Source organism: Streptomyces sp. TLI_053 (assembly GCF_900105395.1).
In the GTDB taxonomy this organism is placed as follows: Bacteria; Actinomycetota; Actinomycetes; order Streptomycetales; family Streptomycetaceae; genus Kitasatospora.
Genome location: NZ_LT629775.1, coordinates 287,905 through 403,247, shown reverse-complemented (window position 1 = coordinate 403,247; position 115,343 = coordinate 287,905). Strand labels below are relative to the sequence as shown.

At 73.7% G+C, this 115,343-nt stretch carries 70 protein-coding genes and 3 pseudogenes (1 of these 73 running past the window's edge); 40 read left to right on the top strand and 33 right to left on the bottom strand.

All coding sequences use genetic code 11. The features are described 5' to 3' along the window. The 8 genes from BLU95_RS01455 to BLU95_RS01420 form a co-directional block, all read left to right on the top strand. A protein-coding gene (locus BLU95_RS01455; protein WP_093858294.1) for a type I polyketide synthase crosses the window boundary here: on the top strand, positions 1 to 5,648 show its end. The gene continues 9,394 nt to the left of window position 1, outside the view; the window shows 5,648 of its 15,042 coding nt (coding positions 9,395–15,042); its start codon lies off the left edge, out of view; it ends in the stop codon at positions 5,646 to 5,648. A 40-nt stretch (positions 5,649 to 5,688) separates the two neighbouring features. Next, positions 5,689 to 17,559: an SDR family NAD(P)-dependent oxidoreductase gene (locus BLU95_RS01450; protein ID WP_502689854.1), complete on the top strand. Its 11,871-nt coding sequence runs from the start codon at positions 5,689 to 5,691 to the stop codon at positions 17,557 to 17,559. 181 nt (positions 17,560 to 17,740) lie between these two features. Next, positions 17,741 to 27,937, top strand: a complete 10,197-nt coding sequence (locus BLU95_RS01445) for a type I polyketide synthase (RefSeq protein WP_093858292.1) — start codon at positions 17,741 to 17,743, stop codon at positions 27,935 to 27,937. A gap of 31 nt (positions 27,938 to 27,968) precedes the next feature. Next, positions 27,969 to 34,400 (top strand): type I polyketide synthase, encoded by a 6,432-nt coding sequence (locus tag BLU95_RS01440; RefSeq protein WP_093858291.1) that lies wholly within the window; start codon positions 27,969 to 27,971, stop codon positions 34,398 to 34,400. A gap of 17 nt (positions 34,401 to 34,417) precedes the next feature. Continuing rightward, positions 34,418 to 35,287: a 3-hydroxyacyl-CoA dehydrogenase family protein gene (locus BLU95_RS01435; RefSeq protein WP_093858290.1), complete on the top strand. Its 870-nt coding sequence runs from the start codon at positions 34,418 to 34,420 to the stop codon at positions 35,285 to 35,287. 35 nt (positions 35,288 to 35,322) lie between these two features. Further along, positions 35,323 to 35,604 (top strand): acyl carrier protein, encoded by a 282-nt coding sequence (locus BLU95_RS01430; RefSeq protein ID WP_093858289.1) that lies wholly within the window; start codon positions 35,323 to 35,325, stop codon positions 35,602 to 35,604. Continuing rightward, positions 35,597 to 36,712, top strand: coding sequence for an acyl-CoA dehydrogenase family protein (locus BLU95_RS01425; RefSeq protein ID WP_093858288.1), 1,116 nt, complete (start codon positions 35,597 to 35,599; stop codon positions 36,710 to 36,712). The genes BLU95_RS01430 and BLU95_RS01425 overlap by 8 nt, the downstream gene beginning before the upstream one ends. A 35-nt stretch (positions 36,713 to 36,747) precedes the next feature. Next, on the top strand, positions 36,748 to 37,848 hold the full coding sequence (locus tag BLU95_RS01420; protein WP_093858287.1) for an HAD-IIIC family phosphatase: 1,101 nt from the start codon (positions 36,748 to 36,750) through the stop codon (positions 37,846 to 37,848). A 56-nt stretch (positions 37,849 to 37,904) separates the two neighbouring features. On the opposite strand, the gene BLU95_RS01415 is transcribed toward BLU95_RS01420, so the two are convergent. Both BLU95_RS01415 and BLU95_RS01410 read right to left on the bottom strand, forming a co-directional pair. Continuing rightward, on the bottom strand, positions 37,905 to 38,567 hold the full coding sequence (locus BLU95_RS01415; protein WP_093858286.1) for a class I SAM-dependent methyltransferase: 663 nt from the start codon (positions 38,565 to 38,567) through the stop codon (positions 37,905 to 37,907). Between the two features lie 140 nt (positions 38,568 to 38,707). Beyond that, entirely contained in the window at positions 38,708 to 40,534 is a 1,827-nt protein-coding gene (locus BLU95_RS01410) for an AfsR/SARP family transcriptional regulator (protein ID WP_286158642.1), read from the bottom strand. 682 nt (positions 40,535 to 41,216) lie between these two features. Between BLU95_RS01410 and BLU95_RS01405 the strand changes: the two genes are divergently transcribed. The 4 genes from BLU95_RS01405 (at position 41,217) to BLU95_RS01390 (ending at position 45,220) form a co-directional block, all read left to right on the top strand. After that, entirely contained in the window at positions 41,217 to 41,978 is a 762-nt protein-coding gene (locus BLU95_RS01405; protein WP_093858284.1) for a thioesterase II family protein, read from the top strand. A gap of 30 nt (positions 41,979 to 42,008) precedes the next feature. After that, positions 42,009 to 42,362 carry a helix-turn-helix transcriptional regulator gene (locus BLU95_RS01400; protein ID WP_093858283.1) on the top strand — a complete coding sequence of 118 codons (354 nt, stop codon included), beginning with the start codon at positions 42,009 to 42,011 and terminating at the stop codon, positions 42,360 to 42,362. A gap of 304 nt (positions 42,363 to 42,666) precedes the next feature. After that, positions 42,667 to 43,959: a class I SAM-dependent methyltransferase gene (locus tag BLU95_RS01395; RefSeq protein WP_093858282.1), complete on the top strand. Its 1,293-nt coding sequence runs from the start codon at positions 42,667 to 42,669 to the stop codon at positions 43,957 to 43,959. Positions 43,960 to 44,035: 76 nt separating this feature from the next. Continuing rightward, positions 44,036 to 45,220: a macrolide family glycosyltransferase gene (locus BLU95_RS01390; RefSeq protein WP_093858281.1), complete on the top strand. Its 1,185-nt coding sequence runs from the start codon at positions 44,036 to 44,038 to the stop codon at positions 45,218 to 45,220. Positions 45,221 to 45,315: 95 nt separating this feature from the next. Here BLU95_RS01390 and BLU95_RS01385 read toward each other — a convergent pair whose 3' ends face one another. Both BLU95_RS01385 and BLU95_RS01380 read right to left on the bottom strand, forming a co-directional pair. Next, positions 45,316 to 46,338 carry an ArsR/SmtB family transcription factor gene (locus BLU95_RS01385; protein ID WP_159424711.1) on the bottom strand — a complete coding sequence of 341 codons (1,023 nt, stop codon included), beginning with the start codon at positions 46,336 to 46,338 and terminating at the stop codon, positions 45,316 to 45,318. A gap of 95 nt (positions 46,339 to 46,433) precedes the next feature. Next, positions 46,434 to 47,696 (bottom strand): alpha/beta hydrolase family protein, encoded by a 1,263-nt coding sequence (locus tag BLU95_RS01380; protein WP_093858279.1) that lies wholly within the window; start codon positions 47,694 to 47,696, stop codon positions 46,434 to 46,436. 262 nt (positions 47,697 to 47,958) lie between these two features. Here BLU95_RS01380 and BLU95_RS01375 point away from each other — a divergent pair, with 262 nt between their 5' ends. The 3 genes from BLU95_RS01375 to BLU95_RS01365 all read left to right on the top strand — a co-directional run bounded on the left by BLU95_RS01375 (position 47,959) and on the right by BLU95_RS01365 (position 50,503). Beyond that, entirely contained in the window at positions 47,959 to 49,161 is a 1,203-nt protein-coding gene (locus tag BLU95_RS01375) for a sensor histidine kinase (protein WP_093858278.1), read from the top strand. Continuing rightward, a complete protein-coding gene (locus tag BLU95_RS01370; protein ID WP_093858277.1) occupies positions 49,158 to 49,814 on the top strand; it encodes a response regulator transcription factor in 657 nt (218 codons plus the stop codon). Before BLU95_RS01375 ends, BLU95_RS01370 begins: the two co-directional genes overlap by 4 nt. Before the next feature lie 119 nt (positions 49,815 to 49,933). Continuing rightward, positions 49,934 to 50,503 carry a hypothetical protein gene (locus BLU95_RS01365; protein ID WP_159424710.1) on the top strand — a complete coding sequence of 190 codons (570 nt, stop codon included), beginning with the start codon at positions 49,934 to 49,936 and terminating at the stop codon, positions 50,501 to 50,503. 158 nt (positions 50,504 to 50,661) lie between these two features. On the opposite strand, the pseudogene BLU95_RS42945 reads toward BLU95_RS01365, so the two are convergent. Both BLU95_RS42945 and BLU95_RS01355 read right to left on the bottom strand, forming a co-directional pair. Then, positions 50,662 to 50,893 (bottom strand): annotated as a pseudogene (locus tag BLU95_RS42945) (transposase); the annotation flags it as partial. 180 nt (positions 50,894 to 51,073) lie between these two features. Beyond that, complete coding sequence (locus tag BLU95_RS01355) at positions 51,074 to 52,429, bottom strand: glycosyltransferase (protein WP_093858275.1); 1,356 nt, start codon at positions 52,427 to 52,429, stop codon at positions 51,074 to 51,076. 213 nt (positions 52,430 to 52,642) lie between these two features. On the opposite strand from BLU95_RS01355, the gene BLU95_RS01350 reads away from it, so the two are divergent. Together BLU95_RS01350 and BLU95_RS01345 are read left to right on the top strand one after the other, a co-directional pair. Beyond that, positions 52,643 to 54,766, top strand: coding sequence for a glycosyltransferase family 4 protein (locus BLU95_RS01350; RefSeq protein ID WP_093858274.1), 2,124 nt, complete (start codon positions 52,643 to 52,645; stop codon positions 54,764 to 54,766). 267 nt (positions 54,767 to 55,033) lie between these two features. Next, a complete protein-coding gene (locus BLU95_RS01345) occupies positions 55,034 to 55,252 on the top strand; it encodes a DUF6480 family protein (protein ID WP_093858273.1) in 219 nt (72 codons plus the stop codon). Positions 55,253 to 55,463: 211 nt separating this feature from the next. Here BLU95_RS01345 and BLU95_RS01340 read toward each other — a convergent pair whose 3' ends face one another. Further along, positions 55,464 to 57,773 carry an ATP-binding protein gene (locus tag BLU95_RS01340; RefSeq protein WP_093858272.1) on the bottom strand — a complete coding sequence of 770 codons (2,310 nt, stop codon included), beginning with the start codon at positions 57,771 to 57,773 and terminating at the stop codon, positions 55,464 to 55,466. A 228-nt stretch (positions 57,774 to 58,001) separates the two neighbouring features. Here BLU95_RS01340 and BLU95_RS01335 point away from each other — a divergent pair, with 228 nt between their 5' ends. Both BLU95_RS01335 and BLU95_RS01330 read left to right on the top strand, forming a co-directional pair. Then, the gene (locus tag BLU95_RS01335) at positions 58,002 to 59,828 is read left to right on the top strand and encodes a PP2C family protein-serine/threonine phosphatase (RefSeq protein ID WP_093858271.1); all 1,827 of its coding nucleotides are present in this window, start codon (positions 58,002 to 58,004) and stop codon (positions 59,826 to 59,828) included. Continuing rightward, a complete protein-coding gene (locus tag BLU95_RS01330; protein ID WP_093858270.1) occupies positions 59,825 to 60,259 on the top strand; it encodes a response regulator in 435 nt (144 codons plus the stop codon). The genes BLU95_RS01335 and BLU95_RS01330 overlap by 4 nt, the downstream gene beginning before the upstream one ends. Positions 60,260 to 60,340: 81 nt before the next feature. On the opposite strand, the gene BLU95_RS01325 is transcribed toward BLU95_RS01330, so the two are convergent. Both BLU95_RS01325 and BLU95_RS01320 read right to left on the bottom strand, forming a co-directional pair. Continuing rightward, complete coding sequence (locus BLU95_RS01325) at positions 60,341 to 62,179, bottom strand: stealth family protein (protein WP_093858269.1); 1,839 nt, start codon at positions 62,177 to 62,179, stop codon at positions 60,341 to 60,343. 938 nt (positions 62,180 to 63,117) lie between these two features. Next, positions 63,118 to 63,888 (bottom strand): hypothetical protein, encoded by a 771-nt coding sequence (locus BLU95_RS01320; protein WP_159424709.1) that lies wholly within the window; start codon positions 63,886 to 63,888, stop codon positions 63,118 to 63,120. Positions 63,889 to 64,137: 249 nt separating this feature from the next. Here BLU95_RS01320 and BLU95_RS01315 point away from each other — a divergent pair, with 249 nt between their 5' ends. Continuing rightward, a complete protein-coding gene (locus tag BLU95_RS01315) occupies positions 64,138 to 64,446 on the top strand; it encodes a hypothetical protein (protein ID WP_093858267.1) in 309 nt (102 codons plus the stop codon). A gap of 349 nt (positions 64,447 to 64,795) precedes the next feature. On the opposite strand, the gene BLU95_RS42045 is transcribed toward BLU95_RS01315, so the two are convergent. From BLU95_RS42045 to BLU95_RS45780, 4 genes and pseudogenes are all read right to left on the bottom strand, one after another. After that, the gene (locus BLU95_RS42045) at positions 64,796 to 64,942 is read right to left on the bottom strand and encodes a hypothetical protein (RefSeq protein ID WP_159424708.1); all 147 of its coding nucleotides are present in this window, start codon (positions 64,940 to 64,942) and stop codon (positions 64,796 to 64,798) included. A 58-nt stretch (positions 64,943 to 65,000) separates the two neighbouring features. Then, a complete protein-coding gene (locus BLU95_RS01310; protein WP_093858266.1) occupies positions 65,001 to 65,513 on the bottom strand; it encodes a protein-tyrosine phosphatase family protein in 513 nt (170 codons plus the stop codon). After that, positions 65,510 to 66,944, bottom strand: a pseudogene (locus BLU95_RS43630) (NF041680 family putative transposase). Before BLU95_RS43630 ends, BLU95_RS01310 begins: the two are co-directional and overlap by 4 nt. A 209-nt stretch (positions 66,945 to 67,153) precedes the next feature. Then, positions 67,154 to 67,300 (bottom strand): annotated as a pseudogene (locus tag BLU95_RS45780) (IS701 family transposase); the annotation flags it as partial. 1,226 nt (positions 67,301 to 68,526) lie between these two features. Here BLU95_RS45780 and BLU95_RS01300 point away from each other — a divergent pair. Next, complete coding sequence (locus tag BLU95_RS01300) at positions 68,527 to 69,222, top strand: poly(ADP-ribose) polymerase family protein (protein WP_093858265.1); 696 nt, start codon at positions 68,527 to 68,529, stop codon at positions 69,220 to 69,222. Continuing rightward, positions 69,212 to 69,493, top strand: a complete 282-nt coding sequence (locus tag BLU95_RS42040) for a hypothetical protein (RefSeq protein WP_159424707.1) — start codon at positions 69,212 to 69,214, stop codon at positions 69,491 to 69,493. The genes BLU95_RS01300 and BLU95_RS42040 overlap by 11 nt, the downstream gene beginning before the upstream one ends. Positions 69,494 to 69,822: 329 nt before the next feature. Here BLU95_RS42040 and BLU95_RS01295 read toward each other — a convergent pair whose 3' ends face one another. Both BLU95_RS01295 and BLU95_RS01290 read right to left on the bottom strand, forming a co-directional pair. Beyond that, positions 69,823 to 70,095 carry a hypothetical protein gene (locus BLU95_RS01295; protein WP_159424706.1) on the bottom strand — a complete coding sequence of 91 codons (273 nt, stop codon included), beginning with the start codon at positions 70,093 to 70,095 and terminating at the stop codon, positions 69,823 to 69,825. A 27-nt stretch (positions 70,096 to 70,122) separates the two neighbouring features. Beyond that, entirely contained in the window at positions 70,123 to 71,004 is an 882-nt protein-coding gene (locus BLU95_RS01290; RefSeq protein ID WP_159424705.1) for a hypothetical protein, read from the bottom strand. A gap of 907 nt (positions 71,005 to 71,911) precedes the next feature. On the opposite strand from BLU95_RS01290, the gene BLU95_RS01285 reads away from it, so the two are divergent. Then, positions 71,912 to 72,409, top strand: a complete 498-nt coding sequence (locus BLU95_RS01285) for a hypothetical protein (RefSeq protein ID WP_093858262.1) — start codon at positions 71,912 to 71,914, stop codon at positions 72,407 to 72,409. Positions 72,410 to 72,634: 225 nt separating this feature from the next. Here BLU95_RS01285 and BLU95_RS01280 read toward each other — a convergent pair whose 3' ends face one another. Beyond that, positions 72,635 to 73,657, bottom strand: coding sequence for a hypothetical protein (locus tag BLU95_RS01280; RefSeq protein ID WP_093858261.1), 1,023 nt, complete (start codon positions 73,655 to 73,657; stop codon positions 72,635 to 72,637). Between the two features lie 256 nt (positions 73,658 to 73,913). Next, on the bottom strand, positions 73,914 to 74,132 hold the full coding sequence (locus tag BLU95_RS01275) for a hypothetical protein (protein ID WP_093858260.1): 219 nt from the start codon (positions 74,130 to 74,132) through the stop codon (positions 73,914 to 73,916). A gap of 51 nt (positions 74,133 to 74,183) precedes the next feature. On the opposite strand from BLU95_RS01275, the gene BLU95_RS42035 reads away from it, so the two are divergent. Beyond that, complete coding sequence (locus tag BLU95_RS42035) at positions 74,184 to 74,357, top strand: hypothetical protein (protein ID WP_159424704.1); 174 nt, start codon at positions 74,184 to 74,186, stop codon at positions 74,355 to 74,357. 188 nt (positions 74,358 to 74,545) lie between these two features. Further along, a complete protein-coding gene (gene tpg, locus BLU95_RS01270; RefSeq protein ID WP_502689853.1) occupies positions 74,546 to 74,965 on the top strand; it encodes a telomere-protecting terminal protein Tpg in 420 nt (139 codons plus the stop codon). Between the two features lie 146 nt (positions 74,966 to 75,111). Here tpg and ltrA read toward each other — a convergent pair whose 3' ends face one another. Further along, positions 75,112 to 76,833 carry a group II intron reverse transcriptase/maturase gene (ltrA, locus tag BLU95_RS01265; RefSeq protein ID WP_231978183.1) on the bottom strand — a complete coding sequence of 574 codons (1,722 nt, stop codon included), beginning with the start codon at positions 76,831 to 76,833 and terminating at the stop codon, positions 75,112 to 75,114. 876 nt (positions 76,834 to 77,709) lie between these two features. On the opposite strand from ltrA, the gene BLU95_RS01260 reads away from it, so the two are divergent. Next, a complete protein-coding gene (locus BLU95_RS01260; protein WP_159424703.1) occupies positions 77,710 to 79,242 on the top strand; it encodes a PQQ-binding-like beta-propeller repeat protein in 1,533 nt (510 codons plus the stop codon). A 553-nt stretch (positions 79,243 to 79,795) separates the two neighbouring features. Here BLU95_RS01260 and BLU95_RS01250 read toward each other — a convergent pair. Then, positions 79,796 to 81,307 carry a hypothetical protein gene (locus tag BLU95_RS01250; RefSeq protein WP_093858255.1) on the bottom strand — a complete coding sequence of 504 codons (1,512 nt, stop codon included), beginning with the start codon at positions 81,305 to 81,307 and terminating at the stop codon, positions 79,796 to 79,798. Between the two features lie 587 nt (positions 81,308 to 81,894). Between BLU95_RS01250 and BLU95_RS01245 the strand changes: the two genes are divergently transcribed. Further along, complete coding sequence (locus BLU95_RS01245) at positions 81,895 to 82,320, top strand: hypothetical protein (protein ID WP_093858254.1); 426 nt, start codon at positions 81,895 to 81,897, stop codon at positions 82,318 to 82,320. Between the two features lie 898 nt (positions 82,321 to 83,218). Here BLU95_RS01245 and BLU95_RS01235 read toward each other — a convergent pair. The 6 genes from BLU95_RS01235 to BLU95_RS01220 all read right to left on the bottom strand — a co-directional run bounded on the left by BLU95_RS01235 (position 83,219) and on the right by BLU95_RS01220 (position 91,322). Beyond that, positions 83,219 to 88,084 (bottom strand): beta strand repeat-containing protein, encoded by a 4,866-nt coding sequence (locus BLU95_RS01235; protein WP_093858252.1) that lies wholly within the window; start codon positions 88,082 to 88,084, stop codon positions 83,219 to 83,221. Between the two features lie 136 nt (positions 88,085 to 88,220). Beyond that, positions 88,221 to 88,652: a transposase gene (locus BLU95_RS45460; protein ID WP_353653578.1), complete on the bottom strand. Its 432-nt coding sequence runs from the start codon at positions 88,650 to 88,652 to the stop codon at positions 88,221 to 88,223. A gap of 138 nt (positions 88,653 to 88,790) precedes the next feature. After that, a complete protein-coding gene (locus BLU95_RS42030; protein ID WP_159424702.1) occupies positions 88,791 to 88,991 on the bottom strand; it encodes a hypothetical protein in 201 nt (66 codons plus the stop codon). A 270-nt stretch (positions 88,992 to 89,261) separates the two neighbouring features. After that, the gene (locus BLU95_RS42025) at positions 89,262 to 89,429 is read right to left on the bottom strand and encodes a hypothetical protein (RefSeq protein ID WP_159424701.1); all 168 of its coding nucleotides are present in this window, start codon (positions 89,427 to 89,429) and stop codon (positions 89,262 to 89,264) included. Between the two features lie 66 nt (positions 89,430 to 89,495). Further along, entirely contained in the window at positions 89,496 to 90,467 is a 972-nt protein-coding gene (locus BLU95_RS01225) for a LuxR C-terminal-related transcriptional regulator (protein ID WP_093858250.1), read from the bottom strand. A 135-nt stretch (positions 90,468 to 90,602) separates the two neighbouring features. Then, positions 90,603 to 91,322, bottom strand: coding sequence for a DinB family protein (locus BLU95_RS01220; RefSeq protein ID WP_173861990.1), 720 nt, complete (start codon positions 91,320 to 91,322; stop codon positions 90,603 to 90,605). 266 nt (positions 91,323 to 91,588) lie between these two features. Here BLU95_RS01220 and BLU95_RS01215 point away from each other — a divergent pair, with 266 nt between their 5' ends. The 4 genes from BLU95_RS01215 (at position 91,589) to BLU95_RS01200 (ending at position 94,393) form a co-directional block, all read left to right on the top strand. Then, entirely contained in the window at positions 91,589 to 92,521 is a 933-nt protein-coding gene (locus tag BLU95_RS01215; RefSeq protein WP_093858249.1) for a class I SAM-dependent methyltransferase, read from the top strand. 29 nt (positions 92,522 to 92,550) lie between these two features. Beyond that, complete coding sequence (locus tag BLU95_RS01210; protein ID WP_231978182.1) at positions 92,551 to 93,060, top strand: hypothetical protein; 510 nt, start codon at positions 92,551 to 92,553, stop codon at positions 93,058 to 93,060. A gap of 215 nt (positions 93,061 to 93,275) precedes the next feature. Beyond that, on the top strand, positions 93,276 to 93,506 hold the full coding sequence (locus tag BLU95_RS01205; protein WP_159424700.1) for a DUF6188 family protein: 231 nt from the start codon (positions 93,276 to 93,278) through the stop codon (positions 93,504 to 93,506). Between the two features lie 302 nt (positions 93,507 to 93,808). Then, on the top strand, positions 93,809 to 94,393 hold the full coding sequence (locus BLU95_RS01200; RefSeq protein WP_093858246.1) for a hypothetical protein: 585 nt from the start codon (positions 93,809 to 93,811) through the stop codon (positions 94,391 to 94,393). Between the two features lie 121 nt (positions 94,394 to 94,514). Here the strand turns inward: BLU95_RS01200 and BLU95_RS01195 are convergent, their stop codons facing one another. Further along, positions 94,515 to 94,889 (bottom strand): winged helix-turn-helix transcriptional regulator, encoded by a 375-nt coding sequence (locus tag BLU95_RS01195; protein WP_093858245.1) that lies wholly within the window; start codon positions 94,887 to 94,889, stop codon positions 94,515 to 94,517. 63 nt (positions 94,890 to 94,952) lie between these two features. Between BLU95_RS01195 and BLU95_RS01190 the strand changes: the two genes are divergently transcribed. The 6 genes from BLU95_RS01190 (at position 94,953) to BLU95_RS01170 (ending at position 99,121) form a co-directional block, all read left to right on the top strand. Next, positions 94,953 to 95,795, top strand: a complete 843-nt coding sequence (locus BLU95_RS01190) for an SDR family oxidoreductase (RefSeq protein WP_093858244.1) — start codon at positions 94,953 to 94,955, stop codon at positions 95,793 to 95,795. A 247-nt stretch (positions 95,796 to 96,042) separates the two neighbouring features. Continuing rightward, positions 96,043 to 96,474, top strand: coding sequence for a nuclear transport factor 2 family protein (locus BLU95_RS01185; protein WP_093858243.1), 432 nt, complete (start codon positions 96,043 to 96,045; stop codon positions 96,472 to 96,474). Between the two features lie 103 nt (positions 96,475 to 96,577). Then, positions 96,578 to 96,904, top strand: coding sequence for a hypothetical protein (locus BLU95_RS01180; protein ID WP_093858242.1), 327 nt, complete (start codon positions 96,578 to 96,580; stop codon positions 96,902 to 96,904). A gap of 376 nt (positions 96,905 to 97,280) precedes the next feature. Beyond that, positions 97,281 to 98,654 carry a glutaminase A gene (gene glsA / locus BLU95_RS01175; RefSeq protein ID WP_093858241.1) on the top strand — a complete coding sequence of 458 codons (1,374 nt, stop codon included), beginning with the start codon at positions 97,281 to 97,283 and terminating at the stop codon, positions 98,652 to 98,654. A 123-nt stretch (positions 98,655 to 98,777) separates the two neighbouring features. Further along, positions 98,778 to 98,900, top strand: coding sequence for a hypothetical protein (locus BLU95_RS44910; protein ID WP_286158612.1), 123 nt, complete (start codon positions 98,778 to 98,780; stop codon positions 98,898 to 98,900). After that, the gene (locus BLU95_RS01170; protein ID WP_093858240.1) at positions 98,897 to 99,121 is read left to right on the top strand and encodes a hypothetical protein; all 225 of its coding nucleotides are present in this window, start codon (positions 98,897 to 98,899) and stop codon (positions 99,119 to 99,121) included. Before BLU95_RS44910 ends, BLU95_RS01170 begins: the two co-directional genes overlap by 4 nt. A 118-nt stretch (positions 99,122 to 99,239) precedes the next feature. On the opposite strand, the gene BLU95_RS01165 is transcribed toward BLU95_RS01170, so the two are convergent. After that, entirely contained in the window at positions 99,240 to 100,298 is a 1,059-nt protein-coding gene (locus tag BLU95_RS01165) for a helix-turn-helix domain-containing protein (protein WP_093858239.1), read from the bottom strand. Between the two features lie 246 nt (positions 100,299 to 100,544). Between BLU95_RS01165 and BLU95_RS01160 the strand changes: the two genes are divergently transcribed. Both BLU95_RS01160 and BLU95_RS42020 read left to right on the top strand, forming a co-directional pair. Beyond that, positions 100,545 to 101,435, top strand: coding sequence for a hypothetical protein (locus BLU95_RS01160; protein WP_093858238.1), 891 nt, complete (start codon positions 100,545 to 100,547; stop codon positions 101,433 to 101,435). Between the two features lie 299 nt (positions 101,436 to 101,734). Continuing rightward, positions 101,735 to 102,649 (top strand): hypothetical protein, encoded by a 915-nt coding sequence (locus BLU95_RS42020; protein WP_159424699.1) that lies wholly within the window; start codon positions 101,735 to 101,737, stop codon positions 102,647 to 102,649. Between the two features lie 354 nt (positions 102,650 to 103,003). Here BLU95_RS42020 and BLU95_RS44905 read toward each other — a convergent pair whose 3' ends face one another. Continuing rightward, a complete protein-coding gene (locus BLU95_RS44905) occupies positions 103,004 to 103,510 on the bottom strand; it encodes a suppressor of fused domain protein (RefSeq protein WP_093858235.1) in 507 nt (168 codons plus the stop codon). Between the two features lie 146 nt (positions 103,511 to 103,656). Here BLU95_RS44905 and BLU95_RS01140 point away from each other — a divergent pair, with 146 nt between their 5' ends. Further along, on the top strand, positions 103,657 to 104,349 hold the full coding sequence (locus BLU95_RS01140) for a DUF6882 domain-containing protein (RefSeq protein ID WP_093858234.1): 693 nt from the start codon (positions 103,657 to 103,659) through the stop codon (positions 104,347 to 104,349). A 371-nt stretch (positions 104,350 to 104,720) separates the two neighbouring features. Here the strand turns inward: BLU95_RS01140 and BLU95_RS01135 are convergent, their stop codons facing one another. The 5 genes from BLU95_RS01135 to BLU95_RS01110 all read right to left on the bottom strand — a co-directional run bounded on the left by BLU95_RS01135 (position 104,721) and on the right by BLU95_RS01110 (position 114,838). Continuing rightward, entirely contained in the window at positions 104,721 to 104,948 is a 228-nt protein-coding gene (locus tag BLU95_RS01135) for a hypothetical protein (protein WP_093858233.1), read from the bottom strand. 132 nt (positions 104,949 to 105,080) lie between these two features. Then, on the bottom strand, positions 105,081 to 110,369 hold the full coding sequence (locus BLU95_RS01130; protein ID WP_159424697.1) for a tetratricopeptide repeat protein: 5,289 nt from the start codon (positions 110,367 to 110,369) through the stop codon (positions 105,081 to 105,083). A gap of 77 nt (positions 110,370 to 110,446) precedes the next feature. Continuing rightward, complete coding sequence (locus tag BLU95_RS01125) at positions 110,447 to 110,779, bottom strand: trypco2 family protein (RefSeq protein ID WP_093864555.1); 333 nt, start codon at positions 110,777 to 110,779, stop codon at positions 110,447 to 110,449. A 474-nt stretch (positions 110,780 to 111,253) separates the two neighbouring features. Further along, the gene (locus BLU95_RS01115; protein ID WP_159424696.1) at positions 111,254 to 114,109 is read right to left on the bottom strand and encodes a tetratricopeptide repeat protein; all 2,856 of its coding nucleotides are present in this window, start codon (positions 114,107 to 114,109) and stop codon (positions 111,254 to 111,256) included. Between the two features lie 396 nt (positions 114,110 to 114,505). Further along, positions 114,506 to 114,838 carry a trypco2 family protein gene (locus BLU95_RS01110; RefSeq protein WP_093858231.1) on the bottom strand — a complete coding sequence of 111 codons (333 nt, stop codon included), beginning with the start codon at positions 114,836 to 114,838 and terminating at the stop codon, positions 114,506 to 114,508. Positions 114,839 to 115,343: the final 505 nt, after the last annotated feature.

Genomic DNA, 115,343 nt, shown 5'->3' with positions numbered 1-115,343 from the left:
TGCGCGCCGAACTGCCGGGGGCGCCCGCCACCGGGACGTCCGACGCCCCCGGGCAGCCGACCGCGGCCGCCGCGGTGCCCGAGGACGAGGCGATCGCCGTGGTCGCCATGAGCTGCCGCTACCCCGGGGGCGTCAGCACCCCCGAGGAGCTGTGGGAGCTCGTCGCGGGCGGACAGGACGCGATCACCGGCTTCCCCACCGGACGCGGCTGGGACCTGGACGGCCTCTACGACCCGGACCCGGACCGGGTCGGCAGCACCTACGCACGGGAGGGCGGCTTCCTCCACGACGCCGACCGCTTCGACCCGGCCTTCTTCGGGATCTCGCCGCGAGAGGCGCTGACCATCGACCCGCAGCAGCGGCTGCTGCTCGAACTCTCCTGGGAGGCGTTCGAGCGGGCCGGCATCGACCCGCTGTCGCTCAAGGGCAGCGCGAGCGGCGTCTTCGTCGGCTGCAGCCACCACGACTACGGGTCGCGCGTCACCGAACCCTCCGAGGAGTTCGAGGGCTACCTCGGCATCGGCAGCGCGGGCAGCGTGGCGTCCGGGCGGATCTCCTACAGCCTCGGCCTCGAAGGGCCCGCGGTGACCGTCGACACGGCCTGCTCCTCGTCGCTGGTCGCGGTCCACCTCGCGGCCCGGTCGCTGCGGGCCGGCGAATGCTCGCTGGCGCTCGCGGGCGGGGTGACCGTGATGTCGACACCGGGCGCGTTCGTGGAGTTCAGCCGGCAGCGCGTGCTCGCCGAGGACGGCCGCTGCAAGCCGTTCGCCGCCGCCGCCGACGGCACCTCCTGGGCCGAGGGCGCCGGACTGCTCGTCCTGGAACGCCTCTCCGACGCCCGGCGCAACGGCCACCCGGTGCTCGCCCTGGTACGCGGCTCCGCCGTCAACCAGGACGGTGCCAGCAACGGCCTGACCGCCCCCAACGGGCCGTCCCAGCAGCGCGTCATCCGGGCGGCCCTCGCCGATGCCGGACTGAGCGCCGCCGAGGTCGACGCGGTGGAGGCGCACGGAACCGGGACCCGGCTCGGCGACCCGATCGAGGCCCAGGCGCTGCTGGCCACCTACGGCCGGGAGCGCGGCGAGCGGGAGCCGCTGTGGCTGGGGTCGCTGAAGTCGAACATCGGGCACGGCCAGGCCGCCGCCGGGGTCGCCGGCATCATCAAGATGATCCAGGCCATGCGGCACGGGACCCTGCCGCGCACCCTGCACGTCGACGCGCCGACACCCCACGTCGACTGGTCGGCCGGCGCGGTCCGGCTGCTCACCGACGACACCCCGTGGCCGGAGACCGGCCGACCCCGGCGGGCCGCGGTGTCCTCGTTCGGGGTCAGCGGCACCAACGCCCACACCATCCTCGAACAGCCCGCCGAACCGGCCCCGGCCGCCGCCCCCGCGCCGGCCCCGGCGACCACCCCGGACACACCCGCCCTGCCCTGGCTGCTCTCCGCCCGCGGCGCGGACGCGCTGCGGGAGCAGGCCGCCCGGCTGCTCCGGCACGTGGAGCGGACCCCGGCCCTCGCCGTCGCGGACCTGGGCCGCTCCCTGGCGCTGAACCGCAGTGCCTTCGAGTACCGGGCCGCCCTCACCGGCACGGACCGGCAGGCCCTGCTCCAGGGGCTCGCCGCCCTCGCCGCGGGCGAGCCGTCGGCGGACCTGGTGACCGGTGTCACCGGCCCGGCCGCGAAGACCGCCTTCCTGTTCGCCGGCCAGGGCAGCCAGCGCACCGGCATGGGCGCCGGACTGTACGCGCGGTTCCCGGTGTTCGCCGACGCCTTCGACGCGGTCTGCGCGGAACTCGACCCGCTGCTCGACCACCCGCTGCGGGAGGTGATCGACGCGGCCCCCGGCGACCCCGGCCACGGCCTGCTGGACCGCACCGAGTACACCCAGCCCGCGCTGTTCGCCCTCGGCGTCGCCCTGTTCCGCCTGGTCGAGCACTGGGGCGTGCGTCCCGACCGCCTGCTCGGCCACTCCGTGGGCGAGCTGGCCGCCGCCCACGTCGCCGGGGTGTTCACCCTGCCCGACGCCGCGGCGCTGGTGGTCGCGCGGGGACGCCTGATGCAGGCCCTCCCGGAGGGCGGCGCGATGACCGCCCTCGCCGCCGGGGAGGAGGAGGTGCTGCCGCTGCTCGCGGGCCGCGAGGCCGAGGTCGGCCTCGCCGCGGTCAACGGCCCGGCCTCCACCGTGATCTCCGGCGCCGCGGCAGCGGTGGACGAGATCGCCGCCGTGCTTGCCGCGCGCGGCCGCAAGACCCGTCGGCTGCGGGTCTCCCACGCCTTCCACTCGCCGCTCATGGAGCCGATGCTCGCCGAGTTCCGCGAGGTCGTGGCCCGGACCGTCCCGGGCGAGGCCCTCATCACCGTCGTCTCCGACCTGACGGGCGAGCCGGCCACCGCCGAGCAGCTCGGCTCGCCGGACTACTGGGTGGAGCACGTGCGCGGCACCGTCCGGTTCCAGGACGGCGTACGCCACCTGGAGCGCGACGGCGTCACCGCGTTCCTCGAACTCGGACCCGACGGCGCGCTCACCGCCATGGGCCAGGACTGCCTGACCGGCGCCACCGGCGGCCCCGTGCTGGTACCCCTGTTGCGCAAGGACCGGCCCGAAGCCCCCGCGGCGACCGCCGCCCTGGCCCGGCTGCACGTCACGGGCCTGCCCGTGGACTGGAACGCCGTCCACGCCGGCGGCCCGTCCCGCCCGGCCGTCGACCTGCCGACCTACGCCTTCCGGCGCGACAGCTACTGGCTGCCGGCCGGCCCGGCCGCGGCCGGCCTGCCCGCGGCCGGACTGCTGACGGTCGACCACCCGCTGCTCGGCGCCGGAACGGAACTCGCGGACTCCGACGGCTTCCTGTTCACCAGCAGGTTCTCGGTCCGCAGCCACCCCTGGCTGGCCGACCACGGCGTCTACGAGGGCGTGCTGTTCCCCGCCACCGCGTTCCTGGAACTCGCGGTCCGCGCGGGCGACCAGCTCGGCTGCGACCAGGTCGAGGAACTGACCCTGGAGGCGCCGCTGGTGCTCCCGGCGGGCGGAGCCGTCACACTCCAGCTCACCGTCGGAAGCGCGGACGCCTCCGGCACCCGCCCGCTGAGCGTCCACGCCCGGGCCGCCGAGGACGGCCCCGACGCCCCCTGGACCCGGCACGCGAGCGGCCTGCTCGGCTCCGCCGCAGCCCCCGACCCGACGGACCCGACGGACCCGACGGACCCGGCGGACGCCGGGGCCTGGCCGCCGCCCGGCGCCGTCCCCCTCGACACCGAGGGCCTGTACGACCGGTTCGCGGGCGGCGGATTCGCCTACGGCCCCGCGTTCCAGGGCCTGCGCGCGGCCTGGCGGCTCGGCGACGAGGTGTACGCCGTCGCGAGTCTGCCGGAGGAGCAGCGACCGGACGCCGCCGCCTTCGGCCTGCACCCGGCCCTGCTGGACGCAGCCCTGCACGCGCTGGTGTTCGACGTACTGGAGGGGCCCGCGCAGGGCTGGCTGCCGTTCTCCTGGAACGGGGTGCGCCTGCACGCCTCCGGCGCCACCGAACTCCGGCTGCGGCTGACCCCCATCGGCCGCGACACCGTCGCCGTACGGGCGACCGACGCCGTCGGCCGGCCGGTGGTCTCGGCCCGCTCCCTCGTCCTGCGACCCGTCTCGGCCGACCGCTTCAAGGCCACCCGCGCCGGACACCACGAGGAGCTGTTCCGCCCCGAGTGGCAGGCCCTGCCGGAGCGCGCCGCGACCGGCACCGTCCCCGGCCCGGAGTCCTGGACCGTGCTCGGCGCCGGGACGCCCCTGCTCTCCGGCGCCGCGCCGCTCCCCGGCCGTCCGGTCACCGACCTCGCCGCGCTGTCCGCGCTGCTCGACGCGGGCGCCCCGGCACCAAGGCTGGTGCTGGCCGCCTGCCCGCCCGCCCCGGCCCCGGACGCGCCGCCCGGCACCCTCCGCGACGCGGTCCACGACGGCCTCGGCACGGTCCTCGCCCTGCTGCGCGACTGGCTGGCCGAGGAGCGGCTGACCGGCTCCAAGCTGGTCCTGGTCACCGCGGGAGCGGTCCCGGTGAGCGGCGACGACGTCCCGGACCCGGCCCTGGCCGCGCTCTGGGGCCTGGTCCGCTCGGCGCAGACCGAGAACCCCGACCGCTTCGTCCTGCTGGACCTGGACGCCCACGACACCCCGCCCGCCCTGCTCGCCGAAGCCCTCGCCTCCGGGGAACCCCAGCTCGCGATCCGGGCCGGCGCCGTCCACCTCGCCCGGCTGGCCCGCGTACCGCTGGCCGCCGGCGGGCGCACCTCCGGCTGGGGCGGTGACGGAACCGTCCTGATCACCGGCGGCACCGGCGCCATCGGCGCCCACGTCGCCCGCCACCTGGCCGCCGAGCACGGTGTCCGGCACCTGCTGCTGACCAGCCGCAGCGGCCCCGCCGCCGACGGCGCGGCGGAACTCCTCGCCGAGCTCGCCGCCCTGGGCGCGAACGCCGAGATCGCCGCCTGCGACGCCGCCGACCGCGACGCCCTCGCGGCCCTGCTGGCCGCCCTGCCCCCCGCGCACCCGCTGACCGGGGTGGTGCACGCCGCGGGCGTCCTGGCCGACGGCGTCGTCGCCACCATGACGTCCGAACAACTGGACCTCGCCCTGCGCCCCAAGGTGGACGCGGCGATCAACCTGCACGAACTCACCGCCGGCCTGGAGCTGACCGAGTTCGTCCTGTTCTCGTCCATCGCCGGCGTCTTCGGCGGCATGGGGCAGGGCAACTACGCCGCCGCCAACGCCTTCCTGGACGCCCTGGCCCACCGGCGCCGCGCCGACGGGCTGCCCGGCCGCTCGCTCGCCTGGGGCCTGTGGGCCAACAGCACCGGAATGACCGGCGGGCTCACCGAGGCCGACCTGCGACGGATCGCCCGCGGCGGGATCGTCGCCTTCGACCCGGCCCGGGGGCTGGCGCTCTTCGACACGGCCGGCACCCTCGACGAGCCGGTCCTCCTCCCGCTGCGGCTCGACACCGCTGCCGTCCGCGCCCAGGCCGGCACCGGCGGCGTCCCCGCCCTGCTGCGCGGCCTGGTGCGCGCCGCCGCCCGGCGCGGCGCCGCGGGTCCCGCGACCGGCACCGGCCCCGACGGGCCCGAGGCCCTGATGCGGCGCCTCGGCTCCCTCGACGAGCCCCGGCGCGTCCGGGTCCTCCTCGACCTGGTCCGCTCGCACGCCGCCCTGGTGCTCGGCCACAGCGGCCCGGCCGCGGTCGAGCCCGGCCGCGGCCTGCTGGAGGTCGGCTTCGACTCGCTGACCGCGGTGGAACTGCGCAACCGGCTGCGCGCCGCCACCGGCCACCCGCTGCCCGCCACGCTGCTCTTCGACCACCCCACCCCCGCCGCGATCGCCGCGCACCTCGCCGCCGAACTCGTCGTCGACGCCGGACCCGGCCCGCTCCCCGGCCTCGCCGAACTGGACCGCCTGGCCGGCGCCCTCGACGGTGTCCCCGACGACCCGGCGGACCGCGCACGGCTCGCCGACCGGCTCCGGGAACTCCTGGGCCGCCTCGACCCGGCGGCCACCGCGGCCGGCGGCGACGGCACGGCCGCCGACTCCATCGAGGACCGGATGGACGGGGCCAGCGACGACGAACTCTTCGACCTCATCGACAACGAACTCGGCCTGTCATGACACCGACCCGACACCCGAACCAGGACGGCGGCCCCCGATGGTGAACGACGACAAGCTGAGGGACTACCTCAAGCGCGTGACGGCGGATCTGCACCACACCCGCCGGCGCCTGACCGAGGCCGAGGAAGCGGGCCGCGAACCGATCGCGGTCGTCGCGATGAGCTGCCGCTACCCCGGCGGCGTACGGTCCCCCGAGGACCTGTGGCGCCTGGTCACCGACGGCACCGACGCCATCACCGGCTTCCCCGCCGACCGGGGCTGGGACCTGGACCACCTGGACGACCCGGAACGACTGCGCGAGGGCAGCAGCCACACCGCCCTGGGCGGATTCCTCGACGACGTCGGGCACTTCGACCCGGGATTCTTCGGGATCTCCCCGCGCGAGGCGCTCGCGATGGACCCGCAGCAGCGGCTGCTCCTGGAGACCACCTGGGAGGCGTTCGAACGGGCCGGCATCGACCCCGCGACCCTGCGGGGCAGCAGGACCGGCGTCTTCGCCGGAGTGATGTACCAGGACTACGCGGTACGGCTGCGCCACGTCCCCGACGACGTGGCCGGCTACGTCGGCAGCGGCAGTTCCGACAGCGTCGCCTCGGGCCGCGTCGCCTACACCTTCGGCCTTGAGGGCCCGGCGGTCAGCATCGACACCGCCTGCTCCTCCTCGCTGGTCGCCATCCACCTCGCCGCCCAGGCGCTGCGGGGCGGCGACTGCACCCTGGCCCTGGCCGGAGGCGCGATGGTCATGTCGACACCCGTCCCGTTCGTCGAGATGAGCCGTCAGGGCGGCCTGGCCCGGGACGGCCGCTGCAAGTCCTTCTCCGCCGCCGCCGACGGCACCGGCTGGGGCGAGGGCGTCGGCATGCTGCTGCTGGAGCGCCTCTCCGACGCCCGGCGCAACGGCCACCCGGTGCTCGCCCTGATCCGCGGCACCGCCGTCAACCAGGACGGCGCCAGCAGCAGGCTCACCGCCCCCAACGGCCCCGCCCAGCAGCGCGTCATCCGCCACGCGCTGGCCAACGCCGGACTCACCCCCGCCGACGTGGACGTGGTCGAGGCGCACGGCACCGGCACCCCGCTGGGCGACCCGATCGAGGCCCAGGCCCTGCTGGCCACGTACGGACGCAACCGCGCCGACGGGCAGCCGCTGCTGCTCGGCTCGCTGAAGTCCAACATCGGGCACACCCAGGCGGCGGCCGGTGTCGGCGGCGTCATCAAGACCGTCCTCGCCATGCGGCACGGCACCGTCCCGCCCACCCTGCACGCGCAGGACCCGTCCCCGCAGATCGACTGGACCGCGGGCGCGGTGCGCCTGGTCACCGAGAACACCCCCTGGCCCGAGACCGGACGGCCCCGCCGGGCCGCGGTCTCCTCCTTCGGCGTCAGCGGCACCAACGGACACGTCGTCCTGGAACAGGCGGACGAACCCGTCCCGGCCGACGCGGACGGACCCGCCCCGGTGGTCGCGGACGGGTCCGCCGCTTCCGCCGTCCTCCCCTGGCCGCTCTCCGGACGCACCGCCGAAGCGCTGCGCGCCCAGGCCGCCCGGCTCCGCGACCACCTCGACGCCCACCCCGGCCCCGGACCGGCCGAGGTCGGCCACGCCCTCGCGACGACCCGCACCGCGCACGAGCACCGGGCGGTCCTGATCGGCACCCGCCCCGAGGAGTTCCGGGCCGGCCTCGACGCGCTGGCGGCCGGACTCGACGCCCCCGGCCTGCTCTTCGGCACCGCCGGAACCGGCGGCGAGGTCGCCCTGGTCTTCCCCGGCCAGGGATCCCAGTGGGCCGGCATGGCCGTCGAACTCCTCGACTCCGCCCCCGCCTTCGCCGCCCGGATCGCGGACTGCGAACGCGCCCTGGCGCCCCACGTCGACTGGTCCCTGGAAGCCGTCCTGCGCGGTGCCCCCGGCACCCCGCCGGCCGACCGCGTCGACGTGGTGCAGCCGGCGCTGTGGGCCGTCATGGTCTCGCTGGCCGAACTGTGGCGCTCCCACGGCATCACCCCCGGCGCCGTCGTCGGCCACTCCCAGGGCGAGATCGCCGCCGCCGTGGTGGCGGGGGCGCTGAGCCTGGAGGACGGGGCGAAGGTCGTCGCCCTGCGCAGCCGGGCGATCCGCGCCCTGTCCGGCCGCGGCGGCATGGCCTCGGTGGCCCTGCCCGTCGAGGAGACCGCCGAACACCTCGCCCCCTGGGACGGCCGGCTGTCCGTCGCCGCCGTCAACGGACCCGCCTCCACCGTGGTCTCCGGCGACACCGACGCGCTCGACGCGTTCCTCGAGCGCACGGCGGCCCTGGGCGTCCGCACCCGGCGCGTCCCCGTCGACTACGCCTCGCACAGCGCCCACGTCGAGGACATCCGCGCCGAACTGCTCGACCGGCTCGACGGACTGACCCCCCGCCCGTCCGCCGTCCCCTTCTACTCCACCCTCAGCGGCGGCCTGCTGGAGGACACCACCGCCCTGGACGCCGAGTACTGGTACCGCAACCTCCGCGGCACCGTCCGGTTCGAAGCGGCGACCCGCGCCCTGCTCGCCGACGGCTACCGGGTCCTCCTTGAGAGCAGCCCGCACCCCGTCCTCACCGTCGGCGTCCTGGAGACCGCCGAGGACGCGGGCAGCGACGCCGCCGCCGTCGGCACCCTGCGCCGCGACGACGGCGGCCCGCGCCGGTTCGCCGAGTCGCTGGCCGAACTCCACCTGCGCGGCGTCTCCCCGGACTGGGACGCCGTCTTCGCCGGCCGCCGCCCCGGCCGGGTGGAGCTGCCCACCTACGCCTTCCAGCGCGACCCGTACTGGCTGGAGGACGGCGCCGCGCCCGCCGCCGACGTCGGCTCCGCCGGACTGACCCCCGCGGACCACCCGCTGCTGGGCGCCGTCGTGGTCCTCGCCGACAGCGACGGCCTGCTCCTCACCGGCCGCCTGTCGGCCCGCACCCACCCCTGGCTCGCCGACCACGCCGTCGGCGGCCGGGCCCTGCTCCCGGGCACCGCCTTCCTGGAACTCGCGCTCCAGGCCGGAGCCCGGACCGGCTGCCCCCGGGTCGAGGAACTCACCCTGCAGGCCCCCCTGGTGCTGCCCGAACACGGCGGCGTCGTGCTGCGCCTCACCGTCGGCGCCCCCGACGCCCGGGGACACCGCCCGCTCGCCCTGCACTCCCGGCCGGACGCCGCCGCCGACGGCGACCCCGACGAGGAGTGGACCCGGCACGCCGAAGGCGTCCTGGCCCCGGACGGCGCGGACGGCGCGGACAGTGCGCTCGGCGCCGAGGCCGCCGGGCCGATGCCCTGGCCGCCGCCCGGCGCCGAACCGCTCGCCCTCGACGGCCTGTACGAGCGCTTCGCGGCGGGCGGATTCGCCTACGGCCCCGCCTTCCGGGGCCTGCGCGCGGCCTGGCGGCGCGGCGACGAGCTGTTCGCGGAGGCCGCCGTGCCCGCCGGCCCCGCCGGGACCGTGCCCGAGGCCGCGCGCTTCGGCCTGCACCCGGCCCTGCTGGACGCCGCCCTGCACGCCACCGGCGTGCCCGGCACCCCCGGCGCGGACGCCCACCCGGAAGGACGGCTGCCGTTCGCCTGGAACGGCGTGACCCTGCACGCCACCGGCGCCGGGACGATCCGGGTCCGGCTCACCCCGGCCGGGCCCGACACGGTGGCGCTCGCCGTCGCCGACGCGACCGGCGTCCCCGTGGCGACCGTGGACGCGCTGGTCCTGCGGCCCGCCGGCACCGCCGCCCTCGGCGCCGGCCCCGGCGGCCGCCACCACCGGGACCTCTACGCGACCGAGTGGGTCACCGTGCCCCCGCGCGGCAGCGGCGCACCCGCCCACCGCACCGCTGACCTGGCCGCGCTGCGGGCCGCCGTCGACGCCGGAGCCCCGGTGCCCGGGACGGTCCTGCTCGTCCGCCCCGGGCCCGCCGCCGGGGCCGGACCCGCCGCGGCGGTCCGCGCGGCCGTCCACCAGGCCCTCGACGACGTCCGGGCCTGGCTCGCCGACGACCGCTTCGCCGACTCGCGCCTGGTGTTCGCCACCCGGGGCGCGGTCGGCACCCGGGAGGGGGAGGACGTCCGTGACCCCGCGCACAGCGCGCTCTGGGGCCTGATCCGCTCGGCCGGCTCCGAACACCCCGGGCGCTTCGCCCTGCTCGACCTCGACGCCGACGACGAGCACGGCACCTCCGCGGCCGTCGACGCGGCCCTCGCCTCGGGAGAACCGCAGTCCGCGGTCCGTGGCGGCGACGTCCGCGTCCCCCGGCTGGTCCGGGTCCCCCGGAACGACCGGAGTCCCTCGGACGACCAGGACACCCCGGACATCCCTGACGACCAGGACACCCCGGACGCCCCGGCCGCGCCGGTCCGGGCCTTCGACCCGGACGGGACGGTCCTCGTCACCGGCGGCACCGGCCTGCTCGGCTCCCACGTCGCCCGCCGCCTGGTCACCGGACACGGCGTCCGGCACCTGCTCCTGCTCTCCCGCAGCGGCCCGGCCGCCCCGGGGGCCGAGGAACTGCGGGCCGAACTCGCCGCCCTGGGAGCCGAGACCGCCGTCGTCGCCTGCGACGCCGCCGACCGGACCGCCCTGGCAGCCGTCCTCGCGGACCTGCCGCCCGCGCACCCGCTGACCGCCGTGGTCCACACCGCCGGCACCCTCGACGACGGCGTCGTCACCGCCCTCACCCCGGAGCGGGTGGACACCGTGCTGCGCCCCAAGGTCGACGCGGCCCTCCACCTGCACGAGCTGACCCGCGACCTCGACCTCACGCACTTCGTGCTCTTCTCCTCGGCCGCCGGCACCTTCGGCGGCCCCGGACAGGCCAACTACGCCGCCGCCAACGCCTTCCTCGACGCGCTGGCCGCCCGGCGCCGGTCGGCGGGGCTGGCCGGCCAGTCCCTGGCCTGGACCCTGTGGGAGCAGCCCAGCGGCCTCACCGGACACCTGGACGAGGACGACGTACGGCGCCTCGCCCGGTCCGGGATGCCGCCGCTCTCCACCGAGCGGGGACTCGAACTCCTCGACACCGCCCTCACCGTGGACCGGGCCGCGCTGGTCCCGATGCGCCTCGACACCGCGGCGCTGCGGTCCGCGGCGGCGGACGGCACCCTGCCGCCGCTGCTGCGCGGCCTCGTCCGCACACCCCCGCGCAGGGCCGCGACCGGGGCGGCGGAGGCCGACGACAACGCCCTGCGCCTGCGCCTCGCGGCCCTCGACACCACCGGACGGACCCGGCTGCTCGTCGACCTCGTCCGCACCCACGCGGCGGCCGTCCTCGGCCACGCCTCCCCGGACACCCTCGATCCCGGACGGGCCTTCCGCGAACTGGGATTCGACTCGCTGGCCTCGGTGAACCTGCGCAACCGCCTGAACGCCGCCACCGGCCTGCGGCTTCCCGCCAGCCTGGTGTTCGACCACCCGACCCCGGCGGTGCTCGCCGACTTCCTGGCCGCCGGACTCATGGACACGGGAGCGGCCGCGGCCGCCGTGCCCGCCGTGCCCGCCGGTCGCGGCCAGGACCCGGACGACGACCGGATCGCGATCGTCTCCGCGGCCTGCCGCCTCCCCGGCGACGTCCGCTCGCCCGAGGACCTGTGGCGGATGCTGGACGAGGGCCGCGACGGCATCTCCGAATTCCCCGACGACCGGGGCTGGAACCCGGACGCGCTCTACGACCCCGACCCCGACCGCGTCGGCACCTCCGTCACCCGGCACGGCGGCTTCCTGTACGACGCGGCGGACTTCGACGCGGAGTTCTTCGGCATCTCGCCGCGCGAGGCGCTGGCCATGGACCCGCAGCAGCGGCTGCTGCTGGAGACCACCTGGGAGCTGTTCGAGCGCGCGGCCATCGACCCGGCCGCCCTGCGCGGCGCCCCGGTCGGCACCTACGTCGGCCTGATGCAGCAGGACTACGCCGCCCGGCTGCTGCCCCACATCCCCGAGGACGTCGAGGGATTCCTCGGCACCGGGAACTCGGGAAGCATCGTCTCCGGACGCCTGGCCTACTTCTTCGGCCTGGAAGGCCCCGCGGTCACCGTGGACACGGCCTGCTCCTCCTCCCTGGTCGCCCTGCACCTCGCGGTCCGGGCGCTGCGCTCCGGCGAGTGCTCGCTCGCCCTGGCCGGCGGCGTCAACGTGATGTGCAGCCCGGAACTGTTCGTCGAGTTCAGCCGGCAGGGCGGACTCGCGCCGGACGGCCGCTGCAAGTCCTTCGCGGCGGCCGCCGACGGCACCGCCTTCGGCGAGGGCACGGGCATGCTGCTGCTGGAGCGGCTGTCGGACGCCCGCCGCAACGGGCACCCCGTGCTGGCGGTCGTCCGAGGCAGCGCGGTCAACCAGGACGGCGCCTCCAACGGTCTGACGGCGCCGAACGGTCCGTCGCAGCAGCGGGTGATCCGGGCGGCGCTGGCGGACGCCGGGCTGACGGTCTCGGACGTGGACGTGGTGGAGGCGCACGGTACAGGGACGCGGTTGGGCGACCCGATCGAGGCGCAGGCGCTGCTGGCGACGTACGGGCAGGACCGTCCCGCGGACCGTCCGGTGTGGATCGGCTCGCTGAAGTCCAACATCGGCCACACCTCCGCCGCCGCCGGGGTGGCGGCCGTCATCAAGTCGGTGCTCGCGCTGCGGCACGGCGTGATGCCGAAGACACTGCACGTGGACGGCCCGACGCCCGAGGTGGACTGGTCCGCGGGCGCCGGCCGGCTGCTGACGGAGGCCCGGGCCTGGGACGACACCGGCCGTCCGCGCCGGGCGGGCGTGTCCTCGTTCGGCGTCAGCGGCACCAACGCCCACGTCGTCCTGGAACAGGCCCCGGCCGACCCGACGGCGCCGCCCGCGCCCACGCTCACCGACGAGCCCGGGCCTCCGGACACCGCCACCGCCGCCGTTCCCCTGCTCCTCTCGGCGCGCAGCCCCGAGGCGCTGCACGCCCAGGCCGCGGCACTGTCGGCCCGGATCGCGGACGGGTCGGGCGTCCGCGCCGCGGACCTCGGCTTCTCCCTGGCCACCGGCCGCGGCGCGCTGGCACACCGGGCGGTGCTGGTGGGCACGGAGGACAACCTCGCCGAACACCTGACCGCGTTGGCGCAGGGTGCCGCGGTGTCCGGTGGCGGGTTGGTTTCGGGTCGTTCGGTGCTGGTGTTCCCGGGTCAGGGTTCGCAGTGGGTGGGGATGGCTGCGGAGTTGCTGGCCGGGTCTGCGGTGTTCGCGGGGCGGATGGCGGAGTGCGAGCGTGCTCTGGCGCCGTACGTGGACTGGTCGTTGGCGGAGGCGCTGGGCTCGGAGCGGTTGCTCGCCCGGGTGGATGTGGTGCAGCCGGTGCTGTGGGCGGTGATGGTTTCGCTGGCGGAGGTGTGGCGTTCGTTCGGGGTCGTTCCGGACGCGGTGGTGGGCCATTCCCAGGGTGAGATCGCCGCGGCGGTGGTGGCGGGCGGTCTGAGCATCGACGACGGGGCGCGGGTGGTGGCGCTGCGTTCCCGCGCGATCAGGGTTCTGGCGGGTCGTGGTGGTATGGCCTCGGTGCCGTTGCCGGTGGACGGGGTGCGGGAGCGGATCGCTTCCTGGGCGGGGCGGTTGTCGGTGGCGGCGGTCAACGGCCCCTCGTCGACGGTGGTTTCCGGTGACGCGGACGCGGTGACGGAGCTGGTGGACAAGCTGGTCTCCGAGGGTGTGCGGGCGCGCGCGATCGAGGTGGACTACGCGTCGCACTCCGCTCATGTCGAGGAGCTCCGCGAGCGGCTGCTCGCGGACCTGGTGGGCATCGTCCCTCGCCCCGGGGCGGTGCCGTTCTTCTCGACCGTGACGGGCGACTGGCTGGACACGAAGTCCCTGGACGCCGGGTACTGGTACCGCAACCTGCGGGAGACCGTCGAGTTCGAGCAGGCCACAACAGCGTTGCTGGCGGCGGGTTTCCGGTTCTTCGTCGAGTCCAGCCCGCATGCGGTGCTGGGTGTCGCGGTGGGGGAGTCGGCGGAGGCCGCGGGTACGGATGCGGCGGTGCTGGGGACCTTGCGTCGTGGCGAGGGCGGCCGCGAGCAGGTGCTGCGTGCGGTGGGCCGTGCGTGGGAGCGGGGGTTGGGGGTGGACTGGTCGGGTGCGTTCCCGGGGGCCCGCCGGGTCGACCTGCCGACGTACGCCTTCCAACGCACCCGCTACTGGCTCGACGTACCGACCACCAGCCAGGACATCGCCTCGGCGGGCCTCGCCACGACCGGGCACCCGCTGCTCGGTGCGGCGATGCGGGTCGCGGACTCCGGCGAGCTGCTGCTCAGCGGCCGGATCTCGCTGCGCACCCACCCCTGGCTGGCCGACCACGCGGTGTCGGGCGTCGTGCTCCTCCCCGGCACGGCCTTCCTCGAACTCGCGCTGCGCGCCGGGGCCGAGGCGGAGTGCCCGGTGGTCGAGGAGCTCACCCTCGGAGCGGCGCTCGTGCTCCCGGCCGAGGACGCCGCTCACCTGCAGCTCCGGGTCGCCGGGCCCGACGGCGACGGCCGGCGGCGGCTCAGCCTGTTCGCCCGGACGACGCGGGACGCCGACGCGCCCTGGACCGAGCACGCCACCGGCACCCTGGCGCCCCGGCCCGCCGGGGACCCGGCCGGAACCGCGGCCGCCCTGCTGAGCTGGCCGCCGACCGGTGCCGAGCCCGTGGACACCGGTGACCTCTACGAGCGCTTCGCCGGAGCCGGCTACCACTACGGCCCCGCCTTCCGCGGCATCCGGGCCGCGTGGCTGCGCGGCGACGAGGTGTTCGCCGAGGTCGTGCTGCCGGAGCGGCAGCACGCCGACGCCGCCGGATGCGTGCTGCACCCGGCACTGCTGGACGCGGCCCTGCAGACCGCCGCGCTGCTGCCCGAGCAGGACGGCGGGGCCCGGCTGCCCTTCAGCTGGAACGGTGTGACCGGCGGGATCACCGGGGCCACCACGCTGCGCGTGCGGCTCGCCACCGCCGGGCCGGACGCCGTGACCCTGCACGCCCACGACCTGTCCGGACGGCAGGTGCTCGGCGTGGAGAGCCTGCTGCTGCGGCCTCCGGCCGCCGGCGGGCCGCTCTCCGCAACCGCCCACGGCGACCTGCTGTACCGCCTCGACTGGACCCCGGCCACCGACCCGGTCGACAGCGCCGTGCCCGGCTGGGCCGCCCTGGGCGGTGCCGTCCCCGGTGCGGTGTCGTGGCCGGACCTCGACGCCCTGGGGGCCGCCCTCGGAGCCGGCGCCGCCCTTCCCGAGGTGGTGGTGGCGGCCGTCGCCACCGCCGACCTGCCCGACCCCGCCGACCGGGTCCGCGCCACCCTGCACCAGGGCCTCGCCCTCGTCCAGCAGTGGCTGGCCGACGAGCGGTTCGCCGCCGCCAGGCTGGCCCTGCTCACCAGGGACGCGGTCCGTACCGGGCCGGTCGACCGTCCGGTCGATCCCGCCCAGGCCGCCCTGTGGGGCCTGGTGCGCAGCGCGCGGGCCGAGCACCCCGGGCGCTTCGTCCTCGTCGACGCGGCCGGCACCGGCGGGCCGGGCGACGCCCTGCCCGCGGCGCTCGCCGCCGGGGAACCCGAACTCGCGCTGCGGAACGGCCCGCCGCTGCTGCCGCGGCTCGTCCGCGGCGGTCGGCCGGACGGCACGCTGTCCCTGCCGGAGGGCACCGCGTGGCGGCTCACCACCGACGGCCGGGGCTCCGCGGAGGACATCGTGGCGGAGCCCGCTCCGGCGGCCCTCGCCCCGCTGGGCAAGGGCGAGGTACGGATCGCGGTGCGCGCCGCCGGGCTGAACTTCCACGACGTCATCGCCGCGCTCGGCCTGGACCCCGACCCCGAGCAGCAGGGACTGGGCAGCGAGGGCGCCGGGACCGTCGTCGAGGTGGGCCCGGGCGTGGACGACCTGGTGCCCGGGGACCGGGTGATGGGGATCTTCGGGGGCGCGTTCGGCCCGACCGCCGTCGCCGACCGCCGCACCGTCGCCCGGATACCGGCGGGCTGGTCCTTCGCCCGCGCCGCATCCGTGCCGGTGGTGTTCCTCACCGCCTACTACGGTCTGTTCGACCTCGGCGGACTGCGGCGCGGGGAGTCGGTCCTGGTCCACGCGGCGGCCGGCGGTGTCGGCACGGCGGCGGTGCAGCTGGCCCGGCACGCCGGTGCGGAGGTGTTCGCGACCGCCTCCCCCGCCAAGTGGGAGGTCCTGCGGGCCGCCGGACTGGACGACGCGCACATCGCCTCGTCCCGTACCACCGACTTCGCGGAGGAGTTCCTGACGGCCACCGGCGGGCGGGGCGTCGACGTCGTACTGGACAGCCTGGCGCGGGAGTTCGTCGACGCCGGTCTGAGGTTGCTGCCGAACGGCGGCCGGTTCGTGGAGATGGGCAAGACCGACGTCCGTGACCCCGAGGCGGTGGCCGGGCAGCACCCCGGGGTCCGCTACCGGGCGTTCGACCTGATGGAGGCCGGTCCGGAGCGCATCGGCGAGATGCTCGCCGAGATCCTCGACCTGTTCGAACAGGGGGTGCTGCGTCCCCTGCCCGTCACCGGCTGGGACGTCCGGCAGGCCCCGGCCGCCCTGCGCTCGCTCGGCCGGGCCCGGGGGGTCGGCAAGAACGTCCTGCTGCTGCCCGCTGCGCCGGACCCCGAAGGGACCGTCCTGATCACCGGGGCCACCGGCACCCTGGGACGGCTCCTGGCCCGGCACCTGGTCGTCGCGCACGGGACCCGGCACCTGCTGCTGGCCGGCCGCCGGGGCGGATCCGCCGACGGCATGCCGGAGCTGGTGGGGGAACTGACCGGGCTCGGGGCGTCGGTGACCGTCGCGGCCTGCGACGTCGGCGACCGCGCCGCGCTCGCCGCCCTGCTCGGGTCGGTGCCCGCCGCGCACCCGCTGACCGCCGTCGTCCACGCGGCCGGTGTCCTGGACGACGCCACGATCGCCGGACTGACCCCGGACCGGCTCGACCGCGTCCTGCGGCCCAAGGCGGACGCGGCGCTGGCCCTGCACGAACTCACCCGGGACCTCGACCTCGCGGCGCTGGTCCTGTTCTCCTCGGGCGCCGCCCAGTTCGGAGCGGCCGGGCAGGCGAACTACGCGGCCGCCAACGCGGTCCTCGACGCCCTCGCCGCCGAACGCCGGGCCGAGGGGCTGCCCGGGCTGTCCATCGGCTGGGGCCTGTGGGAGGAGCGCAGCGGGATGACCGCCGCGGTCACCGCGGGCCGGGGCGCCGGGGCGGGCGCACTGACCTCGGCGGAGGGCCTCGCGCTGTTCGACGCGGCGCTGGACTCCCCGTACGCCTACCGGCTCGCGGCCAGGATCGCCCCGTCCGTGCTGCGGGCGGACGACCGACTGCCCGCCGTGCTCCGCGGTCTGCTCCGCCCCGCCCGGGCCGGTGCCTCCGCCGCCGCGGAACCGGTCCGCTCGATGGCGCGGCAGCTCGCCGAACTGCCCGAGGCCGAGCTGCACCGCACCCTGCTCGACCTGGTGCGCGGCACCGCCGCGGCGGTGCTCGGCCACAGTTCGCCGAACCTGGTCCGGCCGACCCGCCCGTTCAAGGACGTCGGCTTCGACTCCCTCACCGGGGTCGAACTGCGCAACCGGCTGGCGTCCGCGACCGGGCTGCGGCTGCCGGCGGCGCTCGTCTTCGACCACCCCACGCCGGAGGCGCTGGCACGTCACCTCGCCGAGCGGGCGACCGCTGCCCGCCCGACCGGCGACGCGGCGGTCCGGGCCGGGCTCGACACCCTGGAGACCCTGCTCGACGCCCTGCCGCCGGACGGCGTCAGCGACGAACTCGCCGCCCGGATCAGGGAAGTGCTGTCCCGCCCGCTGCCCGGCGGGACCGCGGCCGGCAGCGTCCGCCCCACGGGCGAGGTGGACGACCTGGCCGCCGACCTGATCGAGGCGGCCAGCGACGACGAGGTGTTCGACTACATCGACCGGCAGCTGGGATCCGCATGACCGGAGCACCGGTCCACGCCGTCCGCGCACCCCGCGCACCCCGCGCACCCCGCGCCCTCCCGGCCGTCCGCGCACCCCGCGCACCCCGCGCCCTCCCGGCCGTCCGCGCACCCCGCGCGGCCAGGGACGAGACCCGAGCAGCCCGAGACGAAAGCAGCGGTGTCCAGTGAGCGACCAGAGGATGCGCGACTACCTCAACCGGGTGACCATCGACCTGCGGGACACCCGGTTGCGGCTCCGGGAGGCCGAGGCCCGCACCAGCGAGCCGATCGCGATCGTGGCGATGAGCTGCCGCTTCCCGGGCGGTGTCCGCACCCCGGAGGACCTGTGGGACCTGCTCGCCGAAGGCCGCGACACCGTCGGGTCCGTCCCCGGGGACCGGGGCTGGGAGACCGCCTGGCCGTCCGGCGGCACCGTCCCCGGGCGGGGGGCGTTCCTCGACGGCGCGGCGGACTTCGACCCGGAGTTCTTCGGCATCTCGCCCCGTGAGGCGGTCGCGATGGACCCGCAGCAGCGGCTGCTGCTGATGGCGTCCTGGGAGGCCGTCGAGCAGGCCGGCATCGACCCGCTCACCCTGCGGGGCAGCCGCACCGGGGTGTACGCCGCGGCGATCGACCAGGGGTACGCGACGCTCGGCTCCGGCGCCGCCGAAGCCGTCCAGGGGTTCCTGATGACGGGGAACTCGATGAGCGTGATGTCCGGGCGGGTGTCCTACGCGCTCGGGCTCGAAGGCCCCGCCGTCACCGTGGACACCGCCTGTTCGGCCTCGCTGGTGGCGCTGCACCTCGCGGCGCGGGCCCTGCGGGCCGGTGAGTGCTCGCTCGCCCTGGCCGGCGGGGTCAGCGTGATGGCGCTGCCGGCGGTGTTCGTCGAGTTCAGCCGGCAGGGCGCGATGTCCGCCGACGGCCGCTGCAAGCCGTTCGCCGCGGCCGCGGACGGCACCGGCTGGGGCGAGGGCGTGGGGATGCTGCTGCTGGAGCGGCTGTCGGACGCGCGCCGCAACGGCCGTACGGTGCTGGCCGTGCTGCGCGGTTCGGCGATCAACCAGGACGGCGCCAGCAACGGCCTGACCGCCCCCAACGGCCCCTCCCAGCAGCGGGTGATCCGAGCCGCCCTCGCCGACGCCGGCCTGACCGCGTCCGAGGTGGACATGGTGGAGGCGCACGGCACCGGTACCACCCTCGGCGACCCGATCGAGGCCGACGCGCTGCTCGCCACGTACGGCCAGGACCGGCCCGCCGGCCGTCCGCTGTGGCTGGGGTCGCTGAAGTCGAACATCGGGCACACCCAGGCCGCCGCCGGGGTCGCCGGGGTGATCAAGGCGGTCCTCGCGCTGCGGCACGGCGTCCTGCCGCGCACCCTGCACGTGGACGCGCCCACCCCGCACGCCGAGTGGTCCTCGGGCGCCGTCGAACTCCTCACCGAGGCCCGTGACTGGCCCGCGCTCGACCGGCCGCGCCGGGCCGGGGTGTCCTCGTTCGGCATGAGCGGCACCAACGCGCACGTCGTCCTCGAACAGGCACCGGAGCCCGAACCGGCCGACGGACCGGAAGCAGCGACCGACGGGCCGGACACCGCGGCCGCGCCGGGCGCCCCCGGGGCCGTGCTGCCCTGGGTGCTCTCCGGCCGCACCGCCTCCGCGCTCGGGGGCCAGGCGGCCCGGCTGCGTGCCCGGCTCGCCACGGACACGCCCGCACGGCCGGCCGACATCGGGTTCTCGCTGGCGACCACCCGGTCCGCCTTCGAGCACCGGGCCGTGGTGATCGGCGACGGACACCCCGAACTGCTGGACGGCCTCGCCGCCCTGTCCGGCCCGGGCACGGACGTCCCCACCGGCCCCGCCCCGGACCCCGCCCCGGCCGCGCCCGCCGACGTCGTCGTGGGCACCGGCCGGGTCGTCGAGGGCCGGACGGCCCTGGTGTTCCCCGGCCAGGGCTCCCAGTGGGCCGGCATGGCACAGGACCTGCTCGCCACCAGCCCCGCCTTCCGGGACCGCCTCGCCGCCTGTGACGCCGCCCTCTCCGCCCATGTCGACTGGCGGCTCCCCGTCGTCCTGGAGGGCGCGCCCGGGGCACCCTCCCTGGAGCGGGTGGACGTGGTGCAGCCGGTGCTGTGGGCGGTGATGGTGTCCCTGGCCGCGCACTGGGAGTCCTGGGGCGTCCGGCCCGACGCCGTGGTCGGGCACAGCCAGGGCGAGATCGCCGCCGCCGTGGTGGCGGGGGCGCTGAGCCTGGAGGACGGGGCGAAGGTCGTCGCCCTGCGCAGCCGGGCCATCCGGGCACTCGCCGGACTCGGCGGCATGGTCGCGGTGTCCCTGCCCGAGGACCGGGTCCGCGCCGAGATCGCCCCCTGGGCCGAGAAGCTGTCGCTGGCCGCCGTCAACGGGCCCGCCGCCGTGGTGGTCTCGGGGGAGCCGGGTGCCCTGGCCGAACTGCTCGCCCACTGCGCCGCCCGGGGCGTACGGGCCCGGTCCGTACCCGTGGACTACGCCTCGCACTCGGCCCAGGTCGAAGGAATCAGGTCCGAGGTGCTGACCGCGCTGGCCGGCGTACGCCCGCTCCCGGCCCGGATCCCGCTCTTCTCCACCGTCACCGGCGACCGGCTCGACACCACGGTCATGGACGCCGACTACTGGTACCGCAACCTCCGCGGGACCGTCCGCTTCGACGCGGCCGTACGCGCCCTGGTCGAGCAGGGCCACGAGGTCTTCGTCGAGGTGTCGCCGCACCCGGTGCTCACCATGGCCCTCCAGGACACCGTCGAGGCCACCGGCGCCGAGGAGCCGCCCGTGGTCGTCGGCACCCTGCGCCGCGACGACGGCGGACTGCGCCGGGCCCTGCGCTCGGCCGCCGAACTGTGGGTGGAGGGCGCGGCCGTCGACTGGTCCGCGGTGTACGACGGCACCGGCGCCCGCCCGACCGCCCTGCCCGGATACCCCTTCCAGCTGCGGCGCTACTGGCTGGAGCCGGAGGCCGCGCCCGACCCCGGACCGGCCGCCGCCGACCCGCACGACACGGCCTTCTGGCACATGGTCGACCACGACGCCCCGGCCGAGATCGCCGCCCGCCTCGCCGTCGACGAGGAGGCCCTCGCCCCCGTCCTGCCCGCCCTGCGCGGCTGGCGCAAACAACGACGCGACGAGAGCGTCGTCGACTCCTGGCGCTACCGCGTCGGCTGGCAGCCCCTGCCCGACCCGCCGGCCGCCACCCCCGCCGTCGGCACCTGGCTCGTCGTCCTGCCCGCCGGACACGCCGACGACGCACGGGTACGCGGCCCGCTGCTCGCCCTCACCGAGGCGGGCGCCACCGTCGTCACCGCCGAACTCACGGCCGACGCCGTCCGCCGCACGGACCTCGCGGACACGCTCGCCACCGCCCTCGGCGACCGCGTCCCGACGGGTGTGCTGTCGCTGCTGGCCGCCGACGACCGGCCCCACCCCGACCACCCGGCCCTGCCCACGGGGACGGCACTCACCGTCGCCCTGGTGCAGGCCCTGGGCGACCTCGCCCTCGCGGCACCCCTCTGGTGCGCCACCACCGGGGCCGTGTCCACGGGCCCGGACGACCCGGTCACCCACCCCCGCCAGGCACTGGTCTGGGGCACCGGACTGGTGGCCGCGCTGGAACTGTCCGCCCGCTGGGGCGGACTCGTCGACCTGCCGCCGGACCTCGACGCCCGCGCCGGGGCCCGGCTCGTCGCGGTACTGACGGCCTCCGGCCCCGGCACGGACGGCGCCGGCCGCGAGGACCAGCTCGCCCTGCGCCCCACCGGCCTGCTGGCCCGCCGGCTGCGGCGCGCCCCCCGGACCGACGGCCGTACGGAGCACTGGAAGCCCCGCGGCACCGTCCTGCTGACCGGCGGCACCGGAGCCGTCGGCCCGCACCTCGCCCGCTGGCTGGCCCGCGGCGGTGCCACCCACCTCGTCCTGCCCGGCCGCCGCGGCCCCCAGGCACCCGGCGCGGCCGAACTCGCCGCGGAACTGGCCGCCCTCGGCGTACGGCTGACGCTGCCCGTCTGCGACCTGGCGGACCGTCAGGCCGTGGCGGCGCTGCTCACCGGCCTGGAGACGGCGGGCGACCCGGTCACCGCGGTCGTCCACGCGGCCGCCTTCGTCGCGCTCGCCCCCCTGGACGCCACACCGATGTCCGCGTTCGAACAGATCGTCGCCGCCAAGGCCGCCGGCGCCGAACACCTCGACGCCCTGCTCGACCGCGAACTCGACGCCTTCGTCCTGTTCTCCTCGATCGCCGGGGTCTGGGGCAGCGGCGACCACGGCGCGTACGCCGCGGCCAACGCCTACCTCGACGCCCTGGCCCAGCACCGCCGGGCCCGCGGCCTCACCGCCACCACCGTCGACTGGGGCATCTGGCAGGCCGAGAACCCCTGGCAGGACCGCCTCGCCGGAGCGGACGCCGACCTGTTCAACCTGGAGCAGCACGGCCTGCCCAGGATCGCCCCCGACCTCGCCGTCCACGCCCTGCAACAGGCACTGGACGACGACGAGACCGTACTCGCCGTCGCCGACGTCGACTGGGAGCAGTTCGCCGCCGTCTTCACCTCCATCCGCCCCAGCCCGCTGCTCACCGGCGTCCCCGAAGCCCGTCGCGCCCTGGAGGCCTCGACCGGCGACACGGCGGCACCCGCCGCCGCGCTGCTGCGCCAACGGCTGGCCGGCCTCGCCGAGTCCGAACAGCACCGCCTGCTGCTCGACCTGGTCCGCACCCACGCGGCGGCCGTCCTCGGCCATCCCTCGGTGGACGCGATCCGGCCCGGCGCGGCCTTCCAGGACCTGGGCTTCGCCTCCCTCACCGCGGTCGAACTCCGCAACCGGCTCAACACCGCCACCGGACTGCGGCTGCCGTCCACCCTGATCTTCGACCACCCGTCGTCCATCGCGCTCGCCCGGGAGGTCCGCGCCGAACTGCTCGACCGGCAGGCCGGCGAGCCGCGCCCCGGCGACCCGGACGCCGCCGCGAACCCGCCCGCGCCCGCTTCCGACGACGAGCCGATCGCGATCGTGTCCATGGCCTGCCGCTTCCCCGGCGGCATCGGCACCCCGGAAGACCTGTGGAGCCTGCTCGCCGCCGGTGGCGACGCCGTCTCGGACCTGCCCGTCGACCGCGGCTGGGACATCGAGTCCCTCTACGACCCCGACCCCGACCGCGCCGGCACCTCGACCACCCGGCGGGGCGGCTTCCTGCACGACGCGGCGGACTTCGACGCGGAGTTCTTCGGCATCTCGCCGCGCGAGGCCCTGGCCATGGACCCGCAGCAGCGGCTGCTGCTGGAGACCAGCTGGGAGGCGATCGAACGCGCCGCCATCGACCCGGTCGCCCTGCGCGGCAGCCGCACCGGCGTGTTCACCGGCGTCAACTACGCCGACTACGCGGCCGTCGTCGCCCGGTCGGAGGAGGGGGACGGCCACCTGCTCACCGGCAGCGCACCCAGCGTCGTGTCCGGCCGGGTCGCCTACACCCTGGGCCTCGAAGGCCCCGCGGTGACCGTCGACACGGCCTGCTCCTCCTCGCTCGTCGCCATGCACTACGCCGGCCGGGCCCTGCGCGGCGGCGACTGCTCCCTCGCCCTGGTCGGCGGCGTCGCCCTGATGGCGACGCCCGGCGCCCTGATCAGCTTCTCCCGTCAACGGGGACTCGCCGAGGACGGCCGCTGCAAGGCCTTCTCGGACGACGCGGACGGCATGGGCATGGGCGAGGGCGTCGGCGTCCTGCTGCTGGAGCGGCTGTCGGACGCCCGCCGCAACGGACACCCGGTGCTTGCGGTGGTCCGCGGCTCCGCCGTCAACCAGGACGGCGCCAGCAACGGACTCTCCGCCCCCAACGGCCCGTCGCAGCAGCGGGTGATCCGGGCGGCGCTCGCGGACGCGGGGCTGTCGGCGTCCGAGGTCGACGTGGTGGAGGCGCACGGCACCGGCACCACCCTCGGCGACCCCATCGAGGCGCAGGCCCTGCTGGCCACCTACGGTCAGGACCGGCCCGCCGAACGGCCCCTGCTGGTCGGCTCCCTCAAGTCCAACCTCGGCCACGCCCAGGCGGCGTCGGGTGTGGCGGGGGTCATCAAGACGGTGCTGTCCATGCAGCACGGGCAGGTGCCCCGCACCCTGCACGTCGGCACGCCCTCCAGCCACGTGGACTGGACGCGCGGCGCGCTGGCCCTCGCGACCGAGCAGCGGCCGTGGCCGTCCCACGGCCGCCCGTTCCGGGCCGGGGTGTCCTCGTTCGGTCTGAGCGGCACCAACGTCCACACCATCCTCGAACACACCCCTCCGGAGGACGACGGTCCGCCGGCCGAGCGCACCCCCCTGCCGGCGGTGCCCTGGCTGCTGTCGGCGAAGAGCCCGCAGGCACTTCGTCTCCAGGCCGACCGCCTGCGCCGCCACCTGGACGGCAACCCCGGCGGCGACCCGCGCGACATCGGATCCGCCCTGCGCACGCGCACCGCCTTCGAGTACCGGAAGGCACTGGTCGGGAACGGGGACCGACTTCGCACCCTGCTGGGCCAGATGGCCGACGACGATTCGGGAACGTGGGACGGCGGTCGCCCGGTCGAGGGTCGTTCGGTGCTGGTGTTCCCGGGTCAGGGTTCGCAGTGGGTGGGGATGGCCGCGGAGCTGTTGGCCGGGTCTGCGGTGTTCGCGGGGCGGATGGCGGAGTGCGGGCGTGCTCTGGCGCCGTACGTGGACTGGTCGTTGGTGGAGGCGTTGGGTTCGGAGGCGCTGTTGGCGCGGGTGGATGTGGTGCAGCCGGTGCTGTGGGCGGTGATGGTGTCGTTGGCGGAGGTGTGGCGTTCGTTCGGTGTGGTGCCGGACGCGGTGGTGGGCCATTCGCAGGGTGAGATCGCGGCGGCCTGTGTGGCTGGTGGTCTGAGTGTGGAGGACGGGGCGCGGGTGGTGGCGCTGCGTTCCCGTGCGATCAAGGTCTTGGCGGGTCGTGGCGGTATGGCGTCGGTGCCGTTGCCGGTGGAGGCGGTGCGGGAGCGGTTGGGGGGCCGGTTGTCGGTGGCGGCGGTGAACGGTCCGTCGTCGACGGTGGTGTCCGGTGACGCCGACGCGGTCACCGCGTTCGTCGAGGAGTTGGTGGGGAAGGGGGTGCGGGCACGTCTGATCGAGGTCGATTACGCGTCGCACTCCGTCCATGTGGAGGAGCTCCGCGAGCGTCTGCTGTCCGACCTGGACGACGTCACCCCTGTCACCGGTTCGGTGGCGTTCTTCTCGACGGTGACGGGTGGTTGGCTGGACACGAAGTCCCTTGACGCGGAGTACTGGTACCGCAATCTGCGGGAGACCGTGGAGTTCGAGCGGGCGACCACGACGCTGCTGGGCGAGGGCTTCCGGTTCTTCGTCGAGTCCAGCCCGCATGCGGTGCTGTCGGTCGCGGTGGGGGAGTCGGTGGAGGCCGCGGGGGTGGACGCGGCGGTGCTGGGGACGTTGCGCCGTGGCGAGGGCGGTCGCGAGCAGGTGCTGCGTGCGGTGGGCCGTGCGTGGGAGCGGGGGTTGGGGGTGGACTGGTCGGGGGCGTTCCCGGAGGCCCGCCGGGTGGACCTGCCGACGTACGCCTTCCAGCGCACCCGCTACTGGCCCGAGTCCGCGCCCACCACGGCGGCCGATGTCAGCTCGGCCGGGCTCGACCCGGCCGACCACCCCGTCCTCGGAGCGGCCGTCGAGCTGGCCGACACCGGTGAACTCGTGCTCACCGGCCGGCTGTCGCTGCGTACCCACCCCTGGCTCGCCGACCACGCCGTGGCCGGTACGGTCCTGCTGCCCGGCGCGGCCTTCGCGGAACTCGCGGTCCGCGCCGCGGACGAGGCCGGATGCCGCACGGTGGAGGAACTGACACTTCAGTCACCGCTGTTGATACCCGCCGACACCGCCGTCCGCCTGCAAGTGCGGGTGGGCGCCGCGGACGCGCACGGCAGCCGCTCGCTGGACCTGTTCTCCTGCCGGGAGGACGCGGCGACCCAGCACTGGACCGCGCACGCGACCGGCGTACTCACCGCCGACGCCACGACCCGTGAGCCGGGGTCCGCTCCCGCACCGGACGACGCCGGCGCCTGGCCCCCGCCCGGCGCCGTCCCGATCCCCGTCGACGACCTGTACGAGCGGTTCGACGCCTCCGGGTACGGCTACGGACCCGCCTTCCGCGGGCTCACCACGGCCTGGCGCCGGGGCGAGGAGATCCTCACCGAGGTACGCCTGCCCGAGGACCAGCACCGGTCCGCCTCCGCCTACGGTGTGCACCCCGCCCTCCTGGACGCTGCCCTCCAGGGGCTGTTCCTGCGCGCCCAGCAGGAGGACGGACCCGACCCGGACCGGCCCTCCGCCGGACTGCCGTTCTCCTGGAGCGGAATCAGGCTGCACGCCTCCGGAGCCACCGTGCTCAGGGTGCGGCTCGGTCTCCGGCCCGACGGATCGGTGTCGATCGACGCGACCGACCCGAACGGCCTCCCGGTCGCGTCGGTCGAGGCGCTCGCCGTCCGCCCGGTCGACCTCGACACCCTCCGCCCGGGCGCGGGCCCGGAGTCCCTCTACCGGCTGCGGTGGTCGGCGGCGCCCGCCACCGCACCCGCCGACGCCCTCGGGCACTGGGCGGTCCTCGGCGGCCGGGACCTCTTCCCGGACAGCTATCCGGACCTGGCCGCGCTCGGTGCCGCGCTGGACGGCGGAGCGCCGTCGCCCGCCGCCGTGCTGGCGTGGTGCGACCACGCCCCGGAACTCCCGGTCCCGCCCGACGCCGCATCCGTGCACACCGCCCTCGACGACGCCCTGCGGCTCGTCCAGGACTGGCTGGCCGACCCGCGGTGGGACGACGGCACCCGGCTCGTGCTCGTCACCCGGGGCGCGGTGTCCACGGCGGCCGGTGAAGACGTCACCGACCTCACCGGCGCGGCGGTCCGCGGCCTGGTCCGCTCCGCCCAGTCCGAGCATCCGGACCGCTTCCTGCTGATCGACACCGACGACCCGGCGGCCGTGACCGGCCTGCTGCCCCGGGCACTGGCCGGAACGGAACCCCAACTGGCGATACGCGGCGGGGAGCTGCTCGCCGCCCGCCTCACCAGGGCCACCGTCGCGACGGACCCCGACCAGGCCCCGGACACGCCGTCCGGCATCGCCGCGACCGGGGGAACCGTCCTCGTCACCGGGGCCGGCGGCACGCTCGGCGGCCTGGTGGCACAGCACCTCGTGACCGCGCACGGCGTACGGAACCTGCTGCTCGTCGGCAGGCGGGGCGCGGACGCCCCGGGCCTGGCCGACCTCGCCGCCGAACTGCGCGGCCTCGGCGCCCGGGTGGACGTGGCGGCCTGCGACGTCGCCGACCGGGACGCGCTCGCCGCGCTGCTCGCCGGTGTCCCCGCCGACCGTCCGCTGAGCGCGGTCGTCCACGCGGCCGGCGTCCTGGACGACGGGACGGTCGAATCGCTGACCCCCGGGCGGATGCGCCACGTCCTGCGGCCCAAGGTCGACGCGGCCCTCAACCTGCACGCCCTCACCCGTGATCTGCCGCTGTCGGCCTTCGTCCTGTTCTCCTCCGCGTCCGCGACGGTCGGCAACGCCGGGCAGGCCAACTACGCGGCCGCCAACGCCTTCCTCGACGCGCTCGCCCAGCACCGCCGGGCCCTGGGACTGCCCGCCCAGTCCCTCGCCTGGGGCCTGTGGGAGCGCCGCAGCACCATGACCGGCACGCTCACCGCCGCCGACCTGCGGCGGATGTCCCGGGGAGGTACGGCGGCCATCGGCAGCGACGAGGGTCTGGCCATGTTCGACGCGGCGCTCACGCTGGACGAACCGCTGCTCGTCCCGGTCAGGATCGACCTCGGCCGGCTCCGGACGGCTGCCCGGACCGGACCCGTTCCGGCCCTGCTCTCCGCCCTGGTCCCCGGCACCGCACGCCGCCCGGCGTCCGGGGCCGACGCCGCCGGAGCGGACTCGCTGCGCCGCCGGCTGACCGGCCTCACCCCGGAGGAACGCGTCGCCACCCTGCTCGAGCTGGTACGGAGCCGGGCCGCCGAGGTCCTCGGCCACGGCGGAGCCGGGGCCGTCGACCCGGACCAGGCGTTCAAGGACCTCGGCTTCGACTCGCTCACCTCCGTCGAACTCCGCAACCGCCTCAGCGCCGCCACCGGCCGCCGGCTGCCCGCGACCCTGGTCTTCGACCACCCCACCCCGGCCGCCGTCGCCGCCCACCTCAGCGGGCGCCTGGTACCCGACGGGGCCGGCGACCCCGTCGGCACCGGGAAGGCCACCGAGGCGCACCTCGCGGACCGGCCGGAGACACCGGACACGCCGGCTCCCGCCGCCGCCGACATCAACGCCATGGCCGTCGACGAACTCGTCCGGATGGCCCTGGGCGGCGAACGTGACTGACCGACAGCCGCAGAAGGAGAAGACCAACCCCATGCCCACCGACACGGACCAGGTGGTCGCCGCCCTGCGAGCCTCGCTGCTGGACAACCAGCGCCTGCAGCAGGAGAACCGACGGCTGCGCGACGAATCCGCCGAGCCCATCGCCGTCGTGGCGATGAGCTGCCGCTACCCCGGTGGCGTGCGTACCCCGGAAGACCTGTGGGAGCTGCTGCTCAAGGAACGCGACGCGGTCTCGCCGTTCCCCACCGACCGCGGCTGGGACGTCGAGGGCGGCTTCGACGCCGACCCCGACGCCCCCGGCACCTTCTACGTCCGTGAAGGCGGCTTCCTCCACGACGCGACCGGCTTCGACGCCGGCTTCTTCGGCATCTCCCCGCGGGAGGCCCTGGCCATGGACCCGCAGCAGCGGCTGCTGCTGGAAGCCTCCTGGGAGGTGGTGGAACGCGCGGGCATCGACCCGACGACCCTGCGCGGCAGCCGCACCGGCGTCTACACCGGAGTGATCTACAGCGAGTACGGCTCCCGGCTCGGCCGGGTGCCCGAGGAAGTGGAAGGCTTCCTCGGCACCGGCACCATTCCCAGCGTGGCCTCGGGCCGGATCGCCTACACGCTGGGCCTGGAAGGCCCGGCGGTCACCCTGGACACCGCCTGCTCGTCCTCCCTGGTCGCCGTCCACCTCGCCTGCCAGGGGCTGCGCGACGGCGACACCACCCTCGCCCTGGCCGGCGGGGTGACCGTGATGTCCACGCCCGGCCTGTACGTCGGATTCAGCCGTCAGCGCGGCCTGGCACCCGACGGGCGCAGCAAGTCCTTCTCGTCCGCGGCGGACGGAGCCGGGTTCGGGGAGGGCCTCGGCCTGCTCCTGCTCGAACGGCTCTCGGACGCCCGCCGCAACGGGCACCCGGTCCTGGCCGTCGTCCGCGGCTCGGCCGTCAACCAGGACGGCGCCAGCAACGGCCTGACCGCCCCGAACGGGCCCGCGCAGCAGCGCGTCATCAACGCGGCGCTCGCCCGTGCCGGACTCGCCCCGTCCGAGGTCGACATGGTGGAGGCGCACGGCACCGGCACCGTCCTCGGCGACCCCATCGAGGCGCAGGCGCTCATGGCCGCGTACGGGCAGGACCGGCCCGCCGGGCGGCCGTTGCGGCTGGGATCGCTGAAGTCCAACCTGTCCCACACCCAGGCCGCCGCAGGCGTCGGCGGGGTGATCAAGTCGGTGCTCGCGATGCGGCACGGCGTGATGCCGCGCACCCTGCACGTCGACCGTCCCTCGTCCCGGATCGACTGGACCGAGGGAGCCGTCTCCCTGCTCACCGAGGCCGCCCCCTGGCCGGAGACGGGCCGTCCGCGCCGGGCCGGGGTGTCCTCCTTCGGCGCCAGTGGGACCAACGCCCACGTCGTCCTCGAACAGGCCCCGGCCGACCCGGCGGCCTCCGACGGGCCCGCCACGCCGGAACCGGTACTCCCCGCCGTTCCCTGGATCCTGTCGGCGCGCACTCCGGACGCGCTGCGCGCCCAGGCGACGGCGCTGCACGAGCGGGTGGTGGCGGACCCGGGCCTGAGCGTGGCGGACGTGGGTCTCTCACTGGTGGCAGGGCGTTCGCGGTTCGCGGAGCGTGCGGTGGTGGTGGGGGCGGACCGGGGCGAGCTGCTGGCCGGTGTCGCCGCCCTGTCGCGGGGCGTGGGCTCGGCGGCCGTGAGGGTCGGCGGTGGGCCGGTCCCGGGTCGTTCGGTGCTGGTGTTCCCGGGTCAGGGTTCGCAGTGGGTGGGGATGGCCGCGGAGCTGCTGGCCGGGTCTGCGGTGTTCGCGGGGCGGATGGCGGAGTGCGGGCGTGCTCTGGCGCCGTACGTGGACTGGTCGTTGGTGGAGGCGTTGGGTTCGGAGGCGCTGTTGGCGCGGGTGGATGTGGTGCAGCCGGTGCTGTGGGCGGTGATGGTGTCGTTGGCGGAGGTGTGGCGTTCGTTCGGTGTGGTGCCGGACGCGGTGGTGGGCCATTCCCAGGGCGAGATCGCCGCGGCGGTGGTGGCGGGCGGTCTGAGCATCGACGACGGGGCGCGGGTGGTGGCGCTGCGTTCCCGCGCGGTGGGGGCGTTGGCGGGCCGTGGCGGGATGGCATCGGTGCCCCTGCCGGCAGACGTGGCACGGGAGCGCATCGCCCCGTGGGCGGGCCGGCTCTCGGTGGCGGCGGTGAACGGCCCTTCGTCGGTGGCGGTGTCGGGTGACGCGGACGCGGTGGCGGCACTGGTGGCGCAACTCCTTGAGGAAGGCGTGTGGGCGACTCGCATCGAGACCGACTTCGCGTCGCACTCCTCGCACGTGGAGCAGATCCGCGAGCGCCTGCTTTCCGACCTGGACGGGATCACCCCCCTCGCAGGTGCCGTGCCGTACTGGTCCAGCGTGACCGGCGGCCTGCTGGACACGAAGTCCCTGGACGCTGAGTACTGGTACCGCAACATCCGGCAGACCGTCGAGTTCGAGCGGGCGACCCGCTCGCTCCTCGCGGCCGGGCACCGCGTCTTCGTCGAGTCCGGCCCCCAGCCCGCCCTGATGTACGCGATCGAGGACACGGCTGCCGACGCCGGCGCCCCCGACACGCTGCTGCTCGACACCCTGCGACGCGGGGCCGGAGGACTCCACCGGTTCCAGCTCGCGCTCGCCGAGGCACACGTCCGGGGCCTGCGGGTCGACTGGGAGCGGTTGTTCGCCGGAACCGGCGCCCGGCGGGTGGACCTGCCCGCCTACGCCTTCCAGCGCCGCCGCTACTGGCTCGACGCCGTGCCGGCCGACCGGGACCAGGCGGCCGTCGGCCAGTCCGCCGTGGACCACCCGCTGCTCGGCGCCGCGGTCGAACTGCCCGACGACGCGGGCACGCTCTTCACCGGCCGGCTCTCCCCGGCCACCCACCCCTGGCTCGTCGACCACGCCGTGGCCGGAGCCGTGATCGTGCCCGGCGCGGCCCTCGTGGAGCTGGCCGCGCACGTGGGCCGCCGCCTCGGCTGCGCCCTCGTGGAGGAGCTGACCCTCGCCGCCCCGCTGCTGCTGCCCGACGATCAGGCGGTGCAACTGCGCGTACGGGTGGGTGCCGAGGACGGCACGGGACGGCGCCCGGTGGAGTTCCACTCCCGGCCCGAGGCCGCCCCCGGCTCCGCCGAACGGCCCTGGACCCGGCACGCGACCGGCGCGGTCGGCCCCCGGGAGCCCTCGGCCGACCGGGACGACACGACCGGCCGGGACGACACGTCCGACCGGGACGACACGACCGAACCGGTCGGCACCTGGCCCCCGCCCGACGCGGTCCCCCTCGACGTGGACGCACTGTACGGGCTGCTCGAAGCCCGGGGCGTCGCCTACGGCCCGGCGTTCCGGGGCCTGCGCGCCGCCTGGCGCACCGCGGACGCGATCCACGCCGAAGTGGCCCTCCCCGACGGCCTCCCCGGCACCGGGGCGGACAGTTTCGGCGTGCACCCGGCCCTCCTGGACGCGGCCCTCCAGACGACCGGTCTGCGCGACGGCGTCGCGAGCCCGGAGCCCGCCGACGGCGTCCCGCTGCCGTTCTCCTGGCAGCGGGTCGCGATCGAACCCTCCGACGCGACGGTCCTGCGTGTCCGGCTGCGCCCCGACGGCCCCGACGCCGTCACCGCGCTGATCACCGATCCGTCGGGGAGCACCGTGGCGACCGTCGGCTCGCTCACCCTGCGCACGGCGTCCACCGCCGCACTGCGGGCGTCCTCCGGCTCCGTCTTCCACGTCGGCTGGACGCCGGTCGCTGCCGGGCCCGGTCCGCGCCCGGTCACCCGCTGGGGCCTCCTCGGCCCGCGGGACGAGCGGGTACTGCCGGCCGCCTTCCCCACCGAACCCCCGTCCGCGACACCCGACGCGATGCTGCTGACCTGCCCTCCGTCCGCCGGGACCGTGACTGCCGACACCGCGACTGCCGAGACCGTGACCGCGAACGGTGCGACCGCGGACGCCCCCGCCCGGGACGCGGACCCCGCGGCGGTGCACGCGGTCGCGTCCGGGGTCCTGGACCGCCTCCGGGCCCACCTGGCCGACGACACCACCGCCCGGACACCCCTGGTGGTGCTCACCAGGGGTGCGGCCGGCCCGTTCGGCGCGCAGCCGCAGCCGGCGGACCTCGGCGCGGCGGCCGTCTGGGGCATGCTCAGGGCCGCTCAGCTCGAACACCCGGACCGGTTCGTGCTGTTGGACGTCGAAGGGCCGGACGCTGACGGTCTCGGCGACGCGCTCGCCGACCTGCTCGCCACGGGCGAACCGCAGGCGGCCCTGCGCGGCGGCGCCCTGTACGCGCCCCGACTGGTGAGGCCGCCGGCCACCGCCACGAACGCCACGAACGCCACGAACGCCGCCCCCGCGTCCACTCCCGCGCCCACTCCCGGGACAGCGGCCCGGCCGGCCGGCGCGTTCGGACCGGCCGACGGGACGGTCCTGCTGAGCGGCGGCGGCGCTCTCGCGGCCGTCCTGGCGCGCCACCTGGTCGCCGCGCACGGGGTGCGCCACCTCCTCGTGCTGAGCCGCCGCGGCGCCGACGCCCCCGGCATGCCGGAGCTGACGGCGGAGCTTTCCGGGGCCGGAGCGGAACTGACCGCCCTCAGCTGTGATGTGTCCGACCGTCAGGCCCTGGCCACCGCCCTGGCAGGCATCCCCGAACACCGTCCCCTGTGCGCCGTGGTCCACACCGCCGGAGTGCTCGACGACGGTCTGCTGGACGGGCTGACGGGGGAGCGGATGAGCAGCGTCCTGCGGCCCAAGGTCGACGCCGCCCACCACCTCGACCGGCTGACGCGCGGAGCGGACCTCGCCGCGTTCGTCGTCTTCTCCTCTGCCGCGGGCGTGCTGGGCAGCCCCGGACAGGCGTCCTACTCGGCCGCCAACGCCGCGCTGGACGCCCTCGTCGCGGAACGCCGACGGCTCGGGCTCCCCGGCCTGTCCCTGGCCTGGGGGCCCTGGGAGCGGGTGAGCGGGATGACGGCGGAGCTCGGCGGCGCCGAACGGCGGCGCATCGACCGGCGCGGCGCCCGCGGCCTCTCCGACGAGGAGGCCATGGCCCTGCTGGACAGCGTGTGCGTCCCGGACGCCGCCCCGTCGGCAGGCGGGAGTCCCGTCGTCCTGGCCCACCTGGACCTGACCGTGCGCGGCGACGGCCCGGTGCACCCGATGCTGCGCTCCCTGGTCCGCCGCGGCCCGACCGCGACGACCGGGGCGAAGGGGACGCCGACCGCCGCCGCAGCGCTCCGGCATCGGCTCGACACCGCCGCCGACGAACAGGGACGTGAGCTGGTCCTGCGCGAACTCGTCCTCGCCGAGGCCGCCGAAGTCCTCGGCCACAGCGACTCCGGGGCGCTGTCCGCGACGGTGCCCTTCCTCTCCGTCGGATTCGACTCGTTGACCGCGGTGGAGCTGCGCAACCGGCTGGCCGCCGCCACCGGACTGCGGCTGCGGCCCTCCGCCGTCTTCGACAGCGGCACCCCCGCCGCGCTCGCGGCGCGCCTCGCCGCCGAGGCCCGGCCGGAGGACACCCCCAGGGCCGGAACGGCACCCGCGGCCGGAACCCCCGCGGCCGGAGCCTCCGTGTCCGGCACCGACGCCGTCGACAGCGACCCGGTGAGCGTGCTGTTCCGCCAGGCCTGCGCACTCGGCCGGATCGACGAGGGCATCGCCCTGCTCAAGAACGCCTCCGCCCTGCGCCCGGCCTTCCACCGCGGCGGCGACCTCGCGGCCGCCGGCACCGGCCCGCGGCTGCTGCGCCTGAACGAGCGAGCCGACGCCCCCGTACTCGTCTGCTTCGGCTCCGTCGTCGCGCTCGGCGGCGCCCACCAGTACGCCCGCTTCGCCGCCCGCTTCCGGGACCGCTACGCCGTGGCCGCCCTGGACGCCCCCGGATTCGTCCCCGAGCAGGAACTGCCCGCCGACATGTCGGCCCTGCTGGACTTCCACGCGACGACACTGCTTCGGGAACTGCCCGGACGGACGCTCGTGCTGGCCGGCTCCTCCTCCGGCGGCACGCTCGCCCACGGAGTGGCCGCCGCGCTGGAACAGCGCGGCGAGGGCCCGGCGGCCGTGGTGCTGCTGGACACCTACCTCTCCGACAACCAGGGCATCACCCAGTTCAACGACGTCCTGCTGGGCGGCATGTTCGCCCGCGAGGACCGGGCGGCCCCGATGGACGGGACCAGGCTGACCGCGATGGGCGGCTACTTCCGTTTGCTCGACGACTGGAAGCCCCCGGCGGTCCGCGCCCCGCTGCTGCTGGTCCGCGCTTCCACCCCGCTCGGTCGCCCGTCGGCCGAAGCGGGCGACTGGCGCTCGACCTGGGCCGGCGCCGACAGCGTCGTCGACGTCCCCGGAGACCACTTCTCGATCATGGAACAGCATGTCGCGACCACCGGCGACGCCGTCGCCGGCTGGCTCGACAGCACCCTCCGCACCCCCGGTGCCCGGTGAAAACGAAGGAGAAGCCGTTGACCACGGCCCCGTACGACGATTCCCCCCCGCGACAGGCCCTCACCGTGCTGGGAGCCGGGGTGATGGGCGTCGGAATCACCGTCCTCGCCCTCGGACACGGCCTGCCGGTCCAGCTGGTCGACATCGACCGCGAACGGCTCGACCGGGCCGCGGACCTGATCGACGGCGAACTCCGGCTCGCCGAACTCATGGGCGCCCTGCCCGCCGGGACGCCCCTCGGCGCCCTGGCCACCGGCACCTCGCTCGAGGCCGCCGCCGGAGCCACCGCCGTCGTCGAGGCGGTCACCGAGAACGCCGCGACCAAGGCCGCCGTCCTGTCCGAGGTCTCCAAACTGGTCCGGCCCGGAACCCTGCTGATCACCAACACCTCCTCCATCCCCGTCGACGAACTGGCCGGGGCCCTGGAACGGCCGGAGGAACTGGTCGGCACCCACTTCATGAACCCGCCCTACCTGATCGGAACCGCCGAAGTGGTCCGCGGCGCCAGGACCGGGGACGCCACGATGGCCGCCGTGGCGGCCCTGCTCACGACCCTGCGGCGGCGCGCGGTGGTCGTCCGGGACGCGCCCGGCTTCGTGACCAGCCGCATCCTGCACCCGATGATCAACGACGCGGCCCGGGTCGTGGAGGAGGGAACGGCGACCGCCGAGGACGTCGACGCCCTGATGCAGGGCTGTCTGGGACACCCCACCGGCCCGCTGCGCACCGCGGACCTGATCGGCATCGACAACCTTGTCGACTCCCTCACCGTGCTCCACGAACGCACCGGCGACGACGGCTGCCGCCCGACCGAACTGCTGCTCCGGCTGGTCCGCGAGGGGCGGTTGGGCCGCAAGTCCGGACGCGGCTTCTACGACTACGCCTGAGCACCCCACCTGTTCACCCCGACGAGGAGAAGGCCATGACCGCAGCGAACACGCCCGACACCCAGGACCTGGAGAAGGAACTCCTGGGATTCCTGGAAGCACGCACCGGAACCGCCTGGGACGCCGACACCGACCTGTTCGGCGCCGGCGGCCTGTCGTCCCTCTTCGCCATGCAGGTGGTGGTGCACCTGGAGAAGACCTACGCCGTCGCCGTCCGCGGCGCGGACCTGCGGCTGGACAACTTCCGCACCGTACGGCGGATGGCGGAGCTGGTGGACCGGCTCCGGGTGTCCGCCGCCGGGGGCCGGCATGGGTGAGGACCTGAGCGGCGCCACGACCTCCGTCACCCTGCGGGTCGGCGACCGGGCGGGGGAGTGGGACCGGACCGGCCTGATCCCGCTGGACCTGCTCCGCGAACTCGGCGCCGAGGGCAGGCTGTGCGCCGAAGTCCCGGAGCAGTACGGCGGCTGGGGGCTCAGCAGCACGCGCAGCGGCGCGTACACCGCTCACGTGGGCGGCCTGTGCAGTTCGCTGCGCAGCGTGATGACCTCCCAGGGCATGGCGGCATGGACCGTCCAGCGCCTGGGCACCGCCGAGCAGTCGGCCGTCCACCTCCCCCGGCTGACCGGCGGCGCACTGGCGGCGGTCGGCTTCAGCGAGCCCGGCGCCGGCAGCGACCTCGCGGCGATGACGACGACCGTCCGCCGCGACGGGGACGCGGTCGTCGTCGACGGGCACAAGAAGTGGGTGACCGCCGCCCACTACGCCGACCTGCTGGTCGTCGTCGGCCGCTACGAGGACGGCGCGGCGGCCGTCGTGGTGCCCGCCGACACGCCCGGCGTGCGGATCGAGCGGATCGCCGACCCGCTCGGCTGCCGCGCGGCCGGGCACGCCGACGTCCACCTCGACGGGGTGCGGCTGCCGGCCGACAGCGTCCTGGGCGGTCACGGACTGCCGCCCGCCCTGCTGGTGACGACCGCGCTCGCCTACGGGCGGATGTCCGTCGCCTGGGGGTGCGTGGGCATCCTGCGGGCCTGTCTGGCGGCGGCCACCGCGCACGCCGCCGGACGGGAGCAGTTCGGCAGGCCGCTGGCGGAGCACCAGCTCGTCGCCGGACACCTCGCGGACCTCTACACGGCCGAGCAGGTGGCCACGCGGGTCTGCGAGCACGCGAGCCGGTGCTGGGACGAAGGGTCGCCGGACCAGGTGGTGGCGACCGTACTGGCCAAGCACGTCAGTGCGACCCAGGCCGCCCGGGGCGCAGCGACGGCCGTCCAGGTACTGGCCTCGGCCGGGTCCCGGGACGGGCACGCGGTGGCCCGGGCGTACCGGGACGCCAAGCTGATGGAGATCATCGAGGGAAGCAACGAGCTGTGCCGGCTGATGCTGGCACAGCACGCCCTCGCCGGTACGGGGGCACCGTGACCGGGCCCGCGGACGCGACGACGAGGAAGGACGACATGGCCGAGATCGTCAAGTGCCTGGTCTGGGACCTGGACGACACCCTCTGGCAGGGCACCCTGCTGGAGGACGGCGAAGTGCACCTGCCGGACGAGGTGCGCAAGGTGGTGATCGAGCTCGACTCGCGCGGCATCCTCCAGTCCGTCGCCAGCCGCAACGACCACGAGCACGCCTGGGCCCGGCTGGAGGCGTTCGGCCTGGCCGAGTACTTCGTCCTGCCGGAGATCGGGTGGGGCGCCAAGTCCGAGTCGGTGCGGCGGATCGCCGACCGGCTGAACTTCGCGCTGACGGCCGTCGCCTTCGTCGACGACCGGGCCGCCGAACGCGCCGAGGTGGCCTTCCACCTGCCCGACGTACGGTGCTACCCGGCCGAGGAGGTCCTCGGCCTCCCCGAACTCGCCGAGTTCACCCCCGCGACCAGCACCGTCGACTCCCGGCGGCGGCGCCGGATGTACCAGGCGGGCTTCCGCCGGGAGGCCGAGCGGGCGGCCGCCCCCGGTTCCGACGAGGAGTTCCTGCGCTCCCTGGACCTGCGGATGCGGATCGGCCGGGCCACCGGCGAGGAGCTGTCCCGGGTCGAGGAACTCACCCTGCGCACCAGCCAGATGAACGCGACCGGGGTCCACTACCCGGACGCGGTGCTGCGCGGCCTGATCACCGACCCCCGGCACGAGGTCCTGGTGGTCACCCTCACCGACCGCTTCGGCCCGCACGGCGCGGTCGGCGTCCTGCTGCTGGAGCGGCACCCGGGTCTGTGGCACCTCAAGCTGCTCGCCACCTCCTGCCGCGTGGTCGCCTACGGCGCCGGTGCGACCCTGCTGAACTGGCTGGCCGACACCGCCGCCCGGTCCGGGGCCCACCTGGTCGCGGACTTCCGGGCGACCGACCGCAACCGGATGATGGAGATCGCCTACCGGTTCGCGGGCTTCGAGGGCCTGGACGAGGCCCCGTGCCCGTGCGCGGCCGTCCTCGACCCGGCTCCGGAGGGCACCGGGCTCCAGCGCCTGCACCTCGCCCCCGGCCCGCGTGTGGTGTCCACCGTCATCGACGTGGACGCACCCGACCTGAGCGTGCCGGAAGGGGGCCCGGGAACGTCGTGACCGCCGCGGGGCCGGCGCTCCCGGGCCCCGGGAGCGCCGGCCCCGGCCCGCCGTCCTCAGCGCTTGCGGACGAGCGTGATCCCGTCGGCCATCACCAGCAGGGACAGCTCCACCCGGGGGTCCTCGTGCAGCAGCCGGTTCAGAGCCCGGACCCCGGCGGTCTCCGGGTCGACGGCGGCCGGATCGACGACCCGGCCGAAGAAGAGGGTGTTGTCGACCACGATCAGTCCGCCGGTGCGCAGCAGCGCCAGCGAAGTCTCGTAGTAGGAGACGTAGTTGGTCTTGTCCGCGTCGATGAACACCAGGTCGAAGCTCTCCGGCCCGCGCTCCGCCAGCAGCGCGTCCAGGGTCGCGGTGGCATCGCCGATCCGCAGGTCGATCCGCGAGTCGACCCCGTCCCGCTTCCAGAAGTCGGAGCCGATGGCCGGCCACCGGTCGTCGATGTCGCAGGACACCAGCACCCCGTCGGCCGGGAGCGCGCGGGCCATGCACAGGGTGCTGTAGCCGGTGAAGGTGCCGATCTCCAGCACCGCCCGCGCCCCCGTCAACCCGACCAGCAGAGAGAGCAGTTGGCCCTCCTCCGCCATCACCTGCATGGCGGTCCCGCCCGGCAGGTCCGCGGTGGCCTCCCGCAGTTCCCTGAGCAGATCGTCGTCACGGAGGGAGACCTCCCGGACGTAGGCGAGCAGGTCGTGGGTGGTTTCTGTCTGGTGGGCCATGGCGCGGGGGTCCTCTCGAGGCAGATCGGGACGGAGCAGATCGGGACGGAGCAGATCGGGCCGAAGGAGATCGGGCCGAAAAAGCGTCGCGGGCAGGGGAACCGGGCGGCCGGGTGCCCGTCACCGGGCCGCCGGGACGGTCACCCGGCGCGCATGTACGGGTGGTCGTGCTGCCGCACGGCGACCGCCTGCGCCCGCTCGCGGGCGTACGCCCGCAGCAGCGCGTCCAGCCGGTAGCGGCCCCCCGCCGGCTCACCCAGCAGATTCGCCTCGACCAGGGCCTCCAAGGCCTCCTCGGCCTGCGCCTCGGAGCAGCCGAACATCACCGCGACCTTGCTGCTGGAGACCGAACGCGATCCGGTGGCCCCCAGCGCGCTGAACACCTCGGCCGGGTCGACCCCGGTCCGGGCCGTCCGCCGGAGCCCGGCGACCTCGGCGTCGAAGCAGGACCGGACGCCGAGGTCGCCCGCGCTCAGTTCGTCCAGCAGCCGCGGGGCGTCCGTGAGCCGCCGGGCGAAGTGCCCGATGGTCCAGTGCGGGCGCTCCAGCAGCCTGGTCCCCGCGATCCGGATCGCCAGCGGCAGGCCCGCGCAGACCGTCAGCACCGAACGGGCCGACCGCGGTTCGGCACCGATCCTGGCCGGGCCGACGATGCTGCCCAGCAGCTCCAGCGAGCCGGCCTCGTCCAGCGGGTCGAGCACGAGCGGGGACGCCCCCTCCAGATCGGCCAGCCGCCGTCGGCTGGTCACCAGCAGTCTGCTGCCCCCGCTGCCCGGGATCAGCGGCCGCACCTGCGCGGCGCTGGAGGCGTTGTCGAGCACCACCAGCAGACGGCGGCCCGCGGTGAGCGAGCGGTAGAGGCTCTCCCGTTCCGACTCCTCCCCGGGTATCTCGTCCCGGGGAACACCGAGGTCCGCCAGGAACCGCGGCAGCACCGCCCGGGCGGTCAGCGGCCGCTCGGCCCCGCCGAGATCCGCGTAGAGCTGGCCGTGCACCGAGGAAGCGCGCACGGCGTGCGCCGCTTGCAGGGCCAGCGCGCTCTTGCCGACACCGCCCCGGCCGGTCACCACCGCCGTCGCCACCATGCCCGCAGGCATGGTGGCGGTCGTCAGGAAGTGCTGCAGCCGCGCCAGCGCACCGGAGCGTGCCGCCAGCGGCAGCGGAACCGAGGGCAGCTGCGCCGGGCTCGGCCAGCGGGAACTCTCCCAGGCGGCGGCCGGCGCCGGCGCGACGGCCGCCGCCTGGGCCTTCGCGGGCTGCTCCAGCGGGTCGGGCGCGCGGGGCCGGTCGTGGGCCGAGAGGATGTGCTGGTGGACCTCGCGCAGATCGCTGCTCGGCTCGGCGCCGAGCTGCTCGACGAGCAGCGCCCGGGTGCGCTGGTAGAGGTCCAGGGCCTCCGACTGCCGTCCCGAGCGGCTCAGTGCCAGCATCAACTTGCCCGCCAGGGCCTCCCGCAAGGGGTGCTTGCGTACCAGCCGCACCAGCTCCGGCACGACCTCGGCGTGCCGCAGCAGCGCCAGCTCCGTGTCGAACCGCAACTCCATGGTCTGCAGGCGGAGCTCCTGGAGGTAGCGGCCCTCGACGTCGCGCAGCGTCTGCGACGGGATGTCCGCCAGCGGCTCCTCGCGCCACAGGGCGAGCGCCCCGGCCAGCTCGGCGGAGGAGCCCTCCAGATCTCCGCGCTCGGCGAGCTCCGCCGCGCGCCGCCGGTGGGCCGTGAACTGCCCGAGATCGCTCTCGTGCTCGCCGAGTTCGAGGAGGTAGCCGGGTGCCCGGGTGAGGATCCGGGCGGAGGCGCGCTCGCCCAGCGACTGCCGCAGGCGCATCACATAGGTGCGGACGGTCGCGGCCGCACTCGGCGGCGGGGAGCCGTCCCAGACGTACTCGGCGATCCGGTCGACCGAGATCACCCGGTTGGCGTTGAGGAGGAGCGCTGCCATGACCACGCGCTGCCTCGGCGCCGACACGTGCACCTCGCACGCGTTCAACCGGACCGAAAGCGGGCCCAGCAACAGGAAGTTCAAGGGGGAGTCCTCTTCGTCGTACGACCGGCGGGCAAGACTGCCTACAGCCTCTTGGGCGACCGTGTACGGGTCAACGCGGTCCCGTCGGGTCTAGGTGTATTCCTAGAGCGCAGGTCTTGTGCTCCTGCCGGGTTTACGCTGCGCGGTACCGTCACGGCGGTCACGACCGGGCCGCCCGCCACGGCCCACCGGCCGGTGAAGCCGCTCGCCACCGCACCGTCGCCGACCCCGCGGCCCGCCACGGGGTGCCGTCGCCTCCTCGGCCGGATCCGCGGTGCACGGTCCTGCCGGACTGTCACCGCCGAGCCGGAGCCGAGCGAATCCCACAGGATTGCCCCGCGCCGCAACGCTCCGCTCCCGTCATTCACCGAAGCGACGGCCCGAATTGAATCCGGACCCGAGTGGCCGGATTCGTACCGATGCGCACTTGCTGACATTCCGAGTGGCATGGCAGGCTGTCATATGCGCTGTCCGTGACTCGCCGATCGCCGCCGGTCACCGTCGCTCGGAGCCTCCCGTATCACCGCGTAACAGGCGGTCCGCCGGTGCGGAGGACGTCCCGCGTGGTCACCACACCCTGCCCGCCGGCACTGCGCGGATTTCGAGAAAGGAATGTAAGGCCGACATGACCTCCCCCTCCTTGGACAGCGACCTGTGGTGCCGTCGCTTCCATCCCTCGCCGACGGCCGCACGCCGACTGGTCTGCTTCCCGCACGCCGGCGGCTCGGCGAGTTTCTACTTCCCGGTGTCCGCCGCACTGAGCGGCCCGGTCGACGTCCTGGCCGTGCAGTACCCCGGCAGGCAGGACCGCCGGGAGGAACCCGGCGTCCAGGACCTGCACCGCACGGCCGACGAGGTGGCCGAGGCGCTGCGCCGCCGGGACGACCTCCCGCTGACCCTCTTCGGACACAGCATGGGCGCGCTCGTCGCCTTCGAGGTGGCCCGGCGGATCGAGCGCGCGGGAGGTCGGATCGAGCACCTCTTCGTCTCCGGCCGCAAGGGGCCTTCCGCGGACGGGCCCGGGCCCTCGCACCCGCTCGACGACGAGGGCATCCTGGCCGAGGTCAGGGCCATGAGCGGCACCGACGCCCGGTTCCTGGAGGACCGGGAACTGCTGGGGATGGTGCTGCCCGCGCTGCGCGGCGACTACCTGGCCCTGGGGGCCTACCGGGCCGACCAGGACGCCGCGGTGGGCTGCCCGCTCACCGCGGTGGTCGGGGACCAGGACGCCTGGACACCGGTGGCCGAGGCCGGGCACTGGCGCGACCGCACGACGGCCGCGTTCGACCTGAAGGTCTTTCCCGGCGGGCACTTCTACCTCAGCAGCCGGGCGGACGAGGTGACCGGCATGCTCCGCGACCACCTCGCCGGCACACTGCGCACCTGAGAGCACCGACGACAGGGAAGGGGGGCGGAAGTGACACCGTCAGCGACCTCCGAGGAGACCAAGCCCGCCCGGCGGCCGCCGCGGTCCGGGCCCGCCGGCCACGCCCGTCCGGCGGGCGGGGGCTCTGCCGGAGGCGGGGGCGTGCGGCGGCTGACCACCGTGGACGCCCGCATCCTGGAAGGTGTCGCGGTCGGCACCTCGACCGTGCAACTGGCGGCATCGCTCTATCTGAGCCGGCAGGGCATCGAGTACCGCGTCGGGCTGCTGATGCGCCGTTTCCAGGCCGCGAACCGGCCCGCCCTGGTCTCCCGGGCGCACTCCCTCGGAGTGCTGAGCGTCGGGGCATGGCCACCCCGCGTCCTCCCGGAATTCCTCGAGTCCTAGCCGAGGGCGGGGCACGCCGTTCTCCCGCCCTCGCGGGCCCGCTCCGGAGGACGGGCCGAAAAGAAATCAGTTCCGAAGGCGGGGAGCGACGCGGACGATATGCCGCCGGATATCTTCCGGGGCCTGGATATCGTATCGATATCGCGCGACGAGACATGTTCCCGCGCGTCCGGTCGAACGGCGGATTCTGCGGCATTGTGTCTGCCGGGCCCCGCTTCTGCCGCACCGTGTCCGGGCCGCACCACCGACCCCTCCTTTCGCACCGGTGCCCGTCCTCCCGAATCCCTCGTGGAAAGGCTCACTCATGACCGCCCTCACCGGACAGCACGAGAACGGCCGGCACGTGAACAGCCCGTCGGAACGGGACCCGGACCCGCACGAGAGCGACCTGCGCCGGATCCACGCCCTGATCCTGGCGGCGGACGGGCCCGAGGAGCAGCTCGCGGCGGTGATCAGGTCGGCGGGCGCCGAGCGGACGGCCGCCGCCCTGGTGGACGAACTGGCCGGCCGGGCCGACCTGAGCGAGCAACTCGCCGCCGCGGCGGTGGTGGTGGAGTTCGAGCTCGCCTTCGACGGCCAGGTGCTCCGGCATCACCTGCTGACCGGCCCCAAGGCCGAGCACCGCGCCGGGCCGGCCGAGGAGCCCGGTGCCACCGTCGCGCTGGACCTGCTCGACCTGGCCCGCGCCGTCTTCGGCGCCCGGCACACCGCGGGCCACCGCGCGCCCGTGATCACCTGGCACGGTATCGAGGACCCGGCCCGGCTGGTGTCCGTGCTGGCGGCCTTCCCGGTGGTCCAGCAGCTGCTCCGCGGTCTGACGGAACAGCCGGTCGACCTGGCCGAGTTGTCGCTGCGTCACGGTTCGGACAAGTGGGGGCTGCACTACTACACCGATCACTACGCCCGGCACTTCGCCCCGCTGCGGGACCGGCCGCTCACCGTCCTGGAACTGGGGATCGGCGGCTACGCGGACCCGGCGGCCGGCGGTGGCTCGCTGCGGATGTGGAAGCGCTTCTTCCGGCGGGGCCTCGTCTACGGGGTCGACGTGTACGACAAGACGGCGCTGCGCGAGCAGCGGATCCACACCGTCCGGGGCGACCAGGCGGACCCGGCCTTCCTCACCGCGCTGGCCGAGCGGATCGGGCCGATCGACATCGTCATCGACGACGGCAGCCACCACTGCCCGGACGTCATCGCCGCCTTCGGTGCGCTCTTCCCGCACGTGGTCCCGGGCGGGCTCTATGTGATCGAGGACCTGCAGACCTCCTACTGGCCGGGCTTCGGCGGCAGTTCGGAGCGGCTCGGCGACCCGACCACCAGCATGGGCTTCCTCAAGCAGCTGCTCGACGGCCTCAACCACGAGGAGCACGAGCCGACGACCGCGCACCGTCCGAGCGGGACCGACCGGACGCTGGCCGGCGCGCACTTCTACCACAACCTGGCGATCCTCGACAAAGGCCGGAACGAGGAGGGCACCCTCCCCGCCTGGATCCCGCGCCGGGAGCTGAGCGCCGAGGAGATCGCGGCCGCCCGGCAGGCCGCCGAGCAGCAGTTCGAGCAGCAGTCCGAGGCCGGCCCGGACAAGGACCACAGCTGAGCCGCGCCCCTGCCGCGCCGCTCCTCCTTCCCCGTTCCACTCCCTCGTTCCTCTTCCCGATACCGACGGAGTCGCAGTGAGTCACATCCTGATGGTCAACATCCCGACCCACGGCCATGTCTTCCCCACTCTGGCGGTCGTCGGTGAACTGGTGCGCCGAGGGCACCGGGTCACCTACGCGGCGGTCGACGACTTCGCCGAGGCGCTGGCCGAGGTCGGCGCCGAGCACCTGCGCTACGACTCCACCCAGCCGCTGGAGAGCGTGGGCGGCCCCGACAACGGGCGCGCGCCGCTGGTCTTCCTGGACGAGAACATCGCCGTCCTGCGCGCGGTCCAGGAGCGGTTCGGCCAGGCCGGGCCCGACGCGGTGGTCTACGACGCCGTGGCGTTCCAGGCGGGCCGGGTTCTGGCGCACACCTGGGGGATCCCGGCCGTCCAGTCGACGCCGTTCTTCGCCTCCAACGACACCTACTCCTTCGTGCAGCAGATGATGGAGGCGGACGGTGCGGTCCCGCTCACCGAGGAGGTGCTGGTCGAATTCGGGGTCCGGATGGCCGAGTTGCTGGCCTCGCACGGCGTCGACGAGCCGGTGCAGGAGTTCATGACGCGCACCGAGCGCCTCAACATCGTCCATGTGCCGCGGTTCTTCCAGCCGCACGGCGAGAGCTTCGACGAGCGCTTCGCCTTCGTCGGGCCGTGTCTTGCGGAGCGCTCCTTCCTGGGGGAGTGGCAGCCCCCGGCGAGCGGCCTGCCGGTGGCGCTGGTCTCGATGGGGACGGTGCACAACCGGCATCCGGAGTTCTTCCGGCTGTGCGTGGACGCCTTCGCCGAGCTGCCCTGGCACGCCGTCGTCTCGGTCGGCGGCGGGATGGACCCGGCCGACCTCGGTCCGTTGCCGGACAACGTCGAGGTCCACCGCTGGGTCCCGCACCTGGCGGTGCTCCGGCACGCTCGGCTGGTGATCACCCACGGTGGCGTGGGCGGCGTGCTGGAGGCCCTGGACGCCGGCTGCCCGATACTCGGAGTGCCGTCCTGGCCGGACGTCGCCGCCAACACCGCGCGGGTGGCCGAGCTGGGCCTCGGCCGGGAACTGCTGCCGGCGCAGGCCGACGTGAGCGTGCTGCGGGCCGCGATCACCGAGGTGGCCGCCGACGAGGCCGTGCGGGAGCGGGTCGTCGAGGCGCAGCGGCTCGTCCGGGCGGCCGGCGGTGCCACCCGCGCGGCCGACGAGATCGAGGCCTACCTGAAGCGCACGACCTGATCCCACCACAGGGGTACGGCCCCGCCACCCCCGCGTTCGCACGTGGGGCGGCCACGGTCCCGGGCGGTAGGAGTCCCGGGCGGGGGTGCGGGGGGTCACGGTCGGGGTTCCGGGCGGTCGGGGGCGCGGTCGTCGAGGAGGGCCCGGCCGAGAGGGGTGAGGGTGTGCCGGACGCCCGGCCCGGTGCGCTTGGTGGTGAGGAGGCGGGCGGTACGCAGGACGCTGAGGTGGTGGCTCGCGGTGGCGGGTGAACAGCCGCTGCGGCGGGCGAGTTCGGCGGTGCCCGCCGGGTCCGCTGCCGCGCCCAGCACACGGGCGCGGGTCGTTCCGAGCAGGGCGTCGAGCGTGCCGGGCGGCCCGTCCTCGGCGGCGGAGGAGCGGATCGCGCGGCAGGCGGGGAGGTCCGGGGCGAGGGGGTAGTGCAGGACGAGCGGGTGGTCGAGGCCGCGGTTGTCGGTGAGCGCGAGCGGTTCGGGCCAGAAGAAGGTGGGGACGAGCACGACGCCGGCGCCGCGCAGCCGCAGGTCGGCGTCGACGGGAGAGGGCAGCGTCAGCACCGGTGACTGCCAGCCGATGTCGGGGTGGAGGCTGCCCAGCAGTGCATCCAGACCGCGGTCGACGGCGAGGGCGGCCCTGCGGGCGCGTTCGGTGTGTGCGGCGGCCAGCAGCTGCGACCAGTACGGCGCGACGGCGAAGGCGTGGTACTCGCGCAGCCGGCGGTCGACCGTCGCGCGCATTTCGCTTTCGCCGCTGCGCAGTTCGTGGACCCAGCGGGGTGCGCGGGGGCGTGTTCCGCTGAGGACGCGCAGGTCGGCGCTCCACCGTCGGCCGGGCAGCGACCAGATCTGCTCCAGGCTCTCGGACAGGGTGCGGCTGCGGGCGTGCAGGAGAGCCTCCGCGGCCTCCGCCACCCCGAGCGGCGTGGCCAGGTCGAACAGCACCCGGTGTTCGGGGCGCATACTGCCACGGGTCCTGCTGCGCCACCCCTCCAGCAGCACTCCGCCCGTGTCGCGGGTCTGCACCAGCGACAGACTCAGCATCGACTCCGCGAGCGGATCGGGTGCCCGCGCGATCCGGACCCTCGTCAGGTCGTCGTGGGTGAAGTGGATGCGCAACAAGTCCTCCCCCTTCCCCAGGACGTCTGCCGCGTTCCGGCCGCGCCGCTCCCGCCGGGCCGCCCGGCGCGATGGGGGGGGGTGCCGGGCGGGCCGGTTCAGCGCAGCACCTCCAGCTCCGGCCAGTGGTCGCCGGGCCGGTCCAGGAGGTCGGTGGGCCGCCCCGTGAGGTACCGCGCGAAGAAGGCGGCGACGACGGTGCGCTGGGCGGCCAGGGAGCGCCGGGGGTCGACGGTGCCGATGAGTCCGGCCACGTCGGGGACCGGGAGGCGGCGGACGAGCTGGGGCAGGAGGACCTGGAGGTCGGTGTACGAGCCGTGGGCGGCGTTCCGCAGCCGCAGCGCGTGCCGGGGGCCGGTGGACGCCGCCCAGCAGGAGGCCCAGCTCGGTTCGGTGCGCAGGGTCTTCGTACCGGAGGCCATCAGCAGGAAGGGCTTGGCGAGGCCGCTGTCGGCGACGGGTCCGAGGAGGGCGCCGTCGAGGTCGGCCGCCGCGCGGACGCGGGGCTCGTCGTGGGCGAGCTGGGCGGCGACGGAGCCGCCGAGGGACTGCCCGAGCACGCCGGTCCTGGCCGGGTCGGCGGCTTCGGCGAGCCCGTCCGGGAGCGGGTCGGTGCCGGTGTCGGGGCGCTCCCCGCGGGCGAGCCGGTCGAGTGCGCCGAGGACGAAGCGGGCGTCGGCGAGGCGGGCCCGGGAGTGCCCGGCGAGGAGGGCGGCGACGACCTCCGGGGTGAGGTCGTCGGGGAGCGGGAGGGCCCGTTCGACCCGGCCGCCGGGGAACTCGACCTGTTCGGCCTCGTACGTGGAGTCGAGGGCGACGACGAGGTGGCCGCGGCTCGCCAGCTCCTCGACCAGGGTGGTGCCCAGGGCGCGCGAGCCGCCGTCGCCGGAGGAGAACAGCACCACGGGCAGCCGGCCGGCACGGCGGGCGACGGGCGCGCCGGTGCGGGCGTGGGTCCTGATCCCCTGCCAGTCGGCGGCGCCGGCGGGGACACCGAGGGCCGGTGCGGAGTGCGCGTCCCAGTCGGCCGCCGCGGCCGGGGGCAGCCAGGAGGCCGTCGGGTGGCCAGCGCCGGGTTCCGCCGGGTACCAGAGGCCGGCCATGAGCTCCCGGTACGGCTTGGCGGGGAGAAGGGGGTCGGGGCGGCTGTCGTCGACCAGGTGCAGCGCGACGGTGCCGACGGGCCAGGGCCCGGTGGGGGCGGGCAACTGCAGCGGGACGGGGGTGCCGGGGGTTGGCACGGGGCCGGCACGCCCGTCCGGAGCGGGGGCGGCCGGGCGGTTCCCGGGGGCCGGGGCGGCGGCGGTGGCGAGCACGGCGGCGCCGAGCGTGCCGAGCAGGGCGCGGCGGGTCGGGGGCATGGGCGGGCTCCTTCGGCGGGTGCGGCTGCGGGGTCACCACCAGGGTTTCGCCACCGGGGGTGCGGGGCGCCCTGCCGGGGGACGATCCCACCGGTGGCCGCGGGTCGCCCCGGGGTGCGTCGGCTCCTTCGCTCGGAGGAGGCCCCGGTGTCCCGGGGTCTCCCCGGCCTCCGCCGGTGGGCGGACGCCTTCGCGCGCGCGGAGGCCCTACCGTTGGGCTCCGGCGAGGACGCCGGACGACGCGGACGCGAGGACGGACACGATGACCGAGAGCGGCGCGGTACGGACGGCCCCGCCGGGCGCCGTCGCCCGGCTGCCGGGGCGGGTGCCGCCCCTGGTGGCGGACGCCGCGCTCGCGGCGGCCCTGTTCCTGCTGACGCTCGGGCCGGGGCGGGTGGCGGACGGTACGGGCTTCGCCCTGCAGACCGCTCTGGTCCTCCCGTTGGTGTGGCGGCGGCGGGCGCCCCGGTCCGTGTTCGGCGTGATCGCCGCCGCGGCGTTCGCGCACTGGCTGCTGGGTGTTCAGCTGCCGGCGGACGCGGCGTTGCTGGTCGCCCTCGGGACGGTGACCGCGCGGGCGCCGTCCCGGTCGGCGTGGGCGGCGGGTCTGGTGGCGGTGGCCGGGGCGGTGCTGGCGGCGGCGCGCTGGGCGCCCGAGGGACGGTTCCTCGCCTCGGCCGCCGCGATGACGGCGGCGGTCGCCGCGAGCGCGCTGCTCGGGGCGAACGCCAGGATCCGGCGGGCCGCGCGGGCGGAGCGGCTGGCGCGGCTGGAACGGGACCGCGACGAGCGGGAGCGTCGGGCGGTGGAGGAGGAACGCGCCCGGATCGCGAGGGAGTTGCACGACAGCGTGACGCACGGCCTGTCGGTGGTGGTGGCGCTGGCGGACGCGCTCGGGCACGCGCGGCCGGCCGACGCCTCCGCCGTGACGGCCCGGATCGCGGAGACCGGGCGGCAGGCGCTGACCGACATGCGGCGGGCGCTGGGCCTGCTCCAGTCCGCCGCTCCCGACGCCGGGAGCGACGCCGGTCCCGAGGCCGGGCCGAGGGACGACCGGCGGTCGCCGCCGGGGATCGGGCAGCTCGGGGCGCTGTGCGAGCGGATGGAGGCGGCGGGCCTGGTGACCCGGCTGCAGGTGGACGGCGAGGCCGCCGGGGTGCCGGCCGCGGCGCAGCTGACCGTGCACCGGCTCGTCCAGGAGTCGCTGACCAACGTGCTGCGCCACGCGTCGCAGGGGGCGCGCGCCGAGGTACGGGTGTCCTGCGCGCCGGGGGCGGTCACGGTCGAGGTGACCGACGACGGGCGGGCCGCAGGGACCGGGCGGACGGGATCCGCCGGGTCCGGGCTGGGCCTCACGGGGATGCGCGAACGCGCCGCTGCCTTCGGCGGAGTGCTGGAGGCGGGCCCGCGGCCGGGCGACGGCTGGCGGGTCTTCGTACGGCTGGATCCCGGGGGCACGCCGTGAGCGTCCGGGTGCTGCTGGTGGACGACGAGGAACTGCTGCGGCTGGCGTTCGGCATGATCCTGCGCGCCGAGCCGGACATGGAGCCGGTCGGGGAGGCGGCCGACGGGGCGGCGGCGGTGGAGCTGGCGCGGCGGCTGCGGCCGGACGTGGTGCTGATGGACGTGCGGATGCCGGGAACCGACGGCATCGAGGCGACCCGGCTGCTGCTGCGGGAGGCGCCCGGGACGCGGGTACTGGTTCTCACGACCTTCGACCTGGACGCCTACGCCTTCGAGGCGCTGGGTGCCGGGGCCTCCGGCTTCCTGCTGAAGAACAGCCGGCCGGAGGAACTGCTCGGGGCGATCCGCGACGTGGCCCGGGGGGACGCCGTGGTCTCCCCCCGGGTGACCCGGCGGCTGCTGGACCGCTTCGCGCACCGGCTCCCCGCCGCCGGGGGCGACGCGGAGCGGCTGCGCGTGCTGACCGCGCGCGAGCGCGAGGTCCTGCTGGGGGCGGCCCGCGGCCTGACCAACACGGAACTCGCCGCCGCCCTCGGTCTCGCGGAGCCCACGGTGAAGAAGCACCTCGGCCGGGTCATGGCCAAGCTGGGCCTGCGCGACCGGGTGCAGGCGGTGATCCTCGCGTACGAGTGCGGGCTGGTCGGGCCTGGGTAGGCGCGGACGGCCGCCGGGCAGGGGCCGGCGGCTCAGCGGGCCGGAAGCGACGCGCAGCGGCGGGCCGCCCCTTCGGGGGCGGAGGCCGCGTGCGGGGGCGTGCCGCGTACGCTCGCCACATGTACGAACCGCATGACCAGGGGCAGGGCGACGGCGCGTCGGAACTCGGGCAGTCCGCTTCACCCGCCGATGTCACCGACCCAGGCACGGAGGCCGAAACGGTGATGTTCGTCTGCGCAACGTGCGACGTCCCGCTGACGGGACCGCTCACACGGCTGCCGGCGGTTCCCGAGGCGCCGTACTACGAGTGGTGGGACGCCGACGAACCCGGCCCGTCGCCGCCGACCGTACCGTCGGGCCACTTCGCGATCGAGCCGGAGCCGTACGGTGCACCCCTGGTCGTCGCCGAGGTGCCGGGTCCGGTGATGCCCCGTCACGGCACGACGTACAACGCGGAGGGCAAGCCGCTGGTGTCGCGGGGCCCGAGAGGCAACATCGTCATCAACCCGCACGACGCCCATGGCCTGGAGCTCCGCCACGCGTCCGCCGCATGCTGCGGAGCCACGCCGGACGGCGGCATGAATCAGCAGTGCGTCTGCGGAACCCTGGTCGCCACCCTGTGCTCCGACTGCTGCCTGCCCTACGAGCTCCACCTGTCGGCCGACCACGTCCGCACGGTTCACACCTGAGGCCGGCACCGGCCACTGCCACTTCCGCCGGCACTCACGGCCAGGACCCGCCCACGGAACCGACAGACCCCGTCCGTGCGAGGAGGACATCCCAGAAACCTCGACGTACTCCAGGACCCCCGGTCGACCCCCGCCTGCGCGGCGTGGACCGTTCAGGGCGGGAAGTCGTGCGGCAGGTACTCCCACGGGATACCGGTCCGGTCGACGTAGAGGACCGCGTTCACGATCTCCCGCAGGTCATGGACGCGGGCTCGCCGCGCCGGGGCCGGCGCGGCGAGCCCGCCAAGCTGTGAAGACCGGCTCGATCAGGCTCCAACGGGCATCGGACACCGGGCTCCGTGGTTCGAGGGGCCCTGTGACCGGTCGGTGATCGGACGTACCGGGCCTCACCAGGGGGCGGTGTCCTCCGGCCCCGCCCTCCGGGGCCGGACCCGGATCGCGGGTGCCGTGGTGATCGTGCGGGAGCCGGCGCCCTGCGGTGCCCGGTTGGCTGCGGCGGACGAGGATCTGCTCGGCGGAGTCGCCCGCTGCCCGGCGGCGCGGCACTGTGTGCGGTTCGTGCCGAAGGCGTCAGGGGCGGGCCGGCACGGACCGCAGGAGTGCGGCGGCGGCCCATGCCGGGCCGTGCGGGACCGGACTCGGGCCGGTGCCGAGCGCGGTGGTGCGGCGGCCCTGCCCGGCGAGGAGGGCTGCCACCGCGTGGCCGACGGCGTCGGGGGTGACGGTGTTGGGGTCCAGGCAGTAGCCGGCCCCGGCGCGTTCGGCGTCGTGGGCGATGGCGAACTGGTCGCTGGAGAACGGCAGGACCAGGGCGGGCACACCGGCGTGCAGGCATTCGGTGAAGGAGTTGTTGCCGCCGTGGTGGACCATCGCCGCGGCGTGCGGCAGCAGTTCCTGCTGCGGGATCACCGGGGCGACGTGCAGTCGTTCCGGTGAGGTGCCGCGCAGCAGGGGGTGCGCCGCGACGGCGTCGGTGCGTCGGCCGGCCGCCATGACCACCGAGGCCGGGGTATGCCGGAGGATCCCGGCCGCGGCCGTGGTCAGGACGTCGTCGCGGGCGGACAGGAACGTGCCGAGGGCCAGGAGCACCAGCGGGCGTCCGCCGGTCGTGAGCCGGGCGAGCGCGCCCCGCCAGTGCTCGTCCAGCGGCTCCGGGCCCGTCTCGGGCAGCAGGTGCCCGGCATACAGGGCCCGGGGGCCGGCCGGGGGAGTCGGGAGCCACGGCAGGCGGGGGTAGTTGAAGACGACGGCGTGCGGCGAGCACAGGGCGAAGGCCCGCTCGGGAACGGGCCGCCCCGGGGCGTGGCGGCGGACGACCGCCCGGAACGCCGCGGTGAACGCGGCGTCGTTCGCCGCCGCCGCGGCGCGCAGCCGGTCGAGGTCGGCGGCGGCGGGGCGCAGGGCGTCCGGCCAGACCAGGGGGAGGCCGAAGTAGGCGTCGGGTCCGGTCGGCAGGTAGCTGGGGTGGCCCGGGCAGAAGGTGGCGTAGGGCAGGTCGAGGCAGTGCAGGGCGAGGGTCGCGCTGTAGGAGAGCTGGTCGACGAGGTACCAGTCGGGGCGCAGCCGCTCGTCGAGGGCGGCGAGTTCGCCGAGCAGGTGCTCCGGGTCGGGCAGCATGTCGGCGCGCCGGTGGCGGGCCTGGGTGAGGAGCGTCGCGGTCGGGCCCTGGCGCGTTGCGTCGAGGAACTCGCGCAGGCGCCTGCTCTCCGCCCGGTCCTGCCGGGTCGCCTCGGCGATGCCGGTGTTGGCGTTGCGGGTGACGGCCAGCTCGGTGAATCCGAGCCCGCTGCGGGCCGCGAGGTCGGCGAACGCCGGGGTGCAGGCGAAGTCGACGCGGGCGCCGAGCCCGCTCAGCGCGCGGCCGAGTGCGGCCAGCGGCCGGGCGTGGGAGTGGAAGGGCGGGCTGATCACGACGACGCGGGCCACGGTGTCCTCCGTCGGGGGTGACGCTGCGCATGCGGCCTTCGATGATGCCAGGCGCGGTGCCGCGTCCGGGAAACCGACAGCGGCCGGTTCCGAACGGTTGCGTCACCCGGCTCCGGTTCCGAACCGTTGCGTCACCCGGCTCCGAATCCAAACCGTCGCGCCACCCTGCTCCGAACACGCCGTCGACGGGACGGCGGCACGGGAGGACGCGCGATGACCCACCACCTGACACCGACCGCCGGGGCGGCGCCCCCGCGCGGCGGCCCCGGCGGTTCCGGCGGCCCCGGCGACGCCGGGGTCCTCACCGGGTGGCGCCGGTTCCACTGGGGCCAGGATGTCGGCGCGGTACCGGTCGCGGGCCTGCTCGACCGGCTGGCGCGGGCCGAGTACGGCGGGTCCTGCGGCCGCGCGGACGCGGTGCTGTCCGTCGCCGACCGGCGCACGGCGCGCCTTCGCGGGCTCGCCCGGCGCGACGGCGCCCTCCCGGCGCGGGTCCTGGCGGCAGTCGGCGCGGCGCCCGATCTCCGGGCTTTCGATCGGACCGCTCTCGCGGAAGCCTGGGAGCGCACCGCGCGCCTCGACGCGGGGGCCGCCGCCACCGTCGAGATCCGCCGCCGGCTGCTCGCCGGTCCCGGCTCCGCGGAAACCGGGTTCCTGCTGGACGTGGCCGACGCGAACGGTCTGCGACCGCTCTCCGCGGTCGAAGCCCACCGGCGTCGGCCCGCCGGCCGGCACGCGGCCCACGCGCTGTGGCGCTACCTGTCGGGCGTGCCCGGCGGTCACCTCGTGCTGCCCCACCCGGGCGAGGGCCGGGACGGCTACGAGCAGCTGCTGCTCGCCGCCTGCGCCGAGCGCGTACGCCCCGCAGGCCCGTCGGGCCACCTGTTCAGGGCGGCGTTCGCCGCGCTGGCTGAGCCCGCGCCCGGGTCCTTGGTGGTCGCGCAGTCGATGCTGCTGGGCCGTCCGGAAGAGCCCGGCGCCGGGCTCAGCGGCGGTATGAGCGTCCTGCTGACCGGGCTGGGCCGGGCCCTGACCGCCGAGGCGGGCGTCGCCCGGGTCCTCACCCTCACCACCGCCCGACCCGCGGAAGCCGACTGCGGCGACCTGGTCCGGCCGGCGGGCCGATCACATCTGCTGGTCCGGCTGCCCCTCGACTCGCCGCAGCCACTGGAGCCGCACACCGCTGTCGAGCACCAGGCCGCACTGGCCTGGTGGACCGCCCGGATCCTCGCCCTCCCGGGCGCCCGGCCGGACATCGTCCATGTCAGGTTCGCCGACGACGCCTCGCTCGCGGTCGCCCGCGCCACCCGCCGCCACGGCGCGCGGCTCGCGTTCACCGTCACTCCCGACCCCCACCGCACGATCGACGAACGGCACGGCCGCCTGCCGCCGGAGCACACCGGAGACGCGGCGCTCGCGCTGCGTCTGGACCTGCACCGCGTCTTCGTCGCCGACCGCCTGGTCGCCCGTGCCGATCTGCTGGTGGCCATGCCCACGACACCGGGGCAGGAGCTGGTGGCGCACTTCCCCCAACTGGCGGAGCGCCCGGTCCACGTCCAGCCCGAGGGCATCGCCCCCTTCCGTCCCGAGGCGGGCGACGGTGCGGCGGGCGACCGCCTGCTCGCCCGTCTGTACGGCGGCACCGGCGCGGGCGGCCTCGATCCCGCCGACCGGGAACTGCCGCTGCTGCTGTGCGTCGGCCGGCTCCACCCCGTCAAGCAGCAGGAGCACCTGGTGCGCGCCTGGATGCTCGCGGGCCTGCACCACCGCAGCACCCTGCTGCTGGTCGGAGGGTCTCCCACACACCCGACCCCGGTCGAAGCGGCGGTGCGTGCCCGGCTCGCCGGGCACCTCGCCGCCGATCCGGTCGCCGGGCGACGCGCCGTCGTGTGGCCCGCGCTGCCCAACCGGCAGGTGCGGCTGCTGGAGCGGGCCCTGGCACAGGGTCGGCCGGGATCGGTCCTCTATGTGTGCCCCAGTGCCAAGGAGGAGTTCGGCCTGGCGGTGCTGGAGGCCATGGAGGCGGGCCTCCTGGTGGCCGCGCCGCGGCGCGGCGGTGCCTCCCACTACCTGCGCGACGGTGTCAACGGCCGACTGCTCGACACCGCGTCCGTCGCCCGGCTGGCCGAGGGCCTGTGCTCGGTGCTGAGCACGCCGGTGCCGCAACGACTGGCCATGGCGCGCGCCGGCGCGGCGACGGTGCGCGAGCGGTTCGGCATCGACTCGATGGCCGAGTCCCTGGCCCGGGCCTACCGGGCCGTCTGCGGCCGAACGTCACCATCGGCCCGGCCGGGCCGTTCGGAGGGTGCAGACGGTGACCTGGACGGTCCGCGATGACCGCGGAACCACGGTCGGCCGACCACCGCTGCGATGATCGGCCCGCCGAGGGACCACCGGACCCGTCCGGCCGGTGAACACCCCGGCAGCGACGCCTGCCGCCACCCGCGACGATGCGCAAACGCTGCGACTGGATGCCGCGCACGGACGGGACGACCATGGACCCGTGACCCCGGTGGCGCGACCACAGCCCGTCGGCCACCGACCCGAGCAGACCGAAACACGACCGCCACCGCAGTGCCCGCATTCCGACAGCAGGAGGACGTCATGACCTCCGAGCAACAGAGCCCGGTCATCGAACGCGCCGTGCCCGCGAATCCCCCCACCGAGACTCCCGAGTGCGAGGCCTCCACGTGCTCGGGCATCTCGACCCCGGAGCCGGTCGAGCTTCACGACGCCTGGCCCTCCTGGATCCCACTGGTGGTGATCGCCGTCGTGGTGGTGTGCTGCGTCGGCTTCGCCGTGGGGAGGATCGCCGGATGGTGACACCGCCCTCCGCCCATGATCCACGCCCGCACGCGGCTCGCGCCGCCGCTGCTCCCGACCCTCGGAGGGGTGGGCCCGCCGCCCCGCGCACGGCCCGGCGGCTCGCCGTGTCTCCCACCGCGGCCCGCTCCCGGGCGCGGCGCCGCACGTCGACGCGACCGCGCGGACCCTCCCACGACTCGGACCCGCCCACGGCGCGGACCGGGGCGGGTCAGTCGTCGGGCAGGGTGAAGCAGACCTCGGTGCCGCCGGCCGGTGGGGTCCGCAGCCAGACGCTGCCACCGTGCCGTTCGACGATGCGTCGGACGATGGCCAGTCCGGCGCCGGAGCCGCCGCCCTTCTCGGTGGGGCGGTGCAGGCGCCGGAAGAGTCCGAACACCTCGTCCTGGTGTTCCGGGGGGATGCCGATCCCGTTGTCGCGGACCACGACGACGTCCTGGGCGGTTCCGTGCTCGTCGTCCCGGCGCTCGACATCGACGCACACGAATCGCGGTCCGTCCTCGCGTGCGTACTTGGCCGCGTTGACGAGCAGGTTGACGAGGACGTCCTGGAGCCGGTCGGGGTCGGCGGACACGACCGGCAGGACGCCGCGCACCACGCTGACCCCGTGCTCGGCGAGCCGCTCGCCGGCGATGTCGAGCGCCGCGTCGAGGGCGGTGGCGAGCGGGATCCGGATCCGGTCGAGGCCGACCGCGCTGACCTGCGAGTAGCGCAGCAGCGAGTCGAGGAGGCTGTCCATGCGGGCGGCGAGGCGACGTACGGTGTCCAGTCGCCGCAGGCTGACCTCGTCCAGTGATGCCGCGGCGTCCTCGACGATGAAGATCGCCGCGTTGGAGATTCCTCGCAGCGGTTCCTTGAGTTCGTGGGCGGCGGCATGGGCGAACGCGTCGAGGTCGGCGTTGCTGCGCTGCAGGCGCCGGTTGAAGTCGGCGGTCCAGGCGGAGTGGCGGGCGAGGAGGTCGGCGACCGCACGGGTGGCCTCCCCGGCGCCCGCCCGGTCGGCCGCGGTCCACGGCAGGCTCCGGCCGCGGACCGTGGCACGGAAGACCGCCGAGGATCCGCGGGGCGTCAGCCGTTCGCCGTGCGGTCCGAGCCGTACGGGCAGTGCGGGGTCCGAGGCCCAGCACCGGGAGGTGGGCCGCTCGGTGCGGTACCAGGCCAGGAGGCCGTCACCCAGGGGAAGCAGGAGAACTCCCGCCGGCTCCGGGGCGTCGGCCGTGCCGTCGGTCGTGCCGTCGGCGTGCGGTGCCAGGATCTCGGGGAGCCGGTCGGTGGCCCAGACCTCGCCGGGCCGCAGGTCGGCGGCCAGGGACCGGAGCCGTTCCACCACGGAGCCGGCGACGGCGGGACCCCGAACGGTGGTCGCTCCGTCGTGCACCACGATCGTGCCGTCGGCGTCGACCAGGGCCCCGAGCGCGTCCGCGTGGTCGTGCAGCGATGCCGCGGGGGAGTCGGACAGGTCGGCCAGCAGACGCTCCAGGGCCGCCCGGCGATGTTCGAGTGCGGTGGCCTGTTCGCGGTCGTCGATGGTGGCGAGCTGCACGGACAGGGCGCTTCCGAACAGCTCGCAGGCCGACCGGACGTCGGGGGAGAGCCAGACCGGTTCTTCACCGTGACAGGCGATGAGGCCCCACAGGGTGTCGTCGCGCAGGACGGACACCGACATGGAGGAACGGACGCCGATGTTGCGCAAGTACTCGAGGTGGAAGGAGGAGACGGTCCGCAGCGCCGCGGAGGAGAGGTCGAGCGGACGGCCGGTGGACGGCCGCAGCGGCGGGTCGAGGCCCGCGCCGGGGTCGTCGACGTCGCCGATGACGCGGATCCAGTTGCGCTGGTAGAGCCGGCGGGCCTGCGGCGGGATGTCACTGGCCGGGAACCACAGGCCGAGCCAGGGTTCGAGGTGCGCCGCGGCGTCCTCGGCGACGACCTCGCCGGGGCCGTCCTCGTCCTCGAAGCGGTAGGCGACCACCCGCTGGTAGCCGGTCAGCAGCCGCACTTCCCGTACGGCCGCGGCACAGCAGTCGGCCACCGTGGTGCAGCGCTGGATCCGCAGGAGCGCCTGTTGGACCCTCCGGTGCAGGCCGGGCCGCGCCCGGGAGAGGTCCTGGCAGGGTTCGAGCTCCAGGACGAGCAGCGCGTCTCGGCGGTGTGCGGTGACATCGAAGAGCGCGCCGGACGCCGTGCGCAACGGCTCGGGGAGGAGGGCCGAGTTCTCCCCGGAGCGGACGGTCTCCCGGAGGGCGGCTTCGAGCACGTCGTGGCCGAGCACGTCGTGGCCGAGCACGTCGTGCGCCGGGCGTCCCAGGAGTTGCCCGGCCGTCAGGCCGAGCCGGTCGTGGACGTTGTCGGAGGCGACCCGGACGATGCCGTCGTGCAGACCAACTGCCAGCAGGACGCCGAACGACTGCACTCTGCCCAGGAGGTGGATCGGCTCGCGGACGCACTCGGTGAGATCGAAGCCGCCGCCGGCCGCGCTCTCGGCCGCCCGGGCGCGGGGGGACAGCCAGTCGTCGTCGGCCAAGGGGTGTCCGTTCTCCGGTGCCCCGGGGGCCGAGGCGGCTGGACGGCAACCCTACGCGCCCACGGGCCGGGTGCGGTTCCCGCATGCGGGTTCCGGCCGATAGAGTTCCGAGGCGGTACGTGCCGGCCTTCCAGGACCGGCCGGCCACAAGCATCGACCTCGTGAGCGTCCCCGGAGCCCGGGGCCCCGTGCGGGCGTGCGCGGCAGCGTCGGTGGAGGCCAGGAACGATGATCAGCTCGGACGTGTGGACAGTGGCCGGCGAGAACCTGCCGGCACCACGTACCTCCGGCGCGCCGCGGTCGGACTGGGCCGCCGGGCTCCACCGGATCTGGCTGCGGGCACAGACCACGACCGACGTCACCGGTCTGTCCGACGAACTGTACGACCTGCTGCTGACGGTGCCCCGGGTGACCGTGGTGACCGGCTGCCGATTCTCGTCGAACGGCCGGGCCCTCTACCTGCGCAGCAGCGCCGAGGCCGGGAGCCCTCCGGTCCGTGTCCTCCTGCCCGCCGGCGACGCCTGGAGCCGTGCGGGCGCGCCGCCCGCCCACGGGGAGGTACGCCGGTTCCGCGCGGACGACAGCCACGGCCGCGCCCGCCCCGAACAGCCCGTGTGGGAGGCGGCGTCGGCGACCCACGTGGTGGAGTGCACCCTCCCCCTGGAGGACGGCGACTGGGCCGCGGTCGCGGTCGGCCTCGCGGGCGACGGGCAGGCCCCTCCGGCCCTGCCCGCGATGCTCGGCCAGGTGTGCGACGTGGTGGCGTCCTGCAACACCCGGATCCTGCACGAGCGGGAGAACGCCCGGCGGCAGGCGCGCGACGCCCTGCTCGCCGAGGCCTCGCTGCAGATGGACTCCTCCCTCGACACCGAGGAGACCCTGCAGCGGGTCGCGCGGATGACCGTTCCCGCGGTCGCCGAGGGCTGCCTGGTCCATCTGCGGTACCCCACCGGCTACCGGCTGGTCGCCGCCGCACACCTTGCCGCCGACGCGCGGGAGAGCTTCGAGGCGGCCGGCCGTGATCCGGTCTGGCTCGCCGAAGTCCTGCCGAAGGTGTCCGACCTGCGCGAGGGCGTCGTCCTGACCGGTGAGCAACTCGCGGGAACGCCCTTCGCCGCTCACGGCCCCGCACCCAGCGGGACGGTCACGGTGAACCCGCTGCGAGCGCGCGGCCGACTGCTCGGCACGGTCACCTTCGCCTACCAGCGCGGCGCCGCCGAGATCGCCGGGCCCGCCTTCCTCGCGGACCTGGCCCTGCGGGCCGCCCTGGCCATCGACAACGCGACGCTGTACGAACAGCGGCGGCAGAACGTCAGATCGCTCCAGCAGCACCTGCTCCCGGCCGTCCTGCCCGAGTACCCCGGCCTGGAACTCGCCGCCGCCTACGAGGTGGGCGACGCCGCGCTGGACGTGGGCGGCGACTTCTACGACGCGGTCGCGGGGGCCCGCTCGTTCTCCCTGGTGGTGGGCGACGTGTGCGGGCGCGGCGCGGAGGCGGCGGCACTGACCGGTCTCGCCCGGCACACCCTGCGGACCCTGCTGGAGGACGACGTCGCGCCGGCCGCGGCCCTGACCCGGTTGAACCGCTCGCTGCGCGCCAGCACGTCCTCGAAGTTCGTCACCGCGATCGTCGCGGCCCTCGCTCCGCAGGGCGACGGCTCCTTCGCCCTGCGCATCGCCACGGCCGGCCACCCGCCGGTGCGCGTGCTGCGCGCCGACGGGACCGTCCACTCCCTGAACAGCGCCCCGGGTCCCCTGCTCGGAGTCCTGGACGACTACGCGCTGCCCGAGGCCACGGAGGTCCTGCGCCCGGGCGACACCGCCGTCCTGCTCACCGACGGCATCACGGAGTCCCGGGCCGCCGACGGAGCGTTCTTCGAGGACCGCCTGTCCCGGGTGCTAACCGGCCTGGCCGACCACGGTCCGCGGGAACTGGTGACCGGCCTCGCCCGGGCGGCCCTGGACTTCGGCCGGGGCTGCGCCGACGACATGGCCGTCCTGGCCGTCCGGGCCGGGACGGCGACCAGCCGCGACGAGAGGCGTGCCGAGCGATGACCATGCAGGAGGGCCTGGTCCTGGTCGTCGAGGACTCCGAGGAGGACATCGAGGCCGTGGCCCGCGCGCTGGGCCGCTCGCACCCACTGGTCCGGCTGGAGTTCACCGCCTCCCCCCGGACCGTCGTGCCCCGGCTGCTGGACCCCGGGGCCGAACGGCCCGCGCTGGTACTGCTCGACCTCAACCTCCCCGGCTACAGCGGGCACTCCCTGCTGCGCGACATACGGCTGCGGCCGGAACTCGCCAAGGTGCCGGTGGTGGTCTTCACCTCCTCGACCGCGCCGGCCGAGGTCGAGGACTGCTACGCGGCCGGCGCGGACAGCTACATCTTCAAACCGCTGAACTTCGACCTGTTCCGCACCGTCCTCGGTAGCACGGTCGACTTCTGGCTCGCCGACCGGCCGGTGCCCCGCGACCTGCCCACCGCCTGACCACCCTGCCGTCCCGCGCGCCCGCGTTCCGTTGCAGTGCGGCGTCCGGCGGTCGGCATCCGTTGTCCGTGTACCGGTGGATCATCGGACCGTCGTACGCGCGGGCCCCGTCTCGAAGGGGGAGGGGACGGGGAAGTACTCGCTCAGGAAGCCGGTGAGGGCGTCGTGCTGCGCCTGGGGGGAGATGCGGTCGCGGATGCCGTCGGCGAGGCAGAAGTAGTCGGCCCAGCGTTCCTCGTGGAGGTCTGCGAGGCGGGCGAGGTCCTCGTGGCTGTCCGTGACGAAGTAGCCGCCGTAGAGATGCCCGTCCACGGCGCGCGCGGTCGCGTGGGCGTAGTACGCGGCCAGGGTCACCGGTGCGAGATCGGTGCCGGCCCGGAACGGCGAGCGGACCGTGGCACGAAGCTCGGCCGCGAACCGCTCCGCGCTTTCGGCCATGACGCTGCGGCGCAGCGGGTGGGGGGCGTGTCTGAGGGTGCGGGGGTAGGTCTTGCCGGTCGAGGCGGTCAGGGCCGCGCGTGTGTTCTTCAGGGCGGCGACGTAGACCGAGTCGTCGCTCCGGGCGTCACCGGGGGGAATGATCCGGTCGTCGGGGAAGCACAGGGGCAGGCCGTTGCCGAGGAAGAAGTCCTCGGGCGCGACGGTGCGGCCGAGGAAGACGTCGTCGTTGATGTACAGGAAGTGCTCGGCGAGGCCGGGGATCAGGTGCAGCCGGCTCTCGATGGCATGGGAGTTGAACACGGGCCCGGCGTCGGTGCCGGCGAACAGGTCCCGGTGCGGGACGACGGTCAGGCCGGGCCGGTCGGTGTCGAGCCACGGAGGCGTCTGGTCGTCGGTGATCAGGTGGACGTGGCGGATCCAGGGAGCGTGCGCGGCCAGTGCGCGCAGACAGTAACGGAGTTCGTCGCGGTTGCGGAAACGCTGGTCGGCGTCACCGGCGATGCCGCTGGCGGCGTCGCCGTCCTCCGGCGCGACCGGTGCGGCCGTGCGGGCGAGGCCGGCCCGGGCGGTGTCACGCCGCCTCTGCCAGGCCGGGTCGGTGTCGTCGACCCAGGTGATGACGGCGTCCACGGGAAAGGCGACGCGGTCCGGCAGGTCGACGGCGAAGGCGTTGACCAGCGGGTACACCTGCCCGCCGACAGCCGTCCTGGCCGTGGCCTCCAGCGAGGGCACCCACCAGCCGAGCGGGGTCTCGTCGATGGAGGCAACGGCCCCGGGGGCCTGCGGGGCAGGATCCCAGAATTCGACGTCGCACGCGGCCTCGGAGCCGTACAGAAGGGTCCCGACCACGGCCGGCCGGTAGATGCGCAGCCCCTTGACCCGGTCCGGCGGGGTCGCACCGGGTTCGGCGTCCAGGAGGTCGCCGGGGCCGGTCGCCTCGCGTTCCACGACCGCGACGGCGGTGCGTACCTGCTCGGCCAGGACGGTGGTGAGCACGCGCCCGTGCTCCAGCAGGTCCGCGTACACGGCCTGCCCGGCGAACGGCACCGAGAGCGCCTCCAGTGCTGCGGAGCGGTCGCCGGCCGCTACGGCCAGGCGGTGACGCCTGCCGCGGTCGGGCACGATGCCGTAGTCGATGCCCGCCGCGCCCAGCGCTCCGGCGACCTCGGCGAGGTTGTCGTCCAGACGCTGACCCGGCAGCCGTATCCGGTCCGCCTGCGCCAACAGCCCGCCGTGACGGACGACACCGGTCAGGGTGGCAGCGAGCTCGGCCTCGCGCTCACGACGCCCCGCGGCCAGCCTCTCGCCCGGTGGGGCAGGTTCCGGGAGTGGAGACGGGGGTTCCGTGGATGCCTGCTCCTGCTCCTGCTCGGGCTCCGGGACTGGTCCGAGGCCGGTGAGCCCGGTGCGTCGCGGGCGGTGCACCAGGAAGGCGAGCCGGCGCACTGCGGTGGTGAGACGGGCCGGGCGAAGGGGCATGGAAAGCTCCAGCGAGGGTGGGGGATGTTCGGCAGAAGAGCCCAGGCACGGCACCGCCCTCGCGTGTCCTGTGCCGGGCCACGGTGGCGTCGCGCTGTCGGGCGGGCGCGCGACGGGCGTGGGGTCGGCTCGCGCCGGTGGGCAACGCTTCCCGCAGGGAGGTCCGCCAGGAGGACCCGGCTCGGTCGTCCGGGGAAGGTCCGGGCTCGGCGACGCCGCTCGGCCACGGCCGGTTCCGGCGTCCGGCAGGCGGATGCCCGGATGGAGCCGACAGAGTGCGGTCGGCCGGTCTGCTACGCGGCCGGCGTGGGCGGTCGCCGCCGTAAGCCGAGGCGAACGGGAGCGATCCGGACCGGGATCGGATTCATGGATTCAGTCATCAAATATGAGATCGAGTCGGTATCGGCGCCTGCCATACGGATGCGCCGGGCACGAGTGCCAATCCTGCGTGCCCGCACGGCAATACCGGGACCCCCGACAAGCTGGATTGCACCGCCGATCGGCCTGCTTGTCTCTGCCACCTGGCCGGCCCGAGCGGCAGCATGTCGGCCCGGGCGGCAGCATGTCGGCCCGGGCGGTCCTGCGACGCCTGTCTCCGCGGGTCCGGTTGCCGCGCCCGCCCGCCCGGGTGCGCACCTGCCCGGTTCTGCCGTCGTACCCGCGAACGCGGCGGCCACGACCTGGACGGCCCGCACCCGGGCGGGCAGCGGCCGTGGATCTTTGTCCGCCCCACGGCGAGCGAGCGGAGGCCGTCCTCCGGCGCGGCCGGCCTCGATGCTCCCCGAGTGAGGGAACGCGGAGCAGGGCGCGTCCCGGCCGCCACTCCGCCGGGTGGTGAGGTCCACCGGAGAGAACGTCGCGTGGTGCGTGCGTCAGTTCGTCGGGCAATCAGCTGCGCGGGCGGGGCGTCCGCGACGGCGCCCCGATCGTCCTCGTCGTCACGGCTTCCGGAGCCGTCGGCGCGGTCGTGCCGGCCGTCGCCGGTATCCGGGGCGAGGCGTGTCCTCGGGAGGCCGGGGCGAGCGGAACAGGACGGGGCCCTGCCGCCCGGCGAGGTGCGTGCCCAGACCGGCGGCGCCGACCGCGGTGGCGGCCAGGCTGACGTTGCGCCAGGTCGTGCCGGGAGGCCCGGGCGGCGGACCCAGGCGGGGCTGGGCAAGCCCCTCGGGGTCCAGCGTGACGGTGATCCTGTCTCCAGGGCGGGGGTGCTCGTCGCCCACCGGGACATTCGCATGCCTCGTCCCGTCGGCGAGCCGCACCTCGGCGAAGGTCGAGGACTGCCAATGGCCCTCGGACACCTCGACGACCACGGCGGGGACGGGCTCGCCCCGGTCGTGGAGCGCCTGCCGGCCGGCCATGAACACGCAGCACAGCTCGAGGAACAGCCAACCGGCCGAGAACACGGTCAACGACACCACGGACAACCGCCACGGCCGCCGCGTGCCGGCCACGGCGGCCGCGATCCCGAGAAGCAGCAACACGAGAAGCACGATCACGTCGACGACATGGACCAACCGGTAGGGCGCCCAGTGGTAGACGAGCCACGCCGATGCCCACCCCAGCCCGACGACGGCAACCGTCAGCCCCGCCGCCAGGCCCACCGCAACCACGATCCGCCCCACCGCCCACAACCGGCTCCCGCCGCTGCGCCCCTCCTGCTCCCCACTCCCGCCGCTGTGTTCGTGCGCCCCAGCCGACACTTCCACCACTCGTTCCTCCCTCCCCGGCCCATCGCTCCACGAGGGCGCCGAACCCAGCGTGCGCGGTCGTGCTGAACGGGGGCAAGAGGCGTGCCGCCGCACCCGATCGCGGCGATCGACGGTGCGGGGACGCCGGGCGGGATCCACCGGCCTTCATGGGGAGGAGCGTGTCGGACGTTCCGGACTCGATCTTCCGGACGCGACCGCGTCGGGCCGGCGGGCCGCCCCGACGCGCTGCGCGTCGATGCGAATGTCCGGATGACCCTCTTCACCTGCGCGAACTGCGGCCGGCCACTCACCGGGGAACTCAGGCGAGCACGGCCGTCGCGGGACGGCGAGAAGCGGTCCGGCCACCGGATCGCCCCTCCCCGGATGGCCCGGGGCACCTACGCGATCGGTGACGATGCCGCTGCCTTTGTCCTGCATCCCGACGACCTGCCGGGAACGGCTGCGCACCCCGACCTCGGCCGTCGTAACGGCTGCTGCGGACTCGACGGCCGGGACGGGCCCAATCTCGTCTGCGCGGCCTGCGGCACCGAGGTCGCCACCGAGCAGTCGGACTGCTGAACGCAGAACCTGGTGCTGCTGACCGCCGCCGCAGTCGTCGACGGAGCCGGGTCGCCTTCCCGGACCCGTTGACGTTCGGTGCCGCTCGCACCCGTTCGCCGGACCGTGCGTGTTCCGCCACCCGGCCCCGCAGCGCCCGACGGATGCCGGACCGACGACGCGGGGCGGCCCGGCCGCCCGGGCGAACGCCTCGCACCGGGCCTCGGCACTGTTCCGCCGGGCAGGTGTCGCGCGCCGGATGCCATCGTCGGGATGTCGCGGCTCGTCCTCGTTCTCTACCTCGTTCTCGACCTGGTCCCCGTCCCGGTCCGCGACGGCTCCGCCGCGGGCGGCCGGCCGGTCGAGAGCGTCAGTGCCAGTAGCTGGGGGTGCCGTTGCCGGGCTGGTGCCAGGCCCAGACGAGGAAGGCGACGAACACCGTGGCGACGAGAAGGGCGAGGACGAGGCAGCCGAGGCCGCTGCCTCGCCGGTTGCGGCGGTGGTTGGTGGTGTCCAAGGAACCCCCAGGTGTCGAGTCCGACCTGAGCTTGTTCTTTAACCTCTGGTGCTGTTGATCAGGTGCGGGTTTCGAGTCCGGCCAGAAGGTAGGCGACGTCGAGTCCCGTGGTGAGGTACTGCTCGAAGGTCTGGTTGTTCAGGGCCCAGGGCGATCGACTCTGTCGAACGAGTGCGATGGCGGTCGCCGGGTCCTGACCCAGCTCGATCAGGGTCTGTGCGACGACGAGGCCGGAGCGGTTGTAGCCGGAGTGGCAGCGCACGAGAACGGTGCGGTCATTCCGTACGGCCTCAGCCGCCGTGAGGGCCAGCTGTTGCACCGAGTGGAGTTGCTCAGCCGTGAGTGGGCCGTCCGGGATCTCATTGATCAGATGGTCTACTCCGGGATGCGGTCCATGGCCCGGTCGGGTGAACAAGCTGATGACCAGGTCGAATTCAGTACCGACAACGGCGGTCTGCACCTCGCCGTCAGGACTGGCCCAGAAGTGCCCGCCCTGCCATAGCCGCGGCCTGACCTCGTTCCACGGCGCCTGCGGTTCGGGGGCGCCTCGGTCTCTCTGTCGTGTCTTCACGGACGCTCCTTTCCTGGTGGACCAACGACGCGGCCAGGCGGTCGCGTTCCCCCTTCGATGCGCTGTCGTCGTTCCTTGATCGTCAGATCACGCAGTTCGGTCTTGCGCACGTCGAAGCGCGAGGCCTTCTGCCGGTTGGTGGAGCCGAGCGGTCGGCCTGGGCCAGGCCTTCCGGGTTTCGGCGCACTGGCCGGGAGGAGCGACTTTGCGCGGATGTTCCTGAATCCTCGCCGGACTCGCGCCGGGGTGAGTCGTCCGGGTGCGGCGGGCTTTCCCCATGGCCGGCGGAGGTCCTCAGCGAGCGGTCGGCGAGGCGGAGCTGGGTGTGGGCGGTGATCACCAGCCATGTCCAGCGGTCACCCGCTTCGGGTGTGCGGATCTTCGGGCGGGTCCAGCCGAGGGTCTGCTTGAACAACCGGAAGGTGTGTTCGAGATCGAATCGGCGGAGGAACGCCTGCCAGCGATGGTCGATGTCGTGGGCAGTGGCGCCGGTGCGGGAGGACCACAGCCAGACGGGCTTGGGGTCGCGGTCACCAGGGAGGTGGTCGACCTGCAGCCGGATCAGCGTCCCTTCGATCACGGGGAGGTCGCCGTCGTGGTCGATCCAGCAGGTCTGGTGGGTGAGGCGGGGGTGCAAGCTGCTGGCCTTGGCGGTGCCGTAGCGAGTGGTCTCGGTGGTCGTGGCGTGCTGGGGCTCGGGCCAGGTGATCGGCTTGTTCAGCGCGAACTCGGGGCCGTGTTTGGGAGGGCGGCCGTTGGTCCCCGGCTTCCTGGGGGCTTCGGTAGCCGCAGTACCCGGTCCGACCGGATCCGGCCGAGGACTTCCACGGGCAGGTCGGCCAGGACGAAGGCGAGGCGGGTGACGTCGTAGCCGGCGTCCATCACTATGAGGATGTCCGGATCACCGGTCTGCCAGTGCTCGGCGGTGATCAGGCGGTCGACGACATCGCGGAGCTGGTCGGCGGTCACCGCGGTGGCGTCGTCCTGCGGACCGAGACGGACCGCATCGAGCACCGCCGTCCACGAGGTGCGGCCGGACTCCAGCGCGGCCACGAAGGAGTACGGCCAGCCCGGGATGAACTGCGAGGTGCTCTTCGCGCGCCCGTAGACGTGGCAGAAGAGCCGCTCGGCGCTGGTCGGCGCGTCCGAGCGTAGCCACGGGCTGAAGTCCACCGCGAGCACGATACGTCCGTCGGCCGCTCTGGGAAGAGGCAGGCCGGACAACTCGGCACGGAGTCGTTCCACCTCGATCCGGCCACGGTTCAATCCGTCGTAGAGCGCACCGTGTCCGCGCCGGTGCTCGGGCGTCAGCGTCAGGTCGACCAGAGTCTTCACCGGTCCGTCGGCGCAGAGCATGGCATCGGTCAGCTCGAACAGTGCGTCCGCCCGGGCGGTGAGGCATCCGTAGAAGCCCGCACGGAAATCCGACATCACACTCAGTGCCCCGGCACGGTCGGCATTCTCCAGCACACTCGTCCTCAGGTTGTCATCGCGCCTTGCAGCCGAAGCACATGATCACGCGGACGTCGTCCAGCTGTCCTGCGAACACGAAAACCCGTGGTCAGCAAGGGGGCCGACCACGGGCAGAGGTTAAAGAACAAACTGAGTCCGAGCGTGGCGGCCGGGAGGGTGCGCGGCAAGGGGCCGGCGTCACTGACGTACTCGGCGATGGTCCCGCAGTGCTTTCTCGGCAGGTCCGCGAGCAGGCCGAGCACGAACGCCCGCACCCGGCTGCGACGGCTCCTTCGGCTGAGCCCGCACGCGAAGCGCGTCCGTACTACTGGCAAGGCCAAAGCCCTGCCACGAGCCCATCACAGGTCGAACGTTGCCTGATGCGGCACCAGGGGGAGCGGCGCGGGGGCCCACAAAGCCGCGCTCAAGAGTATGGCAAGGACCAGGACGAGAGCGAAGAGGAGCCGTCCGAGGCGCCGCACGTGCTCCGCGAGCCGACGGGGATTCGAGTCGGAGCGCACGACGGTCCGCGCGTGCAGGGCTCCAGGAGCCAGCGACGTGAAGCTCAGGGACTTCCGGCAACCCGCCGGGCCGGAACACGGGGGTTGGATCGGTCGCCGGAGAAAGCACCGGCCACGTCCGGGGCAGCGGCGGCGGCCATTGCTGCCGATCGCGCGTCCTGCGGACCGGATGAGCGAGACCGTCGTGGTAACGATGCCAGCGGCTCCCGTGGCTGTCCTGAGGTTGTGCATGGGTGAAGAGGTCCTGTTCCAGAGGTGAGGGCGTGAGGCCGGTTCTGAATGGGTGCGGGCGGCCACCGACCAGTTGCCCGTGGCCGACACCAGGAGTGGATTTCCGAGGTGGCGGACCGAGTTGCGGTGGTATGCGACGGTTACGATCCACACCGTGGTGGGGTGTGCGCAACCTGTCGAGCGGCCGGAGAAATTTCAGCGGCCTGGCCGACTGCCTCCGCCCGCCTGGCCGGCCTGCCCCTGGAGCGGGTACTCGGCGACGGCCGCGCGATGCGCTCCTCGCAACCCACGCCTCGGCATCGTGAAGGCGTTGATCTTGTGACGGGGCCCTCGGATGATCGGCTGACCAGATGGTTGCCCGGCGCCGAGCAGCGGGAACGACGGGCCGGGCAACGCCAGGGACGGGCCGGACGGGAAGGAGCGCGAGGACTGCGTCCCCGTCCCCGGCGGCGTGAGTGATCGTCGGCTTCCCCGGCGCGGCCGTTCCGCACGCGTTCGCCCTGACGAGTTGCCAGGTGACGGCGGGTGGGCACCGGATCGTCGGCCGGCTTTCTGCCGGGCTCGACCGGTTCCTGGAATTCAGCCGAAAACGATGGCCCTCTCCGCGCGATCCCGTGGATTTCCGCAGCATGCCCGCGGGCACCTGGCAGAGGGTTCCGCATTTGAAGCCTCTCCGGCCGGGGGCGGTGATTCTTGTCGGAAAGCGAGCATTCTCTTTCCCGGCGGGATCTCCTGGACATGATTGATCCCGGGGCCTGCCGGGCCGAACGGGCCGGTGGCCAGCGGCCACACCAGTACGGAGGGCGAGAATGCCGATCATCGAAGACACAGGGGTGACGGGCTACCACGGGTGCAAGAGCCGCCAGGATGCGGAGAACATCCGGGCGGGGATCAGGCGTGCCGGACATCAGGGCCATGGCAGCCCGGAGTGGCAGGCGTTCTATCTGAGCCCCACCCCTCATGGGGCGGCTGCCTACGCCTATGACCAGACGCACATGGCGACCGCGGGTGCCGTCGTCGAGGTGCGGATCGAGCGTGTCAGCGTCATGCCGGTCGACAAGGAACTCGTCGAGTCCACGGGCGAGGACCAGAGGGACACGGAGGCCATCAACAAGATCAAGTCCGTCCTCGGCATTCCCGGGGACGAGCCCCTCATGGACGCACTCGGGGAACGCGGCATCGTCCTGCGGGTGGATGACACGGCCGGTGGCGGGGTGGACGAGTACATCGTTCCCTGGTCGATCGCCGAGACGATCAGCCATCGTGTGTTCGTCATGAACTTCGACGACGATCAGAACGGAGCCCGGGCGGCTGCCGAATACAGTACGAACCCGAGCAGCAATGGGAGGGGGCACGCGCACCGCGGTGACTACGTCGGGCCGGTGCCCGACGTGGTGGGAACGGAGCGGGTGACGATGCCGGAAACCCAGATCCCGGCGTACGACCCCGTGCCCGACCCGCCGTCCGCCCGCACGGAACCGGGGAGTTCGAGGATTGAGCTCTGAGAGGCCCTTCTCGTCCGGTGCCTCGGCCCTTCGGCGAGCCGTCGGCCGGGGATTCCTGCGGGCCGGACGGGGCCGCACCACGCGCCTGGGAGCGTTCGGGGATCTTGTCGCGCCGGGTACCGGCACGCCGGTCGCGGCCGTCGCGGCCGTCGCGGCCATGGGTGCCGGAGTGCTGGAGCAGCCCCCGGCGCTGGTGCCGACGACCGCGCTGTTCTGGGGCCTGGCCACGGTGGAACCGAGCCACTACTCCCGCCACCGCGCACAGGCGTGACGATCCACCCCGCGGCGATCTCCGACAGCCGCTGACACACGTCGTGCCCGGGCGGCCCGCGACACCGGTCGCGGGCCGCCTCGCCCGTATGGGCACCGGTCCCGGCCGGTGCCGGTCGCCTTCGCCCGGCGACGGGGTCGCCTACTGCCGACGGTCCCGCGAGCGGCACCGGAGCCGGGCCGTACCAGCAGCGCGGACCGGAGCGGCGCCGTTCATCGCGTACCGATGTAGCCGGACCGTTCGCTCCGCCAGTTCTTGCCCATGGGCACCGATCTGTCCCTCCACGGTCCGGAGGTCTCGGCCGCGGTCGCCGCGGGTACGGCGTTGTGTCACGACAGGAGCGCGCCGACGATCGCGACCACGACGATGAGTAGTGTCATCGTCCTGACGAACCAGGGGCGGTCACCGATGCCCTTCCGGTCGGCGATGAACGTCGCGCCGGCTACTGCCAGCGCGGGCCAGATCAACCACCGCAGACTGATCGGCCGGCCGATGAAATAGGCCAACGGCATATAGAAGACGGCGTATCCGGCCGCCAGCACGGCTGCCCCGCGCCAGGGGCCCGACCGTTGGCTCGTGCCGTCTGCGTCGAGATTTTTCACGGAGGTCCCTTGAGGAAAGTACGGCGACTACTTCAGGTTGTCGAAGCACGCGGTCTTGATCGACTTGATCCCGAACAGCGTGGATCCGCCGCTTCCGAGCGCGGAGAGGGCCCCCTTCTTGGTGTCCACGCTGGCAAGGGTGGCAAGGACCTTCTTGACCCCGCCGGCATTCTTGATCACCTTGTAGGCGGACGAACCGGGAATGAACGCCGCACCCAGCGCGCCACCGCACTTCATGGAGTTCCACGTGTCGCCGACCATACCGCTCGCGATCTCCTTCGTCTTGTCCCACCACTTGGGGTCGGCAACGACGGGGAAAACCGTGGAATTGTCGATCTGGACGGTCTGGACGAGGGTATTCCCCTCCAGCCGGTAGCTGGTGGGCACGGGCCTGCCGTTGGCATCCTTGGCCCAGGGGGTGTCGAAACCGCCGAGGAAGGTGCCGTTCTCGGCGATTGCGGCGACGGCGCCGTTGTCGAGCTCGACCAGGTGCGCGCCGTCGGGCAGGCCGATGTCGTAGCGCTGCTCCCGCGGTGCGGTGGCGTCCTTGAGGACAGCCAGGGCACGGATGCCACCGTCGGTGGTGGGCTGGACGGCGAGGTCGGTGGCCTGGGCTGCGCCGGGGTAGACGGTGGTGTTCTTACCGGCCGTGGCACCGGTGACGTTCCTGGCACTGGGGAGAGTGATGGATACGGCGTGGCCAGTCGCGGTGCCGGCCTTGACGTTTGCGGTGGACTGCTGGGGGACGGTGGTGCCCGGGGCCGGGGCCGGGGCGATGTCGCTGGTGCCGGTCGCCGCCTCGACGACGGCCGCCGTGCGGGCGGCCTGGCTGTCCGCGTCCGGGACGGGAGCGGCGGCCATCGCCTGGCCGGACGCCAGCAACACGGAGACCGCCACCGAGGCGCCCACGGTTGTGGCCGCAGGCGTGAGGGAACGGCGGAACGACGTACGCACTTCAGAACTCGATTCGTATGCACTGAGCACCGAACCTCGGGACACGCCGTTGTCAGGCGTGCCGGGATTCGGAACGGAATGGGGGGGAACAGCGGAAAGGCGTCAGAAGACACCTCGAGGCTTCGCGGACGACAGCGAGGCGAGGACCAGGTTCTCCCACACGGAACGGCCTTCGGTAGCCCGCTCTCAGCGGGTTCGACCCAGTCACCCGGGTGGTCCCGCTACCGCCGGTTGGGGGCTTCTGACTCTGATCATGGAACACGGAGGAACCTGTCCGACGCTTCCACTCCCCGCAACACCTTTGATCTCTCAGTCGCCGAGCGGGGCACCGAGCCGTACGCCTTCACCGTCGAGGGCTGCGGGGTTCGCGCAGCGGCGGCCCGGTTGCACCGGGGCTCGACCCCGGACGCCCTCTTCGCCGCCCCGGCCGTCTCCTGTGAGGGCACGCCCGACCGGAGCGGCGACCCCGACGACCGCTGCCGAAGGACGCCTGCGAGCACCCGCGCCGGCACCCCGTCCGGCCCGTCAACGATGACCTGGGCGACGCCGTCGAACCGCTGCAGCCGTCCCGGCCGGGCCCGTGCGACGCCGGCCTTGTCGGGCCCCGTGCGACGCCGGCCCTGCCGGCCCCCGACTTCGGCCTCTCGACGGCCGCGATGCTCGAGGACGAGGCCGCCGCCTACCGCGCGGCCGTCGCCGGCGTCCGACGGGGCCGGCCCGCCGACGGGACCTGCCGCGACGGCTGGCCCGCCAGCAGGGAACAACCCGCACTGCCACTACCGTTGGCCCGGGCGGTCGGGCGGCATGACCGCAGCCTGGGCCCCACCGGACCGCTGACGGCGGGCGTTGGCATCATGACCGCATGGACTTCGAACTCGCTCCGCCGACCGGCATCGGCCCCCTGCAGATCGGCATGAGCCGGGAGGCGGCCGACGTCGCGTTGGACTCGCTCCGCGATCTCTCGTCGGTGTCGGAGTCGGACCGTCCGGGACAGCACATCTTCAGGCCCAGTGGGCTCATGATCAGCATTCACTGCACCCGCGGCCTCCTCGAATCGGTCGAACTGAGCCGCCCCTGCGATGCCACCGACTGCGTGACGTTCCGGAACGTGGACGTCTTCGCCCTGCCGGCCCGGGAGGTGGTCACCCGAATGCGCGAGCACACGGCAGTTCACGCCGACCCTGACGAACCGGGCTGCTTCGTCGCCCCCGACCTGCTCCTGAGCTTCTGGCGCCCGTTCGCCACCGACGACGATCCAGAGGACGAGCAGGGGTACTACTTCACCACGGTCCTCCTGGCCCGGCCCGGCTACTACGACACGCCGGCCGAGGCCGAAGAACGGCTTCGCCGGAACCGCTGAGTACGTCCCGCAGCCAAGTGCCGTCCGTTTCAGCGTCACCGTGACGCTGAAACGAACGGCACTATCGCATCCTGGCCGCGATGCCGCGCCGGACCAGCCACGGCAAGGTCGAGACACCGCCACTGAGCTTGCCGTTCGAGGTCCGGCTCCGAACAGCCGGCGGGACGACCTGCGGTTGCGGGCATCCCGGAGCGGTGGACCGCCCTTCCGGGCCGTGGGTGGTGGTCAGTACTGGCGGGTCTGCTTCCAGTCGACCCGGCCATTGCCTCCGGTGGCCAGGACGTAGATCGCCGCCTGGTAGGCGAACAGGGCGAAGGCACGGGCGGTGAAGCCGTTGCGCTCCATGTCCCATCCACCTTGCCAACCGCCGTTGGCGCTGACGCGGGTGAGGGCGATCCGGTTGTCGCCGGCCCGGCGGACGGCCACCTGGCCCTCCCCGTTGTCGGTGATCGCCACGGAGGGCGAGCCCTCGCCCTGGATGCCGGCGAGGATCTCGTGCCCCCACCAGTTGCTCTGGCCGTACGTCTGGCGGATGACGTTGACCTGACGGTCGGTGCCGACCCAGGTGCCGATGATGGTGCCCCGCCAGTGGAGGTTCCACGAGCTGAGGTCCATCTCGAGGTGCAGAGGGGTATTGCTCCTCGCATCGGTGATCCGGGTCGGGGTGTTCCAGGAGTTCGACGTCCCGTCGAGGAAGGCACTCCAGTTCTCGTCGCTGCTGGAACCCCGGAAGGCCATCAGGGTGCTGCGGTTGGGGAGCGCGACCACGGACACGGCCATCGTGTTCGGCGTCGCCACGCCGTTGGGTACCTGGGTCCACCCGGGCCGCACCTGGGGCGTCTGGCTCCCGGCGGTGACCGTCACCTCGGTGTGGAACACGAATCCGTTGGTCCCGGTGTGGAAGACCCGGAACGTCGAGGACTGCCCACTCGAGACCGCAAGTTCCAGCGCCGGGTCCGCGTACGTGGTGGCCCCGGCCAGCTCGACCTCCTGGCCGTGGCCGACCGAGACGTGGATGGTGTTGCTCGTCGTCCGCCACACTTGGAGGACGTTGTTGTTGTTCGGGTCGCGGGACTCCGCCATCGCCCCGGGTGTGGTGACGTAGTTTCCCCCCACGGTCTCGTGCGCCCAGTCGCTCCCCTCCCCGGGCTGGGACGCGTGGGCCGAGGAGATCCCCAGGAACGCCACCGAGACCGAGGTGAGCAGAGCCACAGCCGGCAGGAGCCGCCGCTTCGGAAGATCGCGCATGTCCGGTTCCCTCTTCTTCCCTGTCGGTCGAGGCCCCCACTGCCGTGCGGGGCCTCGACCGACGCTCGCACTCGCCGGCGCGGCGGCGCATCAGTCATTCGACTGCTGACTGCCGACGGACAATCCTCCGGAAGGCGGCCGGACGCGCTCCTTCGGCACCGCCGGCGGAGCCCGGCGCGACTGGTCCATGGTCGGCTGCTCCGCGGTCGGGGGCTTGCCGGTACCGACGGCGTCCACCTGGGCGGGTGCTGGGGCCTCACCGACCGGGGACGGCGATGCCCTGAGTCGTCCTGCCGGTGCCGCTCCAGTCGCCGGTGACGGGGAATCCGCTGTCGCCGTAGGAGACGGAGGCGGTGGAGCCGTCGGGGGCGGCGCCGCGGAAGTGGAAGACGCTGCCGACAGCCCGGTAGACGCCGACCTGGGTGGTGCCGCTGCCGTTCCGGTCGCCGGCGAGGGTCGCCGCCGTGCGCGCCACCGTCGCTGTGCAGCAGAGCCCGAGAGCGTGCTCGTGAGAGGAGCATGACAAGTGGGCGCTCTGTGGCTGGACGACGAGGGCGGCGTGTGGAACGACGTCCCGACCGCTGGCGGCGACGGCGGTGACCTGGTGCTGCCACTGGTCCACGCCCGCGAGGAGGCCGTCTCCCGCCGCGACCTCGAGGAGCGGGGCCACCGCCTTGCCCTCCTCGGCTGGAGCTGCTGAACCCCGGCCGCCCGGCGCCGACCGCCGGACGGCCACCACCACGGCCACCCCGAGGAGGGAGAGCCCGATGGGGGAGATCGACGAGGGCCTGGAGCGCGCCGAGCGCACCCGCCCGATCTCGCAGTCCGTGCCGGCGCGGATGCGGTTCCCGTTGAAGGGGGCCAACGGCTCCACCAAGGCCCTGGCCGCTGACCTGGGCGTGTCCCAACGCACCGTGCAACGCTGGCTCAAGGGCCAGGGCCCCCGAGCCGGCCGCCGCGAATGCCGTCGAGGCCAAGGTCCGCGCCGCCTGGCAGCCGTGGGTGAAGCAGCGGGTGCGGCGCGATGCCGAGAAGAACGGCTTCACCCTCCACATCTGCGGCTCCTTCGGTTTCAAGTCCGGTCCCAAGTCCACCGACAACCCGCGCGACGGCCGCGTCCTGCGGCAGAAAATGCCCGGGGAGGTCGCCCGTCGCCTCTTTGCCGCCCGCGACGCCGGAGCCGGCCAGGCCGAGCAGGAGGAGATCCTCGCCGAAGCCCTCGGCGAGCACTGCTTCCGCCAGGGCGGGCGCGCCCGCGGCCTGGAAGTCGCACCTAACGACGTCGCCTGGATGGACCTCGAGCTGTAGGGCCAGGCCGCACCGCTGCGCCGACCGTCCGGTGTGGTCGGGTAGCCGGGTCACGTTGCCATGACCCGGCCCCCTCAGAACCGTGCGTGCCCGATTTCCAGGCACACGGCTCAAGCAAGCCCCAAGGGCTTCGCAGGTCAGCAGGGTTATGTGGTCCGTTTGCTGTCGCCCGCGTGGTGCTGGCGGTGGCACTCGGAGTGCACGAGGCGGAGGTTGTTCCGCTCGTCCGTGCCGCCATGTCGCCGGTAGGTGAAGTGATGCTTGTGGAGCATCTTCTTCGAGGCCGCGAACCAGTTGATCCACTCGCGTGGGCTGTCCGGTTCGTACTCGGCCCCGGCGATCAGCGCCTGTTTGCAGAGGGGGCAGAGCCCCTGCTGTCTCACCGCTAGGACGAGACTGGTCTTGTCCATCGGCGGTGGCGCCTTCCGTCGGCGGCGATCCCGCCAGTACTCGACCAGGGCTGGGTCGTCCAAGGACGCTCCGCCTTTGACGAGTTGGTGGCGGACGATGCCGGTCCAGGCGAACTTGGGCAGGAAGGCGCCGCTGTCGCGGTCGCCGAACACCCACCGATCCCGCCTGGACGGGTGGAACTTGCCGAAGTACCGGGCCACGACCCAGTGCCTCGACTTGTTGCGGTGGCGACGCCTGGCCCATTTGAAGGTCAGCCGCCACATGTAGTGGTCCAGCGACGAGAACGTCGTCGTGGACGCCACCGCCCGGTAATAGGCTGCCCAACCGCGAACGATCGGGATCAGTCTGCGCAATACGGCCTCGGCGTTGGTCCCGTGCAGGGCCTTCACTTCGGTCCGTAGTCGCGCCCGGAGCCTCTTGCAGGCTGCCGTGCTCGGCTTGATGATCAGCTTGCCGCCCGTGCGGCGGACGGTGAACCCGAGGAAGTCGAACCCCTCTTCGAGGTGGACGACTCTGGTCTTCTCCTCGTTGAAGCGAAGACCTCTCGGCTCCAGCCATTCCGCCAGCCGGGCCCTGACCTGGTGCACCTCGTTCTCGTCGTGGCAGAGCACGATGAAGTCGTCGGCGTATCTCACCAGCACCGGGGTGCCTGGTGCCGCGCCGGGCTCGCGCCCGGCCCGCACCGTGTATCGGCACCCGGCGGCCTGTTCAAGTCCGTGCAGAGCAACGTTCATCAGCAGCGGGCTGATCACACCGCCTTGGGGAGTTCCCTCCTCGATCGGTGCGAACCGGCCGCGGTCGATCACGCCCGCCTTCAGCCACCGGCGGATCAGGTCCCTGGCGGGGAACTGCCCGATGGAGGTCATCAGGTGGTCGTGGTCGATGCGGTCGAACGCCGCCGCCAGGTCCGCGTCCAGGACCCACAGACGTTTCGGGGCCTTGCCCTTCACCGTCCAGAAGATCGCTGCGATCGCGTCCTGGCAGCTGCGGCCGGGTCGGAAGCCGTACGACCTCGGCTCGAACCGCGCCTCCCACTCAGGCTCCAGCGCGTTCTTCACGCGGGCCTGGAGCACCCGGTCACGGATGACCGGGATGCCGAGCGGTCGCTGTTTCCCGTTGCTCTTCGGGATGAACACTCGCTTGACCGGCCTGGCCTTCCAGGGCTGGGACGACCGATGGACTTCGGCCGCCAGCTTGCCCCTCGCCACTGGGGTGAGGGCTCGTTCCCCGTCGATGCCAGCGGTCATGCGACCACTGCTCTGTTGCGTCACCCGCTTCACGCTGACCAGCGTGTTGCTCCGGCTCCGCAGCATGAGCTTCTGCAAGTTGCGGACCTTTTTCAGGTCCCCGTCCTGCGTCGCCTTGAAGATCCTCTGCCTCAGTCGCCGTACGTTCTCCTCGCACTCGGCCCAGTCAATGCCGTGCCAGTCGAGGGTCGCGTCCTCCGGTCCGTTCACCGCAGCCGCCGAGGACCCGACCAAGACCGTGCCCCCCAATTCGCGCCTCCAGTACCTAACTTGTCCTTCGGTTCTGACGTCCTTGCAGTGGTGACTTCAAAGGCTCACCCGATCCACGTGGGCGCCCTTTCGGGCCGGGCCACCAGGGCCCGTATCCGGCGAGTTATGCGCAGGGCGGGCGAAGGTCCCGTCCTCCGGTTTCCTCCGGCCTTTCGGCCTGCCGGCCTTCGCTTCTTGGATCATCCTTCTCCCGCCGGGGAGTTCAGCTCTCCTTGCGGTCGGCTTACCAGGCCCTTGCCTGGACCCCGACGGGGTTTCCACGTTCCGCACCAGTAAGACGCGACCGGGGTGGGCGCCCCCTCTACTCCGGAACCAGCGGTGTCCTCCCTCCGGGAACAGTTACCCGGAGGTCGCTTGGTGCCTCGCAGCACCGGGTCCTGTGGCCGCCGCTTACATGCCATCGCGCAGCCTTAAAGTCACGGAGCATCAGACAGGGGTTCACTTTCGTTCGCCCGTCCGGCCTTCCCCTCGCCTGTGGCTCCTCGATGGCCGAGGTGCTCTTGAGCTTGAACGCTCGGCTTCACACCCCGCCGTTACCAGCGACGCATGCGAGCGCGGGGACGGGCCTTGGACACTGGCCCGAAGTTCAGCCGATCGATACCTCCTTCACGTGGCTGTCCTTACTTACCTGGTGCGACCTCGTGTCGCACACTGAGCCCTTCAGTTGGCGGCTGAGCGGCTGAGCGGCTGAGCGGCTGAGTCGGCGAGTTGAGCGGTCCGCTCCGAGCATGCGTCCGCGCTGCCAGGCAGCGGTCACGCGGCGGTTGCTGCTGCCCGCAGTGGTCTCCGCCTCTCCAGAGGATGCGAACATCTCCCATGACCTACTCGTTCTCCGTCGACCGGATTCTGGGCGCCCGATCCTTTGCCGAGATCGGCCACCCCGCCCTTACTGTGGCTGACGGCCAGCGGGGCCTGCTCGCTGTGGCAGGGACGCACAGCTTCTCCAAGCACCCGACGGTCGGCGTTTACGACCGTGCCACCCTGTCCTGCCGCGCACTGATCCGCTCCCGCGACGTGGTGCAGGCGATGGCCTTCCACCCCACGCTGCCGCTGCTCGCAGTCGGAACCGGCTCGTACGACGGCGGGTACTTCTTCTCCGGTGACCTGCTCCTGCTCAATCTGGAGACGGGAACGTCCGTCTCGGCCTTCGAGCATTGGAGCGGGCGCCAGGTCCTGGAGCTGGAGTGGCTCGACGAGCAGCGACTTCGCTTGCTCATCGCCCCGCCCGATGACTGGCAGGACGGGGAAGCGCACACCCAGGGCCACACCGCTGTGGTCGTCCGGCCCGACTGGACGTCGGTTGCGCCCGGGTCCATCGCCCCCCACGAACTGGTCGGCCCCCGGATACCGGCGCCGCGCCCCGAGGGCAGGGCGGCCGCGTACCAGCTGGTGAGCGAGCTGGGCCCGGACTGGGATCCGCGTCTCACTGTGCAGGCGGTCCAGGAGCTCTCGGACGGCCGGATCCTCGCCACGCTCGGCGGAGTGCAGCTGGAGTGCTGGCTCCCGTCAGGAACACGGGAATGGGCAGTCCCGGACGAAGAAGGGGGCCGCGAGATCGCCGTGGCCCGGGACGAGAACACGGCCTGGGTCTCCCTCGCACGCCCCGAAAGACACAACCGGCGCACACAGTCTCTGGTCCGGCTGTCCCTGGCGGACGGTGCTGAAGTGGACCAGGCCGAACCGTCCGGCTACGTATCGCTGTCGAGAGCGGCGGACGGCGATCCACTCCTCGCCCCGTCCGGGTACCGAATCCGGGGTGTACCCGTTGCCGCCAAGTACCCCTTTCACATCCGGCACGCCAGCCGCGCCTGGTTCCTGTCCTACGTGAAGAAGGAGGGCACTCGTCGTTCACATCCTGGAATTCCATGGGTAGCCACCGCCGAGCTGAAGTCCGGACGAGGGCCCGACCGGCCGACCGAGACGAAGAAGACGGACGGGCTGCGCCTGTTCCCCTACTCCTGGGTCCCCGATGAAGAACATTTCGGCGGACCGGGCGTGGAGGCCGCAGACGGAAGCCTGATCCACGCCGGCACCGTCTTCAGGCAGAGCCGTCAGCCCGGTGACTCGTTCGTCGTACGCCGCGAAGCTTCGGACGGAACACCGCGATGGGTCTTCCTCACCGACTGCAACGCCACCGCGCTGGACACCGACTCGACCACCGCCTTCATCACCTACGACGACGGTGAGATCGTCGCCCTCGACCTCGACGACGGCACCGTGCTCTGGCGCCACCGTCTCACCCTCGGCAACGTGACCGCGATACCCACCGCACTCACTGTCTCCCAACCGGGTCGCCTACTGATCGGGACCCGCGACGGCCGAATCCTCATCTGTTCCGTCACCACGTAAGGGCCCTCCCGTACACGGCACCGACCCGATGCCGTTCGTCTCGGCCTGTGAGCGCCGAGCCTGGGTGACCGGCCGTAGGAAGCCGGTGAGGCGGGAAGCGCGTCCAGGGCGTGCAGGAGGACGCGCAGTATCGCCCGGGCCGGACCGATCGGCGCACCGGCGTCCTCGTCGACGAGTACGATCCCGACCAGCCGCCCGCCCAGGTTCTGGCCGGCGCGCCCGCGCTCGGCCCACTGCAGCACCAGCCACCTGCCGCCCCGTACCCCGCCAGCGCACCGCGGAGGCCGGTGTCCGCGAGCAACGCCGGTAGTCCAGGCCGAGCCGACGGGCGTGGACGTCGCCGACCGCGGCGCGGATCCGGCATGCGGGCCGCTGCTGACGATGGAGGAGATGGAGCACCGGATCGCGACCTGGGTGGTCGCCGGCGTCAGCGTCCGGCGGCGGGCACGCAGGACGTCGGGGTCGGCCGGCGCGGACACCAGCTCGGGAACGTTCGTGGCGGAGATCGAACAGGCCGTCGCTCACAGCCAGGAGAGGACGAGCGGCCTGCGGCTCAGGGCAGGAGCGCGCTCATCGCGTCCGTGGGGAGGGAGGGATTGGCGGCGGCGGCCGTCGCGACCTGCCAGTCCTCGTCGGCCAGCAGGCTGACGATGACGGCGGGAGGGAGTTCTGGACGGGCGGCTGCGACGGGGCGGGCCTGAGGGTCGGCCAGACAGGCGAGGAGCGCCGGGAGCGACGTGTTCGGGTGGCGGGCGATCTCGCGGAAGGCCTTGCGCGCGGAACCGGGCTGACGGATCAGTTGCTCAAGGACGATCGCGGTCGCGTCGGGGTTCGTGGCAGCTTTCGCGGCCACGCGGGGGCCGTGGCGGTCGATCATGGCGAGCAGCTGGTCCTTGGTGAGACCTGGGTGCGGGGCGATCGCGTTGAGGACCTTCGCGTCGCAGTCACGGGCGAGCGTGTCGCGGATCGCGTCCGGCAGGTCGCGGCGCAGGGCGACCAGCATGCGCAGGGTCGGGTCGGCCGCCGTGGCGAGGCCGGCGACCTCGGGGGGCGTGGCCGCGGCGATGCGCGGGAGCAGCGGGGAGCCGAGCTTGGTCGAGCGGGCGAGCTGCGCCAGGACGTCGAGGGGCAGGTTCGGGTGGTGTGCGAGCGACCGCTGGACGTCGTGGCCGTAGTCCTGGGCCAGCCTGCGGACCAGGGGCTCGTCGATCGACGGGTTCTTCGCCAGTTCCGCGCGGACCCCCGGCATCGGATCCCCGGCCAGCCGCGCGTACGCCTGTTGTGGCAGGCCCTCGCGTGCGGCGACGAGTTCACGCAGCAGCGCCGACGGGTGGTCGACGAACCGGGCCACGGCCGGCGCCGGGGTGGCCGGGTTGTGCAGTGCTTGCCATCGGACGTCGTGTACGGCGGACTGGTGGGATCCGTCGCATGCGTCCCCCGGCAGCAGCCGGCAGTCGGCGCGGGGGCAGTCCGGGGCATGGGCGAAGGGAACCCGCTCCTGGTCGCAGACCCGGCACAACTGCACCGGAGGTATGCCTTCGCCGGTGAGCAGCGCCGCCAGCAGCTTCGGTGGCGTCGCCTCGTTGCCGGCGACCGCGCGGCGGACCTCCGCGTGCGGATGCGGCGCGAGTTCGGCGGCCAGGTGGGTCGGGGCCCATCGGGCGAGTTCGGCGACGACCCGGATGTCGGGGTCGTCCCCGAGGCTTCGGGCCACGTCCGGCGGGAGCCCGGGACACGCGGCCAGCTTCTCACGGTGTTCCACGCGCGGATCCGCGGCGAAGTACCGGGCCCACTGTGGCAGCCCGGTCCCCTGGTCGAGCAGGGCGAGTGCGGCCAGCGGCTGTGAGGCCGGGTCGACGTCCTCCGGTTGCAGCTTTCCGCCGTAGGCGATTTGGACGGCGGCCGCCTGGGACCGAGCCGCCAGCGTGCGGACCTGAGCGCGGTTCAGGTCCACACGCAGCGCCAGCTCACAGGCGAGATCCTCGTCCGCTTGGTCGATCAGCCGGTCGACCAGGTGGGACGGGAGGTTGGGGTTCACGGCGAGGCCGAGCAGCGCGGGTTTCACACTGCGTCATCCTGCTGCATACGCGGTGGGGTGTCCTCAGGAATTCTCGACCCCGCCCGGCTTCCGCCCGAGCCGGCGTCGGGAGCGGCCCGCCGGACGCTTCCGGTCCTTGGTGAGGCCGCGGTCCGTGGCGCCGGCCAGGATGGCGTCGCGGGCGATGAAGGAGTCGACGACCGACGGAACGGTGACGCGGGTGTGACCGCTGCCGGTCTTCGAAGGTGGCGGCGTCGAGGCGGGCGCTACCGACCGACCGAGGTTTCGTCCACGTGGCTATTTCTGAGCCGCGATCACAGTGATGACCGGATGCGGAGCAGCGGTGCCCTCCCCGCCGATCGGCGGAGGCGAACCCGCCACCTGTCCAGTTATCCGGTTCATGACAGAAGTTCCATGGGCAATCCGGAAGCGATGCACTACGTTCTTCCACAGAGCAGAGCTCGGTCCGACGGCCATTCATATGCGAATGCCAAAAGGACAGTTGCCGCGGGATTGAGGCTGAACGCGAGCGCGGGGCCGAAGAGTTTCCAGGCCTATCGGCCGCACGACCCGTCGTCCAGCCCTACCCCTCGATAAAAACAAAGGGAGAATACATGAACCGCACCACGGTGCGCCTCGGCGCCGCCACCGTACTCGCCGCGATCGTTCTGGGGGTCGGTGGCACGGCCGCGCAGGCGAGCACCGGCGCTCCGGAGCGCCCTGCTGTCACCGTCGCGACGCCGGAGCAGCAGCGGGCGATCCGGTCGCTGGCCACCGGTCTGCTGAACTCGCCCGTTCTGTACAGCACTTCAGAGCGCGCGGAGTTGGAGTCGATCGCCACCGGCCAGGCGGCCGTCACCGGCAAGTTCGACGGCTTCGTCAAGCTGCTGAAGAAGGTCCCGGGCTTCGCCAAGGCCGTCGGGGGATCGTTCGAGGCCTTCAAGAAGTGGTACGACAGCCTGTCCTGGGCTGTGAAGGCCCCGTTGACGATCGCGAACGTGGGTTCCAACCTCTACGGAATCTGGCAGGTCTTCCACTGACGGCCGGGCTGATCGGATAGGTGACGGGGCGTGCCACAGGCACTCGCTGCGGCACGCCCCTTCACCTGCGAGTGACGAAAGTATCGACTACTTCACAAAGCAGGGTCTCAATTGACGTTTTCCGCGCGAACGGAACGTACGGGCGAACACGAGCGGGAACCGGGGTGGTTCCTGACCGCAACACTGTGCGGTGCGCTCCTCGTCGTGCTCAAGTACGCTGATATCTGGTCCTGGTGGAGCGCCTTGTGGCTCCCGCTACTGGGATTCGCGGTCGGCTCCGCCGTGAACGAGTGGGTACTGATGTTCCGCAGTCAGTGGCGTGCGAAGCCCATGGAGTGGGCGCTCCTGGTCGGCGCCCACTGCTCCTTCCTCGTCTCGGGATCCCTCCTCCTGGGCCTCCTGCCACGATGACCCCCCCGGCTCCACCGTGGAGGGCGGCATGCTCACCAGATGCCCTGTCCGCTTCAGCACCGCCGGGCTCCTCGGCCGGCACGACACCGGCACCTCGGTCCGGTGCCGCCCCACTGTGAGTTCCTGCCGCTGGAGCCTCTCGTCGAACGAGGCCCACCGCACGAGCCACGCGGTCCACGACTCGCGCGGACGGGGCTCGACGGCGAATGCGTCGTCGGGCCCCGTCCCGGGAGTCGTCGTCTTCCGGCCGGTTCGTTCCTGCGCCTGGGCGGGAGCGTGGTATCGCGCCGGGCGGGACCGGTTCGTGGCGGTGGCCGTTGTCACCCGGTCCGTCCGTGCCGTAACGGTCCGGTGACAGCCGCGCGGTCGCCTGCCCTGCGGGCGGCGCCGGCCGGGGCGTAGCGGTGACGGTCCCCCGGGACGTCGTGCCCGGGGGACCGTCTCACCGGTGCCGGTCGGACCGGCACCGGACTACCTCACGGGGCCCTCACTCGTGCCGGCCGCGGCGCGACCGGTGCTTGGCCGTGTACAGCCCCGCTCCGACCAGCGACAGCACCAGGGCGATCCGGCCGAGCACGCCCACCGGCGAACCGGTGTCCGGCAGCGGCTGCCCACCGGAGGACGGCGAGTGCCCCGGCGTCCCGTGGCCGTGCCCGTTCCCGTGGTGCTCGCTCGGGGACGCGGAGGGTGTCCCGCTCGGAGCCGGGGTCGACGGTGAGGGGGACGGCGTCGTCGACGGCGACGGGGAGGGCGACGTCGTGACGGTCGGCGGCACGGTGGTCACCGTGACGGTCGACGGCGGGGAGGTGACCGGCGGACCGGTCGGCGGAGTACCCGTCGTCGTCGCCGTGTTGGTGATCCGTCCGGCGGCGAGGTCCGTCTCCGTGACCGTGTACGACGCCGTGCACGTCATCGCCGCCCCCGGCGCCAACGACGCCGCACCCGCCGGGCACGTCACCGTCGGGGCGGTGCCCGAACCCGAGAACGCGGTCTCGGTCACCGACACGTTCGTCAGTGTCACGTTCCCCGTGTTCGTCACCAGGAACGCGTAGGCGATCGTCGTGCCGACGGCGGTGACCCTGGTGGGCTCGGCCGACTTCACGATGGTCAGTGCCGGGGTCGGCGTGTCCGGCACGCTGGTGGACGACGGCGGGGAGGTGACCGGCGGGCCGGTCGGCGGCGTACCCGTGGCCACCGCCGTGTTCATCACCGAACCCCGGTCGATGTCGGCTTGCGTCACCGTGTACGAGGCGGTGCAGGTCACCGACGCGCCCGGGGCCATGGAGGCGGCGCCGGCCGGGCAGGTCACGGCCGGGGCGGTGCCGCTGCCGGTGAAGACCGTCTCGGTGACCGACATGTTCGTCAGTGTCACGTTCCCCGTGTTGGTCACCAGGAACGAGTAGGCCAGCACCTGGCCCGGCGCCGTCAGCCGCGTCGCGTCCACGGACTTCACGATCGTCAGCGCAGGCGTCGGGGTCGCCGTAACGACCGCGTCCGACGGCGGCGAGGCGACCGGCGGGCCGGACGGCGGAGTACCCGTCGCCACCGCCGTGTTCATCACCTTCCCGGCGTCCACGTCGGCCTGGGTGACGGTGTACGGGGCGGTGCAGGTCACCGACGCGCCGGGCGCGAGCGAGGCCGCGCCGGCCGGGCAGGTGATGACCGGCGGCGTGCCGGTCCCGGAGAACGCCGTCTCCGACACCGACACGTTCGTCAGCGTCACGTTCCCTGTGTTCGTCACCAGGAACGCGTACGCCACACTCTGACCCGCAGCCGTCACCGTCGCCGGATCCACCGACTTCACGACGGTCAGCGCGGGGGTCTTCGTGCTCGGCACACTCGCCGAGGACGGCGGGGAGGTGACCGGCGGGCCGGTCGGCGGGGTGCCGGTGGCGACCGCCGTGTTGTCGATGGTGCCCCGGTCGATGTCGGCCTGCGTCACCGTGTACGAGGCGGTGCAGGTCACCGACGCGCCCGGGGCCATGGAGGCGGCGCCGGCCGGGCAGGTCACGGCCGGGGCGGTGCCGCTGCCGGTGAAGACCGTCTCGGTGACCGACACGTTCGTCAGTGTCACGTTGCCCGTGTTGGTCACCAGGAACGAGTAGGCCAGCACCTGGCCCGGCGCCGTCAGCCGCGTCGCGTCCACGGACTTGACGATCGTCAGGGCCGGGGTGGGCATGGCGATCACGACCGCGTTGGAGGGCGGCGAGGTGACCGCCGGACCGGTCGGCGGGGTCCCGGTCGCCACGGCCGAGTTGGTCACGCTACCGGCGTCCACGTCGGCCTGGGTGACGGTGTACGGGGCGGTGCAGGTCACCGACGCGCCGGGCGCGAGCGAGGCCGCGCCGGCCGGGCAGGTGATGACCGGCGGCGTGCCGGTCCCGGAGAACGCCGTCTCCGACACCGACACGTTCGTCAGCGTCACGTTCCCTGTGTTCGTCACCAGGAACGCGTACGCCACTGCCTGGCCGGCGGCACCGACCGTGCCCGGGTCCACCGACTTCACGATCGTGATCGCCGGGGCCTGGGTGGCCGTGACGGTCGCGGAGGAAGGGGGCGTCGTCACCGGCGGGCCGGTGGGCGGGGTGCCCGTCGCCGTCGCCGAGTTGGTGACCTGCCCGGCATCGATGTCCGCCTGCGTCACGGCGTAGGTCGCCGTGCAGGTGGTCGCGGCACCGGGGACGAGGACCGCGACCGGGCAGCTGATCACCGGCGGCGTGCCGGTGCCGGAGAACGCCGTGTCGCTCACCGTCAGGTTCCGCAGCGTCACGTTCCCGGTGTTGGTGACGCGGAAGCTGTACGTCACGCTCTGGCCGGCGGCGGTCACCGTGGTCGGGTCCGCGGTCTTCACCAGGGTGAGCGCCGGCGCCGGGGTGTTCGGAATGTGGGCGGACGAGGGCGGCGAGGTCACGGGCGGGCCCGAGGGCGGGGTGCCGGTGGCCACGGCCGTGTTGTCGAGGGTGCTGCGGTCGATGTCGTCCTGGGTGACCGTGTAGGTGGCCGTGCACAGCACGGACGCACCGGGGGCGAGGGAGGTGGCGCCGGCCGGGCAGACCGCCGCCGGTGCGGTGCCGCTCCCGGTGAACGCGGTCTCGGTGACCGACACGTTCGTCAGTGTGACGTTGCCGGTGTTGGTCACCAGGAAGCTGTAGGTGAGCACCTGTCCGGCGGTGGTGAGCTGTGTCGCGTCCACGGACTTCACGATCGTGATCGCCGGGGACTGGGCGACGGGCGTGTTGGTGAGCGTGCAGAGCACGGCCGGGCTGTGGGAACCGGAGACGGTCGGCGGGAAGGGCAGGGCGAACGAGGTGCCGCTCCCGGAGGCGACGGGCGCGTCGCCGTTCGCGGTGTCGACGCAGCTGTAGGTCGTGGTGTAGTTCGCGAGGCTGCCACCGGCCGCCGCGCTCTCGCCGAGCGTGTAGGTCGTGCCGGAGACCGCGATGAGCGGGCCCACCGTGACCGGCTGGACGCCGGTGGCGGTGCCGGTGGTCGTCGCGGTGTTGCCGGTGTCGATGCCGCCGCCGGTGACCGACAGCGTGAACTGGTCGTTCGACGAGGCCGAGGAGACGAAGCGGCCCACGACGTCTTTCTGCAGCTCGATCGTCGGGTTGGTCGAGCAGGCCCCGAGGTCGACGGAGAGGAAGGCGTTGTCGGAGTACGGCTTCGGGCCGCTGATCAGCGCACCGGTGTTCGGGTCGAGCTCCTTCAGGTAGGTGTTCGTCCCGTCCGTGTACTCGACGAACAGGTGGCCCGCGTTGTCGAAGGCGATCCCGTTGTACGAGTTGGAGCCCGGGTTGTCGATCACGCTGACCGTGGTGGAGGCGAGCGGGGTCCCGGTGGCCGAGCCGGTGGTCGGCAGTGGGCCGTCGACGCGGCCGATGGCGGCGGTGGTGCCGAGGGAGCTGAGGGCGTAGAGGTTGCCCGCGGCATCGAAGGCCAGGTCGCCGTTGGAGCCGCCGGTCGCGCTGATCGGCAGCGGGAAGGTGGCGACGATGCCGGGGATCGCGGTGTTGGTGGCGGTGTCGAAGCCGTAGAGGGTCGCGATCCCGTTGGTGTAGTCGGCGTAGTAGTAGATGCCGTTGGCGGGGTCGACGGCGCCGGCGACGAAGTTGTCGGCCGGTCCGGTCGCGCTGCCGGTGAAGGTCGTCCAGGTGTTGGTGGCCGTGCTGTACGCGTAGACGTCGACCGAGCCCGCGACGAGCGGGGTCTGCCGGACCAGGTAGGCGGCGGTGCCGCCGCCGGCGATGCCGAGCGCGTTGGCGAAGCCCGCTCCGGGGACGGTGCTGATCGCCGTGGCGGTCACGCTGGTCGGGGTCGGGCCCGCCAGGGTGGGCGCGCTGAGCGCCAGCAGGGTGCCGTTGGCCGTGGCGTCGGCGCCGCGCTGGTAGGCGTAGATGACGTTGCCGGTGCAGTCGAGCGGGTCACCGGGGGCCCGGCCCTTGGGGACCGTGCCGGTGGCGCCCGGGGCGGGCGCCGAGCGGGCGGTGCCGTCGGGCGTCGCCGTGGCGGCACCGGACGGCACCGCCGTGGCCCGGGCGGTGGCACCGGACCACGAGGGCTGGGCACCCGGCTCCGCAGAGGCGGACGCGGACGCGGCGGCCGTGGAGGTCGTGGCGGAGGCCGATCCCGGCGCGCTCGGCGACGGGGACTCCGCCCGGTCGGTGTCGGTGTCGGTGCCGGCGTCGGTGCTGCCGCCCGTCCGGCGGTCGGCCACCGACCTGGTGGCCGCGGGGCCGGACCACTCCAGGACGACCAGGCCGTTGCCGCCCGCTCCCCGGGCGACCTCGGCGGTGCCGCCGGCGGCGATCCCGGCGACGTACTGCGCCTCGTCGCGGTGCGGGGCCTCGGCGCCGGGCGCCTTCGCGGCGGTGGCCCCGCCGGCGGCCGTCAGCGAGGACTTGGCCGGCTGCTCGCGCGCGTCGGCGCCGGCGGCCTTGGTGGCGACGTCGCTGCCGGCGTTGGCACCGGCGACCCGGACCCGGGAGCGACCTCCGGCCCCGCCCTGCTGCGCGGGGGTCCCCGCCGCAGCGGAGACCCCCGCCCGGCCGCCCAGGCCGGGGGAGACGGTGAGGGTACGGTCGCCGTCGACGGCGAGCACACCCGTGACGTACTCGCCGGCCGCGCCCGCGCGCTCGCCGTTCGCGCCGGAGCCCGCGCCCCAGACCTTGGCGGTCACGGCGGAGACGCCCTCGGGCACGGTGAAGGAGTGGGGTTCGTTCCGGTAGCCGAAGGCCGCACAGTGGTCGAAGCCAGGGTCGGCCACGCACTCGGGGAGCGGTACGGCGGCCTGCGCCGGCGGGCTGTCCATCAGGGGGCCGAGCGCCGAGGCGACCAGTATCGAGGCGACGGCCATGCCCGCGAGTGAACGTCGTACCGGGGCAGCGAGCGAGGCTCGCCAGGTGTGGCCTTGGTGTGCGGACATCCAGAACTCCGAGCAACGGGGCCGGGCAGCGGCCGTCACAACCGCACGGACTTGTGCGATCGGATGCTTATCCCACTCTCGCGCTGGAACAGAGTGCCCGAAACGGCCCCGTCATTCGTCCAGCCCTGCAACAGACCCGATCTGGCCGACACACCATCAGCTCCGGATCCCACGCACCGCCACCGGCAGGGGTGCCGCCCTCCGACCTGACGCTCCGTCCGGCGCGCCGCCACCGGACGCGGGCCGCCCCGGCCGTCCCGTCGGCATGGTGGTGGGCCCGCGAGGTCGCCGAGTCCGCGCTGACCGGGCCCAGGTCGACCACGCCACGGGCCGCCGCCTCGGCGATCACCGCTTCCGTCATCAGCTGAAAGGTGCCCTGCTTGGACCGGACCCGGAACCGGTCGTACGCGCTCCGCCAGGGCCCGAACTCGTCCGGCAGGTCGCGCCACGGGCTGCTGACCCGGAAGCGCCACATCACCGCGTTGAAGTGTTTCCGCAGGTCGGGGACAGGCCCGACCGCAGCGACGGGGGAGATGCGGCTCGATCAGGGTCCACTGCTCGTCGGTGGGATCGCCTCGCGCCATGCTGACGGCTCACCAAAGCCGAACCGCCGCGCGCAGGCAATCCACCAACCGGGTCACCGACGGAAGCCTGCTGAGCTGGGCCGTCCCAGGGGCTGCTGTTCGACGCCGGGCGCCGCATCGCCGCCCACCGCGCGGCCGACGAGGTCCGAAGGGGCCTGATCCGGCTCGCCGACCACCTGGACGCGGCCGCGCACCTTGTCGACTACCACCACCGGCGCCGCTGCCTGGCCGCCTGGACGCTTCCACAGGACCACCGGCGGAGCCTGACCGAGAAACTGCCCGCGCGCACCGGCCGGCGCTTCGACGACACGTCCGCCGCGACAGCGCCGCTGTGCTGATCCGGATGGACGTCACCCAGGGCCACCAGCGCAGGGCACCCGTCGCGGCGGTCTCGATCGAGGCCACCACGGCTCCCGTCGCCCGCTTCCGGACGAGACACGGTCCGCGGTGGACCACCTCGGCCACCAAGTCCCCTTCGGAGCTGATGGCCACCAGCTCTGGTGAGGGGTTCAGCATGGTTCGGCTCATGCGGTGCCCTGTTTCCTTCTCGTCGAGGCGCGGCGGTGGAGCCCGGCGAGGTAGCTCTCGGGCTTCTTGTCGAACCGGATGGCGATGCCCCGCCAGGCCCTCAGCCTGTTGATCAGGCGCTCGACGGTGTTGACCACGCTCGACCCGGCCTGCAGGCCAAGCACGCGGGATGCCCGACACGGCAGGGGCGGGGTCTCCTTCTGGAGGGGCCCGTGGGCGTCGTTGGCGGTTCAGAGCCACCCATTGTGTGCGGCCCTGATGCCGGCTTCGAAACGACTGCTGGCGCCCAGGCGTTCCATGATGGAGGACATGTGGCGGCCGACGGTCCGTGAGGAGATGCCAAGTCGCTGGCCCGCAGTGTCGTCGGTGAGGCCGGTGCCGAGCAGGCGCAGGAGTTCGCGTTCGGTGGGGGTGAGGCCGCACTGGGGGTCGTCGGTGTGGGCGGCACCGAGGGGTACAGCTGTGCTCCATGCCTGTTCGAAGAAGTCGAGGAGAGCGGCGAGGATGCCGGGTTCGGTGACGTACAGGGCGCCCAGGCGGTTGTCGCCCGGGTCGATGGGCACGAGGGCCTGGGCGCGGTCGACGACCACGAGTCGCTGGGGGATCGTGGGGGCGGTGCGGACCTCGCCGCCCTGGCTGAGGAGCCAGTGGGCGTAGTTGGCGACGTGGGGCTGGTTGCGGGTGGCGTCCTGGTAGAGGGTGCGCATGGTGATGCCGCGTCCGAGCGCCTCGGCGTCGGCGAGACGGCCGACGGCGAGGTCTTCGGCGCGCTGATTGCCGGGCTGGCTGCTGAGGACCTCAGTGGTGGCGCTGTGGCCCATCCGTTCGAGACGGCTGTGGATGGCGTCCATGCCGAGAAGACGTTCACCATGCGTGGTGCGATGCTCGGCGCGCTCGGCGACCATGCGGGTCACGGCGGCTCGCGAGGCTGCCAGCCGGGCCTGGCGGGCGGCGAGTTCGGCCTCCTGGTTGGCGAGGATGTCGGCGAGACCGATCTCGGGACTCACCGCGCGCATCTGGCCGGGGCGTTCGGCGGAGACACGCACGAGAGTGAGCCGGCTCAGCTCGTCGAGGTGGTCGTGCACCTGCGTGACGGTCAGGGCGCAACGGGCGGCGATGTCGTCGACGCTGTAGCCGGGGTGGTCGAGCATGGCCCGGTACACCGCCGTGGCTGCGGTGGTCAGTCCGAGCACCTCGAGCATCGTTCCCCCGGTTCGTCTGGTTCGTCTGGTTTCGCCGGCCCCTGTCGGACGCCCGGAACACTCGGCCTCATCAAACACTCTTTCGATGCTTCGTTCAAGATCCATTCGGGCCGAATGCTGAGTTCGCAGTCGGCCCTACGCAGTGTCCTGTGCCTCGATCAGGTCGAGGTCGCGGCCGCAGAAGCGATGGTGCTCGAATGTCTCGTTGAGCACTGTGCCGAGGCACTGTCGCACCGAGCGGCCCCGGGCGTACGGCGGCCAGACATCGTCGTCGGGCACCGGCGCCGGCACTGCGAGCTGCGTGGCGGTGACCTTGTCGAGCCACGTCTCCAGCTCTGCGGCCTGCGCCTCACGCACGCTCACGATCTCGTCGAGGGATGGATCGAGCGCGAGGTCAAGCCCGTGCGCCCCACGGTAGGGCTCGACGGTCGGCCCGATGCCCATCGAGGTGAACAGCTCCGTCGAGCCCAGGCAACAGCGGCGGAACCACGAGTCGTGAACGAAGACCAGGTGGCGCAGAGTCTCCACCGCCGACCACTCGTCGTTGACGCTGCGGCGCTCGATGCCGGGCGTACGGCGGATCCGCTCGATCGTGGCGGCCCAGCCGGCATGGAGCCGATGCGCTGCCTCGCGCAGATCGGCAGGGTCCTCGGAGCGGATCAGCACCCGTACCGGATGACGCCGGTCGAGCTCCGCCTCGACGTATTCGGTGACCTCGACACCGTTCACCACGAGGTTGGTGACGAGCCCGTCGATCACGGCATCCTGCATGACGACGCCGATCAGGCGCGACCCCGTCAGGTCGCACTCGCGGAACTCCGCACCCTGCAGATCCTCATCGACATATCGTGTCATGCTCCGCATGCTAAGCCCCACCACCGACAAGCCAGCCCCCCTGCTTGATCCGTGGCATGCGGCTGGGCGGCTGGGCGGCTCGTCCTCCGGCCTGCCGGTGGTCGGCCCGTACGTTCTCCACAGGGTGCGGAGCTACGCGCACCGGTCCTGGCAGACCCACGGAGGGCCCGGGTACCAGCCCGGGTACCAGGAAGCCGGTGTGCCCAGCGCCACGGCTTGGTCCGGGCGAGGAGTGGGCCTCGAACTGGCGTCGTAGAGTGCCGTGTGTGCCTCAGCTTGAGATTTCTGACCTGATCACCGCGGTGGACCCGGCCGACGGCCGACGGTTGCCGGTGCGGCGCGCCGAGGTCGTCGAGCAGCTTCGTGCGAACGGCGACGGGCGGGCGGCGCGGATCGTGGCGGGGCTGCCCGCCGACCGGGACGGGGTCCTGGACGCGGGCGCCGTCGACCGCCTGCTGATCAGCGTCCACACCGAGCTCCAGCGACTGAGCGAGGAACTGCGCATCGGCGAACGCCTCGTCCACCTGCTCGACCCCCTCTTCACCGCGATCCGGGCCACCGGCCACCCCGGGCCGTACCGCCTGGTCGACATCGGCTGCGGGCTCGGCTACCTGGTCCGCTGGCTGGCTGCCACCGGCGCACTCCCCCCGGAGGTCGAGCTGGTCGGAGTCGACCTCGACGCCGCGCTGGTCGGCGAGGCAGACCACCTTGCCCACGCCGAAGGACTCGACTGCCGCTTCGTCCACGGCAACGCCTTCACGCTGCCGGAGGCTGCCACCGTCTATGTCTCCACCGGCGTGCTGCACCACTTCCCCGAGCCCGCGCTGACGGACTTCTTCCGGGCCCAAGGCGCCTCCCCGGCCCTGGCGTTCTGCCACTACGACATCGCCGCCACCGGCCTCGCCCCCATCGGCGCGTGGATGTTCCACCGGGCCCGGATGCGCCACCCGCTGGGCCGACACGACGGCGTCGCCTCCGCCCGACGAGCCCACAGCGACGAAACCCTGCTGCGGGCCGCCGCGGCCTCGGGCATGCGCCCACTGCTCTACGAGCCCCGACGAGCCGCCAACCCTTTCTGCACAACCCTGCGTCCGGTCCTCGGCCTGCGGCCGCACCTGGAGGCGCCGCTGCGCCAGGCCCTTGGCCGCGCCTCCCGCCGACTCCTCGGCCCCGAGCAGTTCGCGCAGGCCGCCCGATGACGCCCGCCCTACCACTGGCCGTACTCGGGTTGGTCGACGCGGCATTCAGCGGTTTTCGTGCCTTCGCCGGCCGCGACGCGCGAATCCGCAAACACCGTGCCAACGCGCACGCCGCACTGCGCGGGCTGGCGGTCGGGGCCGTCCTACTGCTCGTTCCCGCACTGGCCGCCGTTCTCTGCCTGCTCACCGCCGCCGACCCGGCCCGCGTCCACGCCGCGCTGGCCGCCGGCGGCCTCGGCTACCTGCTTCCGCTCGTCGTCTACGCCGCCGCCGTCCTGCTCTCGCTCGCCGCATACTTCCTCCTGCCGTTCCGTGCCAGCACCCTCGCCATGGTCATCGGACTCGGCCCGCTCACCCTGTTGCGCCCAGTGGCCATCGCCGCTGCCTGCCTCGCCGCGCTCCTCAACGGCGGCGGCTGGGCCTCCCTCACCGTCGGTGCGGCGGCCGGGGCAGCGGTGCTGTCCGTCGAGCCGGTCGTCCACCGCCGCTGGTACCGCCAGGGCCACACCCGACGCGAGCAGACCACTGCCACGACCTGATGACCACCCCGATACCGCGAGGCACCGATGGGGCCGTACGCGGGCCGATGGACTCGATCCGGCAGCGGCCTGCAGAACCGGAGCATCGGGCCACAGGCCGGCCGCGCTCGGCATGGTGAGCGGTGCACATTCCCGTGTTCCGAGCGGAGCATGCCGTACGTACGCCGAGACCTGTCAGGTGGCGCTGTCGGTGCTCCGCAGTGCATCGTGCGGTGGTGAGTGAAACATCGTTGGCTGAGCACGAGGACCGTTGGATCATGAACCTTCGGGGCCTGGCCGTTACCCGGATCAGTGTCGGCCACCAGCTGTTCCTGCACCTCGACTCGGATGCCCGCGTGGATCTTGGTTGCCCCTTCAAGCTCACCCGGCCTGTCGGCGAGGGGCGTCAGGATGTGCTCCTCGACAACGGCTTCCGCCTCACCAGCAAGGCGGACCCCTTGTTCTAGGCATGGGAAGTGCTCGGACCGGGAGGGTGGCGGATCATCCCGATGCCGGGCGGGAAGCTCGCGGTCTGGGCCGACCCATCCCTGACCTCCTGATACTCGTGAAGAGACGCTGTTCCGACCGCGCTGTTCCCTGGGAGCTGTTCAAGGTTCGGATCTTGTTGTGGCTCGGTCGTGGAGCAGCCTTCCAGGGTCTGGTGGAGGCGTTGATCGCGGGCCGCCGCACGCCCCGCAGAGTGTCGTCGGCCCCTGCTATTCAGATCCGTATGACATCGAATGCAGAGGGTCCTCACAGTCCGGAGACGTTGTTCGAGACGGCGCGCGCGGCCCTCGCCGAAGGCCGTGATGACGTGCAGGAGCTGTTCGACCGTGCCGCCGCCGGCGCGGGGCCCGAGATGCTGTGGCGGATCACCGACGCGTTCGTGGGGGCGTTCGACGGTCGGGCGGCGGGGTGGATGAGCCGCGCGATCGAGTCGTCGGAGGTGGCGGAAGGGATCCGTGTGCACCCGGGGACCTTGCGGATCGTCGTGGATCACGGCTACCCGGTACACCAGTGCTGGGACATCGAGGTCAGGTCCTCGGCCGAGGACCGGCCGGCGGTCGTGGCGGCGTTGAACGCGGCCGAGCCGCGGCTGATACGGCTCACCGACGACGGCCGCGAGCTGTCGGCCACCGAATGGGAAGTCGCGCTGGAAAGGGGCGTCGACTTCTACAGCCCGAACTACGCCGCGGTGGAGCCGGATCCGGTGCCACGGATCCGGCTGGACTGCAAGGACGCGGTCATGCCCTTGATGAGTCGTGCCGTCATCCGGGTGCTGCTGGAGGAACTCGCCTCTGCGGGCGTTCGGCAGGCCGTGCTGAGCACGGATCCGAGGCCGAGGTCCCAGTGACGGCCGGCGGCATGCCTCCCTTGCCCCGAGTACCTCCCGCCGGGTCCGGCCGGCGATCCGCAGAGTGGGGCAGGTGGCACGTTCGTGCCCTGAGGGTGGCAGGTCGAAGGACTGCTGGCCGTCACCGCGCGCGTGAAGCGGGGCCGATGTCACTGCCGGGGGAGGAGGATGCGGGGTCGGCGGGGTCGGGAACCGACGCGGCCCACTGGGCCATGCTCTCCAGCACGGGGCCCAGGCTCTCGCCCAGTGGCGTGAGGCGGTACTCCACACGCGGAGGGATCTCGGCGTACGCGGTCCGGGTGACGAGGCCGTAGGTCTCGAACCGGCGCAGACGGCTGGTGAGGGTGTGCGGGCTGATCCGAGGGAGCGCCGCGCGCAGCTCGGTGAAGCGGTGCGGGCCGTGCAGCAGCTCGCGCACGATGAGCGTGGCCCAGGGCCCTTCGAGCAGGGTGAGGAACCGGGCCACGCCGCATTCGGGAAGAGGATTCGTCGACACGGCTTCACTGTAGGCCAATGGTGCAGTTGAAGTAACTGGTGCACTGTATGCACTAATGGATTCATGAGCTATGTGATCCACGGCGCCACCGGCGCCCAAGGCGCCCCCGTCGCTGCCGCCCTCGCCGCCGTCGGCGCTTCCGTCACCGCCCTGACCCGCAACGCCGACGCGGTCGTCGCCGGCGCTCGGGTGCGGGCGGTCGACCTCGGCGCCACCGACACACTCGCCGACGCCTACCGCGGTGCGGACGGCGTCTTCGTCCACCTCCCTATCGGCGGGCCGGAGGACCGGCTGCGCCACGCCCACAGCATCGTTGCCGCCCTGAACGCTGCCCGCCCGGGCCGGGTGGTGTTCTCCACGAGCGGCGGCGTGCCCGTGGAGTCCGCCGACGGGGCGGTGGCGGCTGTCGTCGAAGGGCTGAAGCGCAGCGGCCTCTCCCACGCGGTGATCGCACCGCGCCTGTTCCTGGAGAACCTCCTCCTGCCGCCCGTCGTCACCGGGGCCCGTGAGCAGGGCCTGTTGCGCTACCCGCTGCCCGCCGCCCATGCGGTGTCGTGGGCCTCGCACCTGGACGTCGCCGATGCCGCGGTCGCACTGTTCGGCCGACCGGACGTCACCGGTCTGATCGAGGTCGGCCTGCACCCCGCGGTGACCGGCCCCGCACTCGCCGAGGCGTTCGCCGCGCGCCTGGGCCACGCCGTCACCTACGAACCGCTCACCCCGGCGGAGTTCGGTGACCTGCTCGCCCCGCTCCTCGGTGCCGATGCCGCTGGTGGTGTGGCGGGACTCTACGACTTCCTCGCCACCCTCCCGGACAGCGCGATCGCCCCCGACCGCTCCGCCGGGACGCTGCTCGGCCTGCACCCCCGCACCCCCTTGCAGTGGCTGACGGACGCGGTCCGGTAGGTTCTGCCGGCTCGGCCGGGGCCTGAAGGAGGCGTCGCACCTCCACGTCCCGCTCCGACGGGCCGCACAGGCCTCCGATGCGTGACGATCGGTCAGGACCGCCGGCTCGAAGGGGTTCCGCGACCGTTGTGCCGCCCGCGGACTCCGTCTCACATGCCGGGACAGCATTGGCGTCGGGCACCTGCTTCGAGCAGGATCTCCGCGGCACCGATCAGGGGGATCGGTGCCGCGGATCCGAGGGGGACCCATGAGTGAGACGAAGGACCCGAAGGTTGCTGCGATCGAGGCCTTCTTCGCGGCCTACGGCGCGGGTGACGCCGACGCGATGAGCGCGGTGCTGGCCGAGGGGATCGAGTGGACCATCCCGGGTCGCCACCCGCTCTCCGGTACCAAGCACGGGGTGGCCGAGGTGCGGGCCTTCTTCGACCAGCTGGGCAAGTCCGGTTTCAAGGCGGAGCCGATCTTCTTCGGCGTCAACGACGAGTACGTGGTGGACGTTCACCGGGGCTGGACCACCGAGGGCACCGGGAAGGTCGACACCACCTGGGCGCTGGTCTGGCACTTCGACGCGGCGGGCAAGGTCGACCGGGTGGTGAACCTCTCCGGTGACCAGCACCAGATGGACGCGTTCGTCTGGGCCAACTACGCGCTCGCCCCGATTCCGGACCGCCTGGCCTGATCCGGCGTACGGCCCGCGCGGCCCGAGCGGCTGAGACGGCTCCGGCCGCGCGCCGACGTCCTCCGACTGCCCTGCGTGACGGGGCTTCGCACATGCTGCACCGATGTCGGACGACGGCGGAATCCCGAGTATCGCGGACAGCGGTGCGGACCTGCCCGCAACGCTGCGCATCGCTGGGCTCGCGTTGGAACGGACGCAGAGCCCTCCGTCCCTGGCCTGCTGGACCGGCTGCTTCCCGGAGTCGGCCGGCGGCGACGCGGCGGTGGTCAGTCCGGTGGTCGAGCCGGCCGCGCCGCCCGAAGAGGTCGTGCACCAACTCGTTCTCGACGTCGTGAGGGATTTCGACGTCCTCGTCCTCGTCGACCGAGCGGTGCGGTACTGCCGGACCCGGCTCGGGAGCGGCACTTCGGTATCACACCCGAGGAACTGAGCCGGCTGGACCTTCCGGAGCTGCCGTTGGCAGGCCCCGAAGTGGTGGTGCGGACCGACCGGACCTGGGCGATCCGGTACACCGAGAGCAGGTTCCGGCCGGTGGCCCGGCGGCGTCCGTGGCCGGCCGTGCCGCGAGCGTCTCCGGTGAGTCGTGGGCGGGTGCGGGTCGCGCCCCTGGCATGCTGCTGAGCGCGGCTCCGTCCGGCGCCACCCGAGCGGGCCGAGCGGGCCGGCCAGCCGGCGGGCAGCGGCAGCGGCAGCGGGTTTCAGGAGTCCAGGAGTCCAGGAGCCCGCCGGACCCCCGGTATCCCCGGACCCCGGGTGCCCCCCCTGGGAGTCCGGAACGGACGAGCGAGCACGGAAGGGCTGCGTGCATGGACCCGGTGACGAAGGCACTCGACGAACTGCACCGGCGGATCAGCGGGTTGAGGGGTGGCGAGGTCGCCTCGTACATCCCGGAGCTCGCCCGGGCCGACCCCGAGGACTTCGGCATCGCGATCACCAGCATGGGCGGGCGTCGTTACCAGGCGGGCAGGGCCGACACCGAGTTCACCATCCAGTCGGTGTCCAAGCCCTTCGTCTACGCCCTGGCCCTCACCGACCTCGGACCCGACGAGATGCTCGGACGGGTCGGCGCCGAGCCCAGCGGCGAGGCCTTCAACGCCATCAGTCTGGAACCGGGTACCGGTCGGCCGGCCAACCCGATGGTCAACGCCGGCGCAATCGCCACCACCGCCCTGGTCGCGGCGGCGGACCCCGAGGCGCGGTCCGCCCGGATCCTGGACTGCCTGTCCGCGTTCGCCGGCCGTCGGCTGGGCTACGACGAGGAGGTCTACGCTTCCGAGGCCGCCACCGGCGACCGCAACCGCGCGCTGGCCTACCTGATGCGCTCGGCCGGCTCGTTGAGCGAGGACCCGTACGCCGTGACGGCCACCTACTTCCGCCAGTGCTCCGTTCTGGTCACCGCGGCCGACCTGGCGGTGATGGCCGCGACCCTGGCGAACGGCGGCCGCAACCCGGTCACCGGCGAGCAGGTCGTGGAGCGCAGCGTGGCGGTGCGGACCCTGGCGGTCATGGCCACCTGCGGGATGTACGACGGCGCGGGGGAGTGGCTGCTGAACGTCGGTCTGCCGGCCAAGAGCGGGGTCTCCGGTGGGCTGATCGCGGTCGGCCCGGGCCGGTTCGGCGTCGCGGTCTACAGCCCGCCGCTGGATCCGGCGGGCAACTCGGTGCGGGGCGTGGCCGCGCTCACCGAGATGTCGGAACGGCTCGCCCTGCACCTCATGCACGCGCCGGTGCACCTGACGGCCACCGTCACCGACACCGGGCACGGCGCCCGCTCCTCGCGCGCCCGCAGCCCGGAGCAGACCGCGCTGCTCAACCGCAGCCGCCGGCGCATCATCGCCGTCGGCGCCCAGGGCGAGCTGGAGTTCACCGAGACCGAGCAACTGCTGGGTGCCGTCGAGGGGGCCGTTCCCGAGCCGCCGGGCTGGCTGGTGCTGGACCTGATGGCCGTCACCGGCATCCGGCCGGGCTCCGCGGCGTTGCTCGCCGCGGGTCTGGCGGACATCGCCCGGCGGGGCCACCGGATCGTGGTCGCCGCCCAGGAGCCGTTCCTGGGCGCCGCCGACGGGCACTCCGGCTGGCACGCCTTCGGCAGCCGCGACGACGCGGTGGCCTGGTGCGAGGACCAGCTCCTCGCGGGCGGGCCGTCCGTCGGCCCGCCCGCTGCGCAGAGCGGGGGCTGACCGCCTGCCGGGGCCGGGCCGGGCGGTCTGTCTCCGAAGCCGGACGCCGCCACCCGGGCGACGTACATCGCGGCCCCCGTCGCGATCGATCCCGAGATCGTCGGCGACGAACCGGACACGGCCGTGTCCCGGGGGCGCGACCAGTGCAGTTCGGTCGCGCAGAAGAAGGACCAGGCCGCACTCGTCGCGCTGGTCGGCCAGCGCTTCACCTCGCCGCAGCACCGGTCCACCGGATCGCACCGGTGACCGTCGATCGGATCCTCGACAACGGCGAGAAGCTCTCCCTGCTCCTGGACGCCATCCCGGTGGATGTGCCGTTTCCGTCGGCGACCTGGTCCGTCGACTCGTCCTCGCCCGCCAGGGGCGAGCCGCTGTGCTCCCGCTCGACGACCCCGGCCGGCTCTTCCCGGGTGGCTTCGCAGGCCGACACATCGCCTCCGACCAGCTCGGCCACCGACTCGAGCTGATCGGCGTGCGCGCCCGCCACGCCCGCAAGACCGCCCTGACGGACCTCGCCGTCGACCTGCCAGCGGTGGTCGTCAGCTGCCTACTCGGCCGCCACCGGCCGGTCCGTGCCGCCACCGCTTACGGAGGGACTGGAGCCCGAACTCGCCAGGCACGGGCCGGCCGGGCCCGAGGCGACCGGCGGCCGGTGAGGCCCCCTGCGGCGTCGTGACGGGCCGCCGGGGGGCTGTCCATCGCGTCCGGACCGTCCGGGGTGTCGGCGGTGGGTTCGGCGCCGGTCCATCCCTGGTTGGCGTCGACGGTGGACAGCGGTGCCACGGAGGTGGGGCCGGCGGTGCCGAAGGCGGCGCAGACGGGATCGGGGGTGTCGACGGTGACCAGCGGGTCGCGCAGGCTGGTGTCCAGCTTGGCGTAGAGCAGAAGGGTGCCGCCGGTGGTGCGCTCCGGGGTGCCGGGCTGCACCGTCACCGCGTGCCGCCATCGCCAGGCGCCCCAGGTCAGGGTGACGGTGGTGTCGGTGGGCGTGGCGTCGGGGCGGGCGAGCAGGGCGTAGACCTGCCCCTGGTACGCGTGGTCGTACTGGTACACCCAGTGGGTGCGGGCGTCGCAACCCGACCCGGCCGCCGGCCAGGGCGGCGGCACGGGTGCCGGGACGACCACGACGGTCGGCAGGGTGCGGGAGGGGGTGGGCTGCGGTGAGGACGTGGCCGGTCCGGTGTACGGGAGTTGACGGCCCGCCAGCAGGCCTGCGGCGAGGCCGATGAGCAGGGCGGCCGCCGCGGCGGCGGAGCGCGAGGACCACCAGCGGGGCGCGGACGCGGGAGCGGATTCGTGCGCGGGGCCGGGCGGAGCGGACGGCGGGGCGGCGGCCGGTTCTTGCGCGGGGCCGTCCATCGGGGGCGAGGGCTCGCCCAGGGCGTCGCGGGCCCGTTCCCAGTGGTCGCGCCACGGCGCGGGGTCGCGCTCGCCGCAGGCTTCCAGGAAGGCCTCGACGGTCGCCCAGGTCGGCAGGTTCACCCCGCCTGCCGCCTCGGAGAGCACCGTCGTGGAGCGGTGCACCCTGCGGCTCATCGCGGCGAAGGTCGGGGTGCCGGCGCTCTCTCGCAGAGCGCGCAGCCGCAGGGCGAATTCCGCGACGGGCCCCGCCTGCGGATCCAGGCTCCGTTGTCTGCGGCCCACCGACGGCCTCCCCTGCGCTGCAGTTTCCCGCCGATTGATTGTCCGCACGTGATTGTCCGCAGCGGACCGGCCGGTGACCAGGGGTTGATCTTTTTCCGTGATTGTTTGTCCGAGTCGCAACGGTGTTGGCCGTACCCGACCGGCCCGCCACTGTGGTGGGCGCACCGGGACCGCCGGACCCACGGGTGCACCGCCGGTCCTGCCCGAACGCGGCCGAGCCGCCCGTCCATCCCTCCGGGAGACCTCATGAAACCCATCGCTCGTTGGTTCGGGCGCGTCGTCGCCGTCCTGGCCGTCCTCGCGGGCGGCCTGGTGGCCTTCGCCGCTCCCGCCTCGGCCGCCACGATCTGCGGCAACTCACCGGTCCCGCCGGGCCAGGTGATCGTCTCCGAGCGCTCCAGCAACAGCTGCGGCGGCTACCTGGAGCTGACCGTCCAGCCGCCGTTCGACGGCATCGGCATCTGCGGCGACTCCCCGATCCCCGACGGCTGGGTGATCGTCTCGGAGTCCGGCGGCAACGGCTGCGGCGGCCACCTCAACGCCACGATCCGTGTCGCCTACCCCCGCGTCGGCATCTGCATGGACTCGCCCGTCCCGGCCGGCTGGGTGATCACGGGCGAAGCCCTGACCAACAGCTGCGGCGGACACCTGGGCGGGACCATCACCAACCAGCTCTTCCCCGGGATGGGCGTGTGCGCCGACTCCGCCCTCCCGGCGGGCTGGGTGATCACCGCGAAGTCGGCCGGGAACGGCTGCGGCGGCCATCTCGGCGAGATGATCACCAACAGCCTGTTCAACGGGATCAGCGTCTGTGCGGACTCCGTCGTCCCACCGGGCTGGGTGATCACGGCCGAACAGCAGACCAACGGGTGCGGCGGCACCCTGTCCGAGTCCCTGAACGAGCCCTTCCCCGGCGTCAACATCTGCGGCGACTCTCCGGTCCCGGACGGCTGGGTGATCACCTCGGCGCGGTCGGCCACCGGCTGCGGCGGCCACCTGATCGAGATCATCACCAACAGCCTGTTCAACGGCATCAACGTCTGCGCCAACTCGACCGTCCCTGCCGGGTGGTGGATCTCCTCGATGTACACCACCAACGGCTGCGGCGGCTACATGGGAGAGATCCTGCAGCACTGACGCCCCGTCGGAACCCCGGCCCCGGACCCGCCCCCGCGCGGGGCATCCGGGGCCGGGCCGTACCCGCACCGGACCGCGCCGGACGGGTCCGGTCCGGGGCCTGAGGTTCGGCCGGACTCCGGACCTCCTCCACCACCTCGTCGCGCCGTGGACCGGGGTCGGGTTCTGGACGGTCTTCGGCGTGGCGGCGTCGTCCGGGAGGGTGAAGCTCGGAGGGGCTTCGGGCCGGGTGTGCAGGGGTGTGGGCTGATGGTGTCTGTCACGGCCTGCGGGCCACATGGTCGGGTGAGGAGAGGGTCATGGCGACAGCCGGCACTGATGAGGGATCGGGCGGTCTCGACTTCGCGGGCGCCATGCAGGCGCTGCTGCGCGGCACTGGGGCCGCCGCGGACAACAGGTGCTCGTCCGGACGCCTGCCGGGAGCCGGATCCGCGACGAACACGAACGTCTCCGGCGCGGCGGTGAGCACCGTCCGCTGCACGCGATCCTGGTCGTCGCACGCCTCGTACCTCGTCGTCGGCGGTTCCACAGGTCACCTCCGTGCCGGGCTGCGCTTCTTCCACGGTAGGCGCGCGCCGCCGGCGCCGGCCGCACTGGACGGGTCGAAGAGCGCGCGATCGGTCCCACCTCCGAAAGAACCCTCGGGCCGCGCCGGCTTCTACGATCAACCGGTGACCGATGACGAGATCATTGAAGCCTGCCGGAAGATCGCCCAGGAGCGGCAGGCGCCCCCGCCCGCCCCGCCAGAGGCCGTTGCCAAGGCGGAACATGTCATCGGGTTCGCCTTCCCCACGCTCCTGCGGCGGCTCTACACAGAGGTGTCCAACGGCGGCTTCGGCCCCGCTGATGGGGTCCTGCCAGTCGACGTGGGGCAGTGGAACGAGCACATCGCGGAAGCCTATGAGCACGGACCGGACCCCACCGGCGGAGTGCCCGCCGGAGTGGTGCCGCTCTACGACTGGGGCTGCACGATGTGGTCGATGATCGATTTCCGTGATCCGCACGGCGTGATGTGGTCCAACGCAGACGGCGATTGCTGGCCCCAGGGTGTCGACCTGGGCCAGTGGCTGCTTGCCGCGATGGACGGGGAGTTGCGCTTCGCCTGGCCGAACGGAGTGCCTCCGGAGAGCGAATGGCACCGGCCGGAGACAGCGGCCGAACGTCAGGAGAGCTCACCGGAGCCCGCGGCGAGCTGTCTTCCGTCACCCCTGTGAACGTTCCCCAGCAGGGACAGCGGCCGAGGTACTGGGGCCGACGGCCGGTTCCCCCGGCTGACCGGCGCCTTGCGTGACCGGGCACAGGAGGAACGGTGGATCGGACGGCGGTGCCGAGGTGGACGGTGCCGGGCAGGCGCCGCGTCGATCCTGGCCCCGGCGGTCGTCGGACCCGGGCGCAAGATCCGCTCAGGTCAGCGCCGGACCGTGGCCCGCGCTGCCTACCCAGCACATGCCCGCCGGGCTTCGGCAGCCCGAGGGCCGGCATCGGCGCCCTCCCCGCCCACCGCGGTATCACCGTGGCGCAGCACCGGATCATCGGCCTGGCCGGCAACCCGTACCGGTGAGTGGTGGTCAGGTGCCGTTGTGGCAGGAGTACCGGTGTCCGTTTCCCGGGTCTGGTGACGGGCCCGTCGGCTCGGCCAGGCTCCACTGCCCACACCGTCGGGCGAGATCAGGGTCCTGGCGGACCAGCGCGTCTTCGAAGGCCTCCCAGCCCTGGTCGCGGATGAAGGCGGTCTCCTCTGCTGTGATGGGGATGAGCCAGACGATGGCGACCTCACTGCCGTTCTCGACGGTGACCGAGAAGAAGTTGTCGTCGAAGTAGACGGGCAACCCCGCGTAGAGGGACGTCATCGATCCGCCGGTCAACGGTGCGGGAAGCGGTACCACGTCGCCGCGAAGAATCGCCTGGCCGCTCGCCCTCAGCTGTCCGGCGACGTATGGCGAGGACGTCAGCCGTACCGAGGAACAGGTGCGAGCCGCTGATGAGAGCCGTTGAAACTCCCTGTGCTCGTGGGTGGGAGAGAACCGTTCTGCTCGACTCCCATTGCAGGCGGCTGAGCTGGGGATACGTCGCATCTCCGGGTTTCCCGTCAGGCGGACCGTTCCCAGGGCCGGCCTGGTGAGGCCGGTCACTGGTGGCTGTTGACCTGGGTTGATCTCGGGACTGCCTCAGGTCGGGGCCCTGCTCCGGGCCCTCGGTCGACGTCCCCTAGGCTGCCCGGATGATCACTGCCTTCTCCGACGCCTTCCTGGACGCCGCCGAGTACCACGCGGCGTGGGGCGCCCAGCAGCTCGAACTGATCGGCCGGGCCGTCCCGGGCGGCCCGTGGAGCGCGGACCTCGACGAGTGCCGCTACGAGTCCGGCGGCCGGACCCTGCGGGTCGGGCTGCTGGGCAGCTACGACACGGACGAGCAGACCTGGCTGTGGGGCTGGGCCAACCCTGGGCTGCGCGGCAGCGCGGTGGTCGCGGCCGGTGAGCGGATCGCCGAGTTCGGCCGCCGACACGGTATCGCCGAGCTGGCGCAGGAGGGCGTGGACCTGGACGGCTTCGACGATCCGCGCCGTGCCGCGGAGGCGCTGGCCTTCCTCGGCGCGGCGGTGCTCGGTGCACCCGGCTACCTCGGCCAGGAGGCCGGCCCCGGGAGCCGGGTCTACTTCGTGCCGCAGGACCCGCAGCTCCAGCCAGCAGGGTTCGACCCGGTCGCCATGCCGCGCCACCTGCTCACCGGTGCGCAGCTCTTCGCCCGCTCGCCGCGGCGGGTGGTCGAAGGCTGGTTCGCCCTGCACGGGGTCCAGGTCCAGGAGGAATCCGACCGGACCACCGCGCAGCTGCCCGGCGGCGGCACCGCGGTGGTCTCCTTCGACGAACTCGGCCGCATCTCGGGCGTCGACGTCGGACCGGTCTCGGCCTAGATCGCGCCGTCGCCGATCACGAGCGGCGGCAACGTCGCCGGGCTGCTGCGCGAAGCGACCCGGCGACGCCGAACGCGCCCGTGGCGGGGCGGGCCGACTCGAAAGCTCAACGCACGGGCGCCGCGGCGACCCCGCCCACTGAACTGAACTTCCCCACTTCAAGGTGGCAACGAGCTGGGGAACCGAGAGCAGGGGCGGGGGAATTCGCGGGTTCTCACCACCGCCAGGTAGACGGCACGCAGCGCCGGCACGGAGGCGGAGCGCACCGTCGAGGCCCTGCGGCGCGCGACCGATCGGGTGCGGGAACTGGCGGGTGGCAGCGGCCGGCCGCAGGACCGGTAGCGGCCTGCCGGGCCCCCTCGGCGGTGTGGTCAGCGGGCGAGGGTGACGGTGATGACGGGGTTGTCGCATCCGGCCGCAATGCGCTGGATCGCGGCGTGTTCGGCCGGGTCGGTGCTCAGCTGCCAGCGGGTCTTCACGGTGACCCAGTCGGAGATGTAGCGGCAGGTCGCGGCGGCGGCCGGGGGCATCCACTGGGCGGGGTCGCGGTCCGCCTTGGACTGGGTGGTGCTGTCGTGGACCGCGAGGAGGGAACGCACGTCGTCGAGGTCGTTGGCATAGGCCTGCCGCTCGGCCGCGCTCCAGGCCGCCGCTCCGACTGGCAGGGAGCGTCATTCCGACTGTGCGATATTCATCCGCTGATGACTCTGCACGGCACTCTGCCCATCCGGCTAGGGTCCGAGTCCTTCCAATCGGACGGCCATGTTCAGGGAACGCTGTAGGTCTGGTCCGAAAAGACCGGGGTTGGTGTCGGCGAGGGCGCGGCGGATGGTGATGGCTTCCCTGATGGCGGCCAGGCCCTCGGCAAGCCGGCCCGCGTCGCTCAGCAGGGGGGAGAGGTTGTTGAGGGCGCTGGCCAGGTCGGGGAGGTGGGTGTCCGGGTCGGTCTCGGCGAGGGTGCGGTACTGGTCAACGGCCTCCTGGGCTGCGGCGAGGCCCTCGGCTACCCGCCCGGCCTGAGTCAGAGCGACGGCCAGGGTCCGAAGAGCCCACGCAAGGTCCGACGGATCCGAATCGGGGTCGGTGCGCGCGAGTGTTCGACAAAGGTCGACGCTTTCCTGCCCCACGGTCAGACTCTCCTCCCGTCGTTCCGTTTCGACCAGGCCGGCGGTGAGGTTGGTCAACGCCGCGGCCAGGCCGGGGCGGTGGGTGCCCGGGTCGGTCTGGACGAGTGCGCGGTAGTGGTCGACGGCTTCCTCGGCAGCAGCCAGGAACTCCTGGCCCCGTCCGACCTGGCCCAGGCTGGCGGCGAGGTTGTTGAGGGCTCCGGCGAGGTCGGGGAGGTGGCGGTCGGGGTCGCTCTGGACGAGGGCTCGGCGGAGGTCGACGGCTTCCTGGGCTGCGGCCAGACTCTCGGGCCACCGCCCGGCCTTGCCCAGGTAGATGGAGAGGTTGTACAGGGCCTTGGCGAGGGCGGGGAAAGGGGTGTCGGGGTAGTTGCGGACGAGAACGCGGCAGAGGTCGACGGCCTGCTGGGCGGTTGCCAGGCTTTCGGCCCGCTGGCCGAGCGCGTCCAGGCCGTTCGCACGATTGATGAGGTCTACGGCGAGGTTTGCCGCAACGTCGCTCCTGATGGACGTGGACCAGGCCGCGGAGCCGGTCGCGGTACTCGGGGGCGCGGTAGTGCTGTCCTGGGCGTTCGGGGGACCCTCCTCCTGGTGGATGTGTGCGGCCGGCGGCGGGTCGCGGTGGGGATGCCGGGTGCCGGGGCTTGTGGTGGCCAGTGTTCGGTAGCAATCGGTGGCTTCTTGACGAGCGGCCAGGGCCCGCCGTTGGCGGCCGTTGTCCTCCAGTCGGATGGAATGCATCTTCAGTGACCTGGCGAGGCCGGGCAGGTGCGCCTCGGGGTCTTCTTCGACGAGGCCGCGCCAGAGGTCCACGGCTTCCTGGCCTGCGGCCAGGCCCTCCGGGTGCTGTCCTGCTTGCCAGTGTCCCAGAGCGAGGTTGTCCAAGGCGGCGGCGAGGCCGGGCAGGTGTTCCGGACCCGTCGTGACGAGTGCGCGGTGGGCGAGGACGGTCAGTCGGCCGATGTGGACGCACTCGTCGGTGCGCTCGGCCAGCGACAGCCGGTCGACGAGGATGTCCAGGGCGGAGACGTAGTCGGCCAAGTGGGCGTCCGGGTTCTTCCTGACGAGTGTTTGGAGAGCACTCACGGCCAGTCGGATCGCTTCCAGGGATTCCTCGAGCCGTCCCGCACGGTGCAGGTGGACGGAGAGGTCGGTCGCGGCGGTGGCGACATTGGGCAGGTGCTGGGTCAGGCCGGCCGAGACGAGCAGGCGGTAGCCGAGGACGGCCGTCTCGAATTGCTCGACGCTCTCCTCCACCTGTCCCAGCGCTGCCAGCTCGCGGGCGTGAATGTACCGGGCGGCGGCCATGCCGGGCAGGTGGGCACCGGGGGTCTCCCGCGAAAGCAGGTAGCCGTCCGGGTTCGTACTCGCGGATGCGCAGTGCAGATTGACCGCCTCCCGGCTTGCCTCCAGGGCTTCGTCGTGACTTCCTGTCGCGCCCAGTCGACCGGCGAGTCGGACCAGGGCACCGGCGAGGCGGGGCAGGTAGGTGTCCGGGTCCGTGCCGGCTGCGACCAGCGCGCGGTGCGCACTGACGCATTCCCGGTGGGCGAGGAGAGCGTCGCCGGTGCGACCCACCGCGAACAGCTCGTCGGCGTAGACGGCCAGGAGGGCAGCGAAGTCGGGAAGGTAGTCGCCCGCGTGTTCGGCGTCGAAGTCGGGCAGGTACGTATCGGGATGTGCTGCGGCGAGTGCACCGATCGCCTGCTGGATCGCCTCCAGGCCTTCCTCGTGCCTCTCCATCGAGCCCAGGTGGAGAGCTCGGTTCGCCAGGGCCCGGGCGAGGTCGGGCAGAAATTCCCGCGGCCGGGATGCGCCGAGCAGGTTCCAGGCTCGCACGGATTCCAGGCCTGCGGCCAGTGCGTCCTCGTCGCGCCCGCACTCGATCAAGCGGCCGGCGAGCATCCCGGCAGCGGCCGCGAATTCCGGCAGATGGGCGTTCCCTACCGCCGAGATCACGGTGTCCCACGTGTCCACGGCCTCCTGGAGCGCGGCCAGACTCTCCTCCGAACGCCGCACCGCCTCCAGCATGACGGCGAGGATCGTCAAGGCCCTGGCGAGGTCGGGCAAGTAGGTCCGCCCGTCCACCTCGGCCAGCGTGCGGAAGTGTTGGACACCTTCTAGAGCCGCCGCGAGTCCTTCCTCCCGCTCACCGCAGGAGCCCAGTTGGTTGGCCTGGTCGCTCAGGGACCGGGCGAATTCGGCCAGGTAGGCGTCCGGGTTCGCCGACGCCAGTGATCGGTAGAGGTCGGTCGCCTCCCGGCGCGCGGCCAGCCCCTCAGCCTCGTGCCCTGTCTTCACCAGTCGGAGGGAGTAGTTGCCCAGGCTTCCGGCGAGGGCTCGTAGGTCCTCGTCGTCGCCGGACCTGGCCAGCGTTCGGCAACGGCCCACCGCCTCCCGGGACACGGCCAGGCTCTGCTGCTCGTGCCCGGCCAGGCCCAGTTGGAGGGCGTAACTGTTGAGGAACGCGGCGAGGTTGAAGAGGTAGACCGGATCCGCGTCGGCGAGGGCACGCCAGGTGGGCTCGGCCTCCTGAGCGGTGGCCAGGGCCTGGTCCAGTCGTCCTGCCACCATGAGCTCGCGAGCGAGGAGGGACAACGACCGTGCGAGGCCGGCCAGGTAGAGGGTTTCGTTCCCGTCTGCCGCGATGAGCCTGCGGTAGGTCCTGACGGCTTCCTCCGCCAGCGCCAGCGACTCCTGGTGCCGCCCGGCACTTCCGAGAAATAGGGCTTGGGCGTGCACCGCCTCGGCGAGGTCGGGCAGGTGCTCGCGCGGGTTCGCCCGGTTCAGCAGCCGGTAGCGGTCGGTGACGACCTTGCTGAGGCGCAGGGCGACGGGGTTGAGGCGTCGGCTGTAGTCGGGCAGGTCATGCGTGAGGGCGGTGAGGTCGGCGAGGGAGGTGGAGGGGTCGGCGATGATGGAGTCGAGGGCGGCGATCAGCGGGGCGGGATGGCCGGTCCGGGTGGCCGTGGTGACGATGTGAGGGACGATCCAGCGGTATCGCGCGCACAGATCGGTCAAAGGGCTATCGAGGCGGGACCGGAAGACGGGGTGGGCGGCGGCGCGGCTGTAGACGGTCAGCAGTTGGGTGGCCTGGCTGTCGTCGGCGCCCTCGAGGAGTTGTTCGGCGAGGGCCGGGCCGGCGTCCAGGACGCGTCCGGCATGCCGCTCGGCGAGGCGGTCGGGTTCGAGGCCGCCCCACAGTCGGCCAGGACCGGCCGGTGGGTAGAGAGCTCCGATCCATGCGGTGACAGCATCGCGGCGGTCACGAGCCTGGTCAGCCAGGGCCGGCAGCCGGGTCCAGATCCGGTCGGCCTGCTCCCGGTCGTCGGCGCCGACGAGATGGGCGGCGGCCAGCGCTGTCTCCAGCGTTGCGGGGCTCAGTAGAGGCTCCAGGCCACGTTCGACGGCGTTGCCGTGCCAGTAGCGGCGCTCATGGCGCAGGAGTCGGTCCTCCACCATCTGCGCCTCGTCCCCCGGAGAACCGCCGTCCGCGGAGCCGATCTGATCGGTCGGCTCCGCGGTGTCGAGCAGGTCCGCTAAGGCGGTCATCTGCAAGGTGAGGGCGTTCCCGTAGCCGTCCTGCTCGAGCGGTGGGGTTTGCAGCGCGTCGGCCACCGACGGCCAGACACGTTGGGCCAGCCCCTGAACGCGGGGGAGGGCATCGGCGAGGGCGTGCGCGGCGGTGCGGTAGGTCTGGGGCCGGTTCGCGACGTCCGGTTCCAACGGGGCCAGGGAGCGGACGGTGGCGGCATGGAGATGGTCCTCGGCAAGGCTCGTGGCGCTCTTCGCGTGGTCCCACCAGTCGCCGTCGGTCCGGGCCAGGAGAAGGAGCTTCAGGGGCGTGTTGGCCGGGTGGTCGGCAGCAGCCTCAAGGAGGGCGGTGAGCTGGGCGGTGCGGGTCTCGGCGTAGTCGAGGACGACCAGCAGGGGTTTGGCGGCGTGCCGCAGATCGCGCAACTGGTCCGGGCCGGCGGTGGTGCGTGGCCACAGCACGGCCCAACCGTCGGCGGCGAGCAGGTGGGCGAGGTGGTGCGCGAGGCGCGTCTTGCCCTGCCCGCCGGGTCCGTGCAGGAGCCAGGCGCCGAACCCGCCGAGCCGGCACCAGGCGGTCAGTTCGGCGAGGAGGTCGTGGCGGCCGTGGAAGGGGACGATCTGGTGGCGGGCCTGGAGGAGCGCCGCGGGTGAGGGAAGGCGCTGGGTGCGGTCGGGGTCCTGCGCACGGTCGGCGAGATCCTGGAACTCGACCGCCTGCAGACCTCCGCTCGGGCCGACGTCCCACTCCGCGAGGGCGGCGCGGAACGCCGGGTCGTGGTGCAGGGCGTAGGCGGGCACCGCGTTCAGCCGCGCATGGGCGGCGTGCGCGCGATCGGCGGCGACGACACCGGTCAGGAGCCGATCGCAGAACACCGCAGCTCCGGACAGCCCGGCGAACGGCGATGCTCCGTCGGCCCGCCGCACGGGCGCAGGCTGGTCGAGGTCGATGACGTGCTGGTTGCCGACGAAACCCGTGCCGGGGTTGAGGCGGCCGCGCAGCTGCTCGGCCTCCACGGCCCGGCCCGACCGCTGGGCGACATCGGGCGTACCCCACGTCTCACAGGGGGTGCCGGGGCGGTCGGTGACAGCGCGACCCCAGCGCACCGGAGTGGTGGGCGGCTGCCAGTCGGCACTGTCATGGACGAGGACGAGCGCGGCGTCGTCGCGCCCGCCCGGAGTACCGGACCACACCACCCGGCCCTGCGCGGCGCCGCCGCCGGCCGGGTGGAACACCTTCACCCTGGTGCCGACAGGGCCGGTCACGTGGGCCGAGGTCAGCACCAGGCGCCCGCCGACCGCGTACCCCGACCCGCGCCCGCCCGGCCCGTCCACCCCGGCCAGCCGTACCCGTTCCATGCAAGCCCCCTACTGCTTGGCCCCTGGCACTACGACGTGGCCCTGGCCGGACCAGGGGGCCGGCCACGGTCCGGTTGTCAGCCGTCGATGCGCCCGGTGCTGTAGCCGGGGCCCTCAGGGCCCGGCGCGGTGGAGCTGACGAGCAGGTCGCTGCCGTCGGGGCGCTTGGGGGCGAGGGTGAAGGAGACCCGGTGGGTGCGGGCACGGGAGAAGCCGGCCTCGGTCTCCGCTCCGACCGCCCAGAGCTTGAAGCCGACCTCGGCCTTCGCGTCGGCACGCAGTTCGACCTCGAACTCCATCTCCACCGGCCCGACCGCGAACACCACCTGCGGATCGTCAGCTGCCCGTGCGGCGGCTTCCAGCAGTTCGTCGCGCACCGCCGCGACTGCGTCCGCCAGCGGAACATCCACCTGACACACACCCACCTTTCCTGACGGTCCGTCAACCGATGCGAATACCGTAGGGCCCGCGCGGTCGCCTGCGCAGGGGAAGGCCGAGTTCGACCGGACCAGCCCACCCACCCGGAGACAGGGCGCGCCGGCCGGTCGCATCGGTGGCCGCGCGCGGGTCTCTAGCATCTGGTTCAGCGCCGCCTTCTCCGGCTCAGTGATTCTGAGGACGTGGACGTGCTTGGTGCCGCTCCAGGCGCGGGAGTACGCGCACCAGTAGCCGGTGGCCGGCGGGCGCCACACGTCCGGGGTCTTGTCGCCCTTGGACCGGTTGGAGGCGGCGGACACGGCGATCAGCTGCGAGTGCTGGAGGTCGTTGGCGAAGGCCCTGCGCTGCACGGTGGTCCAGCCATCGGCCCCGACTGGCGGAGAGCGTCATTCCGCACATGCCGTATTCCTCGTGCCGGAGTATCGGCGGTTGCCGCCTTTCCCGTCCTACGGTTCGAGTCCTTCAAGCCAGACGGCAGTGTCCAAGGACTCTTGCAAGGCTGGTCCGAAGAGATCGGCGTTCGCCTCGGCCAGGGTGCGGTAGTGGCCGGTGGCTTCCTGGACGGCGGCCAGGCCCTCCTCCCGCCGGCCCACATCGGCGAGCCGGTTGGAGAGGTTGTTGAGCGCCATGGCGAGGTCGGGCAGGTGGGCGTCCGGGTTGGCTTGGGCGAGGGTGCGGTAGTGGCCGACGGCTTCCTCGACGGCAACCAGGCCCTCCTCCCACCGGCCCATTTCACCGAGGTCGACGGAGAGGTTGTTGAGGGCCCCAGCGAGGCGGGGCAGGTGGGCGTCCGGGTTGGCTTGGGCGAGGGTGCGGTAGTGGCCGACGGCTTCCTCGACCGCGGCCAGGCCCTCCGCCCGCCGGTCGGCGTCGGCGAGCCGGACGGAGAGGTTGTTGAGGGCTGTGGCGAGGTCGGGCAGGTGGGCGTCCGGGTTGGCCTCGGCCAGGGCACGGTAGTGGCCGGCGGCTTCTTGGACGGCGGCCAGGCCCTCCTCCTGTCGGCCGGCGTCGGCGAGCCGGTTGGAGAGGTTGTTGAGGGCTGTGGCGAGGTCGGGCAGGTGGGCGTCCGGGTTCGCCTCGGCGAGGGTGCGGTAGTGACCGACGGCTTCCTCGACGGCAACCAGGCCCTCCGCCCGCCGGCCCATTTCACCGAGGTTGGCGGAGAGGTTGTTGAGGGCCCCAGCGAGGCGGGGCAGGTGGGCGTCCGGGTTGGCTTGGGCGAGGGTGCGGTAGTGGCCGACGGCTTCCTCGACCGCGGCCAGGCCCTCCGCCCGCCGGCCCATTTCACCGAGGTCGGCGGAGAGGTTGTTGAGGGACGTGGCGAGGTCGGGCAGGTAGGCGTCCGGGTTGGCGTCGGCCAGCGCGCGGCGGATGGCGACGGCTTCCTCGACGGCAACCAGGCCCTCCGCCCGCCGACCGGCATCGCCGAGCCGGATGGAGAGGTTGTTGAGGGATGCGGCGAGGTCGGGCAGGTGGGCGTCCGGGTTCGCATCGGCCAGCGCGCGGTAGTGGCCGGTGATGATGTGGGTGAGGCGGACCGCGGTGGTGGTGAGGCGATGGCTGGTCCGGGGGAACAGACCGTGAACCGTAGTGAGGGTGTCGAGGGTGGTGTCGGGGTGGGTGGTGAGGGTGTCGAGGGCGGTGATGAGGGGTGTGGGGTGGTCGGTGCGGGTGGCGGTGGTGATGATGTGCGGTGCCAGAATCTTGTGGTGGCGGACGCAGAGGTCGGTGAGCCGGCCGTCGAGCTGGCGGAGGGCGGGGTGGGTGGTGGCGCGGCTGTATACGGTGAGGAGCTGGGCGCTCTGGGCGTCGTCGGCGCCGTCGAGGAGTTGGTCGGCGAGGCGGGGTGCGGCCAGGAGGGTGCGGCCGATGTGGCGTTCGGCGAGACGGTCGGGCTGCAGGGCGCCCCAGGGTGCTCCGTCGGCCCTGCTTGAGGTGGAGGGGTAGAGGGTGGCGAGCCAGGCGGTGACCTGGTCGCGGCGGTCGCGGGGCTGGTCCGCGAGAACGGGCAGGCGCCGCCACAGCAGATCGGCGCCTTCGTCGTCGGTGGCGCCGGTGAGATGCGCTGCGGCGAGCGCGGTCCTCAGGGTGTTCATGCCGACAGCGGGGGTGAGGCCACGGGTGGCGGCGGTGTCGCGCCAGTAGCGGGCTTCGTGGCCGAGGAGCCGGTCCTCGACGTCCTGCACGTCCTCGTCCTCGTTGCCGTTGCCATTGCCTGCAGGTTCGGTGCGGGCGGTATCGAGGAGATCGGCGAGGGCGGTCATGTGGAGGGTGAGCGCGTTCCCGTAGGCGGTGTCCCGAGCCAGCTGCCGGGGCAGCGTCAGGGCTGCGGCAGCTGCGGTCCAGGTGTGCTCGGTGAGGCCCGCGACGGACGGGAGCGCGGTGGCGAGGGCGCGGGCGGCGTCGTGGTAGTGGCCGACACGCCGGGCGGGGTCGTCCTCCAGCGGTGCGAGGCGGCGGGTGCGGGCGGCGGCGAGGAGTTCCTCGGCCTGCTGGCTTCCCGCGCGGGCCTGCTGCCACCAGTCGCCGGCGGTGCGGGCCAGGAGCAGGAGTTTGAAGGGGCTGGTGCCGGGGTGTTCGGCGGCGGCCTCGACGAGGGAGCCGAGTTGTTCGGGGCGGGTCTCGGCGTAGTCGAGGACGACCAGCAGCGGCTTCGCCGTCCGTCGCAGCTCCAGCAACTGGCCGGGGCGGGCAGCGGCGCGCGGCCACAGCACCGTCCAGCCCTGGAGGGTGAGTTCGTGGCCGAGGTGGTGGGCGAGCCGGGTCTTGCCCTGCCCTCCCGGGCCGTGCAGCAGCCACGCCCCGAACCCGTCCTGGTCGCACCAGGCCCGCAGTCCTGCAAGCAGGTCCTCGCGGCCGTGGAAGGGGACAATCTGGCGTCCGGCTTCCAGCAGGGCGGCCGGTGTGACCGGGGCGCGCCGGACGGCGGCGTGGACGGTGGGGTCGGTGACGTCCTGGAACTCCACCGCCGCCAGTCCGCCCGCAGGGCCGCCGCCGTGCTTGGTGAGGGCGGTGCGGAAGGCGGGGTCGTGGTGCAGGACGTAGGCGGGCACGACGTTGAGGCGGCTGTGTGCGGAGTTGGCCCGGTCGGAGGCGACGACGCCGGTCAGGTACCGGTCGCAGAACACCGCCGCCCCCGACAGGCCGCCCCACGGCGAGCTGCCGTTGTCCAGCCACCCGGCCCCGTTGGTGTGCAGGTCCATGACGTACTGGTTGCCGACGAACCCACTGCCCGGGTTCACTTCCCCGTACAGCTGGGCGGCCTCGACCGGGCGGCCCGTGCGCTGGGCCTCGTCCGGCACACCCCACGTCTCGCACGCGGCACCGGGACGCTTCGTGTCCGGGCGCCCCCACACCACGGGGTCGGCCGGCGGCCGCCAGTGCGGTGAGTCGTCGACGAGAACCAGTGCCGCGTCGTCGCGCCCGCGCGGCGTCCCCGACCACACCACGGTCCCGACCGCAACACCATCGGCGCCGGGGTGGAACACCTTCACCCGGGTCCCCGCCGACCCGGTGACATGCGCGGAGGTCAGCACCAGACGACCCCCGACGGCGTACCCCGACCCAGACTCCGATCCGGGCTCCGCGCCCTTCGGCCCCGTCACCCCGGCCACGCGCAGCTGCTCCACTCCCCGCCCCTCCCTGGACTCCCCACCGCCCCGCCCTGGCCGCGCCTGCCGGACCCGCCCACCTGTCCGTCAGTCCGGGATACGCCCCGACACGTCACCGGGCCCTTCGGGGCGCTCCCGCGCGGAGTGGACGAGCAGGTCGCCGCCGTCAGCGCGCTTGGGGGTCAGAGTGAAGGACACCCGGTGGGTGCGGCCCCGCGAGACGCCCGCCTCGGCCTCGGCGCCGACCGCCCACAGCTTGAACTTGGCCTTCGCCTTCGCATCGGCGCGCACCTCGACCTCGAACTCCATCTCCACCGGCCCCACCGCGAACACCACCCCGGGGTCGTCGCCCGCCCGCGCGGCCGCCTCCAACAGTTCGTCGCGCACCGCAGCGACCGCATCCGCCAGCGGAACATCCATCGGACCCACCCCTCAGAGAGCACACCTGACATTCGGTCAGGTCGATGCGAACACCGTAGAACCCGAGATCCCAACTCCGCAGCCGAACGCTCGTTGACCGGAAGGCCACTCCACCAGGCCCGGATCCACGAACGGGTACCGCCTCGGCCTTCCGGCGGTCACGCCCCTTCCCGCGACGCGGTCCTCGGCGTGCTCGGGGGTCGGGATGACCAGGTGCCGGGCGGTGGTGGGTTCGGTGGGGTGGTGCTCGCCGGTGGTGTCGCGGCGTGCGGGGGGTGGGTCCGGGTGCGGGGGGGGCGAGAGTCTGTGCCCGGGAGGTGTCCCGCGCCTGCCTGTGGTGCGGGACCGCCGGTGGTGTGGGGCCGGGCCGTTGTCGCGTACCGCGGCGGGGCCGGAGTCGTCCGTCGGTGCGGCCGCGAGGGAGTGGCCGTACCGCGAGGTCGAACGCGGTCCGACGGGGTGCTCTCATCGCGGTCCGGCTGTCCGGCTGTCGCCGGGTGGGGCG

Excerpts from the sequence above, each read along its gene's own strand:
- BLU95_RS01445 (WP_093858292.1), top strand. The coding sequence starts at position 17,741 with ATGCGCGACTACCTCAACCGGGTGACCATCGACCTGCGGGACACCCGG.
- BLU95_RS01440 (WP_093858291.1), top strand. The coding sequence starts at position 27,969 with ATGCCCACCGACACGGACCAGGTGGTCGCCGCCCTGCGAGCCTCGCTG.
- BLU95_RS01430 (WP_093858289.1), top strand. The coding sequence starts at position 35,323 with ATGACCGCAGCGAACACGCCCGACACCCAGGACCTGGAGAAGGAACTC.
- BLU95_RS01425 (WP_093858288.1), top strand. The coding sequence starts at position 35,597 with ATGGGTGAGGACCTGAGCGGCGCCACGACCTCCGTCACCCTGCGGGTC.
- BLU95_RS01420 (WP_093858287.1), top strand. The coding sequence starts at position 36,748 with ATGGCCGAGATCGTCAAGTGCCTGGTCTGGGACCTGGACGACACCCTC.
- BLU95_RS01415 (WP_093858286.1), bottom strand. The coding sequence starts at position 38,567 with ATGGCCCACCAGACAGAAACCACCCACGACCTGCTCGCCTACGTCCGG.
- BLU95_RS01405 (WP_093858284.1), top strand. The coding sequence starts at position 41,217 with ATGACCTCCCCCTCCTTGGACAGCGACCTGTGGTGCCGTCGCTTCCAT.
- BLU95_RS01395 (WP_093858282.1), top strand. The coding sequence starts at position 42,667 with ATGACCGCCCTCACCGGACAGCACGAGAACGGCCGGCACGTGAACAGC.
- BLU95_RS01380 (WP_093858279.1), bottom strand. The coding sequence starts at position 47,696 with ATGCCCCCGACCCGCCGCGCCCTGCTCGGCACGCTCGGCGCCGCCGTG.
- BLU95_RS01375 (WP_093858278.1), top strand. The coding sequence starts at position 47,959 with ATGACCGAGAGCGGCGCGGTACGGACGGCCCCGCCGGGCGCCGTCGCC.
- BLU95_RS01365 (WP_159424710.1), top strand. The coding sequence starts at position 49,934 with ATGTACGAACCGCATGACCAGGGGCAGGGCGACGGCGCGTCGGAACTC.
- BLU95_RS01350 (WP_093858274.1), top strand. The coding sequence starts at position 52,643 with ATGACCCACCACCTGACACCGACCGCCGGGGCGGCGCCCCCGCGCGGC.
- BLU95_RS01345 (WP_093858273.1), top strand. The coding sequence starts at position 55,034 with ATGACCTCCGAGCAACAGAGCCCGGTCATCGAACGCGCCGTGCCCGCG.
- BLU95_RS01335 (WP_093858271.1), top strand. The coding sequence starts at position 58,002 with ATGATCAGCTCGGACGTGTGGACAGTGGCCGGCGAGAACCTGCCGGCA.
- BLU95_RS01330 (WP_093858270.1), top strand. The coding sequence starts at position 59,825 with ATGACCATGCAGGAGGGCCTGGTCCTGGTCGTCGAGGACTCCGAGGAG.
- BLU95_RS01325 (WP_093858269.1), bottom strand. The coding sequence starts at position 62,179 with ATGCCCCTTCGCCCGGCCCGTCTCACCACCGCAGTGCGCCGGCTCGCC.
- BLU95_RS01315 (WP_093858267.1), top strand. The coding sequence starts at position 64,138 with ATGACCCTCTTCACCTGCGCGAACTGCGGCCGGCCACTCACCGGGGAA.
- BLU95_RS01300 (WP_093858265.1), top strand. The coding sequence starts at position 68,527 with ATGCCGATCATCGAAGACACAGGGGTGACGGGCTACCACGGGTGCAAG.
- BLU95_RS01285 (WP_093858262.1), top strand. The coding sequence starts at position 71,912 with ATGGACTTCGAACTCGCTCCGCCGACCGGCATCGGCCCCCTGCAGATC.
- BLU95_RS01280 (WP_093858261.1), bottom strand. The coding sequence starts at position 73,657 with ATGCGCGATCTTCCGAAGCGGCGGCTCCTGCCGGCTGTGGCTCTGCTC.
- BLU95_RS01260 (WP_159424703.1), top strand. The coding sequence starts at position 77,710 with ATGACCTACTCGTTCTCCGTCGACCGGATTCTGGGCGCCCGATCCTTT.
- BLU95_RS01245 (WP_093858254.1), top strand. The coding sequence starts at position 81,895 with ATGAACCGCACCACGGTGCGCCTCGGCGCCGCCACCGTACTCGCCGCG.
- BLU95_RS01235 (WP_093858252.1), bottom strand. The coding sequence starts at position 88,084 with ATGGCCGTCGCCTCGATACTGGTCGCCTCGGCGCTCGGCCCCCTGATG.
- BLU95_RS01225 (WP_093858250.1), bottom strand. The coding sequence starts at position 90,467 with ATGCTCGAGGTGCTCGGACTGACCACCGCAGCCACGGCGGTGTACCGG.
- BLU95_RS01220 (WP_173861990.1), bottom strand. The coding sequence starts at position 91,322 with ATGACACGATATGTCGATGAGGATCTGCAGGGTGCGGAGTTCCGCGAG.
- BLU95_RS01190 (WP_093858244.1), top strand. The coding sequence starts at position 94,953 with ATGAGCTATGTGATCCACGGCGCCACCGGCGCCCAAGGCGCCCCCGTC.
- BLU95_RS01185 (WP_093858243.1), top strand. The coding sequence starts at position 96,043 with ATGAGTGAGACGAAGGACCCGAAGGTTGCTGCGATCGAGGCCTTCTTC.
- BLU95_RS01180 (WP_093858242.1), top strand. The coding sequence starts at position 96,578 with ATGTCGGACGACGGCGGAATCCCGAGTATCGCGGACAGCGGTGCGGAC.
- glsA (WP_093858241.1), top strand. The coding sequence starts at position 97,281 with ATGGACCCGGTGACGAAGGCACTCGACGAACTGCACCGGCGGATCAGC.
- BLU95_RS01160 (WP_093858238.1), top strand. The coding sequence starts at position 100,545 with ATGAAACCCATCGCTCGTTGGTTCGGGCGCGTCGTCGCCGTCCTGGCC.
- BLU95_RS42020 (WP_159424699.1), top strand. The coding sequence starts at position 101,735 with ATGGCGACAGCCGGCACTGATGAGGGATCGGGCGGTCTCGACTTCGCG.
- BLU95_RS44905 (WP_093858235.1), bottom strand. The coding sequence starts at position 103,510 with ATGCGACGTATCCCCAGCTCAGCCGCCTGCAATGGGAGTCGAGCAGAA.
- BLU95_RS01140 (WP_093858234.1), top strand. The coding sequence starts at position 103,657 with ATGATCACTGCCTTCTCCGACGCCTTCCTGGACGCCGCCGAGTACCAC.
- BLU95_RS01130 (WP_159424697.1), bottom strand. The coding sequence starts at position 110,369 with ATGGAACGGGTACGGCTGGCCGGGGTGGACGGGCCGGGCGGGCGCGGG.
- BLU95_RS01110 (WP_093858231.1), bottom strand. The coding sequence starts at position 114,838 with ATGGATGTTCCGCTGGCGGATGCGGTCGCTGCGGTGCGCGACGAACTG.